This window comes from Providencia sp. PROV255 (genome assembly GCF_028478065.1).
Classification (GTDB): Bacteria; Pseudomonadota; Gammaproteobacteria; order Enterobacterales; family Enterobacteriaceae; genus Providencia; species Providencia rettgeri.
In genome coordinates this window covers 1-115,343 of record NZ_JAMPMI010000001.1, presented here as the reverse complement: position 1 = coordinate 115,343, position 115,343 = coordinate 1, and the positions used below count along the sequence as shown (strand labels likewise).

At 40.6% G+C, this 115,343-nt stretch carries 97 protein-coding genes, 3 tRNA genes and 2 riboswitches (1 of these 102 running past the window's edge); of the genes, 62 read left to right on the top strand and 38 right to left on the bottom strand.

Going from position 1 to position 115,343, the window contains the following annotated elements:
* Positions 1–1,267, top strand: partial view of a bifunctional D-glycero-beta-D-manno-heptose-7-phosphate kinase/D-glycero-beta-D-manno-heptose 1-phosphate adenylyltransferase HldE gene (hldE, locus tag PR725_RS00500; RefSeq protein ID WP_004908578.1) — the 3' portion only. 161 nt of this gene lie to the left of the window's left edge; 1,267 of the gene's 1,428 nt are visible here — the last part of the coding sequence; its start codon lies beyond the left edge, outside the window; it ends in the stop codon at positions 1,265–1,267.
* A 113-nt stretch (positions 1,268–1,380) separates the two neighbouring features.
* On the opposite strand, the gene ubiK is transcribed toward hldE, so the two are convergent.
* Positions 1,381–1,647 (bottom strand): ubiquinone biosynthesis accessory factor UbiK, encoded by a 267-nt coding sequence (gene ubiK / locus PR725_RS00495; protein ID WP_004257742.1) that lies wholly within the window; start codon positions 1,645–1,647, stop codon positions 1,381–1,383.
* 258 nt (positions 1,648–1,905) lie between these two features.
* Positions 1,906–2,057: riboswitch (FMN riboswitch) on the top strand.
* Positions 2,058–2,215: 158 nt separating this feature from the next.
* On the opposite strand from ubiK, the gene ribB reads away from it, so the two are divergent.
* The gene (ribB, locus tag PR725_RS00490; protein WP_004908582.1) at positions 2,216–2,869 is read left to right on the top strand and encodes a 3,4-dihydroxy-2-butanone-4-phosphate synthase; all 654 of its coding nucleotides are present in this window, start codon (positions 2,216–2,218) and stop codon (positions 2,867–2,869) included.
* 255 nt (positions 2,870–3,124) lie between these two features.
* On the top strand, positions 3,125–3,928 hold the full coding sequence (ygiD, locus tag PR725_RS00485) for a 4,5-DOPA dioxygenase extradiol (RefSeq protein ID WP_004908585.1): 804 nt from the start codon (positions 3,125–3,127) through the stop codon (positions 3,926–3,928).
* Positions 3,929–4,010: 82 nt separating this feature from the next.
* Here ygiD and PR725_RS00480 read toward each other — a convergent pair whose 3' ends face one another.
* The 3 genes from PR725_RS00480 to tolC form a co-directional block, all read right to left on the bottom strand.
* Complete coding sequence (locus PR725_RS00480) at positions 4,011–5,174, bottom strand: glutathionylspermidine synthase family protein (RefSeq protein ID WP_004908587.1); 1,164 nt, start codon at positions 5,172–5,174, stop codon at positions 4,011–4,013.
* 6 nt (positions 5,175–5,180) lie between these two features.
* Positions 5,181–5,885, bottom strand: a complete 705-nt coding sequence (locus PR725_RS00475) for a DUF1190 family protein (RefSeq protein WP_042851529.1) — start codon at positions 5,883–5,885, stop codon at positions 5,181–5,183.
* A gap of 398 nt (positions 5,886–6,283) precedes the next feature.
* On the bottom strand, positions 6,284–7,672 hold the full coding sequence (gene tolC / locus PR725_RS00470; protein ID WP_042851530.1) for an outer membrane channel protein TolC: 1,389 nt from the start codon (positions 7,670–7,672) through the stop codon (positions 6,284–6,286).
* Between the two features lie 305 nt (positions 7,673–7,977).
* Here tolC and nudF point away from each other — a divergent pair, with 305 nt between their 5' ends.
* The 7 genes from nudF (at position 7,978) to ftsP (ending at position 17,071) form a co-directional block, all read left to right on the top strand.
* Positions 7,978–8,616, top strand: a complete 639-nt coding sequence (gene nudF / locus PR725_RS00465) for an ADP-ribose diphosphatase (protein WP_004908597.1) — start codon at positions 7,978–7,980, stop codon at positions 8,614–8,616.
* Between the two features lie 143 nt (positions 8,617–8,759).
* A complete protein-coding gene (cpdA, locus tag PR725_RS00460; protein WP_109911776.1) occupies positions 8,760–9,599 on the top strand; it encodes a 3',5'-cyclic-AMP phosphodiesterase in 840 nt (279 codons plus the stop codon).
* A gap of 7 nt (positions 9,600–9,606) precedes the next feature.
* Positions 9,607–10,188 carry an esterase YqiA gene (yqiA, locus tag PR725_RS00455; RefSeq protein WP_004908603.1) on the top strand — a complete coding sequence of 194 codons (582 nt, stop codon included), beginning with the start codon at positions 9,607–9,609 and terminating at the stop codon, positions 10,186–10,188.
* Positions 10,189–10,275: 87 nt separating this feature from the next.
* Positions 10,276–12,171, top strand: coding sequence for a DNA topoisomerase IV subunit B (gene parE / locus PR725_RS00450; protein WP_004908605.1), 1,896 nt, complete (start codon positions 10,276–10,278; stop codon positions 12,169–12,171).
* A 33-nt stretch (positions 12,172–12,204) separates the two neighbouring features.
* Complete coding sequence (parC, locus tag PR725_RS00445) at positions 12,205–14,460, top strand: DNA topoisomerase IV subunit A (RefSeq protein WP_004908608.1); 2,256 nt, start codon at positions 12,205–12,207, stop codon at positions 14,458–14,460.
* A gap of 108 nt (positions 14,461–14,568) precedes the next feature.
* Positions 14,569–15,303, top strand: a complete 735-nt coding sequence (locus PR725_RS00440) for a 1-acylglycerol-3-phosphate O-acyltransferase (protein ID WP_004908611.1) — start codon at positions 14,569–14,571, stop codon at positions 15,301–15,303.
* 352 nt (positions 15,304–15,655) lie between these two features.
* Positions 15,656–17,071, top strand: a complete 1,416-nt coding sequence (gene ftsP, locus PR725_RS00435; protein WP_109911778.1) for a cell division protein FtsP — start codon at positions 15,656–15,658, stop codon at positions 17,069–17,071.
* Positions 17,072–17,143: 72 nt separating this feature from the next.
* On the opposite strand, the gene PR725_RS00430 is transcribed toward ftsP, so the two are convergent.
* Positions 17,144–17,758, bottom strand: coding sequence for a LysE family transporter (locus PR725_RS00430; protein WP_123382289.1), 615 nt, complete (start codon positions 17,756–17,758; stop codon positions 17,144–17,146).
* Positions 17,759–17,993: 235 nt separating this feature from the next.
* Between PR725_RS00430 and folA the strand changes: the two genes are divergently transcribed.
* Positions 17,994–18,488, top strand: coding sequence for a type 3 dihydrofolate reductase (gene folA / locus PR725_RS00425; RefSeq protein ID WP_004908621.1), 495 nt, complete (start codon positions 17,994–17,996; stop codon positions 18,486–18,488).
* Between the two features lie 72 nt (positions 18,489–18,560).
* On the opposite strand, the gene apaH is transcribed toward folA, so the two are convergent.
* The 6 genes from apaH to lptD all read right to left on the bottom strand — a co-directional run bounded on the left by apaH (position 18,561) and on the right by lptD (position 25,458).
* Positions 18,561–19,388, bottom strand: a complete 828-nt coding sequence (gene apaH / locus PR725_RS00420) for a bis(5'-nucleosyl)-tetraphosphatase (symmetrical) ApaH (protein ID WP_004908624.1) — start codon at positions 19,386–19,388, stop codon at positions 18,561–18,563.
* 2 nt (positions 19,389–19,390) lie between these two features.
* Positions 19,391–19,768, bottom strand: coding sequence for a Co2+/Mg2+ efflux protein ApaG (apaG, locus tag PR725_RS00415; protein WP_004908625.1), 378 nt, complete (start codon positions 19,766–19,768; stop codon positions 19,391–19,393).
* Positions 19,769–19,786: 18 nt separating this feature from the next.
* On the bottom strand, positions 19,787–20,596 hold the full coding sequence (rsmA, locus tag PR725_RS00410; protein WP_123382290.1) for a 16S rRNA (adenine(1518)-N(6)/adenine(1519)-N(6))-dimethyltransferase RsmA: 810 nt from the start codon (positions 20,594–20,596) through the stop codon (positions 19,787–19,789).
* A complete protein-coding gene (gene pdxA, locus PR725_RS00405; RefSeq protein WP_123382291.1) occupies positions 20,593–21,585 on the bottom strand; it encodes a 4-hydroxythreonine-4-phosphate dehydrogenase PdxA in 993 nt (330 codons plus the stop codon). The genes rsmA and pdxA overlap by 4 nt, the downstream gene beginning before the upstream one ends.
* On the bottom strand, positions 21,569–22,888 hold the full coding sequence (surA, locus tag PR725_RS00400) for a peptidylprolyl isomerase SurA (RefSeq protein WP_042851532.1): 1,320 nt from the start codon (positions 22,886–22,888) through the stop codon (positions 21,569–21,571). The genes pdxA and surA overlap by 17 nt, the downstream gene beginning before the upstream one ends.
* Positions 22,889–23,082: 194 nt before the next feature.
* Entirely contained in the window at positions 23,083–25,458 is a 2,376-nt protein-coding gene (gene lptD / locus PR725_RS00395) for an LPS assembly protein LptD (RefSeq protein WP_042851533.1), read from the bottom strand.
* A 178-nt stretch (positions 25,459–25,636) separates the two neighbouring features.
* Between lptD and djlA the strand changes: the two genes are divergently transcribed.
* Entirely contained in the window at positions 25,637–26,452 is an 816-nt protein-coding gene (gene djlA / locus PR725_RS00390; RefSeq protein ID WP_004908636.1) for a co-chaperone DjlA, read from the top strand.
* A gap of 445 nt (positions 26,453–26,897) precedes the next feature.
* On the opposite strand, the gene rluA is transcribed toward djlA, so the two are convergent.
* From rluA to thiB, 6 genes are all read right to left on the bottom strand, one after another.
* The gene (gene rluA, locus PR725_RS00385) at positions 26,898–27,548 is read right to left on the bottom strand and encodes a bifunctional tRNA pseudouridine(32) synthase/23S rRNA pseudouridine(746) synthase RluA (protein ID WP_004908638.1); all 651 of its coding nucleotides are present in this window, start codon (positions 27,546–27,548) and stop codon (positions 26,898–26,900) included.
* A gap of 235 nt (positions 27,549–27,783) precedes the next feature.
* Entirely contained in the window at positions 27,784–30,690 is a 2,907-nt protein-coding gene (rapA, locus tag PR725_RS00380; RefSeq protein WP_110731769.1) for an RNA polymerase-associated protein RapA, read from the bottom strand.
* A 377-nt stretch (positions 30,691–31,067) separates the two neighbouring features.
* Positions 31,068–33,419, bottom strand: coding sequence for a DNA polymerase II (locus tag PR725_RS00375; protein ID WP_117162526.1), 2,352 nt, complete (start codon positions 33,417–33,419; stop codon positions 31,068–31,070).
* A gap of 62 nt (positions 33,420–33,481) precedes the next feature.
* Complete coding sequence (gene thiQ, locus PR725_RS00370; protein ID WP_004908647.1) at positions 33,482–34,192, bottom strand: thiamine ABC transporter ATP-binding protein ThiQ; 711 nt, start codon at positions 34,190–34,192, stop codon at positions 33,482–33,484.
* On the bottom strand, positions 34,185–35,789 hold the full coding sequence (gene thiP, locus PR725_RS00365; RefSeq protein WP_109911783.1) for a thiamine/thiamine pyrophosphate ABC transporter permease ThiP: 1,605 nt from the start codon (positions 35,787–35,789) through the stop codon (positions 34,185–34,187). Before thiP ends, thiQ begins: the two co-directional genes overlap by 8 nt.
* On the bottom strand, positions 35,765–36,769 hold the full coding sequence (thiB, locus tag PR725_RS00360) for a thiamine ABC transporter substrate binding subunit (RefSeq protein WP_109911784.1): 1,005 nt from the start codon (positions 36,767–36,769) through the stop codon (positions 35,765–35,767). Before thiB ends, thiP begins: the two co-directional genes overlap by 25 nt.
* A gap of 58 nt (positions 36,770–36,827) precedes the next feature.
* Positions 36,828–36,925, bottom strand: a riboswitch (TPP riboswitch).
* A gap of 112 nt (positions 36,926–37,037) precedes the next feature.
* On the opposite strand from thiB, the gene rppH reads away from it, so the two are divergent.
* The 13 genes from rppH (at position 37,038) to PR725_RS00295 (ending at position 56,419) form a co-directional block, all read left to right on the top strand.
* Entirely contained in the window at positions 37,038–37,571 is a 534-nt protein-coding gene (rppH, locus tag PR725_RS00355; protein WP_004908658.1) for an RNA pyrophosphohydrolase, read from the top strand.
* 3 nt (positions 37,572–37,574) lie between these two features.
* The gene (gene ptsP, locus PR725_RS00350; RefSeq protein WP_004908660.1) at positions 37,575–39,821 is read left to right on the top strand and encodes a phosphoenolpyruvate--protein phosphotransferase; all 2,247 of its coding nucleotides are present in this window, start codon (positions 37,575–37,577) and stop codon (positions 39,819–39,821) included.
* Between the two features lie 163 nt (positions 39,822–39,984).
* Positions 39,985–40,881 (top strand): prolipoprotein diacylglyceryl transferase, encoded by an 897-nt coding sequence (lgt, locus tag PR725_RS00345; protein ID WP_004908663.1) that lies wholly within the window; start codon positions 39,985–39,987, stop codon positions 40,879–40,881.
* Between the two features lie 119 nt (positions 40,882–41,000).
* Entirely contained in the window at positions 41,001–41,852 is an 852-nt protein-coding gene (locus PR725_RS00340; RefSeq protein WP_004908666.1) for a thymidylate synthase, read from the top strand.
* A gap of 293 nt (positions 41,853–42,145) precedes the next feature.
* Positions 42,146–42,655, top strand: a complete 510-nt coding sequence (locus PR725_RS00335; protein ID WP_272567048.1) for a prepilin-type N-terminal cleavage/methylation domain-containing protein — start codon at positions 42,146–42,148, stop codon at positions 42,653–42,655.
* Positions 42,649–43,254 carry a prepilin peptidase-dependent protein gene (locus tag PR725_RS00330; RefSeq protein WP_109911785.1) on the top strand — a complete coding sequence of 202 codons (606 nt, stop codon included), beginning with the start codon at positions 42,649–42,651 and terminating at the stop codon, positions 43,252–43,254. Before PR725_RS00335 ends, PR725_RS00330 begins: the two co-directional genes overlap by 7 nt.
* Positions 43,251–43,694 carry a DUF2509 family protein gene (locus tag PR725_RS00325; protein WP_004908674.1) on the top strand — a complete coding sequence of 148 codons (444 nt, stop codon included), beginning with the start codon at positions 43,251–43,253 and terminating at the stop codon, positions 43,692–43,694. The genes PR725_RS00330 and PR725_RS00325 overlap by 4 nt, the downstream gene beginning before the upstream one ends.
* Entirely contained in the window at positions 43,691–44,077 is a 387-nt protein-coding gene (locus PR725_RS00320) for a type IV pilus modification PilV family protein (protein WP_210782077.1), read from the top strand. Before PR725_RS00325 ends, PR725_RS00320 begins: the two co-directional genes overlap by 4 nt.
* A complete protein-coding gene (gene recC / locus PR725_RS00315; RefSeq protein WP_272567042.1) occupies positions 44,055–47,429 on the top strand; it encodes an exodeoxyribonuclease V subunit gamma in 3,375 nt (1,124 codons plus the stop codon). Before PR725_RS00320 ends, recC begins: the two co-directional genes overlap by 23 nt.
* 17 nt (positions 47,430–47,446) lie before the next feature.
* Entirely contained in the window at positions 47,447–50,344 is a 2,898-nt protein-coding gene (gene ptrA / locus PR725_RS00310) for a pitrilysin (RefSeq protein ID WP_109911788.1), read from the top strand.
* A complete protein-coding gene (recB, locus tag PR725_RS00305) occupies positions 50,341–53,949 on the top strand; it encodes an exodeoxyribonuclease V subunit beta (RefSeq protein ID WP_272567040.1) in 3,609 nt (1,202 codons plus the stop codon). The genes ptrA and recB overlap by 4 nt, the downstream gene beginning before the upstream one ends.
* Complete coding sequence (gene recD, locus PR725_RS00300) at positions 53,949–55,796, top strand: exodeoxyribonuclease V subunit alpha (protein ID WP_272567039.1); 1,848 nt, start codon at positions 53,949–53,951, stop codon at positions 55,794–55,796. The genes recB and recD overlap by 1 nt, the downstream gene beginning before the upstream one ends.
* Positions 55,797–55,849: 53 nt before the next feature.
* Entirely contained in the window at positions 55,850–56,419 is a 570-nt protein-coding gene (locus PR725_RS00295; protein WP_123382297.1) for a hypothetical protein, read from the top strand.
* 103 nt (positions 56,420–56,522) lie between these two features.
* On the opposite strand, the gene argA is transcribed toward PR725_RS00295, so the two are convergent.
* Positions 56,523–57,866: an amino-acid N-acetyltransferase gene (argA, locus tag PR725_RS00290; protein ID WP_117162521.1), complete on the bottom strand. Its 1,344-nt coding sequence runs from the start codon at positions 57,864–57,866 to the stop codon at positions 56,523–56,525.
* A 362-nt stretch (positions 57,867–58,228) separates the two neighbouring features.
* Between argA and amiC the strand changes: the two genes are divergently transcribed.
* Complete coding sequence (amiC, locus tag PR725_RS00285; RefSeq protein ID WP_004257585.1) at positions 58,229–59,479, top strand: N-acetylmuramoyl-L-alanine amidase AmiC; 1,251 nt, start codon at positions 58,229–58,231, stop codon at positions 59,477–59,479.
* Positions 59,480–59,615: 136 nt separating this feature from the next.
* On the opposite strand, the gene PR725_RS00280 is transcribed toward amiC, so the two are convergent.
* The 3 genes from PR725_RS00280 to PR725_RS00270 all read right to left on the bottom strand — a co-directional run bounded on the left by PR725_RS00280 (position 59,616) and on the right by PR725_RS00270 (position 59,925).
* Positions 59,616–59,692, bottom strand: a tRNA-Met gene (locus tag PR725_RS00280).
* 18 nt (positions 59,693–59,710) lie between these two features.
* Positions 59,711–59,787: transfer RNA gene (locus tag PR725_RS00275), tRNA-Met, on the bottom strand.
* A 61-nt stretch (positions 59,788–59,848) separates the two neighbouring features.
* Positions 59,849–59,925: transfer RNA gene (locus PR725_RS00270), tRNA-Met, on the bottom strand.
* 232 nt (positions 59,926–60,157) lie between these two features.
* Between PR725_RS00270 and mltA the strand changes: the two genes are divergently transcribed.
* Positions 60,158–61,279 (top strand): murein transglycosylase A, encoded by a 1,122-nt coding sequence (gene mltA, locus PR725_RS00265; protein ID WP_004908700.1) that lies wholly within the window; start codon positions 60,158–60,160, stop codon positions 61,277–61,279.
* A 30-nt stretch (positions 61,280–61,309) separates the two neighbouring features.
* Positions 61,310–62,125, top strand: coding sequence for a tRNA cyclic N6-threonylcarbamoyladenosine(37) synthase TcdA (tcdA, locus tag PR725_RS00260; protein WP_004908703.1), 816 nt, complete (start codon positions 61,310–61,312; stop codon positions 62,123–62,125).
* Between the two features lie 41 nt (positions 62,126–62,166).
* On the opposite strand, the gene csdE is transcribed toward tcdA, so the two are convergent.
* Positions 62,167–62,625 (bottom strand): cysteine desulfurase sulfur acceptor subunit CsdE, encoded by a 459-nt coding sequence (gene csdE / locus PR725_RS00255; protein ID WP_004908705.1) that lies wholly within the window; start codon positions 62,623–62,625, stop codon positions 62,167–62,169.
* An 18-nt stretch (positions 62,626–62,643) separates the two neighbouring features.
* The gene (csdA, locus tag PR725_RS00250) at positions 62,644–63,849 is read right to left on the bottom strand and encodes a cysteine desulfurase CsdA (RefSeq protein WP_272538100.1); all 1,206 of its coding nucleotides are present in this window, start codon (positions 63,847–63,849) and stop codon (positions 62,644–62,646) included.
* 697 nt (positions 63,850–64,546) lie between these two features.
* Here csdA and PR725_RS00245 point away from each other — a divergent pair.
* Genes PR725_RS00245 through rlmM form a run of 3 tightly spaced genes read left to right on the top strand, consistent with a single transcriptional unit; the run spans position 64,547 to position 67,007 of the window.
* Entirely contained in the window at positions 64,547–65,488 is a 942-nt protein-coding gene (locus tag PR725_RS00245) for a transcriptional regulator GcvA (RefSeq protein ID WP_004908711.1), read from the top strand.
* A 27-nt stretch (positions 65,489–65,515) separates the two neighbouring features.
* Positions 65,516–65,911, top strand: coding sequence for a DUF423 domain-containing protein (locus PR725_RS00240; protein ID WP_004908716.1), 396 nt, complete (start codon positions 65,516–65,518; stop codon positions 65,909–65,911).
* Positions 65,904–67,007 carry a 23S rRNA (cytidine(2498)-2'-O)-methyltransferase RlmM gene (gene rlmM / locus PR725_RS00235; RefSeq protein WP_272520700.1) on the top strand — a complete coding sequence of 368 codons (1,104 nt, stop codon included), beginning with the start codon at positions 65,904–65,906 and terminating at the stop codon, positions 67,005–67,007. The genes PR725_RS00240 and rlmM overlap by 8 nt, the downstream gene beginning before the upstream one ends.
* 54 nt (positions 67,008–67,061) lie before the next feature.
* Here the strand turns inward: rlmM and xni are convergent, their stop codons facing one another.
* From xni to queF, 3 genes are all read right to left on the bottom strand, one after another.
* The gene (xni, locus tag PR725_RS00230) at positions 67,062–67,817 is read right to left on the bottom strand and encodes a flap endonuclease Xni (RefSeq protein WP_272567029.1); all 756 of its coding nucleotides are present in this window, start codon (positions 67,815–67,817) and stop codon (positions 67,062–67,064) included.
* Between the two features lie 18 nt (positions 67,818–67,835).
* Positions 67,836–69,203, bottom strand: coding sequence for a nucleotide 5'-monophosphate nucleosidase PpnN (ppnN, locus tag PR725_RS00225; protein WP_123382299.1), 1,368 nt, complete (start codon positions 69,201–69,203; stop codon positions 67,836–67,838).
* Between the two features lie 85 nt (positions 69,204–69,288).
* Positions 69,289–70,134 (bottom strand): NADPH-dependent 7-cyano-7-deazaguanine reductase QueF, encoded by an 846-nt coding sequence (gene queF / locus PR725_RS00220; protein ID WP_004908730.1) that lies wholly within the window; start codon positions 70,132–70,134, stop codon positions 69,289–69,291.
* Positions 70,135–70,280: 146 nt separating this feature from the next.
* On the opposite strand from queF, the gene syd reads away from it, so the two are divergent.
* On the top strand, positions 70,281–70,841 hold the full coding sequence (gene syd, locus PR725_RS00215; protein WP_004908733.1) for a SecY-interacting protein: 561 nt from the start codon (positions 70,281–70,283) through the stop codon (positions 70,839–70,841).
* A gap of 463 nt (positions 70,842–71,304) precedes the next feature.
* Here the strand turns inward: syd and PR725_RS00210 are convergent, their stop codons facing one another.
* A complete protein-coding gene (locus PR725_RS00210; protein WP_272567023.1) occupies positions 71,305–72,201 on the bottom strand; it encodes a DUF535 family protein in 897 nt (298 codons plus the stop codon).
* Between the two features lie 255 nt (positions 72,202–72,456).
* Between PR725_RS00210 and PR725_RS00205 the strand changes: the two genes are divergently transcribed.
* Genes PR725_RS00205 through PR725_RS00195 form a run of 3 tightly spaced genes read left to right on the top strand, consistent with a single transcriptional unit; the run spans position 72,457 to position 74,032 of the window.
* Positions 72,457–72,792: a YqcC family protein gene (locus PR725_RS00205; protein ID WP_109911797.1), complete on the top strand. Its 336-nt coding sequence runs from the start codon at positions 72,457–72,459 to the stop codon at positions 72,790–72,792.
* Positions 72,793–72,799: 7 nt separating this feature from the next.
* Positions 72,800–73,558: a tRNA pseudouridine(65) synthase TruC gene (gene truC / locus PR725_RS00200; protein WP_004908740.1), complete on the top strand. Its 759-nt coding sequence runs from the start codon at positions 72,800–72,802 to the stop codon at positions 73,556–73,558.
* A gap of 21 nt (positions 73,559–73,579) precedes the next feature.
* On the top strand, positions 73,580–74,032 hold the full coding sequence (locus PR725_RS00195) for a flavodoxin (protein ID WP_004908745.1): 453 nt from the start codon (positions 73,580–73,582) through the stop codon (positions 74,030–74,032).
* Positions 74,033–74,115: 83 nt separating this feature from the next.
* Here PR725_RS00195 and PR725_RS00190 read toward each other — a convergent pair whose 3' ends face one another.
* From PR725_RS00190 to map, 4 genes are all read right to left on the bottom strand, one after another.
* Positions 74,116–74,496 (bottom strand): DUF3461 family protein, encoded by a 381-nt coding sequence (locus PR725_RS00190; protein WP_004908747.1) that lies wholly within the window; start codon positions 74,494–74,496, stop codon positions 74,116–74,118.
* A gap of 418 nt (positions 74,497–74,914) precedes the next feature.
* Positions 74,915–75,742, bottom strand: coding sequence for a 2,3,4,5-tetrahydropyridine-2,6-dicarboxylate N-succinyltransferase (gene dapD, locus PR725_RS00185; protein ID WP_004908750.1), 828 nt, complete (start codon positions 75,740–75,742; stop codon positions 74,915–74,917).
* Positions 75,743–75,804: 62 nt separating this feature from the next.
* Positions 75,805–78,441, bottom strand: coding sequence for a bifunctional uridylyltransferase/uridylyl-removing protein GlnD (gene glnD, locus PR725_RS00180; protein WP_109911799.1), 2,637 nt, complete (start codon positions 78,439–78,441; stop codon positions 75,805–75,807).
* Positions 78,442–78,549: 108 nt separating this feature from the next.
* On the bottom strand, positions 78,550–79,347 hold the full coding sequence (gene map, locus PR725_RS00175) for a type I methionyl aminopeptidase (protein ID WP_036957992.1): 798 nt from the start codon (positions 79,345–79,347) through the stop codon (positions 78,550–78,552).
* A gap of 651 nt (positions 79,348–79,998) precedes the next feature.
* Between map and rpsB the strand changes: the two genes are divergently transcribed.
* The 19 genes from rpsB (at position 79,999) to tilS (ending at position 101,933) form a co-directional block, all read left to right on the top strand.
* Complete coding sequence (gene rpsB / locus PR725_RS00170) at positions 79,999–80,724, top strand: 30S ribosomal protein S2 (protein WP_004908759.1); 726 nt, start codon at positions 79,999–80,001, stop codon at positions 80,722–80,724.
* Between the two features lie 142 nt (positions 80,725–80,866).
* The gene (gene tsf, locus PR725_RS00165) at positions 80,867–81,718 is read left to right on the top strand and encodes a translation elongation factor Ts (RefSeq protein ID WP_004908761.1); all 852 of its coding nucleotides are present in this window, start codon (positions 80,867–80,869) and stop codon (positions 81,716–81,718) included.
* A 190-nt stretch (positions 81,719–81,908) separates the two neighbouring features.
* Positions 81,909–82,637 (top strand): UMP kinase, encoded by a 729-nt coding sequence (gene pyrH, locus PR725_RS00160; protein ID WP_004257499.1) that lies wholly within the window; start codon positions 81,909–81,911, stop codon positions 82,635–82,637.
* A 107-nt stretch (positions 82,638–82,744) separates the two neighbouring features.
* Positions 82,745–83,302 (top strand): ribosome recycling factor, encoded by a 558-nt coding sequence (frr, locus tag PR725_RS00155; protein ID WP_109911800.1) that lies wholly within the window; start codon positions 82,745–82,747, stop codon positions 83,300–83,302.
* A 147-nt stretch (positions 83,303–83,449) separates the two neighbouring features.
* Positions 83,450–84,643, top strand: a complete 1,194-nt coding sequence (gene ispC, locus PR725_RS00150) for a 1-deoxy-D-xylulose-5-phosphate reductoisomerase (protein ID WP_272567014.1) — start codon at positions 83,450–83,452, stop codon at positions 84,641–84,643.
* A 186-nt stretch (positions 84,644–84,829) separates the two neighbouring features.
* Positions 84,830–85,585 (top strand): polyprenyl diphosphate synthase, encoded by a 756-nt coding sequence (gene uppS, locus PR725_RS00145; RefSeq protein WP_109911801.1) that lies wholly within the window; start codon positions 84,830–84,832, stop codon positions 85,583–85,585.
* A gap of 9 nt (positions 85,586–85,594) precedes the next feature.
* Entirely contained in the window at positions 85,595–86,455 is an 861-nt protein-coding gene (gene cdsA, locus PR725_RS00140; protein WP_004908774.1) for a phosphatidate cytidylyltransferase, read from the top strand.
* A gap of 8 nt (positions 86,456–86,463) precedes the next feature.
* Positions 86,464–87,816 (top strand): sigma E protease regulator RseP, encoded by a 1,353-nt coding sequence (rseP, locus tag PR725_RS00135; protein ID WP_272567011.1) that lies wholly within the window; start codon positions 86,464–86,466, stop codon positions 87,814–87,816.
* Between the two features lie 42 nt (positions 87,817–87,858).
* Positions 87,859–90,273, top strand: a complete 2,415-nt coding sequence (bamA, locus tag PR725_RS00130) for an outer membrane protein assembly factor BamA (RefSeq protein WP_109911803.1) — start codon at positions 87,859–87,861, stop codon at positions 90,271–90,273.
* A gap of 89 nt (positions 90,274–90,362) precedes the next feature.
* Positions 90,363–90,857, top strand: a complete 495-nt coding sequence (gene skp / locus PR725_RS00125) for a molecular chaperone Skp (protein WP_004908780.1) — start codon at positions 90,363–90,365, stop codon at positions 90,855–90,857.
* A gap of 3 nt (positions 90,858–90,860) precedes the next feature.
* Positions 90,861–91,898, top strand: a complete 1,038-nt coding sequence (gene lpxD / locus PR725_RS00120) for a UDP-3-O-(3-hydroxymyristoyl)glucosamine N-acyltransferase (RefSeq protein ID WP_109911804.1) — start codon at positions 90,861–90,863, stop codon at positions 91,896–91,898.
* A gap of 129 nt (positions 91,899–92,027) precedes the next feature.
* Positions 92,028–92,480: a 3-hydroxyacyl-ACP dehydratase FabZ gene (gene fabZ / locus PR725_RS00115; RefSeq protein ID WP_004257450.1), complete on the top strand. Its 453-nt coding sequence runs from the start codon at positions 92,028–92,030 to the stop codon at positions 92,478–92,480.
* Position 92,481: 1 nt separating this feature from the next.
* Entirely contained in the window at positions 92,482–93,279 is a 798-nt protein-coding gene (gene lpxA / locus PR725_RS00110; RefSeq protein ID WP_004908785.1) for an acyl-ACP--UDP-N-acetylglucosamine O-acyltransferase, read from the top strand.
* 44 nt (positions 93,280–93,323) lie between these two features.
* Positions 93,324–94,475: a lipid-A-disaccharide synthase gene (gene lpxB / locus PR725_RS00105; RefSeq protein WP_109911806.1), complete on the top strand. Its 1,152-nt coding sequence runs from the start codon at positions 93,324–93,326 to the stop codon at positions 94,473–94,475.
* Positions 94,475–95,068: a ribonuclease HII gene (rnhB, locus tag PR725_RS00100; RefSeq protein ID WP_109911807.1), complete on the top strand. Its 594-nt coding sequence runs from the start codon at positions 94,475–94,477 to the stop codon at positions 95,066–95,068. The genes lpxB and rnhB overlap by 1 nt, the downstream gene beginning before the upstream one ends.
* Positions 95,069–95,079: 11 nt before the next feature.
* The gene (gene dnaE / locus PR725_RS00095) at positions 95,080–98,562 is read left to right on the top strand and encodes a DNA polymerase III subunit alpha (RefSeq protein ID WP_272567007.1); all 3,483 of its coding nucleotides are present in this window, start codon (positions 95,080–95,082) and stop codon (positions 98,560–98,562) included.
* 12 nt (positions 98,563–98,574) lie between these two features.
* On the top strand, positions 98,575–99,534 hold the full coding sequence (accA, locus tag PR725_RS00090) for an acetyl-CoA carboxylase carboxyl transferase subunit alpha (RefSeq protein ID WP_109911808.1): 960 nt from the start codon (positions 98,575–98,577) through the stop codon (positions 99,532–99,534).
* Between the two features lie 145 nt (positions 99,535–99,679).
* The gene (locus PR725_RS00085) at positions 99,680–100,567 is read left to right on the top strand and encodes a DMT family transporter (RefSeq protein ID WP_109911809.1); all 888 of its coding nucleotides are present in this window, start codon (positions 99,680–99,682) and stop codon (positions 100,565–100,567) included.
* A gap of 13 nt (positions 100,568–100,580) precedes the next feature.
* Positions 100,581–101,933 carry a tRNA lysidine(34) synthetase TilS gene (gene tilS, locus PR725_RS00080; RefSeq protein ID WP_110731774.1) on the top strand — a complete coding sequence of 451 codons (1,353 nt, stop codon included), beginning with the start codon at positions 100,581–100,583 and terminating at the stop codon, positions 101,931–101,933.
* 63 nt (positions 101,934–101,996) lie between these two features.
* On the opposite strand, the gene rof is transcribed toward tilS, so the two are convergent.
* Positions 101,997–102,260: a Rho-binding antiterminator gene (gene rof, locus PR725_RS00075; RefSeq protein WP_004908806.1), complete on the bottom strand. Its 264-nt coding sequence runs from the start codon at positions 102,258–102,260 to the stop codon at positions 101,997–101,999.
* 271 nt (positions 102,261–102,531) lie between these two features.
* Here rof and nlpE point away from each other — a divergent pair, with 271 nt between their 5' ends.
* From nlpE to chbG, 7 genes are all read left to right on the top strand, one after another.
* On the top strand, positions 102,532–103,188 hold the full coding sequence (nlpE, locus tag PR725_RS00070; protein ID WP_109911812.1) for an envelope stress response activation lipoprotein NlpE: 657 nt from the start codon (positions 102,532–102,534) through the stop codon (positions 103,186–103,188).
* Between the two features lie 371 nt (positions 103,189–103,559).
* A complete protein-coding gene (locus PR725_RS00065) occupies positions 103,560–103,880 on the top strand; it encodes a PTS sugar transporter subunit IIB (protein ID WP_004908810.1) in 321 nt (106 codons plus the stop codon).
* A 115-nt stretch (positions 103,881–103,995) separates the two neighbouring features.
* Positions 103,996–105,354 (top strand): PTS N,N'-diacetylchitobiose transporter subunit IIC, encoded by a 1,359-nt coding sequence (gene chbC, locus PR725_RS00060; RefSeq protein ID WP_036957985.1) that lies wholly within the window; start codon positions 103,996–103,998, stop codon positions 105,352–105,354.
* A 44-nt stretch (positions 105,355–105,398) separates the two neighbouring features.
* The gene (chbA, locus tag PR725_RS00055; RefSeq protein ID WP_004908815.1) at positions 105,399–105,746 is read left to right on the top strand and encodes a PTS N,N'-diacetylchitobiose transporter subunit IIA; all 348 of its coding nucleotides are present in this window, start codon (positions 105,399–105,401) and stop codon (positions 105,744–105,746) included.
* A 10-nt stretch (positions 105,747–105,756) separates the two neighbouring features.
* Positions 105,757–106,623 (top strand): transcriptional regulator ChbR, encoded by an 867-nt coding sequence (chbR, locus tag PR725_RS00050; protein WP_272566998.1) that lies wholly within the window; start codon positions 105,757–105,759, stop codon positions 106,621–106,623.
* Between the two features lie 108 nt (positions 106,624–106,731).
* Positions 106,732–108,084 (top strand): 6-phospho-beta-glucosidase, encoded by a 1,353-nt coding sequence (locus PR725_RS00045; RefSeq protein WP_109911821.1) that lies wholly within the window; start codon positions 106,732–106,734, stop codon positions 108,082–108,084.
* A 35-nt stretch (positions 108,085–108,119) separates the two neighbouring features.
* Entirely contained in the window at positions 108,120–108,869 is a 750-nt protein-coding gene (gene chbG / locus PR725_RS00040) for a chitin disaccharide deacetylase (RefSeq protein ID WP_272566994.1), read from the top strand.
* A 62-nt stretch (positions 108,870–108,931) separates the two neighbouring features.
* Here chbG and proS read toward each other — a convergent pair whose 3' ends face one another.
* From proS to metN, 6 genes are all read right to left on the bottom strand, one after another.
* On the bottom strand, positions 108,932–110,650 hold the full coding sequence (gene proS / locus PR725_RS00035) for a proline--tRNA ligase (protein ID WP_272566990.1): 1,719 nt from the start codon (positions 110,648–110,650) through the stop codon (positions 108,932–108,934).
* A 99-nt stretch (positions 110,651–110,749) separates the two neighbouring features.
* Positions 110,750–111,469 (bottom strand): tRNA (N6-threonylcarbamoyladenosine(37)-N6)-methyltransferase TrmO, encoded by a 720-nt coding sequence (tsaA, locus tag PR725_RS00030; RefSeq protein WP_109911815.1) that lies wholly within the window; start codon positions 111,467–111,469, stop codon positions 110,750–110,752.
* 7 nt (positions 111,470–111,476) lie between these two features.
* Positions 111,477–111,878: an Rcs stress response system protein RcsF gene (gene rcsF / locus PR725_RS00025; RefSeq protein WP_004908829.1), complete on the bottom strand. Its 402-nt coding sequence runs from the start codon at positions 111,876–111,878 to the stop codon at positions 111,477–111,479.
* Between the two features lie 122 nt (positions 111,879–112,000).
* Complete coding sequence (locus PR725_RS00020) at positions 112,001–112,822, bottom strand: MetQ/NlpA family lipoprotein (protein WP_004257378.1); 822 nt, start codon at positions 112,820–112,822, stop codon at positions 112,001–112,003.
* A gap of 59 nt (positions 112,823–112,881) precedes the next feature.
* Positions 112,882–113,535 (bottom strand): methionine ABC transporter permease MetI, encoded by a 654-nt coding sequence (gene metI / locus PR725_RS00015; protein WP_004257375.1) that lies wholly within the window; start codon positions 113,533–113,535, stop codon positions 112,882–112,884.
* On the bottom strand, positions 113,528–114,559 hold the full coding sequence (gene metN, locus PR725_RS00010; protein WP_228367196.1) for a methionine ABC transporter ATP-binding protein MetN: 1,032 nt from the start codon (positions 114,557–114,559) through the stop codon (positions 113,528–113,530). The genes metI and metN overlap by 8 nt, the downstream gene beginning before the upstream one ends.
* A gap of 168 nt (positions 114,560–114,727) precedes the next feature.
* On the opposite strand from metN, the gene gmhB reads away from it, so the two are divergent.
* Complete coding sequence (gmhB, locus tag PR725_RS00005; RefSeq protein WP_004915273.1) at positions 114,728–115,294, top strand: D-glycero-beta-D-manno-heptose 1,7-bisphosphate 7-phosphatase; 567 nt, start codon at positions 114,728–114,730, stop codon at positions 115,292–115,294.
* Positions 115,295–115,343: the final 49 nt, after the last annotated feature.

The window sequence follows — 115,343 nt, the reverse complement described above, 5'->3', positions numbered from 1 at the left end:
TAACGTCGCGATGAACATTGCCTCGTTAGGGGCAAATTCACGTCTTGTCGGGTTAACTGGGATTGATGACGCGGCAAAAGCACTGACTGAAAACTTAAATGCGGTGCAGGTGCGTTGTGATTTTGTCGCTATTCCAACCCATCCAACGATTACTAAATTACGTGTACTTTCACGTAATCAGCAACTTATCCGTCTTGATTTTGAAGAAGGTTTTGACAATGTTGATGTCGCACCTGTGTTGGAACGCATTGAACAGGCGTTACCTCATATTGGTGCTCTGGTGTTATCTGATTACGCGAAAGGGGCGTTAACTCATGTCGAGAAGATGATAGCGCTTGCCAACAAGGCCAATGTTCCCGTCTTGATTGACCCGAAAGGCAACAATTTCGAACGTTACCGCGGGGCAACATTACTAACGCCAAACATGTCTGAGTTTGAAGCGATTGTTGGGCCTTGTAAAAACAATCAAGACGTTGAAGAAAAAGGCATGAAGCTGCTTCAGTCATTGGAGCTTAAAGCACTGTTAATTACGCGCTCAGAACAAGGTATGAGCTTAATTCGTCGCGATGAAGCACCATTGCATTTACCGACTCAGGCGCAAGAAGTGTTTGACGTAACAGGAGCCGGGGACACCGTAATCGGCGTACTTGCAGCGTCTATTGCATCTGGTCGCCCATTACATGAATCTTGCGCATTGGCTAATGCCGCAGCAGGCGTGGTCGTGGGTAAATTAGGAACCTCCACGGTTTCGCCAATTGAATTGGAAAATGCCATTCGTGGCCGTGCTGACACCGGGTTTGGTGTGATGAGCGAAAGTGAATTGAAACAAGCCGTTGCGAATGCAAGACAGCGCGGTGAGCGTGTGGTGATGACGAATGGTTGTTTTGATATTCTTCATGCAGGGCATGTGTCGTATTTAGCCAATGCACGTAAATTGGGAGACCGTCTGATTGTAGCTGTAAATAGCGATGCATCGACACGCCGCTTAAAAGGTGAAACACGCCCAGTCAACCCATTAGAACAACGCATGACCGTTTTAGGTGCTTTGGGGGCAGTGGATTGGGTTGTGGCTTTTGAAGAAGACACTCCGCAACGCTTAATCGCAGAAGTGCTGCCAGACATCTTAGTTAAAGGGGGGGATTACCGCCCTGAAGAGATAGCGGGCAGTGCGGAAGTGTGGGCCGCGGGAGGCGAGGTCAAAGTCCTTAACTTTGAAGATGGTATTTCCACAACGAATATCATTAAAAATATTATGAAAACGAGTTAATTTATCATTATTAATTAATTAATTAGTTAGTTAAAAACCTCACGTGGGTATGTAAAAACGCCGTGAGGTTTTTATTTATCTAAAATTAAAGAGGTGTCACTTTTTCAATTTAATTACTCAGCTGTCTTTTCTTCTACATTTAAATGGGCTTCAAGTGCGCTAACGCGTTGTTCCATTTTCGCTAATTTTTCGCGGGTACGTAATAAAACTTGAGTTTGAATATCAAATTCTTCACGGCTGACTAAGTCTAATTTACCGAGCTGTGATTGTAACAGTGAACGCAGTTTTTTATCAAAATCTTCACCTAAATCACGTACGCCTTGCGGTAAAGCGCCTTGAATTTGGCGGGCAACTTGTTCAATTTTTTTCGGATCGAGCATTCGCGGGTCCTTCAGTTAATCAAGATATTATTAAGCGTAGTGTAATACCTCTTTTCGCCTTGTGCTAGCTCGAATTAGTTAGCAAAAAGGCCTCGTTGTATTATCTGTGACGAGAGCAGCTTGCTATTCGTCTAAGGTAGTAAAATTAACCGTGATAACTCTAAGTTTTTATTCATGTTTTTTGACTAAAAGTGTGAGTCATTCGCCAATTTTGATTATCATCGTTGCGAACTTGAATTATTGGCGTTATATTAATTGCGTATATCTCAGGGCGGGGTGAAAGTCCCCACCGGCGGTAAACATGCATCACGCATGAAGCCCGCGAGCGCTTTACCATTTTGTGGTAAAGGTCAGCAGACCCAGTGTGAATCTGGGGCCGACGGTTATAGTCCGGATGGGAGAGAATTAACAGTATCTGCATGTTTGTGCTGTTACGCACAATAGTGTTCTGCATACCTGAATAGGTAAATGCCTGTTGTTGGCTATTTATATATTCACCATTTCTCGTATTCCTAAGACTGCCTTGATTCTGGTAACTAGTTAATAACTATTTAAGAGGTTTTTTACCATGGATCATTCGCTACTTTCTGTATTCGGTAATCCTATCGAGCGTGTTGAAAATGCTATCGAGGCTTTACGCCAAGGTAAGGGTGTTCTTGTTCTTGATGATGAAGATCGTGAGAACGAAGGCGATTTAATTTTTGCTGCAGAAACCATGACTGCGGAACAAATGGCATTTACCATTCGTTATAGCAGTGGGATCGTATGTCTTTGTATCACTGAAGAACGTCGCAAGCAGCTCGAATTACCAATGATGGTGGAAAATAACACCAGCCAAAACCAAACTGGCTTTACGGTAACCATCGAAGCGGCAAAAGGCGTGACTACGGGGGTTTCTGCGGCGGATCGTATCACCACTATTCGTGCTGCTATTGCTGATAATGCAGTTCCTGCTGACCTAAATCACCCTGGCCATGTTTTCCCATTGCGTGGACGTGATGGTGGGGTATTAGCGCGTCGTGGACACACTGAAGCATCTATCGACCTTGCAACTCTAGCGGGTTTCAAACCTGCTGGTGTGTTGTGTGAGTTGACTAATGATGATGGCTCTATGGCTCGCACCCCAGAAGTGGCAGCATTTGGTAAGCAGCATGGTTTGACGGTTGTGACAATTGAAGATTTAGTGCAGTACCGTCTTCAGGTCGAGAAGAAAGCGAGCTGATCCTCATAATATTTTGAGGAAGAGCTCTAGATAGAGATTTTGATAAGTTTAAATATTAATAGGCTAAAATAAGCTAATTTATTTAAATTATTGATAGTACGTTAAGCATATAGAATGTTATTAAGGCCACTGAGTTGCACACCTCGTGGCCTTTTCAATTTTTTTGATGATCATACTCATAATTAGCCCACTGTGTTTTTGACAGGAAAGCGTATGCTGTAGGAAGAAACTAATTGAGTTGGAGTTGAAATCATCATGTCGCTAAATACTTCAGTGGTAAAAAATAAGATCCCTGCCATTTTTATTGGTCATGGTAGCCCCATGAACGCGATTGAGGATAATCCTTATACTCAAACGTGGGAGAAACTCGGTAAAGCTTTACCTCGGCCAAGTGCAATTTTAGTGATTTCAGCCCACTGGTATACGCGTGGAACCGCAGTTACTTCGATGTTAAAACCGAAAACGATTCATGATTTTGGTGGGTTCCCTGAAGCCTTGTACCAAATCGAATATCCTGCCCCTGGTTCTCCTGAATTAGCTCAGCAAGTTGCCTCATTATTAGCCCCTGAGCCAATTTACCTTGATGAACAAGAGTGGGGATTAGACCATGGCACGTGGGAAATTTTGGTACGTATGTATCCAGAAGCCGATATCCCCGTAATCCAATTGAGTATCGATGGTAGCAAGCCTGCTATTTGGCACTATGACCTTGGAAAAAAACTATCCGTTCTAAGGGATGAAGGTGTATTGATTATGGGGAGTGGCAATGTTGTACACAATTTACGAGCGATGAATTGGCAAAATTCCCATGCTGAGCCATACCCGTGGGCAATATCTTTTGAGAAATTTGTGTATGACAATCTGAAAAGCCATGAAACGCCACATCCACTAGCTAGCGGATTGGAACGGGAGGATGGCAAATTGTCGAACCCATCACCAGAACATTACTTGCCTATTTTACCTATTTTAGGCACTTGGGATGGTCAAGAAGAGATTAGTACACCGATTGAAGGAATTGTGTCAGCATCGTTAAGTATGTTGTCTATTCAGGTAGGATAAATTTTTCTGCGATAGCTTTGTTTCATAAAAAAGCCCAAATCATATTGCTATGTTTGGGCTTCATTTTTAGCTTTAAGTATGATTAGTCGATGATCGTATGTGGGTAAAAACGTGATAAATCTTGAGTGATCAATTCTTTATCTTCACGAATACAGATCCCCGCAGGTTGATCATTCACCAACCAGCTTCCGACTAAGGTGTAATTACCTTCAAATTGTGGAAGTGGGTGGAACTGTTGAATAATCATGCCTTCTTCGCCGTATGGGCCATCCGCGGCTGCAATTTCTTTACCGTTTTCGATAATACGGATATTAGCACCTTCGCGAGAGAATAGGGGCTTAATAACGTATTTTTCGAGTTCTGGTTGGGTTTTGCCATCTGCAAAATAAGCAGGCAGTAAATTTGGGTGATCTGGGAACATTTCCCATAACATTGGCAATAAAGCTTTATTAGAAATGATGCTCTTCCATGCAGGTTCTAACCAGCGTACACCAGCATCTTGCAATTTAGTCGAGAAAATTTCTCTTAGCATAAATTCCCACGGATATAGCTTGAACAGGTTACTAATCACCTGATCTTGTGTATCCGAAAATTCACCTTTTTCACCTAGACCAATTTCATCGATATATAAGAATTCAGTGGCAATACCGGCTTCATTTGCACAGTCTTGTAAATATTGAACGGTACCGCGATCTTCTTCTGTATCACGGCAACAAGACATATGCAACAAACGGAAACCATACTGATCTTTTAATTGCGTAAAGCGCTCGATCAATTGCTCTTGAATGCTATTAAATTGATCGGCGTTTTCAGGGAGTTTTCCTGCTTCAATTTGATCTTCTAGCCAGATCCATTGGAAAAATGCAGACTCATATAATGAGGTTGGAGTATCCGCATTGTTTTCCAATAGCTTAGGTGGGTTAATACCATCGTAAGCGAGGTCAAGCCTGGAATATAAAGAAGGTTGTTCGCTTTTCCATGAACTGCGAACAAATTCCCAGCAATGCTTAGGGATCTGAAAACGTGCCATTAGCTCATCGCTTTCAACAACACGTTCAACCACTTTTAGGCACATTTGATGCAACTGCTCGGTTGCATCTTCGATTTCTTCAATCTGTGCCATAGTGAATTGGTAATACGCATCTTCTGACCAGTAAGGCTCACCATACATAGTATGAAATTCAAAGCCAAATTCAGAGGCTTTTTCGCGCCAGTTTGGGCGCTCTACTATAGGAACTCGTTTCATTACTTATCAACCACCCATCGAACGGGAAGAAGAGGTTGATTTTGCAGAAGAAGATGAACGTTGTGCCATCGCTTGTTTATTTACGGTGTCACCAAAACCACCACGGGTAACGGTTGAAGTTGTTGGTGGTTTAGGTGCCATGGCTGTTTTCGGTACGCTCATTGAACGACCACCTGCAACTGCAGGGCCATAGCTTTTACCTGATGCATCCACAAACTTACCGTTGGCTGGGCTAGCTGGGTTTTTTGAGCTGAATAATGGTTGTGATGCAGCGCTACCGCCCATCATACGGCCCATCATATAACCCATCATTAATGGCATCCACATGCTACCACCGCTGCTTTGTGCTTGGGCCGTTTGTTCACCATTGGTTGAACTAGTGCCTGCAAGACCTGCTTGAGCTGGAGCTTGAGTACACATTGATTCACCAAACTCAGCAATGCAGTCAGCTTGAGTTTCATATTTAGGTGCAGTTTTAGCCGCTTCTTGTAGAGCATTATTGTAGGCGATGGTGCACTGTTCTGCTTGCGATGGGTTCGCTTGGCTACAATCTTGCGCATTGGTGTACAGTGATACGGTTTCATCGCTTTCTTCACAAGCGGAAAGCATAAATACAGCACTGACCGCAACAGCCACAGGTGCTAAACGGTATGAACGCCAAGACTTACGGAAGGCGCTCTGGTTAATATTTTTGGTACGCTTCATGGTCATGGTAATTACCCTGAATTAAATTAAGTAAGATGTTTTTAGATGTTAGCTCTAGGATAGGGGATAAACGCTGAAAATTAAAGCAGAAATATAGGAGAAATGAGCTGAATTTATCATTTTGATAACTTTCTGCTATTTTTCCCTAATTAGCATGGCGTTTCTTGAAGAGAAAATAATATTTTTATTTTATATCAATATATTAGATGTAGGTTATTTTTTGCTCTAATGCGTAGTAATAAGAGTGAGAATTCACTGAATTTGTGCCCGTGGCTAATGAAAAGGCGTTATAAACGGTTTAATTAGTACAAATTAGCAATTCTAAGTAGTTTGCAGGATTACCCTCAAAAAATAACCCGCTATGTAAGCGGGTCATTATGTCATTTTCACATGAGCTAAATATTTTAGTTCATTTTTGGCGCATTGGTATTACGGATAATACTACTTGCAGAGGTTGAAATCTCTTTACCTAAATTCGCATTCAGGCGTGCAATATCGTCTTCGTTCAATGTGCCGCGAGCAAATTCGATATTCAGTTGGTTAATCATGTAGTCATAACGCGCATTAGACAGATTCTGCTTCGCTTGGTATAGCGCTGTTGTTGCTGTCAATACGTCAACAATGGTACGTGTTCCTACTTGGTAGCCTGCTTCCATCGCATCTAATGAGCTTTGTGCGGAAACAACAACTTGTTTGTAAGCATTAATACTACTGATTGACGATGCTACGTTATTAAATGATGAGCGAACTAACTGAACCACATTGCGATAAACGCTTTCTAGTTGCTCACTAGCACCTTGGAAACCATATTGTGCTTGTTCAACCTGAGAACTTACTGCACCACCACTATACAGTGGAATGCTTAAATTTAAGCCAATGCTATTTTGGCCGTTGTAGCTATTGCTCGCACTACCGCCATATGGAGTATTATAACCACTGCCGTGTTGGTAACTATTTGTGACTGATGTTGAGGCATCAAGGCTAACCGTTGGCATGTGACCTGTTTCCGCTAAACGGATGTTTTCACGAGAAACGTCTTGTGCTAAACGTGCGCTTAACAGGCTGAGGTTACGCTCTTCCGCTTCTTTTAAGATAGCGTTGATATCGCCCAGTTCATTGGTTTTAAAACGGTCGATATTTAAAGAGGCAAGTTGGTTATAGTACACGCCGCTGACTTGACGCAATTTTTCAATCGCATTTTCTAACTCGTTACGGCCTGCAACTTCTTGTGCTATAACGCTATCATAGTTTGCACGGGCGTTTTGCACGTCAGTAATAGCAACAAGACCAACGTTAAAGCGTTGTGTCACTTGGTCTAATTGGCGATAAACAGCTTCTTTATTCGCTTCAATATAAGATAACGCGTCAATCGCTTTTAATACGTTAAAATACGCAATTGCAGTATCTAAAATTAATTGCTGCTGACTTGTTTGGTAAGTGACATCAGAAATACCCGCTGTTTTTTCTTGGATAGTTAATTGACGCCATTTAGACATATCAAACACAACTTGGGTTAGTTTCAGTGAAGCATTTAAACCTGTGCTTTCAGTGTTTCTTGCATCACGGTAACCGCTTCCGTAGCTAGCTCCTGCACCTAAACCTAATTGTGGCAATAATGGGCTACGAGATTCATTAATTTTTTCAAAAGCTTGATTACGTTCTGCTAATGATTTTCTTAACTCAGGGTTACTTTCTTTGGATTTTTGGTAAACCTGTAGTAAATCTTCTGCGTAGCTATTGGTACTGAGACCCACAAAACTCATCGAAATTAAAAGGGGAAGCAGTTTCTTCATTTTGATTCCTTGATTAAACAGCAAATTAAGTTGAGTCTGTTGCCTAAAACGTACCATGCCTAACTAGGCGATAGATATTAAATTATCCGTTTTAGAGACAGTTATTAAAAACAGACACTACGTTGCTCTTAGATTTGAATAATGGCGCTTATTGTAACAGAGTATCACTTCTATTAACGGTAGCCTTTTGTGCCATTTTGTCTCAATTTATTAAACATTACCTCATCTGAGGTTAAAAAACCTTAAAAACTGTTTTAATCCACAATTATTTCCTTAAGATGGAATAATTGGGTTTGGAGAATGCAATGACAAAACAAATAAAGCAGCCAATTAAATATGGCAAGAATGATGTTGAAATTATATCCAAGCGTAAATTATTTAACGGTTTTTTTCAAATGGTTGAATATCAATTTCGACATCGTCTTTTCGCGGGCGGATGGAGTAAAGAAATTCGCCGTGAAGTTTTTGAACGTGGTCACGCAGGTGTGGTTTTACCCTATGACCCGAAAACGAATAGTGTTGTTTTAATTGAACAAATTCGGTTACCTGCGATCGAAACTAGCGAAACACCTTGGCTGCTTGAAGCGGTTGCTGGAATGATTGAGCCAAACGAATCGCCCGAAGAGGTTATTCGTCGTGAAGCCGTTGAGGAAGCTGGGCTTATTATTGGTCGTACTGAAAAAGCAGTAAGTTATCTTTCTAGCCCGGGTGGTACGACTGAACGTATGCATGTATTTATCGGTGAAGTCGATAGCAGCCAAGCGAAAGGGGTGCATGGGCTAGCGTCAGAAAATGAAGATATTTGTGTGCATGTGGTTAGCCGAGAACAAGCTTATCAATGGGTTGAAGATGGCACAATTGATAATGCAGCAACCGTTATTGCTATTCAGTGGTTACAGCTCAACCAGCAAAAACTTTATGAAAAGTGGATGAAACAGTTTTAAATAACGATTAATCTGGTGAAGTGTGTGCTGATTATCAGAAAGTTAGAAAGTAAAGTTTTAAGATAGTTATAAGTGTGTTTAGCTTTTATATAGTTTTAATGAATAGATTAGGTACTAAATAATATTTAAGGAAAGGAATACTTTTGGACAGCCAGCTTGAAGTGACTGCGAAGAACTCTAAAATTGTGAGAATTTTACAGGTTACTGATACGCATCTTTTTGCTAATACAGAAAATACGCTTTTAGGGGTAAATACTTACCGTAGCTATCAGGCGGTACTTGATGCTATCACAGAGCAAAATCTTCCAATTGATTTAATTGTTGCGACAGGGGATCTGGTTCAAGACCAATCACCACAAGCTTATCAGCATTTTGCGGATGGTATTGCGCGTATTCCTGCCCCTTGTGTATGGCTTCCTGGTAATCATGATTACCCACCTGCTATGGTAGAAACACTGCGAGTTGCTGGGATTTCAAGTGCTAAACAAATTTTAATTGGCGATGAATGGCAAATTCTGATGCTTGATAGCCAACTTCAAGATGTACCTCATGGTGAGCTTTCTGAACAACAATTGGAATGGATGAAAGCCAGCTTAGATGCTGAACCTGAACGTACCACATTGATTATGCTGCATCACCATCCTCTAGCTTCGGGTTGTACTTGGCTTGATCAGCACAGTTTGAGAAATTCACATATTTTAGCTGACTACTTAAAAAACTACCCAAATGTTAAAGCGATGCTATGTGGCCATATTCACCAAGAAATGGATGAAAACTGGCACGGGATTCGGTTATTAGCTACGCCTTCTACTTGCGTACAATTTAAACCTCACTGTACTAATTTTGCCCTTGATACTGTCGCGCCGGGTTGGCGATATTTAGAATTAAGCATTAATGAGCAAAGTCAAAGGCATATTACAACCCACGTTCACCGTTTAGACACAAGAGAGTTTAGCCCTGACCTTGACTCTGACGGTTATTAATTCGCTTATGTCTACTCTACTTTATATTCATGGTTTTAATAGCTCACCTCAATCCGCTAAAGCTAATAACTTAAAGCAATGGATTGACGAGAATTATCCACATATTAATATGCTTGTACCGCAATTGCCGAACTACCCTCAGCAAGCTCAAGCGATGTTGGATGATATTATCCAACAGCATCAGCATGAAAAAATGGGGCTAGTTGGGTCTTCACTAGGCGGTTATTTTTCGATTTGGTTTTCAGAGCGTTATCAGCTCCCAGCTGTCGTTGTAAACCCTGCAGTGCGTCCTTTTGATTTACTGCAAGATTACTTAGGCGACAATACAAACCCATATACTCATGAACAATATGTGTTGGAAGAAAAGCATATCCATGAGCTAAAATCCTTATACATTGAAAGACTCGCATCTCCTCATCTTATCTGGCTATTACAGCAAATGGGCGATGAAGTACTTGATTATCGAGAGGCAGTTGCCTATCTTTCAAAGTGCAAACAAACTGTGGAACCTGACGGTAATCATGCCTTTATTGGTTTTGAAGCTTACTTTTCTCAAATTGTTGATTTCCTTCAATTGGCAGAGAAATAGTGTCAAAACGTATGAACACTGTTATTATCAACAGTAACTCACTGATTGAATAGTTCAATTAATCACCTATTACCGCAGAATGACAACATGACTCAATCTAGTTATAACGCAGAGGCCATTGAAGTCCTCAGTGGTTTAGAGCCTGTTCGCCGTCGTCCGGGGATGTATACCGACACCAGTCGACCGAACCATCTGGCTCAAGAAGTAATTGATAATAGCGTCGATGAAGCGCTTGCGGGGCACGCGAGCCACATCGAAGTTATTTTACATGCCGATCAATCCCTTGAAGTAATCGACGATGGGCGCGGTATGCCTGTCGATATCCACCCTGAAATGAAAGTGTCAGCTGTTGAGCTGATTCTAGGGCAATTACATGCAGGGGGAAAATTCTCCAATAAAAACTACCAATTCTCAGGTGGTTTGCATGGTGTCGGGATTTCTGTCGTCAATGCGTTATCAAAACGTATTGAAGTTACTGTTCGTCGTGATAGCCAAGTGTATCAAATTGCTTTTGAGAACGGCGACAAGGTTGAAGATTTGCATGTAATAGGGACTTGTGGCAAACGTAACACAGGTACTAGCGTGCATTTTTGGCCAGATGGCAGCTATTTTGATAGTCCAAAGTTTTCAGTAACTCGTTTAACTCATAACTTAAAAGCTAAAGCCGTTTTATGCCCTGGCGTGAAAATCACGTTTAAGGATAAGCTCAACAATACAGAGCAAAGCTGGTGCTACAGTGACGGGTTGACCGATTACCTAATGGAGTCAATTGACGGCCTTGAAGCGTTACCGCCAAAACCGTTTACAGGCGAATTTTCCGGGGAAACTGAAGCCGCACAATGGGCGTTGCTCTGGTTGCCTGAAGGCGGGGAATTACTAACAGAAAGTTATGTCAACCTTATCCCAACAGCGCTAGGTGGGACCCATGTTAATGGTTTACGCCAAGGGTTGCTTGATGCAATGCGTGAGTTTTGTGAATTCCGTAATATATTGCCTCGTGGTGTTAAGCTCTCCGCTGATGACATTTGGGAGCGCTGCACTTATGTGCTTTCCGTTAAAATGCAAGACCCACAATTTGCAGGGCAAACGAAAGAACGTCTGTCTTCGCGTCAATGTGCTGCGTTTGTTTCGGGTGTGGTAAAAGATGCTTTCAGTTTATGGCTTAACCAGAACGTGCAAGTGGCTGAACAACTCGCAGAAATGGCAATTTCTAGCGCGCAACGTCGAATGCGTGCAGCGAAAAAAGTGGTGCGTAAAAAACTCACCAGTGGCCCTGCATTACCGGGTAAATTAGCCGATTGTAGCTCCCAAGACCTGAGTATGACGGAATTGTTCCTTGTAGAAGGGGACTCCGCGGGAGGGTCTGCAAAACAAGCTCGTGACCGCGAATATCAAGCTATCATGCCGTTGCGCGGTAAAATCCTCAATACATGGGAAGTGTCTTCTGATGAAGTTTTAGCTTCCCAAGAGGTACATGACATCTCTGTTGCTATTGGGATAGACCCCGATAGCGAAGACCTTAGCCAATTGCGCTATGGGAAAATTTGTATCCTTGCGGATGCGGACTCCGATGGCTTGCACATTGCTACACTGCTATGTGCATTATTTGTCCGTCATTTCCCAACATTAGTAAAAGCAGGGCATGTCTATATGGCAATGCCACCGTTATATCGTATCGATTTAGGTAAAGAAACGTTTTACGCCCTTGATGAAAGCGAAAAAAATGCTGTGCTTGAACGTCTTAGCCGCAAGCGCGGTAAACCCAATGTTCAACGTTTTAAAGGGTTGGGTGAAATGAACCCACTGCAATTACGTGAAACGACATTAGATCCAAATACTCGTCGTCTTGTACAGCTAATTATCGATGATGAAAACTACCAAGAAACACTTGCTGTCATGGATATGCTTCTTGCTAAAAAACGCTCTGAAGATCGCCGTAATTGGCTGCAAGAAAAAGGCGATATGGCTGAAATTGATGTCTAATATTCGAATTGCGATGAGAAAGGAACGAATTGAATGAGTGAAATTACTCATGATGGTGTAGAGCGTTTACCGCTGCATGCCTTCACTGAAAATGCCTATCTGAACTATTCGATGTACGTCATCATGGATAGGGCATTACCATTTATTGGCGATGGGCTTAAACCTGTTCAGCGCCGTATTGTGTATGCGATGTCAGAACTTGGCTTAAGCAACACTGCGAAATACAAAAAGTCCGCCAGAACGGTGGGCGATGTTCTCGGTAAATATCACCCACATGGTGATAGCGCTTGTTATGAAGCGATGGTGTTGATGGCGCAGCCATTTTCTTACCGCTACCCGCTGGTGGATGGCCAAGGGAACTGGGGGGCACCCGATGACCCTAAATCATTCGCAGCAATGCGTTATACAGAATCACGTTTATCAAAATATGCTGAAATTTTACTCAGCGAACTTGGCCATGGCACAGTTGATTGGGTACCAAACTTTGATGGTACGCTAAACGAGCCAAAAATGTTGCCGGCACGTTTACCGAATATTCTGCTAAACGGTACAACGGGAATTGCGGTTGGGATGGCGACAGATATTCCACCCCATAACGCCCGAGAAGTGGCTCAAGCGTTGGTTGCTTTACTGGATAAACCGACACTAAATCTTGATGACATCATGGCATTTGTACCGGGGCCTGATTATCCAACTGAAGCAGAAATTATTTCTTCCCGTGATGATATCCGTAAAATTTATCAAAATGGGCGCGGTTCTGTACGCATGCGTGCTGTGTGGGAAAAAGAAGATGGTAATGCGGTTATCACGGCTCTACCTCATCAAGTTTCTGGGGCGAAAGTCTTAGAACAAATTGCCAGCCAAATGCGTGCGAAAAAATTGCCGATGGTTGAAGATTTACGTGATGAATCAAACCACGAAAACCCAACTCGTTTAGTGATTGTTCCGCGCAGTAATCGTGTTGATCTTGAACAAGTCATGACACACTTATTTGCGACAACAGATTTAGAGCGTAGTTACCGTGTTAACCTAAATATGATTGGTTTAGATAACCGACCAGCGGTAAAAGGGCTTGTTGAGATCTTAAATGAGTGGATTGCTTACCGTCGTCAAACCGTACGTAATCGCTTAAATCATCGGTTAGAAAAAGTATTAAGACGTTTACATATTTTAGATGGTTTATTAATTGCCTATCTGAATATTGATGAAGTCATTGAAATTATTCGTACAGAAGATGAACCGAAAGCGGTTTTAATGTCACGTTTTAATATCAGTGATACCCAAGCTGAAGCTATTTTAGAGCTAAAATTACGCCATTTAGCCAAGCTTGAAGAAATGAAGATTCGTGGCGAGCAAGATGAGTTGGCTAAAGAACGCGATGATTTACAAGCGATTCTCGGGTCTGAAAGACGTTTAAATACATTGATTAAAAAAGAGATTCAATCTGACGCCAAAGATTACGGTGATGACCGTCGCTCCCCGTTGCATGAGCGGGAAGAAGCGAAAGCAATGAGCGAGCATGAAATTTTACCGTCAGAACCGATTACCGTTGTGCTTTCTGATATGGGATGGGTGCGTAGTGCTAAAGGGCATGATATCGAACCGACTAACCTAAATTATAAAGCAGGAGATGGTTTTAAAGGAGCAGCACGAGGCAAGTCAAACCAAGCGGCGGTGTTCCTTGATACGACAGGGCGCAGCTATTCTGTGGACCCACTGGAATTACCTTCAGCGCGTAGTCAAGGTGAGCCTCTAACGGGTAAATTAACTCTGCCTCCAGGTGCGACCATTGAGCATGTATTAATGGCGCCTGACGAACAGAAATATTTAATGGCTTCTGATGCAGGTTACGGTTTTATTTGTACCTTTAATGATTTAGTCACTAAAAATAAAACAGGTAAGGCCTTAATCTCCTTACCTGAAAATGCCAAAGTATTAGCACCAATTGAACTGCATAATGAGCAGGAAGATTTGCTATTGGCAATTACCAAGGCAGGGCGTATGTTGATATTCCCTGTAGCGGATTTACCTCAACTTTCAAAAGGTAAAGGTAATAAAATTATCAATATTGCTGGCGCGCAAGCGGCAACGGGTGATGATTTATTGACTTGGTTGATGATCTTGCCTGTGGGGGCATCAATGACCTTGCATTTTGGTAAGCGGAAACTGAAATTTAAAGCAGAAGATTTGCAAAAATACCGTTCAGAACGTGGCCGTAAAGGGACGTCATTACCGCGTGGAATGCACAATATTGAGCGTATTGATATTGAGCCAGTAGATACTGAATAATTAACAAAAACAAACCTTATAAATCTTGTTGAGTATGAAGTTCAAAAGGTTTATAAGCAGACAATATTCATCATGGGGCTGCGAAGCCCCTTACAATTTGGGGTTAGTATGTTAGCGCTGATTAGAGCGATCATTGTCATTATCTACACTATTTTTGTGTGCATAGGCGGCGGTATTTACTGCTTGTTTAGCCCACGCAACCCAAAACACGTAATGACATTTGGCCATATGTTTGGGCGGTTATCCGTCGTGTTTGGGATTAAGGTTATTAATCGTGTACCTGAGAAAGCCAAAAGTTATGGCCCAAGTATTTATATAGGGAATCACCAAAACAATTACGACATGGTGACTATGTCAAATGGGGTATTACCGAGAACAGTTACAGTCGGTAAAAAAAGCTTGGTTTACATTCCATTTTTTGGTTTTCTGTATTGGATCACCGGTAATATTTTGATTGACCGTGCGAATCGTTCTAAGGCACATAATACGATCACGCAAGTCGCAGACCAGATCAAAAAACGTAAAATATCCGTATGGATGTTCCCTGAAGGAACGCGTAGTCGCGGTCGTGGTTTATTGCCATTTAAAACAGGGGCATTTCATGCGGCTATTGCAGCAGGGGTACCTATTGTGCCTGTTTGCGTTTCGAGCACACAAGGTAAAATTAAGCTAAACCGTTGGAATAACGGTAGCGTAATTATTGAAATGTTAGACCCTATTGATACATCACTTTATACCCGTGAGCAAGTGAGGGAATTATCGGAACATTGCCATGCTTTAATGGAAGCAAAGATTAAAGAACTCGATCTTGAGGTTGAAGAGATGGCAAAACAGGGTAAATAGCCTAACCGATTGAATTTATTTTAATAATAGGCAATATGTGAATATTGCCTATTATTTTAGATTGAACATAGCATAAACTGTCTTTATTGTTATCGACTGCCTGACTTTCCTTTTCTAATTACTTACCCTTACTATTTATAATCTTATTAATTAAATTTTAATGTATTGGATAGATATTTTTAGAATTTAGACTTTTTTCGCGATATCATGGCTCACAAATTATTGCGGTCTTAAATTGTTGTATCTAAGTAGTTATATTGCTAGCGCCAACCTAAAATTAGCCATATCATTGGCTGAATATTTATAATATCAAATAATAAAATGCGCTGGAATTTTGTTTAGCGGAGAATTTATGTCATTCAATCGATGCCAAACCCTAATAGCGGCAGGGATGGCTCTATGTTTGTCCTATGCGCCTATTTATGCAAATGCAGAAGGGGCAACAGCTTTACCTGTACCACCGTTATTAGAATCACGGTCTGGACAGCCATTATTTTTAACATTACAAAAAATTCATTGGTCTTTTGATGGAAAATATTCAGCCGATATTTGGGGAGTTAATGGTTCTTCTCCTGGCCCGACTGTCAAAGTAAAAAATGGCGATGATATTAAGCTTATTTATAGTAATCGCTTACCTGAAGCCGTTTCGATGACTATCAGTGGCTTGCAAATACCAGGAACACAAATAGGTGGAGCCGCACGGTTAATTTCACCTAATGCGGACTGGTCTCCGGTGATCCCGATACGCCAAAATGCAGCTACGCTCTGGTATCATGCGAATACTCAAGGGAAAATGGGCGAACAAGTCTACAATGGTTTATTAGGGATGTGGATCATTGAAGATGATGTGACGAAAAACCTGCGTTTACCGAAACACTATGGTGTTGATGATTTTCCGGTCATTATTCAAGATAAGCGCTTAGATAATTTTGGCGTTCCAGAATACAAAGCGGATGAAAATGGTTTTTTAGGCGATACATTACTGGTTAACGGCGTGCAAAATCCATACATTGAAGTTTCTCGAGGATGGGTGCGCTTACGGTTATTAAATGCGTCGAACTCCCGTAATTATGTAATGAAAATCAGTGATGGCCGCCCATTTTCGTTGATTGCATCTGACCAAGGTTTACTAACTGTCCCTGTGAGTGTTCAAGAACTACCGTTAGCGCCGGGTGAACGACGCGAAGTCTTGATTGATATGGCTAAAACGCAAGAGTTAACTATCACGGCAGGTGAGTCGGCGACCTTTATGGACCGCTTAAAGGGGTTATTCGAGCCATCGAATAATTTAATTTCAACTAATGTGCTAACTATCAAAGCGACAGGGTTAATGTCATTAGTAACAGACGGCTTACCGACACAATTAGTTGAAGATAAAACGCAAGTCACATCCAGTATTACACAACGCAATATTCACCTTAATGATGGTTTTGGTATTAACAATGCGACCATTGATACAAATAGGGTCGATTTCTCAAGTCTCCAAGGTAATTGGGAGCGTTGGGTTGTGACGACGAATGAACCGCAAGCGTTTCATATTGAAGGTGTGCGTTTTAAGGTTTTAAACCGTAATGGTAAACCAACTCCACCAGAAGACTATGGCTGGAAAGATACGGTATGGGTTGATGGTCGCGTTGAATTATTAGTGGAAATGATGCAGCCATCCTATAACCACTTTCCTTTTTTATTCTATAGTCAAAACTTGGAAAAAGCGGATTTAGGTTCAGTGGGGCAGTTGGTTGTTGCACCGCAAGACACAATGCAATAATTCGTATTACAACAATATTGAATATTTAAAAAGCAGGCATTTAGCCTGCTTTTTTGATGGGAGCTAATAAGGCTAGCTTAGCGCCACTCGAACACCAAAGGCGATTAATACCACTCCGAGAACCTTATCAACATAGGTTTGTACTTTTGCTAGGCCTTTTCTGACAGGGGCACTTTGGATCAAAAAGACTAATATTGGCCAATAAATGACAGCTAAGCCCCAAATAATAAAGGCAAACCATAATTTTTCACCGACGGTAGAATTAACATCTAATACTTGAGTGAAGACGGCTAAAAAGAATAGCGTGGCTTTTGGGTTTAATACATTGCAGAGGAAACCTTGCATAAAGGCTTTCTTGAATGAAACAATTTCGTGTTTACTGGTCGTAAGATCAACGCTATGGCCGGATTGCGGAAGTAAGCTTTTGACACCGATCCAAATTAAATAGGCCGCACCTGCGTATTTTAAGATATTAAACAGCCAAGGTGTGGTGGTAATTAAAACAGCTAGGCCCGCAACGCAGTAGGACATATGCAACGCGATAGCGACTATCACACCACATGCAGACATTAATGCCGCAGCGCGTTGATAGCGAGCTGAGTTTTTGACAATTAAAAAGAAGTCAGGCCCTGGAGAAAGCATACCGAGTGCCGCGATGGTCGCAACCATAATACTCGTTTCGTACATTTTTGATCTCTTTTCCCGTTCAATGTTGGTAAATAAAAATGACCGACTAAATACTCGTATTTAGGCTGATATCAGAGGGTTCATTTTGTTTTTTCATGTTATTTTTAGTCGTAAGTTTATCAATTTGAGTATAAGTGATTCAAACCTGTTTAAGGAAGCTTAAATTTAGTCGACGAAACAATTCTCTTTCCGTATAGTGTGCTCAATTTTTATATCTTATTTCTAAGGTGAATAGATGAATATTAGCTTAATCGCAGCAATGGCGATCGATCAGGTTATCGGCATGGAAAAAGCGATGCCTTGGAATTTGCCGGGGGATCTAGCGTGGTTCAAACGAAATACGTTAAATAAACCGGTTATCATGGGGCGTGTGACCTATGAATCTATTGGGCGCCCATTACCACAACGTGTAAATATTGTATTAAGCAGTGTTCCTGGCACTGATTCTGATGTGATTTGGGTAACGTCAATTGAAGAAGCGTTAGCCGCGGCACAAGCAATTGAAAATGTTGATGAAGTGATGGTGATTGGCGGTGGTAAAGTTTATCAACAATTTTTACCATTAGCGAATAAACTCTATTTGACTCATGTTGATGCCGAAGTTATTGGTGATACCCATTTTCCAACTTATGAGCCTGATGAATGGGATTCTATTTTTACGGAATACCATGAAGCTGATGAAAACAATACCCATGGTTATTGTTTTGAGATCCTAACCAAAAGAGCTTAATTTTTGGTTTGATCACAAAATGGCGCTTAATTGCGCCATTTTGCTATAACTTACAGTTGATCATATAAAAAGTTATTCTTTGCGGCGTTTTTGATATGACTTTTGGCGGTGATACTGCTTGGTTTCCCAATGGAATAGCGTCAAGTCTCCTCCCCAGCAGCACCCAGTATCTAAAGCATAGACGTTATCGGGGGTACATTTTCCTTCGAGCGATGCCCAGTGACCAAAAAATACCGAGTAATCATCAGGAATTTGGCTTGGTAGATCGAACCACGGTTTTAGTGGGGCAGGTGCCTTTTTGGGGTTTTCCTTGCAAATCATATCTAATTGCCCGTTCGGAAAACAGTAGCGCAGACGTGTTAAGGCATTGGTACTAAAACGCAAGCGTGCTAGCCCCATTAGGCTTTCAGACCAGTTATTTGGCATATCACCATACATGGAGTCGATAAATAGTGGATATGCATCACTGGAAAGCACTGCTTCAACTTCTCTTGCACACATGCGTGCTGTTTTGATATCCCATTGCGGAGTCATACCGGCATGGGTCATCAAGATCTTTTTTTCTTCATCAATTTGTAATAAAGGTTGGCGACGTAACCAATTGATCAGTTCGTCAAGATCAGGGGCATGTAATAACTCATCGAGGTGATCTTTGGGTTTATTGCGACTGATCTTACAGTAAATTCCCAACAGATGGAGATCATGGTTACCAAGCACTAGACGTACGGCTGAGCCAAGGCTTTTTACATAGCGTAAAACTTGCAGTGATTCAGCTCCGCGAGCAACGAGATCGCCTGTTAACCATAATGTGTCTTTGGTTGGATCAAAATGAACACTTTCCATCAAGTCACGGAGTTCACGATAGCAACCGTGAATATCACCTACTAAATATGTCGACATAATTAATTAATCAGTGTTGGGATGGCAAGACGAAAAGCAGGGATATCAACGTGGAAACTGTCCCCTTGCGTACTTATCATCACATAATAACCTTCCATCGTACCCATTGGTGTTTCAAGGATTGCGCCACTGGTATAACGATATTCTTTTCCTGGCTGAATAAGGGGTTGTTCACCCACTACTCCTTCACCTTGAACTTCGGTTTTATGGCCATCACTGTTAGTAATGAGCCAATAACGGCTCATTAATTGGATAGGTTCCCGCCCTAAATTACGAATGCAGATTGTGTAAGCAAACACATATCTCGCAATATCGGGTTGAGATTGGCTTTCTATATAGACACTCTGAACTTGGATGCTAACATTCGGCTCATTAAGCATAGTGCCTCCTTCAACAGACTATTCTGAACGGTTAGAGAGATAGTTTGCCATTTTACAATATTGTTCAACAGAAATATTTTCTGCTCGAGTGCTTAAATCAATACCCAGTTCTGTTAACTCTTCAACGCTGAATAAATCCCCAAGACTGTTACGAACAGTTTTACGGCGTTGATTGAAAGCTTGTGTGGTAATGCGACTTAAAAATTTAATGTCTTTTACCGGATATGGGGTTTCACGATGAGGAATCAACCTAACAATGGCAGAATCTACTTTTGGTGCGGGTGTAAATGCAGTCGGCGGTACTTCCAATACAGGCACCACGTTACAGTAATATTGTGCCATGACACTCAAGCGGCCAAAGGCTTTGCTGCCAGGGCCTGCGACCAGACGATTCACCACTTCTTTTTGTAACATGAAGTTCATATCAGCAATGGAGTTGGTGAATGTGAATAGATGGAACATTAATGGTGTAGAGATATTGTAAGGCAAGTTACCAAAAACGCGCAGGGGTTGACCTGCTTGTTTGGCTAATTCACCAAAATCTACTGTCATTGCATCTTGCTGAATGATAGTTAATTTATCTTTTAGCTGAGGGTGAACGTGTAAGCGTGCTGCAAGGTCACGGTCAAGTTCAACTACAGTCATTTTATCGATTCGGCTACCGACAGGTTCGGTTAAGGCACCTAAGCCGGGACCAATTTCTACAATGGACTGACCCGGCAGCGGGTTCATGGCATCCACGATGCTGTCGATAATAAATTGGTCAGTTAAAAAGTTCTGCCCGAAGCGTTTGCGGGCAAAGTGCCCCTGATGGACTCGATTATTCATGTATTCTTAGATGTCATTTGGATAGCTAACTTTAATGCGGTGATAAAACTTCCCACATCAGCATGACCCGTACCAGCGAGTTCAAGGGCTGTGCCATGGTCGACAGAGGTACGGATAAAAGGCAGGCCGAGAGTAATATTTACTGCTCTGCCAAAACCTTGGTATTTTAACACAGGAAGGCCCTGATCGTGATACATTGCTAACACTGCGTCTGCATGGTCTAAATACTTAGCTTGAAATAGGGTATCTGCAGGCAATGGCCCAATCAAATTAATCCCTTTTGTGCGCAGGTTTTCGAGCGCGGGCTCTATCGTATCAATTTCTTCGGTACCCATGTGCCCGCCTTCTCCTGCATGTGGATTTAAACCACAAACATAGATGGCTGGTTTTTCAATACCAAATTTTGTTTGTAAATCATGGTGTAAAATCGTGATGACTTCATTCAGGCTCTGTTGAGTGATGGCAGCTGACACGTCCTTGAGTGGCAAATGCGTTGTGGCTAATGCAACACGCAGTTCTTCGGTAGCTAGCATCATAACAACGCGTTCACAGCCACTTCTTTCTGCAAAGAATTCAGTGTGGCCGCTAAATGGTACGCCAGCATCATTAATGATGCCTTTATGTACAGGCCCTGTGACTATGGCTGAGAATTCATCCTTTAAACAGCCGTCACAGGCTTTTGCTAAGCTTTCTACGACATATTGGCCATTATCAACGTTAAGTACACCTGCCTTTGCAGCCGTTGCTAAATGAACAGGTAGAACGGATAAACTACCCGCAGGTTGTACTTTAGTGACGGTATTGGGGATATATTCGGTTAATGTCAGTGGCAAATTCAGCGCTTTGGCACGCTGGCGTAACAATTCAGGATCAACACAGGCAACCAGCTCAACAGGCCATTGCTGTTGAGCAAGCTGAATCAGTAGGTCAGGACCAATCCCGGCAGGTTCGCCGGGAGTGATGACAATAGGCTTAATTTGATTTTTCATCTGTAGACTGGCTGTCACGGCCATCAACCATTTTCACATAAGCGGAAGCACGTTGTTCTTGCATCCAGCTCTGTGCTTCTTCATTAAATTTACGGTTGAATAGCAGGCGGTACGCTTGGTCTTTTTGTGCCGCATCTGTTTTATCAACGTTACGAGTGTCTTCTAATTGGATTAAGTGCCAACCAAAATTTGATTGAACAGGTTGGCTTAATTCGCCTTTATTCAGTCTCATTAATGCATCACGGAAAGCCGGGTCGTAGACATCAGGCATATTCCAACCTAATTCACCACCTTTTAATGCGCTACCTGGATCCTCAGAATTCTCTTTTGCTGCATCTTCAAATGAAACTTTGCCTGAACGAATTTCCTGAGCAATTTTGGTTAATTTTTGTCTTGCCTGTGCATCATCCATAATTGGTGATGACTTAATTAAGATGTGACGTGCTTTCACTTCTGTGACAGAAATCGGTTGGCTGCCACCACTTACATCATTTACGCGTAAAATATGGTAGCCGACACCGGAACGAATTGGGCCAGCAATATCGCCTTTTTTCGCATTTTTCAGCTGTTCAGCAAAGACAACAGGCAATTCTTGTAGGCGTGACCAACCCATATTACCGCCTTTCAGCGCTTGAGGGTCTGCTGAATAAGCGATAGCTAACTTACCAAAATCTCCGCCTTTTTTCAGTTCAGCTAAAATTTTATTCACTAATGCTTCAGCGTTTTTTAGTTGTTCTTGCGTTGGGTTTTCTGCCAACGGGATCAAGATATGGCTTAGATTAACGCCCATTTCATAATTGGCTTGTGAGCTCATTTGCTCTGCTAGAGAATCAACCTCTTGAGGTAAAATGGTAACGCGGCGGCGAACTTCATTGTTACGCACTTCAGCGATCAGCATCTCTTTACGAATTTCGCTACGATATTGATTCATATTGATGCCATCTGCGGTTAAGCGTTGTTGCATTTGCTGCAGTGTTAAACCGTTTTGACGAGCGATATCCGTAATAGTTGCATCCACGGCTTCATCTGGAATATTGATTTGCATTTGGCTAGCCATTTGCAAAATGATGTTATCCATAACGAGACGCTCGAGGATCTGATGACGCAGAGTTTGATCATCAGGCACTTGTTGACGTGCGTTCTGAGCGTTCAGTTTTACTGTGTTGATCATATTCTGGACGTCACTTTCCAGCACAACACCGTTATTGACGACCGCAGCGACTTTATCCATTTGCTGAGGCGCAGCCAAAGCAGTGGAGCTTGCGAACATCAGTCCCAGAATAAGCGTTCTCCAATTCTTCATAATGGTCCTATAAATATTGACTTTGATTCCGCAAAAGCGGGCTAATCTCTTTTTTACTCGTCATACTTCAAGTTGCAGTGTTGTTGACTGCGTTCGTTCGCACTAGTCACATACTTATGTATGCTCCTAGCGACTCACTTGCTTGTCACCTAACTGCAACTCGAATTATTTAGAGTAAATTTATGTTATTTTTATCAGAAAGCACGTTGATAAGGCATAATGCCACTTTCTAACATTTTCTGACTACCTAAACTATGATTGTTATTTAGGCCTCTAAGTTCCACATTGATTGACCATTTATTGTCATATTCACTGCTAAACTTCTCTTTTTGCCAACCAACTATCTTACGTTCATAGCCAAGATTGACTGCCCAGCAACAAGTATTGTATTGCAAACCAACCAGTTGGCTCGCAGGTTGCTGTTGTTTGGTATCATAATAATATGAACCTACAAAGCCCCAACGCTCGCTTAATGGCCAACTCATGACAGCACCCACTTGTGAAATACCGCGTTGGTATTCAGGCAGTGTATAGGTATAGCCACCATTCGCAGTATCTTCACGACGGAAGGTTGCTTGAATATAATCGCGGTCAACGAAACGGTAGTTCAACTGAACTAAACGATCGGCATCTAAACGGTATTCTGCAACCGCATTCCCCATTGTGACATTACCGAGACGGCGGTCATATTGTAACCCACCACGCAAGCCCCAGTTATCATCAATTCGCCACATAGAGTCAGTGGCCCACAATAATGAACCTGTGTTGCTTTTATCATCTATTGGGCGATTTGAATCACCAGCACGTGGGCGTTCAAAGTAATAAATTTGCCCCACAGAGAAGTTAAAGCGCTCAGCTAAAGTATCGTCATAAACACGTGTTGTGACACCTGTGGTGAACTGGTTTGCAGAGGCGATACGGTCAAGGCCACTGTAAATCCGGTCACGGAATAAACCGCTATAGTCTGACTGCAGCAATGAAGAGTCAAAGTTATTGATATTATCTTGATCTTTATACGGAATATACAAATATTGGACACGTGGTTCTAATGTTTGAACGAAATCGCTGCCTTGGAAAAGGTCTCGTTCGAAGACAACTTTTGCATCGCTTTTAAACATGGGTAGAACACGCGTAACATTTTTTTCTAAGCTAGTATCCGTATTCGAGCGAGGAATATCTTGGTCGTAATGAGTCGCATACAATTTGATGCTGTTATTCATATTTGCCCAACCATTAGACAATGGCAGGTTTACTTCTGGCTCAATGTGTAAGCGAGTTGCGTCTGGGTTATTTTTACCCACACTCGTAAAACGAGCAGCTTGTGCGTAAGTATGCACGTCAAAGGCACCTAAATTATTTTTATAATAATTGAAGTCCACTTGTGGCTCTGCTTTATAAGCGCGCTTGTTGGGGTTATCCGCAAAAATTTGGAATTGCTTGTGAGTGACTTTCGCATTCCAGTTTGTATCTGAATAACCTGCACTGAATTTTTGCGTAGCGTAGCCATCAGTGGTGCTACCGTACTGGGAACTAAAGTCAGTAAAATAGCTAGGGTCGCTCACTTTGGTATAGTCAGAGCTGAAGTTCCAATGCCCCGCGTAAGTCCCAGAATGGCGCCAGTAGAATAACCAACGGTCATCGCTATCACGATCTTCACGCTTACCACGTTCTTTGTCTTTGATATAAGCACGGTCATGATTTAGAAAATCAAAGGCCACGGTGCCTGTACCTGGAGCAATAAGGTAGCGGAATTCATTATTTAATTTTACACCACGGTGGGTCATAAATTGCGGTGTAATTGTGGCATCGTAGTTTGGTGCAATATTCCAATAATAGGGTAATGAGAACTCTAGCCCATCGTTACTTGAATAACTTCCCGTCGGAATTAAAAAACCTGAACGGCGCTTATTGCCAATCGGTAATTGCATATATGGGCTATAGAAAATAGGCACGTCACCCACTTTAAAGCGCGCATGCCAAATTTCAGCGACTTCTTCTTCGCGGTCGATAATGACTTCAGAGCCCGCGACGCTCCAGCTATTATTACCGGGTAAACAGGTTGTGAATGTACCGTTTTCCATAATAGAGTAACGGTTTTCACCACGCATTTTCATTTTCGTCGCATCACCACGCCCCTGACGGCCTACCATCATGTAGTTACCGTCATTCACATCAGTGTTTTTATTATCTAAGTTAGACCACGCAGAAGGGCCTTTTAAGATAATTTGTGGGTCATCGTAGTGCACATTACCAGTGGCTGTTACTTCACGCACAGGGAGTTCACCCGCTGTTTCTGTTTGGGTGAGTTTAACGTTATCAGCGGTTAATGTTTGGTTCCCTTGTTGAATATCGACATTACCTTCATATTCAACAAAATTAGGGTATTCACCACGGACATCTTCAGCGGTAATGTGAATCGGCAGGTTATTAGGGTCACCTTTTACAATCGGTTTGGTGTAAACAGGGACACCCAGCATACACTGCTGTGCAAGGTCAGCATGCGCTTGCTGACTATAAATTGCCGCCCATACCATGGTGGCGAGTAGTGTTGGATAGCTTTTTTTCATCATTAAATATGGGGTTCCGTCATCATTGGCATCGCCAGCAAACGCTCAAAGACTAACTTAGCCAACCACTTTGCGCCAGTATAATGTAAGAAACTTTACGCGCGGGTAGTTATGCATAGAGCTGAATGAATAGTATGATAATGCAAAATTGCATTTTGAGCATTGAAGAATTGAGGGATATATGCACTATTGGGGCAAAATTATTGGCGTTATACTCGCAATCGTCTCTGGATTGGGCTTTTGGGGAGCGCTAGTTGGGTTAATTATTGGGCATGGTTTTGATAAAGCATCGATTCAACGTAAATTTGCAGGGAGAATGAATAAGCGAGATCGCCAAATCATTTTCTTTGCGAGTACCTTCCAAATTTTGGGGCATTTAACGAAGTCCAAAGGCCGTGTAACCGAGACAGATATTCAGCTTGCGACCAATTTAATGGACAGAATGCAATTACATGGAGAAACACGAAAAGCGGCTCAACAAGCATTTAGAGAAGGCAAATCCCCTAACTTTCCATTGCGTGATGTATTAAAGCAATTACGTATGGCCTGTTATGGCCGTTTTGACTTGATTCAGATGTTTCTGGAAATTCAATTACAAGCTGCTTTTGCTGATGGACAATTACACCCGAACGAACGAAAAGTGTTGTTTATTATTGCCGAAGAGCTCGGTATTTCTAAGGTTCAGTTTGAACAGTTCTTGGATATGATCCAAAGTGGTCGCCAATTTGGCCAAGGATACTCTCAGCAGCAATCAGGAGGGTATTATCAGCAATCAAATGGCCCAACCCTTGAAGATGCTTGTAAAGTGCTTGGCGTGTCTCCTAGTGATGACCCAACAAAAATTAAGCGAGCCTATCGTAAACTGATGAGCGAGCATCACCCCGATAAACTGGTTGCGAAAGGTTTGCCGCCAGAGATGATGGAAATTGCGAAGCAAAAGGCGCAGTCTATCCAAGCAGCTTATGACTTAGTTAAGAAGGAGCTCGGCTTCAAATAAATTTCCCCGTCATATTTCGCGCCGCAGCGTTGTTGGCTGCGCTCGCGCACCCTAGTCACATACTACAGTATGCTCCTAGGGATTTGCTCTCTTGCCGCCTAGCTGCAACACGAACTATTTAGGGGAAATCAGGCTAACGAAGAAAAACCAAAAAATCTCGCTTTGTTGTCTTCATTCATGAACCCTAGTCACGTAGTAATCTACGCTCCTAAGGATTCGCTCTCTTGCCGCCTAGCTGCAACACGAACTATTTAGGGGAAATCAGGGGAATAATTAAAATGGATTATTTCGCTTCCGTTTTTTGTTGGCTGCGCTCGCGCACCCTAGTTACATAGTTATGTATGTTCTTAGGGTAAAAACAAACGGGAAAATAATCAGCGCAAAAACAGAGTGAGTTAATTTTTGCACTGGTAATATTGAAATCTAATCAATCGATTAGAGACCGTTAAAAATCCGGTGGGCAGGTAAAATGCATTGGTGTGCCATATTCAGGATGAGTGATGTATAATTCCTGTGCATGTAATTGTAAGCGAGGGGCGAGCGCTTTGGCTTCATCGTGAGCATAGAAACGGTCGCCTAATATTGGGTGGCCTAAAGCTAACATATGGACTCTCAGTTGGTGAGAACGACCCGTAATAGGTGAAAGCTTCACGCGTGTCGCTTGTTCTTCGTATTGTAATACTTGGTATTCAGTTTGTGCCGATTTCCCTGTTTCGAAACACACCTTTTGCTTAGGGCGGTTTGGCCAATCGCAAATTAGCGGCAAATCAATCAAGCCTTTTTCTTTTTCTAAATGTCCCCAGACACGAGCAATATAGAATTTTTTGGGCTCACGCTCCCTAAATTGGCGTTTGAGCTCACGCTCAGCCTTTTTGTGCAGTGCCACAACCATGACGCCACTGGTTGCCATATCTAAGCGATGTACGGATTCAGCAGCAGGAAAATCACGTTGAATACGGCTCATAATGCTATCGTGGTGCTCAGGGGCTTTTCCGGGAACAGAAAGTAGTTCGCTTGGCTTGTTGACGACAATGATATGGTCGTCTTGATAGAGGATGTGGAGCCAAGGTTCTAGCGGTGGATTGTACGGTATCATTCAATTACCCGTCATACTTCAAGTTGTAGGGGTGTTAGCTTCACTCAGCTACTCGGGTCACGTACTTATGTATGCTCCCCAAGATATCTTCGTTTGCTGCCTACCTACAACTCGAATTACTTAGGGTAACCCTATTTTTATTACGCAAAAGTACGAAATAAAATAATTAGTTCGAGTTGTAGATTTTAAATTAATTATCAAACCATATAGAACAATATGGTTTGATTATCATAGTTTACTGATGAGTCACCACAACTAAGCGAATGGCATCTAGGCGCCATGTGGCTTGGTCGATATTGGTCATCAGTTGCTGGCGCTCTTCTTCAATAATATCAAGCTCTTCATCACGGATGTTTGGGTTGACCGCTTTGAGTGCTTCTAAACGAGAAAGCTCCAACGTCAGCGCTTTATCAGCCGCTTCTTTTGCATTTTCTATCAATGCTTTGGCTTCTTTTTCGATCATCGGCTCAGATAAGCGTAATACCGAATGAACCTCATTTTGTACTGCATTTACCAGTTTGCTCGCCATATGGCGGTTAATGGCATTTAATTGGCGGTTAAAACTTTCAAACTCAACTTGAGATGATAAGTTATTACCTTTTAAATCAATTAATAAGCGTACCGGGGTTGCTGGTAAGAACCGGCTGATTTGCAGGTTCTTAGGCGCTTGAGCTTCCACAACGTAAATGAGTTCAGTCAATAAGGTGCCAACAGGCAGCGCTTTGTTTTTCAGTAAAGAAACCGCACAACTGCCTGTATCGCCAGATAACACTAAATCTAAACCATTACGAATAATAGGGTGTTCCCAGCTGATAAATTGCGTATCTTCACGGGAAAGCGCTTGCTCTCTATCAAACGTGATGGTGCAGCCATCTTGAGGAAGTCCTGGGAAATCAGGTACTAACATATGGTCAGATGGCGTTAGGATAATTAAGTTATCACTTTTGTCTTCTTGATTAATGCCAACGATATCAAAAAGATTGAGCGCAAAGTTAACCAATTCAGTATCGTTATCGCCTTCGCTAATTTCTTCAGCTAACTGATTACCTGACTCGCCACCGTTTGAATGCATTTCAAGTAAGCGGTCACGGCCTTGTTCTAATTGCAATTTTAAGCTGTCATGCTCTGCGCGGCAGGTTTTAATAAAATCATCAAAACCTTCAGTGACTGTCGGTTCAGCCATAAATTGCAGCAATGGTTGGTAGTATTTATCGTAGATAGCTCGGCCTGTTGGGCAGGTATGTTCAAAGGCATCTAAGCCTTCGTGATACCAACGGATCAATACAGATTGAGCGGTATTTTCTAAATAAGGCACATGAATGCTGATATCACGGCTTTGGCCAATACGGTCTAAACGGCCGATGCGCTGCTCAAGTAAGTCTGGATTAAACGGCAGATCGAACATCACCAACTGGTTAGCAAATTGGAAGTTACGCCCTTCAGAGCCGATTTCAGAACACAATAGCACCTGTGCCCCTTCTTCTTGAGAAGCGAAATAGGCAGCTGCTCGGTCACGCTCTAATAGTGATAACCCCTCATGAAACACGGCAGCACGAATCGCTTCGCGTTCGCGTAACACTTGCTCCAATTGTAGTGCGGTTGCGGCTTTCGCGCAGATTACTAACACTTTTTCATGGCGGTTTGCGGTCAAAAAGCCCATTAACCATTCAACACGTGGGTCAAAGTTCCACCAAGTGGCATTTTCACCTTCAAACTCTTGGTAAATTTGCTCAGGGTAGAGCATTTCTTTTGCACGTGTTTCAACGTCTTTTTTACTGCCCATAATACCTGCCACTTTAATTGCAGTTTGGTATTGGGTGGGCAATGGCATTTTTAGTGAATGCAACTCACGGCGAGGGAAACCTTTGACACCATTACGGGTATTTCTGAACAACAGTCGGCTGGTACCATGGCGATCCATTAACATGTTGATCAGTTCTTGGCGTGCGGCATTGCCGTCTTCACTTTCAAGGTTTGCAGCCTTTAATAGTGGTTCGATATCTTGTTCTTTGATTAGCTCATTAAGCAAATTTTGCTGGTCATTAGTTAGTTTATCACCTGACAGCAACAGCGAAACCGCATCAGCAACAGGGCGGTAGTTTTCTTGCTCAGCAATAAACTCCTGGTAATCATGGAAGCGGCTAGGGTCAAGTAAACGCAGGCGAGCGAAGTGACTTTCTTGGCCTAGCTGTTCCGGTGTTGCCGTTAATAGCAAAATAGACGGAATATTTTCAGCTAATGTTTCAATAACTTGATATTCGCGGCTCGGGGCAGTTTCGCTCCACTGTAAGTGGTGAGCTTCATCGACAACCATCATATCCCAGCCCGCTTCAACTAATTGGTCAAAACGCTGCTTATTACGGCGGACAAAATCCAGTGAACACAGAACGAGTTGTTCTGTTTCAAATGGGTTATCGCTATCATGTTGTGCTTCACTGTAACGGCTATCATCAAACAAAGAAAAACGCAGATTAAAGCGGCGCAGCATCTCAACCAGCCATTGGTGTTGTAAGCTATCAGGAACGATAACTAAGACGCGCTCTGCACGGCCTGCCATTAATTGCTGGTGGATAATCATCCCCGCTTCAATGGTTTTACCTAAGCCCACTTCGTCAGCGAGTAATACGCGCGGATGGTGGCGTTTTCCCACTTCATTGGCAATATGTAATTGGTGTGGGATCAGGCTTGCACGAATACCGCGTAGGCCTGTCGCTTGGTGTTTGACTTGCTCACTTTGAAATTTGCGCGCACGAAAGCGTAAAGCAAAGCGATCCATACGGTCAATTTGCCCAGCAAATAGACGATCTTGCGGCTTATTGAATGTGAGCTTGCTGTCGAGGAACACCTCTCTAAGGCTCACACCGGTTTCTTGCGTATCTAAACGTGTGCCGATGTAAGTCAATAATCCTTTATCTTCTTCAATGCTTTCAACTTGAAGTTGCCAGCCTTCGTGGCTGGTAATGGTATCACCTTCATTAAACATCACTCGGGTAATAGGGGCATCGCTGCTAGAGTATAGGCGGTTTTCGCCACTGGCAGGGAAAAGCAACGTTACCATACGGGCATCAATTGCCACGACGGCACCTAATCCAAGTTCGCTTTCTGTATCGCTGATCCAGCGTTGACCAAGAGTAAATGGCATAGATTTAACTTAATTCCATAAAATTGAGAGTTTATTTTTTAGATTTTTTAAGACAATTTTTATCAGTGTCTTCGCCCAGTGTTGGTGTAACTCATTAATAGTTACACAAGGAAGAGTTCGAATTATTTTAAAAATAGTCGTTACCTGATGATTAATTATACACATTTAATCATTCAAATTGCAGCAAAGTGAGCACTAAGGCGTTTGCTGGGCTTGTGGCCGAGACAACGAGTCAGTCTATTTGAATTATAATGAGTATTGTTGATTATCACGCATAATTTGTGTAGCCAGACGTGCGAGACACCAAAGGGGCGATATATTAATTCAACCGAAGGCTATCGTCACCTGTTAAAAAAACATCAAAGGTAGAATAAATTTTAAAACAAAAGGGTAATTTGCCCAGTTAGCAGGGTATCAAAGTCATCCTGTAAGAAAGGCAAGATAGCATCTGCTATCGGTTTGATTTGTTTGGATATATAATGTTCGTAATCCGGTTTTGCCGTGATGATTTCCAATGGTTCAGGCCCCGCCTGAGTAATAATATAGTTTATCCAACCGCCATTTTGGTACTGCAAAGGGCGCTGTAATTTTAAATTATAGTCATCAGCAGTACGAGCGGCTCGAACATGCGGAGGAACATTTTTTTGGTAATCAGTCAATTTTCGGCGCAGACGCTTACGATAAACTAAACGGTCATCATATTGGCCCGAACGAATATTTTGGACATACTCACGAATATATTCACGGTAAGGTTGGTGATAAAAAATACGGGTATAGAGCTCTTTTTGGAATATTTGTGCTAATGGTGTCCAGTCTGAACGAATGGTTTCCAGCCCTCTAAATACCATGGTGTCTTTACTCAATCCTGCATAGCGCTTTTTGCTCCCCATTTCGGCACCACGTACGGTGGGCATCAAAAATCGGCGGTAATGGGTTTCATACTCGAGCTCTAAAACACCTTCTAATTGCCATTCTTCTGCTAAATGTTTTTTCCACCAACTATTTACGTAATCACGTAAAGCAAAGCCAATTTTTTGTGCTTGTTCTTCATTGTGGGCATCACGTAACCATACAAACGTGGAGTCGGTATCTCCATAAATAACTTGGTAACCCTGTGACTCAATCAAGCGTTTGGTTGTACGCATAATTTCATGGCCACGCATGGTGATTGATGCGGTCAGTCTTGGGTCAAAAAAACGGCATCCTTCAGCTCCTAATACTCCAGCAAATGCGTTCATAATAATTTTTAGCGCTTGGGATAGTGGTGCATTATGCTCTTTTTTGGCTTTATCCCGCTCTTGCCAGATATGGCTGACAATATCGGGTAAACAGTGGGTTGTGCGAGAAAACCAAGCTTGGCGAAAACCGGGAACCGAATGTGCAAGGTTAGGGTGTGCTAACCCGTCAATCATACCTGCAGGGTCGATGAGAAAAGTTCTAATAATTGAAGGATATAGGCTTTTGTAGTCCAAAACTAATACGGAGTCATATAACCCGGGTTGGGAGTCCATGACAAAGCCCCCGGGGTTCAGTTGCATTTTTTGTTCTGTGAGGTTGGGTGCGACAAAGCCAAGTCGGTGTAAGCGGGGAATATAAAGGTGTGAGAATGCAGCTACAGAGCCCCCCATTTTATCAACAGCAAGACCTGTTACCGTTGAACGTTCCTGCAAGAAAGCCATTAAATCGGTTTTTTCAAAGATTCGATGGACTAAAATACAGTCCTGAATATTGTAGTGAGCTAAAGCAGGTTTATCGTGAGCGAAACGACGGTTGATCTCATCCATTCGGTCATAAGGGGTATCAATCGCTTTACCTTCACCAAGTAGCGCTTGGGCGACAGACTCTAAACTAAATGATGGAAAACTCCAGGTCGCTGCTTTTAATGCATCGATACCATCAATAATTAACCGGCCTTCAGCAGCGGCAAAAAAGACGCCTTGTTTAAATCCATGCTCTCGCCATTCCAGCTTTTTGCTTTGCCGGCCAAACAATAAGGGGATGCCATAACGCTCTGCATGTTTTTGTAATACTTGTAGGTCGAATTGGATTAGGTTCCAACCAATGATGGCATCAGGGTCGTATTGGTGAAGCCATTCATTGAGTTTATGAAGTAATTGCGGGCGGCTATTCACATAGATTAAGCGATGTTCAGCGCTCAATGCAGGCCCTTGTTCTGGCCCCAACATAAATACCACGTTGTCACCACAGCCAGACAGCCCTATAGAATAGAGTTCACCATGTTGGCTGGTTTCGATATCAAGGGAAACGGCCTTGACTAAGGGGCGGTAGCCTTCGCAAGGTTTTAGTTGAAACTCCCCTTGCTGATTTCGAGAAAACCAGACAGAGGCTGCGATAAAGCGTTCCATTAGATACCGTTCACTTGGGCGAATATCGGTTTCTAATAATTCAACACCCAATTCGTTGCAGTTTTTTTCAAGGTTCTGTAATTGTCGATATTGGTGGCAATAAATCGCATAGACCTTTTCACGTTTAAAATCAATTAATTCAAGAAGCCGATAGGTAATATTGGGTTGTTCATCTAATAGGTGTTTTACTCGAGGAAATTGAGATTCAGCTAAAAAACCAATCGCTTTTTGATATGGAACAGTGACCTTTTGTGGTTGGTTATCAGTGAGTAGCCAATAAGAGACCTCGACACCGTGACGGGTGTCTCTCCAGTGCCGGCTAAGAATAAAGCCTCTTTCCGCTGGGGCGATGAGTTGGGTCATTAGGCTACTCGCATAAAAATAGTTAGGATAAATATACGCGAATAGTGTGAATTTATACAGTGCTAATTATTAGAAACGGCTGTAATACTCAATAAAGCAGATGCTGCACTTTGCCCTTGTAATAGGCTTTGGGTATCGCCATCGTAAGCAATTTTGCCCTCTGCAATAACCAGTGTTCTCGGGGCAATTTGTAGGGCATCATCAACATTATGAGAAACCATTAACAGTGTGATTGATTTCTCCGTACAAATTTCCTTGAGTAATAGTAGCATTTCTCGGCGTAATGCAGGGTCGAGAGCAGAAAAGGGTTCATCGAGCAGTAAAATCGGTTGATTACGGATCATGCAGCGTGCTAATGCCGCACGTTGCCGTTGCCCCCCCGACAGTTGCGCCGGTAACCTATCTAAACATTCACTCAGGCTGACACGACTCGCCATTTGCTCAACTTGCTGAATTTGCGTTTTATTGAGGCGCAAATTGGGTTGTAACCCAAGGCCAATATTTTGCCGGATCGTCAGGTGTGAAAATAAATTATTTTCTTGAAATAGCATAGAAACAGGGCGCTTAGCGGGTGGGCTAAAGGTATGGTCTTCGCCATTAAGCTCAATCGTACCATTATTGGGGAATTGAAAGCCGCTAATCAAACTTAATAGCGTACTTTTCCCTGCACCACTAGGCCCCATAACAGCAACAGATTCACCAGATTGAACAGAAAAATCAAACGACATTGTCAGGTTGTCGTATTGGTAATCTAGCTGAGTCAATTTAATCATGATGTTTTCCTGAAATACGTTCAATCAAGCTAAATAAGCAAAAACAAAGCAATAACAATAGCATGGCTGTCACTGCACCATCGTTTGATCGGTAAGCCCCTATTTGCTGATAAAGATAATAAGGGAGCGTGCGGAAGTTATCATTGCCAAATAACGCGACGACACCAAAATCACCAATTGAGATAACACAGGCAAACGCAAGAGCTTGAGCGATTGGTTTGCGTAGTGCTTTCAGTTCAATAATTCGCAAACGATTAAAACCCGAAATATCGAGTGATTGGCATAACGGGTTATAGCGTTCAGCACTGTCTCGCATAGGGTTTTCTAATACTTTTAACGCATAAGGAATGGCCAACAAAGCGTTAGTCATGATAACTAATGGGTAAGGGGATTCAGGTAAGCCTATCGTTTCATTAAAAAAGATAAAAAAACCTGTCGCGAGGACGATACCCGGCATGGCTAAAATAATTAACCCGCTAAGCTCTATGGCTTGCCCTAAACGAGCTGCTTGGCGTAAGCGCAATTCGCGGCTGCTCCATAACAACATTAAGGTTAGTACCACACAGACAGCGCCAGCACACAGTGCAATAAACACTGAGGTTGCCGTGGCTTGCCATAAGGCGGGTTGCTGCAATACCGCCCAAAGTTGCCCATTTAATCCATCGAAAATAACCGCGAACAGCGGGGGGAGTAGTAATAGTATGGCAGCGGCGATGAGCAAAAAATCACGAATGCGGCGAAACGTGTTATCAGCAGGATCAACCCATTGGGACTGATGACTAAAACCAACAGAAAATACACTATTTACTCTGTGGCAGATAAACATCAAACCGACACAGAAGAAGAGTTGAATTAGTGCTAAAATAGTGGCTCGCCCTAAATCAAAATCATAATTAAGTGCTTGGTAAATAGCTAATTCGATGGTCGTAGCTGCTGGGCCACCCCCCAACGCGAGAACAGTCGCAAAGCTGGCAAAGCACAGCATAAAAATTAACGCAGCAGTGGGTAATATTTGTCTCCGTAAATAAGGCCATTCTAAAATGGTAAATTGCTGCCACTCATTAAACCTCAGCTGTGCTGCAATTTGCCGTTGCTCAATAGCGATATTTTCTAAAGATTGTAATAGCATACGCGTTGCTAGCGGCATATTAAAGAAGACATGTGCTAGCAAAATCCCCTTTAGGCCATAAGGCGAAAAACTGTAATTAAGCCCCAATAATTGGCACAGTTTAGCCAGCCAACCCGTTTGCCCGTAAACCGATAAAATACCAAATACGGCAACTAACACAGGAAGAACCAACGTCATTGCACATAAGCGTAAAAATAGAGTTCGCCCAAAAAAACGACGGCGATGCAATGCTCTGGCGAGAAAAATAGCAGGGACTACAGAAAAAATAGCGGATAAAAAAGCCTGCCAAAAGGTAAAACCAATCACATGCCACAAATAGCTATCGCTGATAATATCAGCCATTGAAATTTCAGGCGCAAAAAACCACAGAGCACCAAAACTAATGAGTGCAACGGTAATCAGTAATCCGGAGGCCAACGCCCCCGGTAGTAGAGATAAATTAATTAGCGACTGACGGCGGTTTGCCATAAACGAGTCCAATTTTGGCGTTCTTTGGCCACTTCTTGAGAACTAAATTGTAAGGCTTTTTCAGGTAGAGGTAACTGGTTATAGACCTCTGGCAATGGAATATCAATGACCGGATACATCCAGTTGGTTGTTGGTAAAGTATTTTGGAATTCAGGGGTTAAGACAAACTGTAAAAATTGTTTTGCCAATTCAGGCTCTGGACTGTTTTTTAACCTTGCAGCCACTTCAACTTGCATATAGTGCCCTTCATTAAATAAGGCGGCAGCATAGTTATCTTTTTGGTCATTGAGCATTTGATAGCCCGGCGACGAGGTATAACTGAGTACAAAATCACCTTCTCCTTTTAAGAACAGGCCATAAGCTTCACTCCAACCTTTTGTTACGGTAAGCGTTTTGCCTGCCATTTTTTGCCATGCATCAGCAGATTTGTCGCCATACAGCTTTTCAATCCACAGCATCAAGCCAAGTCCAGGGGTACTGGTTCGAGGGTCTTGGTAAATAATTTTCCAATTATTTTCACTATTTAATAATGCATCCATGCTGGCTGGTGGTTGTTTAATTTTATTAGTGTCATATATAAATGCGAAGTAACCATAGTCATAAGGAATGAAAGTTGAGCTATCCCATGAAATAGGGAGTTTTAATGCGCTGGTATTAATGTCAGCAGGGGCAAACAGGCCTGTTTTTTCAGCAGAATCTAATAAATTATTATCTAATCCTAAAATTACATCTGCTTTACTTTTTTTTCCTTCCATTCTGAGCCTGTTTAGCAGAGCTACGCCATCCCCCAGTGCGATTATTTTTAACTCACAATCGCACTGCGCTTCGAAATTCTTTTTAATTTGTGGGCCCGGTCCCCATTCTGCTGCAAAGGAATCGTAGGTATAAACAGTAAGCGTTGGTTTATCAGCCCATGCCAATTGACTTAAACTGAGTGCACTAAAGGTAAGAATAGATGCTATAATTTTGTTTTTAAACATGCTTTTTCCTGCGCTAAAAGATAGTGACACAGGATTTGAGGAGGAACCGGTGCAGATATGCAGGCGGTGGCTCAAATCCCTACGCCGGTATTAACCGGATCAGGTTCTACGGGTTATTTCTCAGCCTAAATAAATTCGGCACCCCGTTGAGATGTTCACTATTGTAGTGACTTCAGGCATATCTGCAAACTGTATTGATATAGGTTTACCAGTTTAGGTATGTGTGAAACAATTAGGCATCTTTCAAATTTGGTTATTGAGGTAGTCTGTGATTGATGATGATGGCTACCGCCCGAATGTAGGAATTGTAATTTGTAATCGGCAAGGGCAAGTTTTATGGGCCCGCCGCTATGGTCAGCACTCATGGCAATTTCCTCAAGGAGGCATCAATCCTGGGGAATCGCCGGAACAGGCGATGTATCGTGAGCTATACGAAGAAGTCGGGCTACAGCGTAAAGATGTCAGGTTATTGGCATCTACCCGTAATTGGTTACGTTACAAATTACCCAAGCGTTTGGTGCGTTGGGATACAAAACCTGTTTGTATTGGGCAGAAACAGCGTTGGTTTTTACTCCAACTTCAATGCAATGATGCCGATATAAACGTGCAGCGCAGTAAATCGCCAGAATTTGATGGCTGGCGATGGGTCAGTTATTGGTATCCTGTTAGGCAGGTCGTTTCTTTTAAACGTGAAGTTTATCGGCGTGTCATGAAAGAATTCGCCCCCGTAGTAATGCCTTTACAGGAACAAAAATTACCACAACGACCCACTTTTAATAACCGTAGGCGTGGAGCAAAGTAGCCTATGTTGATGCGTTTACGTGAAATTGTCGAAAAAGTTGCAATGGCGACAAGTTTGACTGATGCGCTAGAAGTGTTGGTGAATGAGACTTGCAAAGCAATGAGAACAGATGTTTGTTCCATTTATTTAGCCGATCACCTTCGCCAATGCTATTACTTAATGGCAACCCGCGGGTTAAAAAAACCTAGCGGGATTGCTATTCGTCTAGGTTTTGATGAAGGTGTCGTAGGGGCGGTAGGGCGCCAGTCTGAGATGCTCAATCTAGCCGATATTCGTGAACACCCTCAGTATAAATTCCTGCCTCAGCTTAAAGAAGAACGCTTGAGAGCTTTCTTAGGTGTTCCCGTGGTCTATCGTCGCCAATTATTAGGCGTGCTGGTGGTACAGCAGCGGGAAAAGCGGTTGTTTAATGAAACCGAAGAATCTTTCATGGTCACATTGTCAATGCAACTGGCTGTGATTTTGTCACAAGCGCAAGCGAAAGGTATTTTTGGGCAATATCGGCAAAATAGAATTAAAGCGATTCCGGTATCACAGGGAATTGCAATGGCTTATGGGTGGCAAGATAGCTCCCAACCTTCTTTAGATAGTATTTTCCAAGCGAGTGCTATTGATATCGATAAAGAAAAACAACGCCTTGTCGCCGCTCTTGAAAGTGCCACAGCAGAATGTCGTCGTATTAGTAAGCGTTTTATGGCTAGCTCAGCAAAAGAAAGTGCTGCGATTTTTGATCTCTATAATCATCTACTTAGTGACCCTCAACTAAAAAAACACCTGTTTGCCGCTATTAATGACAATGCAACCGCTGAATGGGCGGTTAAAACGGTTATTGAAAATTATGTGGAGCAGTTTTCTCGCCTGCGTGACCTTTATCTAAGGGAAAGAGGGGCAGACTTAAAAGCATTAGGTCAACGCTTATTGTTTCATCTTGATGATTCACTTACCGCAAATGAACAATGGCCAGAAAGCTTTATTTTAGTTGCTGATGAGCTAAGTGCTAGCGTGTTGGCTGAGTTGCCTATTGAACAACTTGCCGGTGTGGTCGTGCGTGACGGAGCAACACATTCTCATTCTGCGATTTTAATCAGAGCCATGGGGATCCCTGCAATTATGGGGGCTGATATTGAGCCTTCGTTATTACATAACCGCCATTTAATATTGGATGGGTACCGTGGTGAGGTCTTTATTGAACCTGAAAATTTAATTGTTCAGGAATATCAGCAAATTATTGAAGAAGAAAATGCCATTAGCCGCTTAGCTGAAGGGACTCTTGAGCAAGATGCAATACTTAAAGATGGCGAAAAAGTTCACATTTACCTTAATGCAGGTTTAAGTCCGCGTTACGAGCAACAAATTAACACTGGGGTTGATGGTGTTGGTTTGTATCGTACTGAGCTGCCTTTTATGCTGCACAATGGTTTTCCCTCGGAAGATGAGCAGAAACAGCTCTATAAGGAAGTTTTGCAACTTTTTCCTACCAAACTGGTTGTGCTAAGAACTCTTGATATAGGGGCAGATAAACAGCTGCCTTATATGCCAATTAGCGAAGAAAACCCAAGCTTAGGTTGGCGTGGTATTCGTATTATGTTGGACCAGCCCGAGATCTTTTTGATTCAGCTAAGGGCTATGTTACGGGCGAATACGCTTTCGGGAAATTTACGTATTTTATTACCGATGGTGACAAGTGTTAATGAGATAGACGAAGCAATTTTGCTGGTTAAAAGAGCAAGAGAAGAAGTGAGTGTTTTATTAAAAATGCCAGTTGAGATGCCTCAAATTGGTATTATGCTTGAAGTTCCTTCTTTACTGTTTTTACTACCTGAAATTAAAAAACGTGTTGATTTTATCTCTATCGGGACTAATGACTTTACACAATATTTACTTGCTGTTGACCGTAATAACACCCATGTAGCAGCGCTATATGATAATCTTCATCCCTCAGTTGTGCGCTTTTTAGCAAAGGTAAGTGAAGAGTGCCAACGCCTGGAACTCCCTGTAAGCGTTTGTGGGGAAATGGCAGGTCAACCACTTAGCGCAATGGTATTAATTGCACTTGGGTATCGCTCTTTAAGTATGAGTGGGCGTAGTGTTCCTCGCATGAAATATTTAATCCGCCAGCTTGACCCTGCTTTGATGTCACAGTTAGTACCGAAGTTATTGGCTGCAGAAACTTGTGATAGCGTTAGGCAAGAAGCCAGTGAGTTTATGGAACAGCACCGTTTAGGTGGTTTTGTGCGTGGTGGAATTTAATTTACAACAAGATGTAAGCATCTAATTTGGTTAAGGCCTAAAAATATCAAGTATAAATGGTGATACTTTTTGTTGTATGCTTCAGGGTGCTTCACAAATTGAAGCCTGTTGAATACGTAATAGTCGACGAGTAGTTGGCTTAATGATTAAAAAGTGGGGAACAATGAGTAACAACTACTTAGCATTTCCGGAAATAGATCCTGTTATGTTTTCGATTGGGCCAGTGTCGTTACACTGGTATGGTTTTATGTACCTTGTTGGTTTTGTTTTTGCCCTTTGGCTTGCAGGGCGTCGTGCCGCAAAACCAAATAGTGGCTGGACAAAAAATGAAGTCGAAAACTTGTTATATGTTGGCTTTGTTGGCGTATTTGTTGGTGGTCGGCTAGGTTACGTTTTCTTCTATAATCTTCCTGTTTTTCTTGATGATCCTCTATACCTCTTTAAGGTTTGGGATGGCGGTATGTCCTTCCATGGGGGCTTAATCGGTGTGATATGTGCCATGATGTGGTTTGCTCATCGTACTCGCCGTCGTTTCCTGCAAGTTTCTGACTTTGTTGCACCATTAATTCCATTTGGTTTAGGCATGGGGCGTATTGGGAACTTTATTAATGGGGAGCTATGGGGACGAGTTACACTTGATACGCCATGGGCATTTTTATTTCCACATTCACGCAGTGAAGATATTCAGCTTGCCGCCCAAGACCCTTCGTTACTACCCATATTAGAGCAGTATGGTGTGCTACCAAGACATCCATCACAACTTTATGAAATGTTCTTAGAGGGAATTGTTCTGTTTCTCATCTTGAACTTATTTGTGCGTAAGCCCCGCCCTATGGGGAGTGTTTCTGGGCTATTCTTGATTGGTTATGGTGCATTTAGGATTATCGTTGAATTCTTTAGGCAACCGGACGCACAGCTTGGTTTATTTGGTGGTATTAGTATGGGGCAAATTCTATCAATCCCAATGATTATTATTGGCATTCTAATGATTGTCTGGGCTTATAAATATGGTAAGAATGTGCCGGCTCATAAGCCACTAAAAGAGCCTAAAAAGAGTTAATTAGTCCATTTATTGGGGCTAACTTAGTCTGTTGAGTATAACTATTTTGTAAATAAAACAATGAAATACAATAAGGCGAAGGTTAGCCACTTAAGTTATTTTTGAAAAAGAGAGTCACTATGAAGCCGTATCTTGATTTATGCCAGCGTATTATTGATGAGGGTCAATGGGTTGAAAACAAACGTACAGGTGTTCGTTGTTTAACCGTTATTAACGCTGACCTTGAATATGATGTTGGTAATAATCAATTCCCCTTGATTACGACTCGTAAAAGTTTCTATAAAGCGGCGATAGCTGAACTTCTCGGTTATCTCCGTGGCTATGACAATGCAGCTCAATTTCGTGAAATTGGTTGTAATACTTGGAATGCAAATGCAAACGAAAACCAAGCATGGCTGAATAATCCCCATCGCAAAGGTGAAGACGATATGGGGCGCGTATATGGTGTTCAAGGGCGCTCATGGCAACGCCCAGATGGAACACATTTAGATCAGCTGAAAAAAGTCGTCAATAACTTAAAGAATGGTATTGATGACCGTGCGGAAATTATCACTTTCTATAACCCTGGTGAATTTGAAATGGGCTGCTTGCGTCCTTGCATGCATACTCATACTTTTTCACTATTAGGTGATACGCTACATTTAACATCTTACCAGCGTAGCTGTGATGTACCTCTTGGTTTAAATTTCAACCAAGTACAATGTTTTGTTTTACTCGCTCTAATGGCTCGTATTACAGGACATAAAGCAGGTAAGGCTTATCATAAAATTGTGAATGCACATATCTATGAAAACCAATTACCTTTAATGCGTGATGTCCAACTAAAACGTGAGCCTTTTGCTTCTCCGTCATTGATTATTAACCCCAAAATTCAGTCATTAGAAGATCTCGAAACATGGGTAACTTCAGATGATTTTATCCTTGAAGGGTACCAGTGCCATGAGGCTATCAAATATCCATTTACTGTTTGATTAGTGAATAAATTTTTAACTAAGATGGTTTTATCAAAAACCATCTTAGTATTGTTTTTTAATATCTTATTAATTTTCCTCCTTTATCAATCTCATCATCCTTGACGAAATTTATCTTGGCTCATAAGCCATTTACTTTCGTGTATTTATTTTGACTGAACTATTTCTTTGCGAGGCTCTTCGCAAATTGAGTTGTATTGCTCTGAATCTATCTATTTTTTTGCGAAACGTTATGCAGTTTGTAATCACAAAACTCGCTATACCGTTTTTTTTGGGCAATCTCAGGCTTGTGTATGAAAAAGTGGAGTCACAACAAGATGAGAGTTGATTCAAATACAATACAGCGTGGTTTCACCTTAATTGAAATTCTTATTGTTTTATTTATTTGCTCTTTCATTATGTTGTCCGGTTTATATCAATGGCAACAGCAGGTAGAAAGACAACGGTTAATCGATGCTGCTAGGCAAGTATCTGAGTTTATTTATAGCCAAATGATAGAAGGGGTCTATTTAAATAGGTACCAAATATTATCGGTTAAGGTTGGGAAAGGTGATTGGCAGCTTATTGTTAAGGATGCAAATAACAAGCAGCAAGTTGGTAAGCTAACAGCAGAAAGGCACCAAGGAATAACTCTTAGCAAAGCAAGCCGTACTTCAATCCAGCTTTATGGAAAACAGGGAACTATTCGTACTTTTAGCATAGAGCTAAAAAATCAACATGAGCAAATCACAATTTATATTTCTTCATTAGGTCGTATAAGAAGTTGTAGCCATAAAAAAATGGCCGGAGTACCGAAATGTTGACCCTCTTAACTAACGATAAATTAAAAAAGCAGCAAGGATTTACGCTAATTGAAATGTTGATGGCAATGGCTATCAGTAGCATTGTGTGTGTATCAGCGATGAGCGCTATTCCCACATTATTTAAACAAACTTATCGGTCTTACATTCAATATCAAATAGACAGGGATATAAGACAAACATTGATAAACATGGAAAAAGATTTTAGAAGGATTGGTTATTGCAGTAGCCTGAATTGTGGAAAGGAGCCTTTAAAAATTGCATCTAAGGCTTTAAGCCAAGGGAACAATTCATGCATTATTTTTGCTTATGACCAAGATTTATCAGGTAACTGGGAAAATATTAAATCTAAATCGATAGATTCTGATTATTTCGGTTATCGCTTAAATAATGAAAAATTAGAAACCAATAGGAATGTCAGGGATTGCAATGGAATACGTTGGCAATCGCTATTTGATGAGAAGCTAATCAAGGTTAAAAAATTAGTATTTAATTGGCGGGAAAATGTGCAATTACTTGAAATGGAAATTAGCCTTAGAACAGAGTTATTACCTAATCAAACATTTAATTACCGAATAGCGGCCTTGGTTAGAAATTTATGAAGCGCATAGAACAACAACAGGGAAATGTTTCTCTATTGATGGTTATTATTTTTATCACAATAGGCACATTATTGATTAAATCTGTGCATTTCTTCCAAGAACGAGCTCGAGATGAGCAGCGTAATGAAATTAAGTATTTCGATGCTTTTAATAAAGCAGAGTCAGCCCTTGCATGGGGTGGAACATTGCACTGGGATAGTAAACATAGAGAACTAAGGCATTGGGTTTGCCAGAAAGAGGAAACTCAACAATGGAAAAGTTGCTTAAAACATTACAAAGGGGCGACTTTCGTACTTTCGGGACAAAGTCATTACCGCTCTGAAAATGAAATTAAAGTTTACCGGTGGATGGTATTGGATGTAAATAAACGACAGTTTTTTCCTCGTGAAAAAGGGTGGTTAGATTATTGTCCAGTGATTAAAAAAGGGTTTTGCGAGTGAGAATAAAGCAGCAAGGGTTTGCATTAGTTGAAGCGATGATTGGCGTGGTTATTTTTGCTATTTCACTGGTAGCTTTGGTAAACTATTCTCAATATATCATATTGAATTTTAATCAATTGTATATAAATTCTTCGGCAATTAGAGTGCTGCATAGCACATTAGAAAAAAGCGTAATGTCAGGGAAACCAATATCAGGGGAGAAAAATTCTTCCATAGGGCCAAATTTGCGTTACCCTGAATGGAAAATGCAAACAGTTCGCATACCACGGGTCGATAACTGTACTGAGTTAATGGTATCGTTAACGGTAAAAAAACAGCCATTTTCATTGAGTCGTTGGTATTGCTCAACAGGAGAGCATCATGTTTCAAGTGTATCATTCTAATCAATTAGATTTATTAAAAGATCTAATGACTCATTTAATGAAAAATGAACCACTTTCTCATCCTTTTGAGCAAGAAATAATTTTAGTACAAAGTCCTGGAATGTCACAGTGGCTACAAATCGAACTTGCTAAGCAGTTTGGTATCGCTGCAAATATTAATTATCCCTTACCTGCAACATTTATTTGGGATATGTTTAGGCGGGTCTTACCGAAGATTCCAAAAGAAAGCGCTTATACCAAACAAGCAATGACATGGAAATTAATGACAATATTGCCAACCGTCATTAACGAAGAAGAATTTGAACCTTTAAGGCATTATCTTCAAGAGGATACCGATAAACGTAAGCTGCATCAACTTGCAGGTAGGATTGCTGATTTATTTGACCAATATTTGGTATATCGCCCACAATGGGTTGAAATATGGCAAAAAAATGAATTAATAGAGGGGCTAAGTGAAAATCAATTGTGGCAAAAACGTTTGTGGCAATGCCTTGTTGATTATTCAAATGAATTAAAACAGCCGCCTTGGCACAGAGCTAATTTATATCAACATTTTATTGATACATTATCATCGAATCCTGATTTAGGAAAAATGCTGCCAAAGCGTATTTTTATTTGCGGTATCTCATCTCTTCCACCTGTTTATTTACAAGCTATCAATGCAATAGCAGAACATACAGATGTTCATTTAATGTTCACTAACCCATGTCGTTATTATTGGGGAGACATTCAAAGTGCATCATTTTTAGTTAGGTTGCAGCAAAGGAAACTTCGGCATTATCTTGACAAACATGAAATTTCTCGTTTTAAACTTGAGGATCATACTCCTAATTTATTTAATGAAAATGGCGAGCAGGATATCGTAAATCCACTGCTTGCATCGTGGGGAAGGCTAGGCCGAGACAACCTATACTTTATTTCTCAAATCGATAGTGCTAATGAAATTTCAGCTTATGTTGATACTGAACGAGCTAATTTATTAGAGAATATCCAGCAGGATATTTTAGATCTCGAAAACCATGCTCAATTAGGAACAACATTAGAAAATTATGAAACGAGTGTAGGTAAGCGGCCAATCAATGAGCTAGATGATTCGATAACATTCCATTTATGCCATAGTGCACAGCGGGAAGTCGAAGTATTACAAGATCATCTACTTTCTCTCTTTGAGCAAGACCCATCGTTAACCCCGCGTGATGTGATAGTCATGGTTGCCGATATCGACAGCTATGCTCCCTATATTCAGGCTGTTTTTGGTAATACAGCATCAGTTCGTTATATCCCTTTTTCAATATCCGATAGGAAAGCGCTACAGGCTCACCCTATTTTACAAGCATTTATTATGCTACTCGATTTACCTCAGAGCCGCTTTTCAACGGAGCAAGTTCTCAGTCTACTTGAGGTTTCTGCTTTTTCTCAACGTTTTGGTATTGATGAAAGTGAATTAAGTTTATTACGCCGCTGGGTTAATGAATCAGGGATTCGCTGGGGGCTTGATGATGATAATGTACGCTCCTTCGCTTTGCCGGTGATAGGGCAAAATACATGGGAATTTGGCTTAAGTAGAATGTTGCTTGGCTATGCAATGGACAGTAGAAATGGCCCGTGGAATGGTATTTTACCTTACGATGAGTGTAGTGGCTTAGCGGCTCAGCTTGCCGGGAAATTAGCATTATTAATCAATACACTAAGAGAGTGGCGCGCTGTACTAGCACAGGAACGTCCACTTGCAGAATGGAAAGAACTTTGCCAGCAATTACTTGATAGCTGTTTTATGATTGATGGTGAAACTGAACTGGTTCTCGCACTATTGACGGAACAGTGGCATCAAATAATTGATAACGCGATAACTTCAGGATATGAAGAGCAAATTCCATTACGATTAATTCGTGATGAACTTTCAGTTCGTTTTGATGATGAAAAGATTAGCCAACGTTTCTTGGCTGGAGCCGTTAATTTTTGTACTTTGATGCCAATGCGCTCGGTGCCATTTAAGGTTGTGTGTTTACTGGGGATGAATGATGGTGCTTACCCTCGGAATATACCGCCTTTAGGGTTTGATTTGATGGCTGAAAAGCCTGTGCGTGGAGACCGAAAACGCAGGGACGATGATAGATATCTGTTTTTAGAAGCATTGAATTCAGCATCTAAACAACTTTATGTTAGCTATATCGGGCTTTCTATTCGCGATAATCAACCTTGTAATCCATCAGTATTAGTAACTGAATTAATTGATTATATATGCCAAAGCTTTTGTTTAGTTGGCGATGAAACGTTGACCATTGATGAAAGTGCTAAGCGGTTAAGCGAGCATCTGGTCATTCAACATAATAGAGTCCCATTTGCAAAAGAAAATTTTTTACCAGAAACACCTTTTCAGAGCTTCGCGAGCGAGTGGTTACCTGCCGCAAAAACAACAAATAAAGTTGATGAACCATTTTGTTCAGTACTTGAAACTCGTGAACCCATTACGGAAATTTCTTTAGAACAATTATTACGTTTTTATCGTCACCCGATTAGGGCATTTTTTCAACAACGTTTGAAAGTACATTTTTCTATTGAAGAAACTGAACTACCAGAAGAAGAGCCATTTAACTTAGGTAGATTACAACGATATAAAATTAATGATCAAATTTTAGATTTACTTGTCAAAGATAAGAATATTGAGCCTTTTTATTCTGCTTTAAAAGCATCGGGCCAGCTGCCTGCTAGGCAATTTGGTCAACTTTTTTGGGAACAGCAGTTGAACGAAATATCGCCATTAGCCGAAAAAGTTAAAGAATATGATATGCAGCTATTTGATTATCCGTTTGATTTTCAGTTAAATGGGATAAAAATCACAGGGTTACTGAAAAATATTCATGAAACAGGAATGGTACGCTATCGTCCTGCTTACTTAACCGCTAATGATGGGGTGCAGCTATGGGTGGAGCATTTGCTATTTAACTCACAAATTGGTGAAGGGGAAAGCCTTGCACTAGGAAGAGATAATAGTATTTGGCAGTTTTCCGCTATTAACAAAGAAGATGCATTGGTTTATCTACAAGATTTAGTCGTAGGCTACTGTGAGGGGTTTAATTCTCCGTTAATTCTTCTTTCTCAAAGTGGTTGGAGTTGGGTTAAGGCTTGTTTTGATAAAAAGACGAAACAGTACGATTTTTTGAGTGAAGAAACTCAGCAAAAAGCATTATCTGCTTTGCTCCAAAACTTACAAGGAAGTCAGATACAAAGAGGCGAGATGGAAGATGATTATGTGTCAAGAATTTGCAGAAGCATTGATGATGTGATGATTAAAACTTTATTATCAAATACTCAGCGGTTTTTATTACCGATGACAAAATACTTGAAATGACAGGAGAGCACCAAAGGATGCAATATTTATCCAAAAATATCGCTCATCTATTTTTATTACTGGTAATTTTTTTCGGTGGCCAAGCGATTGCAGCACAACCACTTTGGCAAATTTTGCCTGAAACAGTAAATAAAAGCGAAAGTGACCCTAGGGAATATAAAGCCATCAAACTCAGTAATGATATGACGGTTTTATTAGTATCAGATGCCAAAGCGACAAAATCATTGGCTGCTGTATCGATACCTGTTGGTAGTATTGAAAACCCAAATAGCCAATTAGGGCTGGCCCATTATTTAGAGCATATGGTTTTAATGGGTTCTAAAAAGTACCCCGAGCCAAGCAGTTTCTCTGAGTTTTTACAAAAACATGGTGGTAGCCATAATGCAAGCACGGCATCTCACCGCACTGCTTATTATTTTGAAGTTGAAAATGGCGCATTAAAAGAAGCAACGGACAGGCTTGCAGATGCATTGGCTGAGCCACTTTTAGACCCGATTAATGCAGATAGAGAACGTAATGCAGTTAATGCAGAACTTACAATGGCACGTTCTCGTGATGGGATGCGTATATGGCAAGTACGTTCTGAAACATTGAACCCATTACACCCGAATTCGCGTTTTTCGGGAGGGAATTTAGAGACTCTAAAAGATAAACCTAATAGCAAACTACAAGATGAGCTAGTGGGTTTTTATAAGCAGTATTATTCTGCAAACCTAATGAATGCAGTACTTTACGGCGACCAGTCTATTGAGTCATTAGCGAATATCGCACAGGAAACATTTGGGCGTATACCTAATTTTAATGCAAGTGTTCCTGCTGTTAATATCCCCGCAGTAACGGAGAATGAAAAAGGTATTATCATCCATTATGTGCCGGCTCAACCGCAAAAAGCCATACAAATTGAATTTAGTATTAAAAATAATATGGCAGATTTTCGCAGTAAAAGTGATAACTATATTAGTTACTTAATTGGCAATAGAAGTCCAGGGACACTAGCTGATTGGTTAATATCACAAGGACTTGCTGAAGGTATAAGCGCTTCTGCATCCCCAAATTTAGATAGAAACTATGGCTCTTTCTCTATTTATGTCACGTTGACAGATAAAGGCTTACAAGAAAGGGACGAAATTATTGCAGCTATTTTTTCTTATCTTGAGTTAATTAAGAACGATGGAATCAATAAAAGTTACTTTGATGAAATAGCAAAAGTTCTTAATTTATCATTCCGTTATGGTTCAATTGTTAGGGATATGAACTACATTGAATGGTTATCAGACCAAATGATTGATGTTCCTGTTAATCATGTTCTGGATTCAGATTATATTGCTGATAAGTATGATCCTGAGGCGATTAAACAGCGTTTATCAGAGCTCAGCGCGCAAGAGGCAAGGATTTGGTTTATTAGCCCAAATGAACCGAATAACAAAAAGGCGTATTTTGTTGATGCGCCGTATCAAGTTAACAAAATTACAGCAAAACAATTTAAATCGTGGGCAAGTTTAGAATCTAAAATGAATTTTAAATTACCCGCTTTAAACCCGTATATTGCTGATAATTTATCATTAATTAAAACTAGTAAGGCTTATAAACACCCTGAATTCATCTATCAAGATGGCAATACGCGTGTGTTATATATGCCAAGTCAATATTTTGCTGATGAGCCAAAAGCAAGTATCACTTTATCATTACGTTCTAATCAAGGGGATAAAGATGCCAAGGAACAAGTAACGGGCTCTTTATTACAATATATCGCTTCATTGAAAATGGATGAGCTGCAATATCAAGCATCGGTAGCGGGTATGTCAGTCTCTGTTTCTCAAGGAGTTGGTCTGCAATTAAATGCCAGTGGTTACACCCAACATTTACCTGAACTCTTTTTATCCATGACTCAGCTATACCTGAATTTTGAGCCAACGGAACAAGAGCTAGCCCAAGCAAAATCTTGGTATAAAGAGCAAATTGAAGTTGCTAATAATGCGAAAGCTTATGAGTTGGCTATGCAACCGCTTCAACGTATTAATAGTGTGCCTTACTTTGAGCAAGAACAGCGTTTAGCGGAGCTAGATAAAATTTCACTGCAAGACATCACTAGCTACCGTGAAATGATAGTTAAAAGCGCAGCATTACAAGCGTTGGTCTTTGGTAATATGACTGAGTCACAAAGCATTAAAACTATTAAAGATGCACAGCAATTATTAAAGAGCGAAGGTACCAATTGGTGGCGTGGTGATATTGTCGTTATTGACAAAAATTATCTAGCCGATTTCCAAAAGCAGGGAAATAGCTCAGATAATGCGCTTGCTGAAATCTTTATTCCAGACGGTTATAGCCGCATTGATGGTGCAGTATTATCAGGTATTCTTTCTAAAGTGATTCAGCCTTGGTTTTATGATCAACTAAGAACTAATGAGCAACTGGGTTATGCAGTATTTGCTTTTAAAACTGGGCTGGGTGATCAGTGGGGTATGGGCTTTTTGATTCAAAGTAATGCCAAAACACCGAGTTATTTGAATACACGTTACCAACAATTTTATCTTCAAGCATTAGAGAAACTGAAAAAACTACCGATAGATGAATTTAATCAATATAAACAATCTATTATCACGGAAATGAGCCAACCACCTCAAACATTCTATGAGGAAGTTGGTCGTTATTCATCTGATTTTTCTAGAAATATTTTCAGTTTTGATACTCGTGAAAAAGTTATTGCAACTTTAGGTAGTGCAACGAAAGAACAAGTCATTGAGTATTATGAAAATGCAGTTATAAAGCACAAAGGGTTAGCCGTTAGCTCCCAAGTTATAGGCCGAGGAGTTGACACTAAAGTAGGATATGCGCATCTGAAAGATTGGGTGCTTTACCCAACGGCTTCTCAGTTGCAAAAGATTTTACCAATAAAGGAAGATGCTGAGTGAATAAAGTGCAGGTAGAGTCCCAATTACTGAATGTTTTTTCCTTGCCACTGCGTGGACAGCGGTTAATTGAAGCATCAGCAGGAACGGGTAAAACGTACACAATTGGTATACTTTATCTGCGGCTTTTATTAGGTCTGGGAGGCGTTAATGCGTTTCCTCGGCCGTTAAGTGTTGAAGAAATCTTAGTTGTAACATTTACAGAAGCTGCAACGAATGAGTTACGTGGGCGTATTCGTCAACGTATTCATGATATGCGCTTAGCTTGCTTAAGAAATGGTGTTGGTTTCGAGTCGCAGCCTGAGTATCTTGAATTATTAGCCGAGCTTTCGGGGGAGTCTCAAAGAGAATTCGCTGCGCGATGGTTGCAGGCTGCGGAAAGGCAAATGGATGAAGCAGCAATATACACTATCCATGGTTTTTGCCAAAGAATGCTAGTTCATAATGCATTTGAGTCAGGAGTGCTATTTGAACAGACCATGATTCAAGATGAATTTCCGATTCAGAAACAAGCCTGTGCAGATTTTTGGCGCCGCCATTTTTACCCTTTAAATTACTCCATGACGAAAGTCATTCAGTCACTGTGGAGTGGTCCTGAAGCATTGCTCTCGGAGATTAAACCTTTCTTACAAGGTGATATTCCTTTAATTATTAACCAACCAAAGCAAATTGAATCTCTAGAAGAACGGCATCAGCGACTAATCTTGTTAATTGAGTCTGTAAAAGCGGCATGGTTAGAAAATTCAGCAGATTTTGAGAAGCTTATCGCTGATTCCGATGTTGATAAACGAAGTTATAGTACTCGTTTTCTACCTACATGGTTGATAAAAATCGGTGAATGGGCTCAAGAAGAAACAGAAGATTATCAGCTACCTAAAGATCTTGAACGCTTTTCACAAACGGTACTACATAAAAAATCAAAAAGTGGTTCGGGGCCAGAGCATGTTGTTTTCCAAAGAATAGATGAGCTACTTTCTCAATCATTAACCCTAAAAGATCTGATTATTCCACTGGCTATTGCAGAGGTGAGGGAGGCTATCACTTTTGAAAAACATAACCGAGGTGAGATGGGGTTTGATGATTTATTGACCCGTTTAGACAGTGCTCTTGCTCAAGAAAGCGGAAAATTTTTAGCTCAAGCTATTAGCCAACGTTTTCCAGTTGCAATGATAGATGAGTTTCAAGATACAGATGCACAGCAATACCGTATTTTTCAACGCATTTATCGGGAATTTAATGACAGTGCATTACTTTTTATCGGCGACCCTAAACAAGCTATATATGCTTTTCGAGGCGCTGATATTTTCACCTATATCGAAGCAAAAAATGAAGTTAGTGCTCACTATACATTAGAGACTAACTATCGTTCATCGCAAAATATGGTTGAAGCTATTAATCATCTATTTTCTCGTTGTCAGTCCCCATTTATTTTTGAGCAAATTCCTTTTCAACCCGTTAATTTTGCTAAACAAAATAGTGATAAAAAACTTATTCATGATGGTGAAAAAGTCAAATCACTTACATTTTGGCAACTTGAAGCGGAAGGTATCTCCGTTGCTGAATATGAACAAGCAACAGCTTCACAATGTGCGGTGCAAATAGCACAATACTTACAAGGCGGGTTGCAAGGTAGTAGCTATTTTGACAATCAAGGGGCGCATACACCTGTTGAAGCTTCTGACATTACAGTGTTGGTGCGCAGCCGACGAGAAGCCGTATTAATTCGTGATGCTTTAAATCGGTTAAATATCCCTTCTGTATTTCAATCTAATCGGGAAAGTGTATTTTCAACACCAGAAGCGAGAGATTTACTGTGGTTGCTACAGGCAGTTTTAACACCCGAAAAAGAACGTGTTTTGCGTAGTGCATTGGCGACAGGGATATTGGGTTTAACCGCTAAACAAATTGATGACTTAAACCATGATGAAAAATCGTGGGAAAAAATTGTAGATGAATTTGCTCGTTATGCCATGGTTTGGCAAAAGCGTGGCGTGCTTCCCATGCTTAGAATGGTCATGGCGCAGAGGCAGATTGCAGAAACGTTATTATCAGGCACTGATGGAGAACGCCGCTTGATGGATGTGATGCATATTGGTGAGCTATTACAAGAAATGTCATTACAGCTTGAAGGTGAGCACACACTAACACGTTGGCTAGCACAACAAATTGCCCATCCTGACCATCAATCTGACGTACAGCAAATGCGTCTTGAAAGTGATAAACACTTGGTGCAAATCAGTACCATTCATAAATCTAAAGGCCTTGAATACAAGATTGTTTGGTTACCTTTTGCGAGCAATTTTTTACCTCAATCTAAAGGCTTGTATCACGACAGAACAGATTATGGGGTACGTCTAGATTTAAATGATAGTGAAGAAAATGTCGCTTTAGCTGATGAAGAACGTCTAGCAGAAGACCTGCGTTTATTGTACGTGGCACTTACAAGAGCCATCTATCACTGTAGTGTTGGTATTGCACCATTAATTAAAGGTAATAGGAGAAAAAGTGGTGAAACAGACTTACACTTATCTGCGCTGGGCTATGTTATCCAAAAAGGACAAGCTGGAGATAGCTTGCTATTAAACGACATGTTGGCTGAGATTAGCAATGACGTTATTGATGTTATCGTGATTAATCAACCTAAGTCGGAACGTTTATTATTAGAACAAAATGACAGCGTAAACTTGTCTGCAAGAACGGTGACTCGTCATTTTAATGATCATTGGCGTGTTACTAGTTATTCGGGGCTAAGTTATGGCTCAAGCCATACAGAGGCAGAACAATCAGTTTCAGCATTGCAATTTGCGAATTCATTAGCCCCTAATATGGATATTGAGGCCAGTATTGATGTGGAGCAGCAGGAAGGTGAGTCTTTTACTCTAACCCCTCATCAATTTCCTAAAGGCGCATCTCCGGGAACATTTTTACATAGCTTGATGGAGGAAATTGACTTTAGTGAGCCAGTTTCTCAAGAGTGGTTGTCTGAGAAACTTGAATCCTCAGGGTTTGACTTACATTGGGCATCAATGCTGCAAGAATGGCTACACGCAATTGTACAGGCACCATTATCAGAAGACGGGCTATGTTTGTCTGCATTACAGGTTCAAGACCAATTAGATGAGATGCAGTTTTATCTTCCTATTGAGTCAATATTGAGTGCAAGCCACTTAGATAAGATAACGCATCAATATGACCCATTATCACAACGTTGCCCCCCGCTCAATTTTGAGAAAGTTCAGGGGATTTTAAAGGGCTTTATTGACCTCACCTTTTACTGGAAAGGTAAATTTTATCTTCTTGATTATAAGTCAAATTATCTAGGGAAGGATGCTAGCTTTTATACCCAAGAGGCCATGGCTGAAGCGATGATAGACCACCGCTATGATTTACAATATCAACTATATTCGTTGGCGTTACATCGTTACCTAAAGCAAAGAATGCCTAATTATGACTATGAAGCCCATTTTGGAGGCGTTTATTATTTATTTTTAAGAGGAATAGATAATGTCAATTCAAGTAATGGAATTTTCTTTTGTCGCCCAATAGGCGCTTTTATTGAAGCGTTAGATAGCTTATTTAAAAATGCTCAACAAGGGGAGTCAGCTTAATGAAATCCCTATTTAATCAGGCTATTGAGGAATATATCTTTACACCTCTAGATGTGCAATTTGCTTACAGTATTTCTGACAATAAGCACCCTATAGTGCTTACTATTGCCGCACTTCTTAGTGCAGAAACCATGGCTGGACATGTTTGTTTAGCGCTGGCAGATGTTATACCTGAAAAATTATTTGCAGGAAGGCACCCAGAGTTAGCCGCTGAATTTTGGCAAAAAATGGGAGAGCCGAGCGAACAAGAACTTTATCAAACGCTAAAACAAGCAAATGCAGTGTCACTATCAACAGAAAACAAAATCTCTCCTTTGGAGCTTTCGGGGGGATACTTATATTTTCAACGAATGTGGCAATATGAGCAGTATGTCGCAAACTTTTTCGCTAGTACATCAGTAGACAAACAAAATAATGCTCAAATTAAGAGTGTATTGGATAGCCTATTTCCCATTACTGATGAAATAGATTGGCAAAAAATTGCCGCAGCAGTTGCTGTAACCAGTAAGGTATCAATTATATCAGGGGGGCCGGGGACAGGAAAAACGACAACAGTTGCGCGTATCCTTGCGGCATTAATTAAACTTGAAGCCAGGCATCTCCATAAAATTAGAATTGAGCTGGCCGCTCCAACAGGTAAGGCTGCAGCTAGGTTGACAGAGTCCCTCGGTGAGGCGATGAAAAAAATTCCTTTAACTGATGAAGAACGCGCTGTTTTACCTAATCATGCAAAAACATTGCACCGTTTATTAGGGGCTCAACCTGAGAGCCAGCAGTTTCGCTATAACCGTGATAATCGTTTATCTCTTGATGTACTCATTGTTGATGAAGCCTCAATGGTAGATTTACCTATGATGAGTAAATTACTTGAGTCATTACCTGAAAATGCAAAGTTAATATTTTTAGGTGATAAAGACCAATTAGCCTCGGTCGAGGCAGGGGCAGTATTAGGGGATATTTGTCAGTTTGCTGATAATGGTTATAGTGTAGAAAGAGCGTCTCAGCTTTCGGAACTAACAGGGCATTCTATCGAATCTTATGCATCACCAAGCGGCCCTGCTATTCGTGATAGCCTATGTCTACTACGTAAAAGCTACCGTTTTTCTGCAGACTCAGGGATTGGCCAACTCGCTTTTGCTGTAAACGAAGGTAATGTTTCTCAAGTTCAACAATTACTAAACCAACAGCGGCCGGATGTACATAGTTATATCCAAGAAACTGCGGATGATTACGCGAAAATTTTATTAGATGCCGCTGAAAATTATAAGGAATATCTGCTTGCGGTAAAAGATAAAGAAGACCCTGAGCAGGTTTTGAAAAAATTTAACCAATATCGGTTACTAACGGCTCTGCGAGAAGGACCTTTTGGCGTTATTGGCCTAAACGATAAATTGGAAAAATTGTTTCATAGACAAGGGATAATAAACCGCCCATATAATTTATCGAATAAACACTATGCAGGCCGGCCAATTATGATTAGTCGTAATGATAGCCCTCTAGGACTCTTTAATGGGGATATCGGTATCATTTTACCTGATGAAGAAAATGCACTTAGAGCTTATTTTCAATTTCCTGATGGGACTATACGTGGAGTGCAACCTAACCGACTCCCACAACATGAAACAGCTTATGCGATGACAGTTCATAAATCACAAGGTTCGGAGTTTGCTCATACCGCATTGGTTTTACCAAATGTATATTCTCCCGTAATGACCCGTGAGCTAGTGTATACGGCGATAACTCGAGCTAAAAAAGAGCTATCTCTTTATGGCAGTCCAAAGGTATTACGTCGAGCAGTTGAAACGCCAACCAAGCGGCGAAGCGGTTTAGCGACCCAATTAATGTGACTAGTTTATATGTAAGTTACGTGAATATTTAACCCTAAAGTAAAGGTAATGAGATGGATAACCAGCAAGCAATGACGGCAATTACAGTAACATTAAATGCAAGGCTTGAACCGATTAGACGTGGCGATTTAGAAGACGCATTTAATGAAGTCATGAAAAGCATGGGTAAAAATATCCATGTCACAGGTGGTGGAACACTATTAGCTGATAATGGTGAAGCGCAGGAATGCGATATAGAAATAGCACTTGAAGAGGCCAGTGACGAAAATATCAGTTTAATTATTCAACTTTTTTCTTCAATGTTAGCTCCAAAAGGTTCTCGTTTATTTATTCATGGCGAAGATGTGCGAATTGATTTTGGCTCAGATGAAGGTATGGCTATTTATTTCAACGGGACAGAGCTCGCAGATGAGGTTTATGAAAATGGGGATATCAATGAGGTGTTCGATATCCTAGATGAAGCAGTGGAAGACATCGGGAGTATTCACGGAGTTTGGGATGGCCCGACAGAAACCGCATTTTATTTTTATGGTACTTCTTTCGCTGAGATGAAAGCTGCAATACAGCCATATATAGACTCCATTCCTTTGTGCGAGAAAGCCAGAGTTATTCAGATAGCTTAGTGGCTATTCCGTGGTTTTAAAGTCACAACCCAAACTATACATCCTTGTATAGTTTGGAGTTAAAGCAGGCGACTAAACAGTCATTATTTGACGATTCTAATGTTTATTTATCCGGTTGGCTTTTTAAATCTAAAATCAATATCTTAGAACGGCGCTGGTAGTTATATAAAGCCTGTTTTTTCATTGGTAACATCTCAATTTCCGCGGGGGTAAAACCACGCTCTTGAAACCAATGGATGCTACGAGTTGTCAGAACAAATAGTTTATCTAGGCCAAATTGTTTCGCCTGTACGGCAATACGGTGCAAAAGTTCTTCTCCTCTAGACGAACTGCGGTAATCAGGATGAACAGCGACACATGCCATTTCACCTAATTTTTCTTCTGGATAAGGGTAAAGCGCTGCACAAGCGATGACTAAGTTATCACGTTCAATAATGGTAAATTTATCAATTTCCATTTCTAACTGTTCACGTGAACGTCTAACTAAAATCCCTTGCTGCTCTAATGGGCGAATAAGCTCTAATATTCCACCAATATCATTAATGTTAGCACGGCGAATTTGTTCCGCACTTTCCATGACGATTTGTGTACCAATACCATCACGTGAGAACAATTCTTGAATTAAAGACCCATTTTCTTGATAGCTCAATAGATGGCTACGGCGGACGCCTCGGCGGCAAGCTTTTGCTGCTCCACGCAGGAAACGCACGGTTCCTGAATAGAAATCACCTTCAGATTCCAGCTCTTGAATGCGGTTTTCTGCTTCATTCGGAAATAATTCAGATAAAATATTGCCGTTTTTATCTGCAACACCTTGAGAGGAGCAAAAGCCAATCAGCTTTTCTGCTTTCATTTTAACTGCCAATTGGGTGGCAATTTCTTCAGAGGTCAAGTTAAAACTTTCCCCTGTGACTGAGACAGCAACCGGCCCAATTAGAACGATAGAACCATTATCTAACTGATTATTAATAGCTTCTTCATTAATACGACGGATCCTTCCGCTGTGGCAATAATCAATGCCATCATCGACCCCGAGAGGCTGGGCAATAACGAAATTGCCACTAACCACATTAATATGCGCCCCTTGAAGTGGGGTATTTCCTAAGCTCATAGATAACCGAGCTGTAATATCTAATTGTAAAGCTCCAGAAGCTTGTTTTACATATTCAAGTGTATTCGCATCGGTTACGCGAGTATGTTTATGATAAACCGCCTCATATTGGTGCTCAGCTAAGATATCCTCGATTTGAGGTCTTGCGCCATAAACGACAATAATTCGGATGCCTAAACTATGCAATAACCCTATATCATTGACAATACTGGGAAAATTTTCATGCGCAATCGCTTCACCACCAAGCATAATAATAAATGTTTTGCCGCGGTGGGCGTTTATATAAGGGACCGAATGGCGAAACTCATCAACCAACTCGGTGCTGCGCTCTTTCATAACAACCCTCTTAATTGAATTTTTATTCGTTAATAATGTATTTTTATTCTTTTTGTTGGGAAATATCAAGTAAAAGATAGGATAAAAAAAGTAACATTTTTATTTTTTACATTTACATATCTCTAAACTTAACTGGATATACTCTACGAAATCTAAATTGCATAAAATTGACACAGAAAGTCACTCACAAATATTTTCTCTTAGTATGATTAAGTTATACTCATTACTGTAACTCTATAGATGCTTTGATATATTCTTAATGACAGAGTGCAAATGATTAGTTAGAGTGCGTGTTTCAAGTCTAATTATTAGCAATTATCCTAAAATCACTTTATTTCTCAGTTCTAGGTTCGGAATTATTGATGAGTCACCAAGATCACAACCCATCTAAGCGTCGTTTTATTCAAGGCGCAGCTGCAGTTATGTTACTGAGCATTAGCCCATTCGGTTTTTCTGCGAGTAGCAGTGTGGTGGCTGTGCGTATTTGGCCAGCATCGAGCTATACTCGAGTTACATTGGAATCTAGCACTCCATTGAAGTACCGTCAGTTTGTGCTTAATAACCCTGAACGTATTGTGGTCGACCTTGAAGGGGTGCAGTTAAATAATGTGTTGAAAGATATGGGAACTCAAATTCAAACACGTGATCCCTATCTAAAACTAGTTAGAGTTGGGCAATTTGATCCAAAAACGGTTCGCTTGGTGTTTGAGGTTAAAAATAAAGTCAGTCCTCAATTCTTTTCGATGGCACCTGTCGCGGAATTTAAACACCGCTTGGTTCTGGATTTTTATCCAGGCAAAGGTGTTGATACCAATGATGACCCACTATTGGCATTGCTTGAGGATTACAATAAAGGTGATCTTGAAGAAAGTATGCCTGCTCAAGCGAAGAAGCCTGGAAAGGCGGGAACGGATCGTCCAATTATTATTATGATCGACCCAGGACATGGTGGCGAAGACCCTGGTGCGATAGGTAAATATAAAACGCGTGAAAAAGATGTGGTTTTACAGATTGCCCGTCGCTTAAAAGCGTTGATAGATAAAGACCCTAAAATGCGCTCCTATATGACACGCAATGAAGATGTCTTTATTCCGTTAAAAGTCCGAGTAGCGAAAGCACGTAAAATGCAGGCAGATTTATTCGTTTCAATTCATGCAGATGCATTTACTAATCGTTCAGCCCGTGGTTCTTCTGTTTTTGCACTATCAACGAAAGGGGCTACTAGTAATACGGCTCGCTACCTTGCACAAACACAAAACGAAGCGGACTTAGTGGGTGGTGTGAGTAAAAGCGGTGATGTGTATCTTGACCATACGATGTTTGATCTCGTGCAAACTGCGACGATTAATGACAGTTTGAAATTTGGTGATGAAGTGTTAAAGCGGATGGGGAAGGTTAATAAATTGCATAAGAATAGAGTTGACCAAGCTGGATTCGCGGTACTGAAAGCACCAGAGATCCCATCTATTCTAGTCGAAACGGCTTTTATTAGTAATTTAGAAGAAGAACGGAAATTAAAAACAGCTAAATTCCAACAGCAAATGGCGGAATCCATTTTTGAAGGAGTAAAAGCTTACTTCCGTAATGGCGGTGCATTAGCAATTCGCAACTAATTGATTAAAATCAGATTAAGATAAAGAAAGGTGATAAGCGAGTGTGTGAATCGCCTTTTTTATTGATGATTAAAAATAGAAGATCTTATTGTGAAGTTATAAAAGGAATTGAATCAGAAATGATATTCGAAAGAATTGGTTGCGGGGGCTGGATTTGAACCAACGACCTTCGGGTTATGAGCCCGACGAGCTACCATGCTGCTCCACCCCGCGACTGAAGAGGTAAAAAATTGGTTGCGGGAGCTGGATTTGAACCAACGACCTTCGGGTTATGAGCCCGACGAGCTACCAAGCTGCTCCATCCCGCGACTGAATTTTTACGACTTTATACTGCAGATTTTTTGTTACTTTACTGATTTAATCAGTAATTGGTTGCGGGGGCTGGATTTGAACCAACGACCTTCGGGTTATGAGCCCGACGAGCTACCATGCTGCTCCACCCCGCGTCCGATGCGGGCACTATACTCGGGATGAGATCTGATGCAAGTTTTTTCGTGTTTTTTTTACAAAATTTAGCATTTACAGAACAAAATATGTTCTATCTGGCTGTTTTTTACACTTTGATGAGTAGAGAAAGGAAAATAACCTCTCTAAATATATTTACACGTTTCATTCCCTAATTGGGTTTGCTATTGTGCGCTTCATATTGGATTGTTGGATTTATCTGGGTGGTAGAGCATGAATATAGGGCTAACAAAAATCGTCAATAAACATACAGTAAAAAAATGGTTAGTAACCAGCGTATTTCTTTCTTTATTGGCTGGATGCCAAACCCATCCAACGGATAAAGGCCAACAATATAAAGATGGTCGCTTAGTTCAGGATTTACAGAAAGTAAATCAGGTGAATGTAAATGGGCGACCTATAAATGCGCCAGATTTTAATCAACAGGTTAATGAAATTAAAAATGCATCACCGCGGTTGTTTAAAAATAATAACGACACCTACCATGCTATAGAGAATTGGTTGATGGCGGGAGGAAATCCGGCTCAATTGGCTAATTTCAATTTAACCGCTTTCCAAATGGAAGGCGCCGATAATTATGGAAACGTACAATTCACAGGGTATTACACGCCTGTTATTGAGGCCCGCCGTATGGCTCAAGGGGAGTTTCGTTATCCGTTGTACGGCATGCCACCAAAAGGAAAAACTCGTTTACCTAGTCGAGCAGCTATTTATAACGGTGCCCTGAGTGATAATTTAATTTTAGCTTATAGCAATTCACCGGTTGAAAATTTTATGATGGAAGTTCAAGGAAGTGGCTATGTTGATTTTGGGGATGGTAGCCCACTGAATTTCTTTGGTTATGCAGGTAAAAATGGTCACGCATACAAAAGTATTGGAAAAGTACTGGTGGATCGTGGCGAGGTTCCTCTGAGCCAAATGTCATTACAAGCTATTCATGATTGGACTAATCAGCATAGCGAGCAAGAAGTTCGCCAGCTTTTAGAAGAAAACCCGTCATTTGTATTTTTTAAACCACAATCATTTGTTCCTGTTAGAGGGGCAAGTGCTGTTCCTTTAATCGCTAAAGCATCCGTTGCATCAGATAAAACCCTTATTCCACCGGGTACAGCCTTGCTCGCAGAAATCCCTGTATTAGATAATAACGGGAAATTTACGGGGCAGTATGAAATGCGTATGATGATAGCCTTGGATGTCGGTGGGGCGATTAAAGGGCATCATTTTGATATTTACCACGGTATAGGCCATGAAGCTGGAAAAATGGCCGGTTTTTATAACCATTACGGGCGAGTTTGGGTGCTGAAAAAAAGCCAGCCGCTATTTGGTTCACTGTAGTTACAGGTTTAACTGAGGTTGTTCGTTATTATGCAAGCTAAGCTTTCTGATGCTTGGATGCAGCGTTTTGCTGGGATCGGGCGTTTATATGGGCAACATGCTCTTCATCTTTTTGCACGTTCCCACATTTGTGTCATTGGTATTGGTGGGGTAGGTGTGTGGGCCGCTGAGGCACTTGCTCGTTCAGGTATTGGGCATATCACATTGATTGATATGGATGATATCTGTGTGACTAATACTAATCGGCAATTACATGCCATCAAATCGACCGTTGGGCAGCCAAAAGTTGATGTGATGAAAAATCGTATTTTAGAAATTAACCCCGAATGTGTAGTGAATGTTATTGATGATTTTATTACGGTTGATAATGTCGCTCATTACCTTGATGCGGGGTTTGATTATGTTATTGATGCGATTGATAGTGTAAGGCCTAAAGCTGCGCTGTTAGCGTATTGTAGGCGCTTTAAAATACCCGTTATCACCACAGGCGGTGCTGGTGGGCAAATCGACCCAACAAAAATTCAAGTAGTGGACTTGGCTAAAACAGTTCAAGACCCGTTAGCGGCTAAGTTGCGAGAACGCTTAAAATCCGATTTTAACGTCGTTAAAAATGGAAAAGGAAAGCTTGGGATTGATTGTGTTTTTTCTACCGAACAGCTTGTTTATCCACAAAGCGACGGTACTGTGTGTGCGGCAAAAAGCACTGCGGATGGTTCAAAGCGAATGGACTGCGCTTCAGGCTTTGGTGCGGTTACTATGGTTACGGCTAGTTTTGGGTTTATTGCTGTTTCACATGCACTTAAAAAGATGATAGCAAAATCACAACGGGAAATGGAAAAACAGTAAAGTGAATGAGGCTATTGCGATAGATAGCCTCATCCAATGAATTATGCAGGCGTCATTTCATTAGCAATATTTTGAATTGCAGTAATGAGTGACTGAATACCATTTTGGCGCGATTCACTGAGCTGCCCAGGTAAGCCGGTTTGAGTTAGTAAGTGATTAAAATCAATTTCCATAATCTCTTTCGCTGTTTTTTGCTCAACTGCAGCTAACAAAATGGCAAATAATCCTTTCACTACTCGGCCTTCACTATCCCCATAAAAATGAAATGTTTCATCATCATTCAGTAGTGCGCCAATCCAAACACGGTTTTCACAGCCTTTAACTTCTTGAGTTTGCAGCTTTTCATCATCAGACAATGCTGGCAACTTTCTCGCCAATTGAATTAATAAACGATATTTATCTTCCCATGCTTTATGTGTGGAAAACTGTTCAACTATTTCTTGAATTTTAATCTCTGTACCGAATGGGTGCGGAGCAAGTTCATGGTTAGTCGAAGTCATTAGGCTTCCTTTATTGATTTATTCATTGAGTATAGAAAGTGAAACAGTAACTGCATCGATAAATTTATCGACATCTTGCTGGTTATTGTAAGGCATCATTGAGATGCGCAAGCAGCCACTTATATTTAATGCATCCATTAATGGTTGGGTGCAATGTTGACCATAGCGTAATGCAATATTTTGCTCGGTCAAGAGGGCTCCCAGATCACTATGGTGAACATCTTTGAAGTTAAATGATAGCAAAGGAGAATGAGGTACACTATAGCTAATAAAGCCGGGTAGCGCCGACAGTTTTTTAGCTGCATATTCGATTAATGAGCAAGTATATGTTTCTGCTAGTGTTAAATTTATTTCTTCCAGCCACTCTAAAGTAGCCGAAAAGGCAATTACCCCTGCAATATTCGGTGTTCCTGCTTCGAATCGTTGGGGAATAGGGGCAAGAGTGAAATTATCAAATGTGACGTGAGTCAACATTTTTCCTCCACCATGCCAAGGAGTCATTTGCTCTAAAAGTTCTGTTTTGGCGTAGCAAACCCCAAGCCCAGTCGGCCCATATAACTTATGTGCTGAAAATACATAGAAATCGATATTTAGCTCACTGACATTTATAGGGCTATGAACGACACCTTGTGCTCCATCAACAACGACTAGCGCCCCTACTTGGTGAGCAAGTTGAGTCACCATCTGTATATCTGGCTGATAGCCAGTTACATTAGACATTTGTGTGATAGCGATGACTTTCGTTTTTTCCGATAATTTAGATTTGAGAACATCAAGGTTCAACGTCAGATTTTTTTCAACCGGCCATTTTATAATTTTGGCGCCAGTTTGCTGTGAAAGCATAATCCAAGGTAATAAATTTGAATGATGTTCTATTTCGCTGACAATAATTTCATCGTTAGGCTGTAATCTTGAGCGAAAATAACCTTGTGTAATTAAATTAATTGATTCTGTTGTCCCGCGAGTCCAAATAATATTTTTTTCACTTGAAGCATGAATATATTTCGCCGCACGAATTCGACCTAGTTCATAGTTACGGGTTAATTTTAATGATTCAGGTGATTGCCCGCGATATACCGAACTGCCTGACAAGCGATAATAGTCATTTGATGCATTGATCATGGCAATGGGCTTTAATGCTGTAGCTGCACTATCAAAAAATAGTGTTGGTGAGTCTATCGCTGGAAAAGCGAGACGAAATATGGCGGCGCTGAAATGATCCATGAGTATTTTCTTTTTAGTCAAAATTTCAATGTGATTTGATATTACTGAGTGCTGTATTAATGGATTGTACATTTATTAGTACATTTATGGTTATTTCTGATTAATTTAAACGCATCATTTTTTAATCTAATCATTGAAATATTTTGTTACGTTTGGTATTAATTGTTAGCATTATTCTCTATGTGGTTTCAAGATGATTCAGTGTTTTGCATTACAATACAATGCCTTTAACTTATAAAGTTATTTTTTTCAGCACTTAGTAAATAATTTTCAAGATTTATCTTAAATATCTTACTGATAGTTTTTTCGGTACACTAGTAATTATCTATAGATATCTGTATTTGTTAAGTTAAATTGTTTAAGTAAATACCATTAAAATATTAAAAAAAGAGTAAAAAAAAGCACCGCGCGTTGGCGGTGCACTATATAAAATCACTATGGACAGACAGGGTAAATGTACAGGAAGTGAAAAAACAGTAGCTAAAGCTACAAAGGTCTGGTTCAACCAGACAACTTGCAAACACAACATCACAACCACAAAGCCAAAAGTTTCAAAGTAACTAAACTCTGTAACTTTTCGTTCCGGCTTAGGAAGTGTGCATACTATAGGTATTTACTAGCGTATCCTCAAGGGACAAATTATAATGCTTCGGATGAAAAAAACTAATGCATAACAAGATGCCAAGTAGAAGTGATTATGTCTAAAAGATTACCGCCCCTAAATGCTCTGAGAGTCTTTGATGCTGCAGCTCGTCATTTAAGTTTTACTAAGGCAGCAGAAGAATTATTTGTAACTCAAGCGGCCGTTAGCCACCAAATGAAAAGTTTGGAGGATTTCCTTGGGTTGAAATTGTTTCGCCGACGCAATCGTTCATTGCTATTGACAGAAGAAGGTCAAAGCTATTATCTTGATATTAAAGAGATTTTCTCTTCTTTGAACGAGGCGACACGTAAATTACAAGCTAGAAGTGCAAAAGGGGCATTAACGGTGAGTTTATCCCCAAGTTTTGCGATTCAGTGGCTGGTACCAAGGCTTTCTGGTTTTAATCAAGCCTATCCCGGAATTGATGTGCGGATCCAAGCTGTAGATAGAGAAGAAGATAAGTTGGCAGATGACGTTGATGTCGCTATTTTCTACGGTAAAGGTAATTGGCCTGGGCTAAGAACAGACAGGCTTTATGCTGAATATTTAATGCCAGTATGTTCACCATCTTTATTAACAGGGGATCGCCAACTAAAAAATCCTGAGGATTTAGCAAAACATACGTTACTTCACGATTCTTCACGAAGGGACTGGCAAGCATATGTTAAGCAACTAGAGTTACAAAATGTAGTTAATGTACAGCAAGGTCCTATTTTTAGTCATAGCGCTATGGTTATTCAAGCCGCGGTTCATGGCCAAGGAATTGCACTAACGAATAATGTGATGGCTAAAAATGAAATTGATGCAGGGCGCTTAGTTTGTCCCTTTAGTGAGGTATTAGTTAGTAAAAATGCATTCTACTTAGTTTGCCAAGAAAATCAGGCTGATTTAGGCAAAATAGCTGCATTTCGCCAATGGATTCTTGGGCAGGCGGCAAGTGAACAAGAGAAATTAGGCTTTATTACGGGTGACCAAGATGTGGCGCTTATTCAGTAATCAAGTATTTAAATAAAAGGTGTTACTGTGAATAGTCGTTTGATGTTAATTTTCGCTGGAATTAGTGGCTTCTTTACTGTTGCTTTTGGGGCTATTGGTTCACACGCGTTATCGTCAATTATGAGTGTCCACCAAATGGACTGGATTGAAATCGGGCTACGTTATCAAATGTTGCATACTGTTGCATTGATGGTGCTCGGGGCAATTCTATTACGTAAAATTATTCTGTGGTTCTACTGGTCAGGTGTGTTTTTCTCTGTTGGGATACTTCTTTTTAGCGGTAGCCTTTATTGTATGGCACTATTGCAGGTAAAATACTTTTCTTATTTTACGCCAATAGGTGGTGTATGTTTCCTAATTGGTTGGCTGTTAGTGGTTATTGGCGCTATGCGTCTAAGGAAATCGGCGTCACGCAATGAGTAATAAAATTGCACTATATTGCCGTCCAGGCTTTGAAAAAGAATGTGCAGCAGAGATTACAGATAAAGCTGGGCAAAAAGAAATTTATGGTTTTGCCCGCGTAAAAGAAAATAGTGGTTATGTTATTTTTGAGTGCTACCAAGCAGAAGATGCGGATACACTCGCACGAACGTTACCTTTTCGAGAATTAATTTTTGCTCGTCAAATGATTGTAATAGGGGACTTACTTAAGGATTTACCGCCTGAAGACCGTATTACCCCGATTGTAAATGCATTGAGTCAGCAAGTTGTGCGGGCAGGAGATCTCCGTGTTGAAGTTGCTGATACCAACGAATCGAAAGAATTGCTAAAGTTTTGCCGCAAGTTTACGGTACCTTTGCGTAATGCATTACGTAAAGAAAAAATCTTATTACCACTTGAAAATTTTAAGCGACCAGTTATTCATGTATTCTTTATTGCTCCAGGTTGCTGCTATACCGGGTATTCATATACTAATAATAGTTCGAATTTCTATATGGGGATCCCAAGGTTAAAATTCCCATCAGATGCCCCGAGCCGTTCAACCTTAAAACTTGAGGAAGCTTTCCATGTCTTTATTCCTTATGAAGAATGGGAGGAGCGTCTAGCAAGTGGAATGAAAGCTGTAGATCTTGGAGCATGTCCAGGGGGATGGACTTATCAATTGGTGAAACGCAGTATGATGGTCGATGCTGTAGATAATGGTCCTATGGCGGAAAGCCTTATGGATACAGGGCAAGTTAAGCATCACCGTGAAGATGGTTTTAAATTTAAGCCTACTTCCCATAACATCACTTGGTTAGTCTGTGATATGGTCGAAAAACCAGCTAAAGTTGCTGCATTAATGACGGATTGGCTTGCTCAAGGTTGGTGCCGAGAGGCCATTTTTAACTTAAAATTGCCGATGAAAAAGCGCTATGAAGAAGTCTCACATATCTTAGAAAAGATGAAAATACAGCTTAAAGAACAAGGCGTTAATGTGTTGATTCAAGCGAAGCAGCTTTATCATGACCGAGAAGAAGTGACTGTACATGTGATGAGGATATGGTCGGCGAATCCGATGGCACGTGAGTATTATTAATTCATAAATTCAGTCAATAAAAAGGCCACTAATGAAGTGGCCTTTTTATTTCTACTAGTTGGTTGTATAACGCAGCTGATTTAAATTTCCTTGGAGCACAATATCGGTTCTTAACGTCGCAATATCTCGGCAAATCAATGCAATCTCCTGCTGATTGATTAGCTTTTTCTGCCATTTCTCTTCAACTTTATCTAAATTGGCAAATATATTTTCAATTGAGTGGTATTGCTGCAAGAGTATTGTCGCACTTTTGGGGCCAATGCCCGCGACACCAGGAACTTTACTACTACTGATCCCAGCAAGTCCCCAATAATCAGGGAGCTGCTCAGGAGAAACGCCAAATTCCTTTTCAATAAAAGGGATATCAAGCCAGCGCTTTTGAAAATAATCGCGAATTCTTAAGTTAGGGGCAAGTAGCTGGCAGTAACCTTTATCTGTGGATACGATGGTGACAGTGTGCCCCGAACCTGCAATACGTGTTGCTAAGGTAGCGGCTAAATCATCGGCTTCATCTCCTTCAGACTGCCAACAGTGAATCCCTTTTTCTTTAAATAAGGCTATTAATACGGGGAGCTCAGTATGCAAATCTTCAGGCATAGGTTGCCGACCTGCTTTGTAATCGGGCAGTTTTTCATGACGCCAGCTTTGATGACGCCCTTCTTCATCGAACACCGCAACAACGTGTGTGGCATTAGTGTGGGCGATCAACTGCGATATTGCAGATAAACAAGTTTCTCCACACGGGCTTCCTTGCACCGCGTGGATACGGCGTATTAAGTTTAATGCATCAATAATTAATAAGTGGATCATAAATACGCCATCATTTACTTATTTCACGATTTCATAGCAAGGTTCATATGCCGTACCACCCGGTAATTTCATACGATGTTGCTCAACGAAGCCTTGTAATAGCACATCCATACGCTTCATTAGCTCACTATCGCCGTGAATTTTGAATGGTCCATGCTTTTCTATGGCTTTCATACCAAATTCTTTCACGTTACCAGCCACAATACCGGAGAAAGCACGGCGTAAATCTGAAGCCAATTTTTCAGGGGCTTGCCCTGGATGGAGGTTCAGTGATGCCATATTTTCATGCGTTGGTTCGAATGGATGCTGTAAATCGTGAGCAATTTTAATGGACCAGTTAAAGCTATAGGCATCGCCGGTGCTACGGCGATTTTCTTTAACTTGTGGCATGCTACGTTTCATTACACGAGCGACTTCTGGTGCATCGTCAATAATAATTTGGTAATGCTTACTGGCTTCATCACCTAAAGTGTGACGAATAAAATCGTCTAACACTTCAAAGTATTCTGCACTTTCTTTTGGACCCGTTAAAATCAATGGTAGAACTTGTTCACTGTTGGCTGGGTCCATCAAGATACCAAGTAAATAAAGCAACTCTTCAGCGGTACCAACACCACCAGGGAAGATAATAATCCCATGACCTAATCGAACGAATGCCTCTAAACGTTTTTCGATATCAGGCATAATGATGAGCTCGTTCACTAATGGGTTTGGTGGCTCAGCAGCGATAATTGAAGGTTCAGTTAAACCGATAAAACGGCTATTTTTGTATTGTTGTTGGGCATGGCCAACAGCGGCACCTTTCATTGGTGCTTCCATCGCTCCCGGGCCACAACCAGTACAGATATTGAGTTCACGCAAGCCAAGCTCGTTACCGACCTTACGGCCATATTGGTATTCAATTTCATTAATTGAGTGGCCCCCCCAGCAAACAATCATACTTGGGTCTTCATCAATATGTAGTGCGCGAGCATTACGTAATATAGAGAAAATCATATTGGTGATATGCGTGCCGTTTTCGAGGTCTAGATTAAATTGTTCTTTGGCATGCGTAATCTGCGCATGAACAAATAAAATGTCACGTAAGACGGCAAACAGGTTTGCTTGTAAGGTGCGGATGATTTTACCATCAACAAAGGCTTTTTCTGGGGGCTCGATAAGTTCAAGCTTAACGCCACGTTCACGACGTAATACATTGATATCAAAATTTTTACTTTTTTCTAATAGCTCTTTGCTGCTATCAGTTAAGCTGCCTGAATGCAAAACGGCTAAAGAGCAATTCCTAAATAATTGGTACAAATCGCTACTGGCCGTGCGTTTTAGCATATCAACTTCAAGTTGAGAGAGTAGATCCATAGATCCTAATGGACTGATATGAGTAATCAAGTAGTACTCCTTTACCCCATGGGTTCTTGATATGTGAATTGTACTGCAAATGTATTAATTACATTTACTTTTCAAGCATATATATTTATTGCCGTGATAAGCGACCTAATTCAGGCGTAAATTCTTCATTACTACGCCATGGGTTTATGTCAAGCCCTCCACGGCGAGTATAGCGTGCGTAAACACTTAATTTTTCAGGTTTACATAATTGCATAATATCAGTGAAAATGCGTTCAACACATTGTTCGTGAAACTCATTATGATGGCGAAATGAGACCAAGTAACGTAATAAGGCTTCGCGATCAATTTTTGGTCCACGATAGTGGATCTGCACAGAGCCCCAGTCAGGTTGATTGGTAATTAAACAATTTGATTTTAATAAATGGCTCACTAACGTTTCGTCAACAACTTGTTGCTGGGTACAATTCGCCAAATAGTCACGATTAAACTCATAATTATCAATGTCAATTTCTTGCTCATCAATACATGTGCCAAGTAATGGCTGGATAGGTTGATGAGAAAAGTGCTCTAATTTATGGAGTGTAACGCTTACTTGCCCATTAGCACAGCGGCTTAAATCATTTTGCAAAGCGCTTCGCACATTTTCCCAAGTTTCAAAACGCGTTTGGTTAAAACTGTTTAGATAAAGCTTAAAACTTTTAGACTCAATTAAATTTTCGCTATTTGCATCAACACTAATCGAGCCTATCGCTACTTGGGGAACACCACGCTGATTTAGCCATGAAAGCTCGTACATTGTCCAAATGTCAGCACCGTGAAATGGAAGCGACTTAGCGTGAATGGCTAAAGGATCACGATTTAAGCTACGAGGGACAGCTTGTAATAATGTGGCATCATACTGGTCATGATAAGCCGTTTTTTTCCCAAGAGTTAAATTATTAAGTGCGGGATTATTCTGATAGTGTGACATAGGAGTCCTTATACTTCATAAACTAAAAATGAGGCTAACAGGTAAAAATTGGGATATTTTCTTCGTCTGTGAACTTCTGTCATAATACCATTTATCGGCAACATTGACGCCTTTCTCTTTAAATTGACTACAAAAAATAGATAATTATGAATACATCACATTCTGCCGCACTACATAATTTTACTCAAAAATATGTTTCACAATGGCATCAACAAACGGGGTTACCTCCTGCCTCAACAGATTTATATGGCATTCCATCTCCCTGTATTGTCCGTACAGGTGAAAATTGGGTTTACTGGGAGCCTCAAGCATTTCCAATAAAGGATGCGAACTTGGATAAAGTCGCGACAGCATTGGAGATTAATTTACAAAGTGATATCCATACTTTTTATACGACACAGCTTGCTGGCGATATGAAAGCCACATTTCGTGATATTACGCTGAGTTTAGTGCAGGTTTGGAATGAAGATGACTTCATCCGTTTGCAAGAGAATTTAATTGGTCATTTAGTCACTCAAAAGCGTTTAAAACTATCCCCCACGCTGTTCATTGCGACTTTAGAGTCTGAGATTGAAATGATATCAATGTGTAATCTCACGGGGGAAATTATATTAGAAAAATTTGGTAGTCAGGACCGGCGTGTACTTTCTTCGAATTTAACAAGTTTTCTGGATGAACTAGGGGTTGTCGTTGAACCTCAGGGGTAAGTATTTTTAAGTGGGTTTGTGTAAGTAAATGCCTACAATTGAACTAAGTAATTTCTTAAAAAATGATCTTTATATTGTAATGATAATTATTTAACTTTTAATTTCATGGCGTTACTATCTGGTATGCGATTTTTGCGTGTTTTACTGTGTTATTGTTTATTTTGCTAGGTTGTTTCATTAATAGATTTAATGCATTCTTATCTCGCTGGACAGGGTAAACTCGTTTAGCTTTTTATACCTTCTTGTGAGGTATAAAAATTGTTTAAAACAAAGCGATGGAACGCGACTAGATGACGAATCTATGAATTTGTTTTAATCAACAGGATGTTGAATGACGGGAAGTCATTTTGCAGGATGCGTAAATTTTAAAGTATGGGCCAGTCAGCTTAGGTTGACTGGCTTTTTTAGTTATGAATCACTCGTAGCTAAGTGGTGTTAAAGTGCTAAAGATAATTTATTAAAATTAATACTCTAAGCTAATTGAATTCTTGGTTAACGAGGTAATAATCTCTTGAGTCATGGCATCGCGTAGTGCTTCCCGGCGGCGAAATTCAGCACGACGCTGGCTTTTCACTGACTCAATATCTCGTACAGGCTCTTGAGTGGGTAATTGGAACCAACCATCAGGTGTTTTCGTTGCACTACATTCTTGCCAAAACGTATCGTAGCTTGATTTCAAATGTTGGCTCTTAATATGGCACTGGTTTGAAATTCCTAATATTGATTTTACCTGAAAGAAGCTTGATACGGCATAAATGGCTGACATTAATAAGTTTTTTGGTCTCATACCGTGCATCTGTTTAGTAATCAATCTAACTTGGTCGACACTTTGTTCAGTGGAAGGGCCTTGCAAAGAGCATACGTATAGTTGACCTTCAGGGCCAAAGGAAAAGCTCATTAAATAAATATCGTCGCCCGTTTCATTTTTCAAGTGTAAAGTGAGATCGCCTTCCCGAGGGTATTGAGAATAAATCAAAGTTAATTGAGCGAACTCGCCTGATTTTAATTCAATGTTTGCGACGATAAGCCCTTTTCGCTTAGCAGAAAACATCGCTTCAATAGCTTCAGGTTTAAATGTCTTTTCAATTAAGTTGAGAGTGTAGCTGGCGGTTAATAGCTTTTGCTTTCCGCTCCAGCTTTTATGTAGATACTTATTTATAGGGCGTTCGATAAAATGAGGAACGCTTTCAATAACTGAAGAAAATTGCGCACTACGGTAGTTTTGGCACATAACTTGATAATGCTGATATTGTGACGAAGGTAGCTTTGAAATACGTATTTTTCTTTTTAATTCAATATAGTTAGAATTTAAAGCTTTCCAGACTTTATTTTCTTTACGCCACTGTTTTAGTCGTCCCATAGATAAACCATTTTGTTGTTAATTATTCTGTAAGTACTAAATTGATAAAACATTTAATCTTACATGTGCTATCTGCAACAAAATATAAACGAATCTTATTAAATGAGTTGTTCGATTAATAGCTACGATAATAATTATTATCGATATGCAAAATAAATAAACTTGTATTTGTTAAGGCTTAACCCCATGTATCCGACAGAATTATGATAGAAAATACCGTATATTTGCTGCAGCCATCACTAAATGAGTTTAAGTATGAATATTGAACAACGTATTATTGAGAAACTTCGTCACTTAGAAGAGGAAATGAAATTAAAATCCCTTTGGAATGAACAGCCACCTTCACCTGAAGCTTTTAACAGCATAGAGCCTTTTTGTATTGATACGATGGAGGCTATAGAGTGGCTGCAGTGGATTTTGATACCTCGTCTTCAAATGTTAATTGAACAAGGGGCAGTACTGCCAACTAATTTTGCCGTCGCACCTTATTTTGAAGAAGCTTATAAGCATGATGAAGAAGAACAATACACGCTAATTATTAATTATTTGCGTGAATTAGATGGTTTTTTCTCAACGAAGACCAACGGGTAATTTATTGATGTTGGAAATTATTTATCACGACGAATATCTGGTGGCGGTGAATAAGCCTGCGGGTATGTTAGTGCACCGCAGCTGGTTGGACAGTAAAGAAACCGTATTTGTTATGCAAACATTACGTGACCAAATTGGCCAGTATGTTTATCCCATTCATCGCCTCGATAGGCCTACCTCAGGTATATTACTTTTTGCATTATCGAGCGAGGTTGCAAGGCTGTTATCGGCTCAATTTGAAAACCATCAGTTAGAAAAAGTGTATCACGCTGTTGTTCGTGGTTATTTAACCGAAGAGCAAACCATCGATTATCCGCTATTAGAAGAATTAGATAAAATTGCAGATAAACATGCGTCACGTGAACCTGTTCTACAGGAATGCGTTACCCACTGTAAACCGATAGCAACAGTTGAGTGCGCGATTGCGATTGGGCGATATGAAACATCAAGATTTAGTTTAGTTGAGTTAAAACCTGAAACTGGTCGTAAACATCAATTGAGAAGGCATATGTCTCACCTTCGTCACCCTATTATTGGTGATAGCAAGCATGGAGACTTACGGCAGAATAGAGGAGTGAATACACATTTTTCAGTGTCTCGCTTGATGTTACATGCCAGCTTATTAAATTTAAATCACCCAATAACAAAAGAAAATATATCGTTAGTTGCCACGTGGGATACACAATGGTTGTCATTAATTGAGCAATTTGGATGGTCAGATAAAGTTGCAAAATTAGGGATAAACGTCATTAACTCATCAAGTTAACTATGAAATAGAGGGAATGTTATGTCAAAAATAGGCATTTTTGTTGGAACTGTCTATGGGAACTCTTTAGCTGTTGCGGAAACGGCACAAGAAATTTTAGAGCAGCAAGGGCATGAAGTGGTTGTTTTTGATGAGCCCACCTTGAATGATTGGCAACTTTATAATTCAGGCAATGAAATTGCACTTATTGTTACCTCGTCGACAGGGCAAGGGGATTTGCCTGATACAATCGCCCCGTTATATAGCGAAATCAAAGATGTTGTCGGTTATCAACCGGATTTGCGTTATGGCCTAATTGCTTTAGGCGATAGCAGTTATGAAAGTTTTTGTGGCGCTGGTATTCGTTTTGATGAGTTGTTAGCTGAGCAATCAGCAACCCGTATTGGTGATATTTTATTTATTGATGCGATTGAAGTCGATGTTCCCGAGGAGTTTGCTAAGCCTTGGGTTGAAGCATGGGCTGAGTTACTTTAAATGTCTGCGCCGTAGTATTACCAGTATTAATGATAAATATCGGCAGTACTACGGCGCAGTAAATCAATCGTTTCGCCTGTAAATTATTTACGGGTCAATTTTTCTAGATCCGCTTCAATTTCCGCGATCTTGTTTGAAACCACATGTTCAAGATGACGTAAATCATCAAGAATTTTGTGTTTTAAATCAATATCAGTTTGATCTGTTTGGCAAATTTGGTCTAGTTCTTCGATGGCATAACGCAGGTTAGTGTTAATTTCATTAATTTCTTTGAAATTATTATTACCATCCGCAATGGTTTTACGCTGGCGTGGATATTTGAATTTTACGCTTTTAGCGAAAAACTCCCCTTTATCTTTGCGAAAATAAATTTTTAAAATGTCATTATTCGCTTCTTGGCGTAAGGTGTAGCGGTCGATGTCTTGAGGGTTACTGATGCCTAAACTTTTCAAATTATCGTACATGTTAGCTCGCTTTACTGTAGAGACAGAGTCGGTGAACAAAGTGATAGTGTGAGCAGGCCGTAACAATATCGGTCTATTTCTCGTTAAGAAGTTATCTATTCTACCCATCTGGGTGATAGATTGAATGATGTTATTACGCAAACAGCATCATTATAATGAAAAATAAAATAATACAGTTTTATTAGAGGTAAACGGCAAAAGCTACGGACATATTATGCGCGATTTCTAGAAATTGACAAACTTCTCTTTGCAATTAATGCGCTAATATTAAAAGGTAACGCTGATATGGCCACCCGAGTTGCATACGAGTGTATGCGATTCGGGATAGCTTCGATTTTTAACCTAATTACAATGGCTCATGACAAAAACTTATTATAAAAACCAGTAACAGGTTTGGTATGAGATTCTAGGTGATTAATTACTCATCAATCGTTCTTAATAATTCATTAATACCGACTTTGCCGCGAGTTTTCTCATCGACTTTTTTAACAATGACTGCGCAATATAGGCTATAGCGACCATCTTTTGATGGTAAATTTCCCGATACAACCACGGAACCAGCAGGGACTCGGCCGTAATGAATTTCACCTGTTTCACGGTCATAGATTTTGGTGCTTTGTCCCAGATAAACCCCCATTGAAATAACGGAGCCTTCTTCAACAATCACCCCTTCGACCACTTCGGAACGAGCACCAATAAAGCAGTTGTCTTCAATAATCGTTGGGTTGGCTTGTAGTGGCTCTAAGACACCGCCAATACCCACGCCACCAGATAAATGCACGTTTTTACCAATCTGCGCACATGAGCCCACGGTTGCCCATGTATCCACCATGGTGCCTTCATCAACGTAGGCACCAATATTGACATAAGATGGCATTAATACGCTATTTTTAGCGATATAAGCGCCTTTACGTACAGCCGCTGGAGGAACAACTCGGAAGCCTTCTTTCTCGAAGCGAGCTTGGTCATAATCTGCAAATTTCATCGGCACTTTATCGAAATAACGGCTTTCTGCACCGTCAATCACTTGGTTATCTTGAATGCGAAAGGATAACAAAACCGCTTTTTTCAGCCATTGATGGGTAACCCAAACACCGGCAATTTTTTCAGCTACACGCAATTTGCCGCTATCGAGTAATGCAATGGTATCTAGCACGGCTTGTTTTACCGAACTTGATACAGTATTTGGTGTGATACTGGCTCGCTCTTCGAACGCTTGTTCAATGATCGCTTGTAAATGCTGCATTGATTGTATTTTCCTCTTGAATGACATAAAAGTGAACGTTCACCATGAAAATGTGATGGACGCTATATTTTATCCTTCGATTTTAGGGTTTCTGTCAACCTTTCTGATAACTCTTGTTGCATATTTTTAGTCAACGCTTTGTGATCTTTATCTGCTAACACAAAGAAATCTTCCACTTTTTCGCCAATTGTGGTGATGCGCGCGCCATACAGAGAAATTTCCATTTGAGCAAAAATATGACCGATGCGAGCTAATAAACCAGGTTGGTCCAAAGCGAACAACTCCATATAAGTGCGACGTTCGTTAGTGGAATGTAGAAAATTAACTTTTGTTGGCACGGTAAAGTGACGTAACTTTGACGGTAAAGTACGTGGCTTAGGGAGTGAAATTTCGGGTTGCTGAACGGCTAATAACAACATTTTTCGAATATGATCGTATCTGTCTTTGGATAGGGGGCTACCGTTAGGCTCAAGTACGACGAAGGTATCCATGGCCATATTGTCTTTGTTAGTAAAAATTTGAGCACTGTGAATGCTTAAATTTCGTCGATCTAATTCGCTGGCGACAGCGGCAAATAAATGGGGTTTATCATGGCACCAAATGAAAATTTCTGTTCCGCCATGTTTAGGTTGCGTGCTGATTAACACTAAAGGCTGGCTCAAATCATGGGCTAGTAGGTGCTTAGCATGCCATGCTAATTGGGATGGAGTGTGACGTAAAAAATAATCTGCATGGCAACGAGACCATAACCCTTGTAGTTTTTCTTCATCAATGGATGATTGGCGCAGTAATGATAAAGCCTGATAACGATGGTGACGAATGCGTTCACGTAAGTCAGGGGTGCTTTGCATGCCTTGATTTAACTGGTGTTCTGTTGATAAAAATAGTTCACGAATTAAACTTTGTTTCCAACTATTCCACAGCGTGCTATTTGTCGCACAAATGTCAGCGACAGTTAGACACATCAGGTAGTTAAGCCGTGAAACGGTTTTTACTTCCCCTGCAAATTGTTTAATGACATCAGGATCTTGGATGTCGCGTCGTTGAGCGGTTACTGACATCAATAAGTGATTTTTCACCAACCATGACGCCAATTCAGCTTCTTTGGTAGAAAAATCATGTAGTAAGGCAAAATCATAAACAAACTCAGAGCCGAGATCGGAGTGATCTCCTGAGCGGCCTTTAGCAATATCGTGGAAAATCGCTGCTAATCGTAAAAGCTCAGGTTGCAATAATTTGGGATAAACACTAACGCAAAGAGGGTGATCTCGTCGGTTTTCTTCTAAGGTAAAGCTATCAATTTTTTGCAGCACACGAATAGTATGTTCATCAACGGTATATGCATGGAATAGGTCGAATTGCATTTGCCCGACAATATTGCTCCATAGCGGTGTGTAAGCGCTTAATACACTATGAAGGTGCATGGGAACAAAGGCACCTTTGATTGCTCTGGGGTGGCGTAGAATTTTGATAAACAGTTTTCGGGCTTCAGGAATTTCACATAATGGCACTGAAAGGTTACGGCGTGCATAACGAAGCTGACGTAATGTGGTGGAATAGATCCCTGTAATATTTGGATAGCGAGCCATTTGATAAAACATTTTTAAAATAGCAGCTGGTTGCTTAATAAATAATTCTTCATCAATAACATCAATCAATGACCCGCGTAATTGGAATAGCGAATCAATAGGGCGTGGTTTTTCGTTAGGGTTAAGCGTTAAAATGGCCTCATCAAATAATTGTAATAGCATTTGATTGAGTTCTCTCACCCGGCGAGTGACACGATAGAAATCTTTCATCATTCGTTCAACGGGTTGGTTTTTTTCGCCCTCATAACCCAGTAACCGAGCTACACTAAACTGGCGGTCAAATAGTAGACGATTATCATGACGTTTCACCACTAAATGGAGCGCAAAGCGAATTTTCCATAAAAACATTAAGCACTCTTTGAGTTCTTGGCGCTCTTCTTCGGTGAGAAAGCCAAAGCCCACCATTTCATCGACGGTGGTTGCGCCAAAATGGCGCCTGCCGACCCACAGTAATGTATGGATATCTCGCAATCCCCCTGGGCTACTTTTAATATCAGGTTCTAAATTATAGCTGGTGCTATGGTAGCGTTGATGACGTTCTTGTTGTTCTTCAATTTTTGCAGCAAAAAAGACCGCGGAAGGCCAAAAATCATCGCTAAAAATGGTTTTTTGTAATTGTAAAAACAGGGTGACATCACCACAAATTAGCCGTGATTCAATGAGATTAGTTGCAGTGGTTAGGTCTGCATTTCCGGCTTCAATGCATTCAGCCAGCGAACGAACACTGTGGCCGATATCAAACCGTAGATCCCACAATAGAGTAATAAATTGCCCAATTTCGCTAGCAATGTGCTCTGGAAGAGGGGTTTTGCTTAACACTAAAATATCAATGTCAGAAAGTGGGTGCAATTCATGGCGTCCATAACCCCCAACAGCGATTAGTGACATATCTGGTTGCTTATCAAATTGAAAGGATTGCCATAATCGCGTTAGTAAGGCATCAAGATAGTCACTACGTAAGTGAATGAGATCGACAACATCTTTACCTTGCTTGAAAGCCTCTTCGAGCCACTGATCAAAATTATCGACATGTTGCCTTAATGAATTCAGCTCAAGGTCATGAGTACTAAATTGATTAGGGGGTAGGTAGGAAGCTGAATTTACAGTCATCTTTATCTTTCCGTATTGATAGCAATAGGGGTTAGCTACCAGCTTACGGTTTTTTGATAAAAATGAACAGAGGAAGAGCCTTCGGTTAGGAAGGCTCTACAGAGAAGATTATTCGTTAACTAATACCGCAGAGATAAATGGTTCTTCTTCTTTACGCAGTGTGAGGATTTCACAGCCGTTATCCGTCACAACTAACGTATGTTCATATTGGGCAGACCAGCCGCGGTCTTTGGTTTTTACTGTCCAACCATCTTTCATGGTACGAATACGGTGATCGCCTGTATTGACCATAGGCTCAATGGTAAAAGTCATCCCTTTTTGCAGGACTACGCCACTGTCGTCAGCGTCGTAGTGTAGAACTTGTGGTTCTTCATGAAAACCTTGGCCAATGCCGTGGCCGCAATATTCACGCACAACAGAGAAATCTTGTTTTTCGACAAATTCTTGAATGGCTTTACCCAAAGTTCGTAAGCGAATACCCGGTTTAACCATACGAATTGCCAAATACAAGCTGTCTAGTGTGACTTGGCAAAGGCGCTCACCTTGAATCGTCGGTTTACCAACGATAAACATTTTGGAGGTATCGCCATGGAAGCCATCTTTGATGACGGTAACATCAATATTGACAATATCGCCATCTTTCAAAATTTTATCATCACTAGGAATGCCGTGGCAGATGACATCATTGACGGATATACAAACTGATTTAGGAAAACCGTGATAATTCAGGCACGCAGGGATAGCTTGCTGTACGTCAACAATATGTTGATGACATAGGCGATCTAATTCACCTGTACTAACTCCCGGCACAACGTGCGGAGCAATCATTTCTAATACTTCTGCGGCTAAGCGGCCAGCAACGCGCATTTTCTGAATATCTTCTTCAGTTTTGATAATAATAGCCATGAGTGTAGTCCATTCATGCCAACATTGATTAAAGGCATGTTAAAAAAGAGGGGTAAAAATAGGGAGCCCATTTTACATCGATGAGACATATGGTAACAGCCACCGCATTTTCTGCCAACTAGCTATCGAACGGATTCGAAAGTCGAAGTTACTTTATAGTAGATAAGGAAAGGAGCAGAGCTTGTTCATTTTGAGCTTTTAACAGCACAAAATGCAAAGTAATAATGAAGGTCATCTAGAAGGCATTGCAAAAATAAGGCTTTTTTATCTTGCCAAATAGTGTCTATAATTGAGCTGAGCAATGGTTAAATATTGCTCAGCTCAATAGCTTTAAATCAAATCTACTTTTAGGCACTTTTGTGAGCGAAAAAAACAACAAAAGTTGGCTTCTAAGTTGGTTTTATGGTATAAAGCGCGCCGGCAATCCATATTATTTCTTATCACCATCATCGAAATGTCATTTTATGGCGTCAAGATGAGGCCACTGATAAAATATTGGATGTGCGAAACTTAAAACTCAATTGTGTAATAACACACACAAATCGACACGTGCACCGGGGTGCTCTTATGCGTTTTTTAACGCAGCTTTGGAGTCGGTAGCATGGGATTTGTGGAGGCATAACCCCAATTACTTAAATACAGAGGTATTAAATGGCAACTGTTTCCATGCGCGATATGTTACAAGCAGGCGTACACTTTGGTCACCAGACTCGTTACTGGAACCCAAAAATGAAACCTTTCATTTTCGGTGCGCGTAATAAAGTTCATATCATCAACCTGGAAAAAACTGTTCCAATGTTCAACGAAGCTCTGGCTGAGTTGACTAAAATTGCTTCTCGTAAAGGCAAAATTCTGTTTGTCGGTACTAAACGTGCTGCAAGCGAAGCCGTTCAAGAAGCTGCTAACAGCTGTGATCAGTATTTCGTTAACCACCGTTGGTTAGGCGGAATGTTGACTAACTGGAAAACCGTTCGTCAGTCAATCAAACGTCTGAAAGATTTAGAAATTCAATCACAAGACGGTACTTTTGACAAACTGACTAAGAAAGAAGCGCTGATGCGTACTCGTGAACTTGGTAAGTTAGAAAACAGCTTAGGCGGTATCAAAGATATGGGCGGTTTACCTGACGCTCTGTTCGTTATCGATGCAGACCACGAACACATTGCTATCAAAGAAGCAAACAACCTGGGTATCCCAGTATTTGCTATCGTTGATACTAACTCTGATCCAGACGGTATCGACTTCGTTATCCCTGGTAACGATGATGCAATCCGTGCAATCAAACTGTATCTGGGCGCTGTAGCAAGCACCGTTCGTGAAGGTCGTTCACAAGATCTGGCTGTTCAAGCAGAAGAAAGCTTAGTAGAAGCTGAATAATAAGGCTCAAACCCTTATTTAGGTATTGCTATACAGGTACTGCTATATGTTAGAAGGGGCCTGATTTAGGCCCCTTTTATATATGAATCAGAACTATCCACGTGGGGAAGACTCCCACGGGGAATATCGAGGAATAAATCACATGTCTGGAATTACCGCTGCATTGGTAAAAGAACTGCGCGAACGTACTGGCGCAGGTATGATGGAATGTAAAAAAGCACTTGTTGAAGCTAATGGCGACATCGAATTAGCGATTGATAACATGCGTAAATCAGGTCAAGCAAAAGCGGCTAAAAAAGCAGGTCGCGTTGCAGCTGAAGGTGTTATCCTGACGGAAGTTTTCAACGGTGGTAAAACAGGTGCTCTGGTTGAGCTGAACTGTGAAACTGACTTCGTTGCTAAAGATGCAGGTTTCTTAGCATTCGGTAAAGAAGTTTTAGCTTCTGTTGTCGCTGACAAAAATGCTGACATCGATGCACTGAAAGCAAAATTCGAAGAAGCTCGTACAACATTAGTTGCGAAAATTGGTGAGAACATCAATATTCGTCGCGTTGCTATTCTGGAAGGCGCACAAGTAGGTAGCTACCTGCACGGTGCTCGTATTGGTGTTTTAGTTGCGGCTGAAGGCGCTGACGAAGAGTTACTGAAACACATCGCTATGCATATCGCTGCAAGCAAACCTGAATATGTAACTCCAGATGATGTTCCTGCTGATGTTGTTGCTCACGAGCATCAAATTCAGTTAGACATCGCAATGCAATCTGGTAAACCACGCGAAATCGCTGAAAAAATGGTTATCGGTCGCATGAACAAATTCACAGGCGAAATCTCTCTGACTGGCCAGCCTTTCGTAATGGACCCAAGCAAATCTGTTGGTGACTTACTGAAAGAGAAAGGTGCTACTGTTTCTGGTTTCCTTCGTTTCGAAGTAGGTGAAGGTATCGAGAAAGTTGAAACTGACTTTGCAGCAGAAGTTGCTGCAATGAGCAAGTAATCAACTAAGGGCCGCCAATTGGCGGCTCTGTTTTATATACGTATATTCCCCGGATGTTAGCGTCATCGGCATACGCTAGAATTTGTGTGTATAAAAAAATTATATTTAAATTAATTAAAAATTTTAGGTACGTAGAACCGTGTGATTCTACGTGTGTTACCCCAATAAATATCTGTTAGGACAGAACACCATGGCAACCAATGCAAAACCCGTTTATCAGCGTATTCTGCTTAAATTAAGTGGCGAAGCCTTACAAGGCGCAGAAGGTTTTGGTATCGATGCTAGCGTTTTAGATCGTATGGCTCAGGAAATTAAAGAACTCATAGAACTGGGTATACAGGTCGGTGTGGTTATTGGCGGTGGTAACCTGTTTCGTGGTGCTGGTTTGGCACAAGCTGGCATGAACCGTGTTGTCGGAGACCACATGGGAATGCTAGCAACGGTGATGAACGGACTCGCGATGCGTGATGCATTACATCGCGCCTATGTGAATGCAAGACTGATGTCTGCGATCCCACTTAACGGTGTCTGTGATAACTATAGCTGGGCAGAGGCCATTAGCTTGTTACGTCACGGCCGCGTTGTTATTTTTTCGGCAGGAACAGGAAACCCATTCTTTACAACAGACTCCGCTGCGTGCCTACGTGGTATTGAAATTGAAGCGGATGTTGTGTTAAAAGCAACAAAAGTTGATGGTGTTTATTCAGCAGACCCTGCTAAAGACCCTGACGCAGTTCTTTATGAAAATCTGAGCTACCAAGAAGTGTTGGAACGTGAACTTAAAGTGATGGACTTAGCAGCATTCACATTAGCACGTGACCATAACTTACCGATTCGTGTATTCAATATGAATAAACCGGGCGCTTTACGACGCGTTGTTATGGGCGAAAATGAAGGAACTCTGATTTCTCACAATTAATACTCAGAGACATGACCTGAGTTTAAATGTATTATCTAATATAAATTCAGACAATTTAAGCGAGGTCGCATGCGGCCTTTAATAACCAGTTCTTAAGGGTTGAAAACGTGATTAACGAAATCCAAAAAGATGCTCAAGACCGTATGGAAAAGAGCCTTGAAGCATTCAAAAACCAAATTAGTAAAGTTCGCACAGGCCGTGCATCTCCAAGCCTATTAGATGGCATTACTGTTGAGTACTACGGTTCAGCGACACCTTTGCGCCAATTAGCTAACGTCACTGTTGAAGATTCACGGACATTAGCTATTTCGGTTTTTGACCGTAGCATGTCACCAGCGATTGAAAAAGCAATCATGGCATCAGATTTGGGCCTGAACCCGTCATCAGCGGGTACTGTTATCCGTGTTCCACTTCCTCCATTAACGGAAGAACGTCGTAAAGACTTAATTAAAGTGGTCCGTGGTGAGGCAGAGCAAGGTCGTATCGCAGTTCGTAACGTTCGCCGTGACGCTAACGACAAAGTCAAAGCGTTACTGAAAGATAAAGAAATCAGTGAAGATGACGAACGTCGTTCACAAGATGATATCCAAAAACTGACTGATAGCTACATCAAGAAAGTTGATGAAGCATTAGCGCAAAAAGAAGCAGAGTTGATGGAATTTTAATCCATCATAATAATAAAGCCACCAATGCAGACGGTAAAAGTGTGCGTTAGCGTGGCTTTATTATTTTTCAAGTTTATTAAAAAATCCTTTCTAACCTCTAAGCTGATATAATCTCAGTATTGAATTAATACAGAGTACTCAATCACTATGAAACGTCTGACAATCCTAGGTTCTACAGGCTCAATTGGTACAAATACACTTTCTGTTGTTCGCCAAAATCCCGAAAAATTTCAAATTGTTGCTTTAGTGGCAGGAAAAAATGTCACTGAAATGGCGAAACAGTGCCTTGAGTTTAATCCGAAATATGTCTCAATGGCGGATGAATTATCAGCAAAAGCCTTAAAAACTATTTTGATTGAGAATAACTGCAAGACTGAGGTTTTGTCAGGAAAACAAGCGGCTATTGACCTTGCGGGCCTTGATGATGCCGACCAAGTTATGTCATCAATTACCGGAGTTGCCGGTTTACTTCCTACCTTGGCTGCAATACGTAAAGGTAAAAGAATATTATTAGCGAATAAAGAGTCTTTAATTACCAGTGGCCGTTTATTCTTTAATGAGATTCGTAAGCACAATGCAACCGTATTTCCTATTGATAGCGAGCATAATGCTATTTTCCAAAGTTTACCGGAAATTATTCAACGCAATTTAGGCTTTGCTGATTTATCAGCCTCGGGTATTTCAAGTATTGTTTTGACCGGTTCTGGCGGGCCTTTTAGGGATACACCATTATCGCATTTTGATAACGTGACACCTGATGAAGCATGTAACCATCCAAATTGGTCAATGGGACGAAAAATATCAGTTGATTCAGCGACAATGATGAATAAAGGTCTAGAATATATTGAGGCTTGCTACTTTTTTAATGCGAATGCTGAGCAGATGGAAGTAATTATCCATCCTCAATCGGTTATTCATTCTATGGTTCGGTATAAAGATGGCAGCGTGATAGCACAACTGGGTACGCCTGATATGCGCACTCCGATTTCATATAGCATGGCTTATCCTCAACGTATCATATCTGGTGCAAAACCTCTTGATTTTGCAACGCTTTCATCATTAACGTTTGTTCAGCCTGACTACCAACGCTATCCTTGCTTGAAGCTCGCAATCGATGCCTGCCACCAAGGGCAAGCCGCTACAACCGCGCTTAATGGTGCAAATGAAGTGACTGTTGCGGCCTTTCTTGAAGGCAAAATACGCTTTACGGATATAGCAAAAATTAACCACAGTGTATTAGATAGCCAAGTTTTTTCTGAACCTGTTTCAATTGAAGAGGTCTTAGAAATCGACGAGCGAGCACGTAAAAATGCAGAAAAAATAATCGCTCAGACAATTTAACGCTGGTATGTGTTTTATTTAGTTGCTGATAGCCATAATAACTCTTTAATATGTGACGTGTTTAAAAAAAGAAAAATAACATAGCACTACTTTGAGAATTAAGGATGTGTCTTATCAGCAAATTCAATAATAGTAGTTATTATTGGTCTGTATACTCAAAGTGGTACTCACAAGGATTAATATTTAATGAACTCTAGTGGTGAAAATCTCTCTGATTCAATGATGCCTAAGCATGTTGCTATCATTATGGATGGTAATGGTCGATGGGCTAAGCAAAGAGGGAAACTCAGAATTACAGGTCATAAGGCAGGTGTTGAATCTGTCCGTAATTCGGTGCGTTTTGCGGTGAAAAATAAAATTAGTTCGCTCACATTGTATGCATTTAGCAGTGAAAACTGGAGACGACCAGAGAAAGAAGTGAGTTCTCTAATGGAACTATTTGTTTTTGCTCTTGATAATGAAGTTAAAAACCTGCATAAAAACAATGTCAAACTAAAAGTCATTGGTGATATTAGTCGTTTTAGTGAACGCCTCAGAAAAAGAATTGATAAGGCAGAAGCATTAACGCAAAACAACACTGGGCTAAAACTGAATATAGCCGCGAACTATGGTGGTCGCTGGGACATCAGTAACAGTGTAAAACAAGTATTTGCAAAGGTACAAAGTGGTGAACTTTCTATTGATGACATCAATGAAGAAAATATTAATGACCATATTTGTATGCATGATCAAGAAAATGTCGATTTAGTCATTAGAACCGGTGGGGAGCATCGCATTAGCAACTTCCTATTATGGCAAGTCGCTTATGCGGAATTTTATTTCACCAACGTTTTGTGGCCAGATTTTGATGAAATGGTGTTTCAGAGTGCAGTTGATGCTTTTAGTAAGCGTGAGCGCCGTTATGGTGGAGCTGAATCAGATGATGAACTGGGCAAGGAATAGGGGATAGATGTGCTGAAATATCGTTTACTTACTGCGATAGTCTTAATACCGATTGTTATAGCAGCTCTGTTTTTACTTTCCCCAGCAAATTTTGGGCTTGTCGTAATTGCGGTTTGTGCTTTAGGAGCTTGGGAATGGGCACAATTTGTCGGCTGGCATTCACAAGCTAAACGTGTCGGGTTGGCGGTTGTTTTTGCAGCAATATTACTTGCAATGCAATTTTCTATCTCCAATATAAACCAGTTCTCCTCTGAGCCTATGGTTTTGTATGGCCTGTGGGCAGGTCTTATTTGGTGGGTAATAGCGATTATTTTAGTTGTTACCTACCCAGCATCGGCTTCTTGGGGTAAATCAGCAATTATCCGGTTGTTATTTGGCGTGTTAACGATTATTCCATTTTATTGTGGAATGATGGTTTTAAGAACTGTGGGTTATCAAAGTGATACATTCTTCGGTGCTTGGTGGTTACTGTATGTCATGTTGCTAGTTTGGGGGGCAGATTCAGGTGCCTATGCATTTGGTCGTACTATCGGACGCAACAAAATGGCACCTAAGGTATCTCCTGGTAAAACGTGGGAAGGCTTAGTCGGTGGGCTGATAACAGCAGGGATTATCTCATGGTTATTTAGCGCCTTTGCGCCAATCCCTGTGATGCCTGATTATTTACTAGTGACTTCAATTATTGTTGTTGTAGTATCAGTATTTGGTGATTTGACCGAAAGTATGTTTAAGCGTCAATCAGGTATTAAAGATAGTAGCCACTTAATTCCAGGGCATGGCGGTATTTTGGATCGTATTGATAGCCTGACGGCAGCAATCCCTGTTTTTGCTGGGCTAAATTTGTTAATTTTTAACGGTTTTGGTCTTTAGGAAGATACATGGGATTTATTTGGAGTTTAGCTGCATTTATTATCGCGATAGGCGTGTTAATTACAGTACACGAGTTCGGTCACTACTGGGTTGCTCGTCGCTGTGGTGTTTATGTTGAGCGCTTCTCTATTGGCTTTGGCAAAACGTTATGGCGTAAAGTCGATAAACATGGCACTGAGTTCGTTTTAGCCATTATCCCGTTAGGGGGTTATGTCAAAATGCTTGATGAACGTGTTGGAGAGGTTGCTCCTGAGAGTCGTCATCAAGCGTTTAATAATAAAACAGTAGGTCAACGAGCTGCCATTATTAGTGCGGGGCCTATTGCGAACTTTTTATTGGCAATTGTTGTCTATTGGATTGTCTTTATGATTGGCGTTCCTTCTGTGAAGCCTGTCATTGAAGATGTAAAACCAGGTTCTATTGCGGCAATTGCAAATTTTGAATCAAAAATGGAACTAAAATCCATTGATGGCATCGAAACTCCTGATTGGAATTCAGTTCGCTTAGCATTGGTCGGCAAAATAGGTGACCACGAACTGACTGCACAAGTATTACCGAGTGGTTATAATGAACCGATGACAAAAACGGTTGATTTAACGACTTGGCAGTTTGATCCTGAGAAACAAGATCCAATTTTGTCGTTAGGGATAATGCCTGTTTCTGCAAAAATTGACCCTGTTATTCAAAAAGTCACAGAGGGGTTAGCTGGCGAACGAGCAGGTTTACAGAAAGGTGACAGAATAGTCAGTGTTAACGGGGAGGTATTAGGCCTTTGGAACCCAGTAACACTAATTATTCGTAATAACCCAGGTGTACCGTTAAAACTAGAAGTACAACGGTCGCAACAATTGGTTTCACTCACGTTGACTCCTGATAGCCAAGATGGACAACGTGGAGAGAAAATTGGATTTGCAGGCGTAGAACTTTCAGTGTTACCGTTAGCAGATGAATATAAAATGGTGCAGCAATATGGGCCATTCTCTGCGTTTTACCAAGCCAGTGATAAGACGTGGCAGTTAATGAAGTTGACGGTCAATATGATGGGTAAACTGGTTGTTGGGGATGTCAAACTCAATAACTTGAGCGGTCCGATATCTATCGCTAAAGGTGCGGGGGTATCCGCCGAGTCAGGCTTGGTATATTATTTGATGTTTATTGCGCTTATTAGCGTCAATTTAGGTATCATCAATCTGTTTCCATTGCCTGTTTTAGATGGGGGGCACTTGCTCTTCTTATTAATTGAAAAAATTAAAGGAAGTCCAGTGTCTGAGCGAGTACAAGACTTTAGTTTTCGGATAGGTGCAATGGCATTGATTCTGTTAATGGGACTTGCACTTTTTAATGATTTCTCTCGCTTCTAATTTTTATAAGCTGGGGACCAGTAAGGAATACGCATAACAACGATGGCGATGAAAAAGTTGCTCATAGCGTCGCTGCTTTTCGGCAGCGCCACTGCATACGGTTCAGACGGATTCGTAGTTAAAGACATTCGTTTCGAAGGTCTACAACGCGTCGCCGTTGGTGCAGCATTATTGAACATGCCAGTTAGGGTTGGCGATTCAGTTGATAACGATGATATCAGCCGTTCGATCCGTTCCCTATTTTCAACCGGTAACTTCGAAGATGTTAGGGTCCTGCGTGATGGAAACACGCTGATCGTTCAAGTTAAAGAGCGGCCAACGATTGCCAGTATCACCTTTACAGGTAATAAGTCTGTTAAAGATGATATGCTCAAGCAGAACTTGGAAGCTTCAAATATCCGCGTTGGTGAGGCACTTGACCGCACGACAATTGCGAATATCGAAAAAGGTTTAGAAGACTTTTACTATAGCGTTGGTAAATATAATGCAACAGTAAAAGCTGTTGTGACACCTTTACCACGTAACCGTGTGGATTTAAAATTTGTTTTCTCTGAAGGTGTTTCAGCTCAAATTCAGCAAATTAATATTGTAGGTAATAAAAATTACACTACAGCAGAATTAGTTAATAAGCTGCAATTGCGTGATGATGTACCTTGGTGGAACCTTGCTGCTGACCAAAAATACCAGAAGCAAAAACTGGCGGGTGACTTAGAAACTCTGCGCAGTTTTTATCTTGACCGCGGTTATGCACGTTTTAACATTGACTCCACGCAAGTCAGTCTGACCCCAGACAAAAAAGGCATTTATATTACGATTAACATTACTGAAGGCGACCAATACAAAATATCGGGTGTCGAAGTTAATGGTAATACTGCAGATCACTTAACTGAAATCCAAGAACTTATCACTATCACACCGGGAGAGTTATATAACGGTGCTCAAGTGACAAGCATGGAAAACAAAATCAAAGATATGTTTGGCCGCTATGGTTATGCATATCCTCGAGTAATGACACAGCCTGAAATCAACGATGCAGATAAAACCGTGAAATTGCATTTAAATATTGATGCAGGTAACCGTTTCTATGTGCGTGAAATTCGTTTCCAAGGCAATGACACCAGTAAAGACACCGTTTTGCGTCGTGAAATGCGCCAAATGGAAGGGGCATGGCTTGGAAATGACCTTGTTGAACTCGGTAAAGAGCGTCTGAATCGTACAGGTTATTTCGAAACTGTTGATGTTGAGACTCAACGTGTACCGGGCAGTCCTGACCAAGTAGATGTTATCTACAAGGTTAAAGAGCGTAATACAGGTTCAATGAACTTTGGTATCGGTTTTGGTACTGAAAGTGGTGTGAGTTTCCAAGTTGGGGTTACACAAGATAACTGGTTAGGTACAGGTAATGCGGTTGGTATTAACGCAAGTAAAAACGACTACTCAACTAACGTTGAATTCTCATTTACTGACCCGTATTTCACCGTGAATGGTGTGAGCTTAGGCGGTCGTATTTTCTATAACGACTTTAGTGCGAAAGATGCGGATCTATCTGGCTATAACAACAAAACGTATGGTCTAGACAGTTTCTTAAGCTTCCCGTTCAATGAAAATAACTCTTTCCGTGTTGGTGCGGGTTACGTTCATAACCGACTTTCAGATATGCGAGCTCAAGCTGCGATGTGGGATTACCTCGACTCTATGGGGAAAAATCCACCAGTTACAGAAAATGGGCGTAATAAAGAAAGTTTTGATGCGGATGACTTTACGCTTAACTTAGGTTGGACTTATAACTCGTTAAACCGTGGTTTCTTCCCAACATCGGGTAATAAAACGAACGTATCGGGTAAAGTAACAATACCTGGCTCTGATAACGAATACTATAAACTGCGCTTTGATACCGCACAGTATTACCCACTGGATGAAGACCAAACTTGGGTAGTTCTGGGGCGTGCACAAGCAGGTTATGGTGATGGTATTGGCAGTAAGCAAATGCCATTCTATGAAAACTTCTATGCGGGTGGTTCAAGTACCATTCGTGGTTTCCGTTCGAATAATATCGGTCCAAAAGCGGTTTACTTGAAGAGAATTAATGGTGTGGATGGCCCTGAGCCAGGAAGCCCATCAAGTGATGCGGTCGGTGGTAATGCGATGTACGCAGCATCATTTGAATTAATCACTCCGACTCCATTTATTGACGAGAAATATTCGAACTCAGTTCGTACGTCTCTGTTCGTTGATGCGGGTACGGTATGGGATACTAATTGGAACAGTATCAATGCTGATTGGCGTAAAGGTATGCCTGACTACGGTAAGGCAACTAACGTCCGTGCTTCTGCTGGTGTTGCTTTACAATGGATGTCCCCTCTTGGACCACTGGTCTTCTCTTATGCGCAGCCGATTAAGGACTACGAAGGGGATAAATCAGAACAGTTCCAATTTAATATTGGTAGAACGTGGTAAGCTATTCCAGTTTCTACTTATGATGACTCCCATAATTTTATGGGAGCAACCAAAATTTCCAGCCATACGTATGGGTTAAGGAGTTTAGTGTGAAAAAATTGTTGTGTGCAGCGGGTGTGAGTATTGCTTTAGCAATGTCTGCGGGTGCTTATGCTGAGAAAATCGCTATCGTCAATGTTGGTGAAATTTTCCAAAATATGCCTGCGCGTGAAGCCGTTGCTAAACAGCTTGAAAGTGAATTCAAAAGCCGTGCGACTGAGTTACAAAATCTAGAAAAAGATTTGCAAACTCGTGTTGAAAAATTGCGCCGTGATGGTGCAACGATGAAGCAAAGTGAGCGCGAAAAGCTTGAATCTGAACTCATGACTAAACGTGATCAATTCGCTGAAAAAGCTCAAAAATTTGAAGAAGACAACCGTCGTCGTCAAGGTGAAGAGCGTACTAAAATTTTAACTCGTATTCAGAACTCTATTAAGTCTGTTGCCGCTAAAGAAGGCTATGATGTCGTTATCGATGCAAATGCAGTTGCCTATGCAAAAGATAGCGTTGACATTACAAGTCAGGTTCAAAAACAGGTTAAATAATAGATGTCTTCAATTCGATTGGCTGACCTTGCTCAGCAGTTGAATGCGCAATTACACGGTGATGGTGATATTACCATCACCGGTATTGCTCCAATGCATTCAGCGAATAATCAACAGATTACTTTTTTATCTGACAGCCGTTATAGTGACAAATTGGCCGATTGCCAAGCTGCAGCGGTGGTTCTCACAGCAAAAGATCTCGAAGCATGTAAAGTAGCTGCACTGGTAGTGGATAACCCATACCTTGCTTATGCACGCATGGCTCAAATTATGGATACAACGCCAAGTCCGGCTGAAGATATCCACGCATCAGCGGTAATTGCTGATGATGCAAAACTCGGTAAGAATGTCGCAATTGGCGCAAATGCTGTTATCGAAAGTGGTGTTGAACTTGGCGATAATGTGGTGATTGGCGCAGGTTGTTTTGTGGGTAAAAATACACGCATAGGTACAGGGACCCGTTTATGGGCAAATGTCAGCGTGTACCACAATATCGAAATTGGTACACATTGTTTAATTCAATCTGGCACTGTGATTGGTTCAGATGGCTTCGGTTATGCAAATGATCGTGGTAATTGGATCAAAATTCCTCAGTTAGGCACAGTGATCATCGGCGATCGTGTTGAGATCGGTGCAAGCACAACGATTGATCGCGGTGCGTTAGATAACACTGTGATTGGTAATGGGGTTATTATCGATAACCAATGCCAAATTGCACACAATGTCATAATTGGTGATAATACCGCAGTTGCTGGCGGAGTTATCATGGCTGGTAGTTTAAAAATCGGTCGTTACTGCATGATTGGTGGGGCTAGCGTCATCAACGGTCATATGGAAATTTGCGATAAGGTCACAGTAACAGGAATGGGTATGGTCATGAGGCCTATCACTGAACCGGGAGTATATTCTTCAGGAATTCCTTTACAGCCTAATAAAGCTTGGCGTAAAACAGCTGCTTTAGTCTTAAGTATCAATGAGATGAATAAGAGACTGAAACACGTTGAGCGTGAATTAGATAGCCAAAATCAAAAAAATCAGTAATCATTTTGTAATTCAGGCTAAAATAGTTATCTGAGTTACGTTTTCCGGCCTGCCAGTTAACCTAATTTATGGGTTAAAGCAGGCCGATTCATTAATTAAACCGTATTAATAGACAGGAAGAGTATTTCGATGAGTGATAATCATACTCTGAATATAGAAGAAATCTTAGAACTGCTTCCACACCGTTACCCATTCCTTTTGGTTGACCGTGTATTAGATTTTGAAAAAGGCAAATCATTGCGTGCAGTGAAAAATGTGTCATTTAATGAGCCATTTTTCCAAGGGCACTTTCCAAGCAAACCCATTTTTCCTGGCGTATTAATTTTAGAAGCCATGGCACAAGCGACTGGGATCCTTGCGTTTAAAAGCGTTGGAAAATTAGAGCCTGGTGAGTTGTACTATTTTGCAGCGATAGACAATGCGCGTTTTAAACGTCCTGTTCTACCAGGAGACCAAATGGTCTTAGAAGTAGAATTTATTAAAGAACGTCGCGGAGTTGCACGTTTTAAAGGTGTTGCTAAAGTTGATGGAGAAGTGGCCTGCGAAGCAGAAATGATGTGCGCCCGTCGCCGTGAGGTCTGATATGATTGATAATACAGCCTATATTCATCCATCCTCTATCGTAGAAGATGGAGCTATCATCGGTGCCAATGTTCGTATTGGCCCTTTTTGTTATATTGGCGCGAATGTCGAAATTGGCGAAGGTACTGAGTTGAAATCTCATGTTGTCGTTAATGGCCATACAAAAATAGGCCGTGACAATGTGATTTTCCAGTTCGCTTCCATTGGTGAGATTAACCAAGATCTTAAATATCAAGGTGAACCAACACGAGTTGAAATCGGGGATAGAAACCGTATTCGTGAAAGCGTAACTATTCACCGTGGTACAGTTCAAGATGTTGGCCTGACAAAAGTGGGCAACGATAATTTACTGATGGTGAATGTGCATATTGCCCATGATTGTATCATTGGCAACCGTTGTATTATTGCAAATAACGGTACTTTAGGTGGCCATGTAACACTTGGTGATTATGCCATCATTGGTGGTATGACCGCAGTTCATCAATTTTGTAAAATTGGTGCTCATGTTATGGTCGGCGGTTGCTCTGGTGTTGCACAAGACGTGCCACCTTATGTTATTGCACAGGGTAACCACGCAACACCATTTGGTTTAAATCTTGAAGGTTTAAAACGCCGTGGTTTTGAAAAAGAATCACTACATGCTATTCGTAATGCATACAAGGTGTTATATCGTTCAGGTAAATCATTAGAAGAAGCACGTGAAGAAATCGCGGAAGCGGCAAAAGCCAATGAACACGTTAAAGTGTTTAGTGATTTCTTAGAGGATTCAGCACAGTCTAAACGTGGTATTATTCGTTAATCTAGTATTAATGAATCTGGGCCTTTAATAAGGAGCGAATTTCGGTGAATAATAGCCGCCCACTTACTATTGGCCTTGTTGCCGGAGAAACATCTGGTGATATTCTCGGTGCTGGGCTTATCCGTGCACTTAAAGAGCAAATACCAGATGCTCGCTTTGTTGGTGTTGCTGGTCCATTAATGCAAGCGGAAGGTTGTGAAGCTTGGTATGAAATGGAAGAGCTTGCTGTCATGGGCATTGTTGAAGTCCTTGGCCGTCTACCTCGGCTATTATCCATTCGTAAGGATTTAACCCAGCGTTTTACTGAACTACAGCCGGATGTTTTTGTTGGGATTGATGCCCCTGATTTTAATATTACCCTAGAGGGGCGCTTAAAATCGAAAGGTATCAAAACCATTCATTACGTTAGCCCATCAGTTTGGGCATGGCGCCAGAAGCGGGTATTTAAAATTGGTCGTTCAACAAATTTAGTATTAGCTTTTTTACCTTTTGAAAAAGCATTTTACGACCGTTTTAATGTTCCTTGCCGTTTTATCGGGCATACAATGGCGGATGCCATTCCATTACATCCTGATAAACAAGCCGCTCGACATCGGCTGAATATTCCTGAGCATGTTAAATGTTTGGCTTTACTACCAGGAAGTCGTCATTCAGAAGTCGAAATGCTAAGCGCAGATTTTCTCAATACAGCGAAAATATTACAACGCAATATCCCTGGTTTACATATTGTGGTGCCGTTGGTGAATGAAAAACGCCGCCAGCAGTTTGATGAGATAAAAGAAAATACCGCACCTGAATTGCAAGTCCATATTTTAGATGGTCAGGCTCGTGATGCAATGATTGCAGCAGATGCGACTTTGTTAGCATCAGGAACAGCAGCACTTGAGTGTATGCTAACAAAATGCCCAATGGTGGTGGGGTATCGTATGAAACCTTTCACTTTCTGGTTAGCTAAACGGTTAGTGAAAACGCCGTATGTTTCTTTGCCTAATTTGTTAGCAGAAAAAGAAATTGTGAAGGAGTTACTACAAGAGGAATGCCAGCCTGATAAACTCGCACAGCAGTTGCTTCCTCTCCTAGATGGTGGAGAACAGGTTGAAAACCTGAAACAAACTTTTTTACAATTACATCAGCTTATTCGTTGTGATGCAGATAAACAAGCTGCTGAAGCGGTATTAGATATGGTCAAAAATTAATGGAATTTATCTATCCAAAAGCAAATTTAATCGCTGGTGTTGATGAAGTGGGTCGAGGCCCGCTAGTTGGAGCTGTAGTGACCGCGGCAGTGATTCTTGATCCCAATAACCCAATTACAGGGCTGGCAGACTCAAAAAAACTCACCGAAAAAAAACGTGAGAAATTATTTGATGAAATCCAACAAAAAGCGCTGTGTTGGTGCATTGGTCGCGCAGAACCAGAAGAAATTGATAACATAAATATATTACATGCAACTATGTTAGCGATGCAGCGTGCCGTTGCGGGTTTATCTATTGTTCCTGAGTATGTTTTAATTGATGGCAACCGCTGTCCTAAATTGCCAATGCCTTCACAAGCAGTCATTAAAGGCGACAGCCTAGTACAAGAAATTAGTGCAGCATCCATTTTAGCTAAAGTGATTAGGGATAGGGAAATGGTCGAATTGGACAAAACCTTTCCTGAATATGGCTTTGCGAAGCATAAAGGCTACCCAACCGCGTATCATTTAGAAAAATTGGCGCAGTATGGTGCAACCGAATTCCATCGTAAAAGCTTTGCTCCAGTGAGAAGAGCTTTAGACAGCAATAAGTAGGTATTAGGTCGATGGCATCACCTCGTTTTATTCATTTACGTGTTCACAGTGACTATTCCATGATTGATGGGCTAGCCAAAACGGGGCCACTGGTTAAAAAAGTGGCTTCAATGGGCATGCCTGCGTTTGCGATCACCGATTTTACTAACCTTTGTGGGCTAATCCGGTTTTATGGTGCAGCACATGGTGCAGGGATCAAACCCATTATTGGTGCTGATTTTTATGTGGAAAGTGAACTATTGGGTGATGAAATATCTCACTTAACTGTTTTAGCACGTAATAATGAAGGTTATCAAAACCTTACCCTACTCATTTCTGAAGCGTACCAAAAAGGCTATGGTGCGGTTGGACCAACAATTAAACGTGAGTGGCTGGCTAAGCACAAAGATGGTTTGATTCTACTCTCTGGTGGCCGTAAAGGGGATGTCGGGCAATGTCTATTAAGAGGTAATCAAGCCTTAGTGGATGAGTGCCTTGCATTCTATGAAACGCATTTTCCAGATTGCTACTACTTAGAATTAGTCAGAACAGGGCGGCCAGATGAAGAAAGTTATCTGCATGCGGCTGTCGAGTTAGCAACTAAAAAAGGCTTGCCTGTTGTTGCAACGAATGATGTTTGCTTCATTGAAAGTAGTGATTTCGACGCCCATGAAATACGTGTTGCTATCCATGATGGTTTTACATTAGCTGATCCGAAAAGGCCTAAAAATTATAGCCCTCAGCAATATTTACGTTCCGAAGAAGAGATGTGTGAGCTATTTGCTGACATCCCTGAAGCGTTAGAAAACAGTGTAGAGATTGCTAAGCGTTGTAACGTCACGATTCGCCTTGGTGAATACTTCTTACCGCAATTCCCAACAGGGGATATGAAAACCGAAGACTTTTTGGTTATGCGGTCAAAAGAAGGGTTAGAAGAGCGCCTCGAGTTTTTATTCCCAGACGAAAAAGTACGAGCGGAAAAACGCCCTGAATACGATGAGCGTCTGGAAATTGAACTTAACGTGATTAATCAGATGGGGTTCCCCGGTTACTTCTTGATCGTGATGGAATTTATCCAATGGTCAAAAGATAATGGCGTACCTGTGGGGCCGGGGCGAGGTTCCGGTGCGGGCTCTTTAGTTGCTTATGCCCTTAAAATTACGGATCTTGATCCGCTTGAGTTTGACTTGCTTTTTGAGCGTTTCTTGAATCCGGAACGTGTTTCGATGCCTGACTTTGATGTCGATTTCTGTATGGAAAAACGCGACCAAGTGATTGATCACGTAGCCCAAATGTATGGGCGTGACGCTGTTTCACAGATCATTACTTTCGGTACGATGGCCGCCAAAGCGGTTATCCGTGACGTGGGGCGCGTACTTGGGCACCCATATGGTTTTGTTGATAGAATTTCAAAATTAGTGCCGCCAGACCCCGGTATGACACTGGAAAAAGCGTTCGAAGCAGAACCACAGCTACCTGAAATTTATGAGGCTGATGAAGAGGTTAAAGCGCTTATCGATATGGCGCGTAAGCTCGAAGGTGTCACACGAAATGCTGGTAAACATGCGGGTGGGGTGGTTATCGCTCCAACTAAAATTACTGACTTTGCGCCGCTTTATTGTGATGCGGAAGGTAATAACCCTGTCACACAATTCGATAAAAACGATGTCGAATATGCGGGGTTAGTGAAGTTTGACTTCCTTGGTTTACGGACATTGACGATCATTAACTGGGCGTTGGAAATGATCAACGCGCGTCGAGCTAAGAAAAATTTAGAACCGATTGATATTGCAGCTATTCCGCTACACGATCAAAAAAGCTTTGATATGCTGCAGCGCTCAGAAACCACAGCGGTATTCCAGTTAGAATCCCGTGGAATGAAGGACTTAATTAAGCGATTACGCCCCGACTGCTTCGAGGATATGATCGCACTGGTGGCATTGTTCCGTCCCGGGCCACTGCAATCAGGCATGGTAGATAACTTTATTGACCGTAAACATGGTCGTGAAGAAATATCGTACCCAGATGTACAATGGCAACATGAATCATTAAAACCTGTTCTAGAGCCCACATATGGGATTATTTTATACCAAGAACAGGTTATGCAGATTGCTCAGGTTTTAGCTGGCTATACGCTTGGCGGTGCGGATATGCTGCGTCGTGCGATGGGTAAAAAGAAACCTGAGGAAATGGCGAAGCAGCGTTCTGTTTTTGAAGAAGGTGCAATTAAAAACGGAGTAGACGGCGAGCTATCAATGAAAATCTTTGACTTGGTAGAGAAATTTGCCGGTTATGGGTTTAATAAATCGCATTCAGCTGCCTATGCTTTAGTTTCTTATCAAACATTATGGTTAAAAGCGCACTATCCCGCTGAATTTATGGCTGCAGTTATGACCGCGGATATGGATAACACGGAAAAAGTGGTTGGTTTAGTTGATGAATGTTGGCGAATGGGCTTAAAAGTATTGCCGCCAGATATCAATAGTGGGCTTTATCACTTCCATGTGAATGATGAAGGTGAGATAGTTTACGGTATCGGTGCAATCAAAGGAGTCGGCGAAGGCCCGATCGAAGCGATTGTTGAAGCTCGTCAACAAGGCGGCATCTTTAAAGAGATTTTTGACCTTTGTGCGCGAGTTGATATTAAAAAAATTAACCGTCGTGTGATGGAAAAGCTTATCATGGCAGGGGCATTTGACCGATTAGGCCCTCATCGTGCAGCGTTGATGTCTTCCCTTGAGGATGCGTTAAAAGCAGCTGACCAACATGCTAAAGCAGAGGCAATAGGCCAAGCAGATATGTTTGGTGTACTAGCTGAAGCACCTGAACAAGTTGAAAGTTCATATGCAAGTGTACCTAAATGGCCAGAGCAAGTAGTATTGGATGGTGAACGAGAGACGCTTGGTTTATATTTAACAGGGCATCCAATAACGCGATACTTGAGCGAAATAGAGCGCTATACTAATGGGCTTAGATTAAAAGATGTGAACCCCACCCCTCGTGGTCAAGTAACAACTGTGGTAGGTTTAGTACTTTCAGCTAAAGTGATTACAACCAAGCGTGGAAATAGAATAGGGATTTGTACGCTTGATGATCGTTCCGGTCGTCTGGATATTATGTTATTTTCAGATGCACTCGATAAGTACCAACATATGTTGGAAAAAGACAATATCCTGATAGCCACCGGTCAGGTCAGCTTTGATGATTTCAATGGTGGTAATAAAATGACAGTGCGTGAGTTAATGGATATTAGTGAAGCAAGGGAAAAATATGCACGAGGACTTGCAATTTCACTGTCAGATAAACAAATTAACGATCAATTGCTGAACCGGCTTCGCAGTACTCTTGAACCTCATCGTTCAGGAACGATCCCGGTTCATCTGTATTACCAGAAGGATGATGCCAGAGCCAAGCTTAAATTTGGTGTTGTTTGGCGTGTGACGCCAGTGGATCCCCTTTTGAACGATCTTCGAACTCTGCTGGGTAGTGAGCAGGTAGAATTAGAATTTGACTAAAATAGGAATATTATGAGTCTGGATTTTCTTGATTTTGAACAGCCAATCGCGGAATTAGAGGCGAAAATTGATTCTCTAACAGCGGTTAGCCGTCAAGATAACAACTTAGAAGTTAACCTAGATGAAGAGGTTGCTCGTTTACGTGAAAAAAGTGTTGAACTGACACGTAAAATTTTCTCTGATCTTGGGGCTTGGCAAATAGCTAAACTCGCTCGTCACCCACGTCGTCCATATACATTGGATTATATTTCTCGCATTTTTACTGATTTCCAAGAATTAGCAGGGGATCGCGCTTATGCAGATGATAAAGCCATTGTCGGTGGAATGGCGCGTTTGGATGGTCGTCCAGTCATGATTATTGGGCATCAGAAAGGGCGTGAGACAAAAGAAAAAATCCGTCGTAATTTTGGTATGCCAGCCCCAGAAGGTTACCGTAAGGCACTGCGTTTGATGGAACTGGCTGAGCGTTTTAACTTACCTATTATCACCTTTATTGATACTCCAGGTGCTTATCCGGGAGTTGGTGCTGAAGAGCGTGGTCAGTCAGAGGCTATCGCACGTAATTTACGTGAAATGTCACGTTTATCTGTCCCAGTCATTTGTACCGTTATTGGTGAAGGTGGCTCTGGTGGTGCACTTGCTATCGGTGTGGGTGATAAAGTCAATATGCTGCAATACAGCACTTATTCTGTTATTTCACCAGAAGGCTGTGCATCTATTCTATGGAAAAGTGCAGATAAAGCACCATTAGCAGCAGAAGCAATGGGGATTACCGCCCCACGTCTTAAAGAACTGAAATTAATTGATAATGTTATTCCTGAGCCATTAGGCGGTGCACATCGTAATTATGATGAAATTGCAGAACAGCTAAAAGCACGCCTAACCGAGGACTTAGAGGAATTAGAATTATTAGATGCTGAAGCATTGAAAAACCGTCGCTATCAGCGCCTGATGGACTATGGTTATTGTTAATCATTAACAGCTAATCATTAATAAATACGGGAGTTTGCTTTTGCCAGCTCCCGTTTTTATTTTTAAGCTAGTCATTTTTAATGATAACCGAGTGTTTTGATTTAAATTATTCATCTGCTGAAAATAACTATAGATAGGGACTAGGGTGCGACAATATAATTATTTGCTATATGCTTTTACTTGCGTGTTGATATGGAGCTTTATTCCTATTGTCTCTCGTTTTGGGCAAGAAGGCATGGACAGCTTTCAATTCCTGTTCTGGTCGAACGTAATATCTGCGATATCTGTGATTATTGTTGCTTTTGCTTCAGGCTATCGACTGACAAAACTGTTTATTTTGCCAAGAGATATATTAGTCAAAGTCTTTGTTCTTGGCTTTCTTGACTGTTTATTCTATTTGTTGCTGTACTACGGATATTCCATTGAGAATGGTATAGCGGTATTGGTCATTCAATATAGTTGGCCATTAGTTATTATCTTGTTATCAGTAGTATTGCTAAAAGACAAATTAGCTGGAAGACAAATAATTGGTATCATAATCGGTTTTATTGCGGTGATTATTACTTTTACCAAAGGGCAAATTACGCAATTACATGTTGAAAACCCAACAGCGTTATTACTGGTTTTTAGTGGTGCGTTTTGCTTTGCCCTAATGTCAGTTTTCTCCCGTCAATATTCGATTGACCCCTATATTAGTACTGTATGGTTATTTATTTTTTCAACGCTGACTTCTTTTGTCTTATTGATGCTGTTTAGTGAAATGCGATTACCTTCAAAAGCGGCTTTTTGGCCAACGTTGATTAATGGTATTTTAATCAACGGGGTGTCTTACATTTTATGGTTCAAGGCGATGAATACAGGGCACTCGGCGAAAATAGCTTCTGTGGTATTTTTGTCTCCCGTATTATCGGTGCTCTGGTTAGTGTTAATCTTAAATGATGCTTTTGAAATTGCGTATGCAATAGGGGTATTACTGGTAATTATTTCTGGTGTTCTGTGTGTTGGCGCAAAGAGCCAAAGTCAGAAGTTGTGAGAAGGGCGAATAAATGTCACAGCATTCGCAAGTCATTGTTGATAGGGTTCTTAATAAAATAAGCGGTATCGAAAAAATTCTAGTGGGATTCAGTGGTGGTATTGACTCAACAGTTTTATTACATGCACTTTATCTTATTCGAAAGAAACAGCTTCCTCTATTAGAGGTTCGCGCTATTCATATTCATCATGGGTTGAATAGAAAAGCAAATGAATGGGAGCAGCATTGTGCTCAATTGTGTTTACAGTGGGACATTCCTTTCATTTGCCGACACGTAGTGGTTGATTCAAGCCAAAAAGGTATTGAAGCAGCGGCACGAGATGCCCGTTATCAGGCTTACCGAGAAGAATTACAAGAAGGTGAGGTGCTAGTTACGGCTCAACACCTTGATGATCAAGCAGAAACTTTCATGTTAGCGTTAAAGCGTGGTAGTGGGCCAGCAGGGTTGTCTTCAATGCCTGAACAATTAGCGTTTTCAGCATGTTGCGGTTCAACATCGCTGCTACGACCATTACTCTCAACACCCCGTATAGCGCTAGAAGCTTATATGCAAGAGCAGCAATTATCGTGGGTTGAAGACGATAGTAACCAAGATGATCGTTATGATAGAAATTTTTTACGCCTGAATATCATGCCTGTTTTGACTGAGCGTTGGCCGCATTTTTCTAGTGCAGTTGCCCGCAGCGCAGCGTTATGTGCAGAGCAAGAAACATTACTTGATGAGTTATTAAAGGATTCCCTTGATGAAATGATGGATTATCGAGGGGGGCTATTTATTGATGACTTGAAAGCCTGTTCATCAGCAAAACGCAATGCACTTATTCGCCGCTGGATTGGTCTGCATCAGCTACCAATGCCACCATTTAACCAATTGGAACGTATTTGGCAAGAAGTGGCGTTAGCTCGGCAGGATGCGGATCCTATTTGCCGTTTAGGGCAATTCGAAATTCGCCGTTATCAAGGTACGTTGTGGGTTGTTAAGCGCATTAATAGCTTAGCTAATCAACAATTTGAATGGATTTATCCTGAGGCTTTTGAGTTACCTGAATCCTTAGGAATTTTACAAATTATGGAAGGTGAGGGGCAAATACGTCCACCATTTTCACATGAAAATGTGACGGTTCGTTTTGGGCTGCAAGGCACGCTCAATATTGTAGGACGGCATCGTTCCAGAAGCAGTAAGAAGATCTGGCAAGAATTAGGAGTAGCTCCATGGATGAGAGAAAGAGTGCCTCTAATTTATTATAACGACCAGCTCATTACTGCGGTGGGGTGTTTTATTACTCCTGAAGGAATGGCTGATGAAGCGACTCTTGGTATTGCTATTGATTGGCAAAAAGAGAGTGAATTTAAGGTGTTGAGTTAATGAGAAGCCCCTTATGACTGTGATTACCATAAGGGGCCATAGAAGGACTCAAAATAGCGAGTATTAGTGAGAGTGGTCGACAACAATCGTGCCGATTTCTGGATGACTGAAGGAAATTATGCAATCCAATCTTAACTCCTTGGTTCCTTCATGTGTCTCAACAATCAGGTACTCAACTTTTTTTCGTAGGAGTAAATCATTGGCCTGCCCCTCAATATTCACGCCGTCATTAAGTGCTATTTGCAATTTTAGCTGACGTTGGCATGCGATTTCTAGATATTCGTAATCATCACAATTGATAGGTTGATATTCAGTATCTGTAGACATATTCCCTCACCACTGTGTTAGTGGCGGTTATTGCCGCCTTGAACATGTTGTACCAAGCAAAAATGTGCTTAGTACGATAATAGCACAGTAACTTTAATAACTATAATCACAGCACTGGGAAAAAGACAATTCTTATTCACCAAATCAATGCATAACGTATTTTATCAGTAATGTCCGAATTTTCTTATGTTTACCATATTTTTATTAGATGAAATGCTATGATGTTTATATTGGTTAATAAGTTAAAACACATGGTTTTAAGGGAATTATAATGAAAAAATCACTAATGTTAGTCTTAATGGCGGTTGGAAGCATTACGTTAGCTGGCTGTCAGAGTGCGACAAAAAATATTGATGCAGCACCAGTCGATAAAGTATATACAGGCGTTTTACCTTGTGCAGATTGCTCTGGTATTGAGGCGACATTGTTAGTTAACCAAGACGGTAGTTATGTTGAGCAGCTTGTCTACTTAGGAACGAAAGATGGTGATACTGCTTTCCATGATACTGGTAAATGGAATATAGAAAATAATAAATTACGTGCAACTAATCCTAAAGGTGAGAGCACTTATTTTGCTCAATCAGCAGATGGCCAATCAATGACCTTACTGGATTTAGATGGTAACCCGATTGAAACACAGATGAATTATACATTAGACCAAGTTAAGCCAAGTAAAAAAGTGGGGCAATACCGCTATATGGCAGATGCAGCTGTATTCACAGAGTGCGCTAGTGGTCGTCAATATGCAGCTTCTGGTATCGAATTAGAAAAAGCGTATGGAGAAACGGGTGTAGATGGTGGTACGCCAGTCTACGCTGAAATTGAAGGTTATTATACCATTCGTCCTTCAATGGAAGATGGTCAGTTCGACTCAGCATTAGTACCAACAGGTACAATTAAATTCGACAAATCGGCTTCTTGTAACTAATTCGTATTTTTTCCTTTCTTAAAAGACCCACTTCAGTTGAAGTGGGTCTTTTTCTTTCGGACTCCTAAATTATCGACTAACGCCTCGTATTCTCTATCTTTAATTCATTTCTTATCATTATTTGACATCAGTATAACTTTTTTATTGACGCAAAATATTTATATAAATGTGAAGGTCGTCATAGCTGCTGGTCAATAGGAGACAATTGTTGCTCAGTTTGAATTATCGAAAAGGCTGGGAAGGCAGTATACTCAATTCAACTAGAGATAATTATACTCTTTAGCGTGTAGGGCTGAGTTATATGATAAGTCTATAAGAAAACTTATAAGTCACAGCGGTAATAAAAAATAGAACGAATTAAAGGATAAGGAATGAATAAGAAAAATATTTATCTATTTTGTTCTGCAGGTATGTCTACCTCACTGCTAGTTAACAAAATGAGACAGCAAGCAGAAAAATATGATGTACCTGTCAATATTGAAGCCTTCCCTGAAAGCTTAGCTTCAGAGAAGGGTGTAGATGCGGATGTAATATTGCTGGGCCCGCAAATCGCGTGGATGTTATCGGATATTCAGAAATTATTACCTAATAAGCCAGTTGAAGTTATTGATTCACTTTTATACGGAAAAGTGGATGGGCTTGGTGTACTAAAAGTCGCTGTTGCAATCATAAAACAACAATCGGCAAGCTAGTATCAAAAAGCTATTTACTACCTCTACAACATAATAACTCCATCGACATGAACGCTATTAATACAACGTAATTAGTTAAGAATGGAGCACACTCAAAAAAATTGAGGGTAATTTTATGAGTCTTTTTATCACTTCGCTTGAAAAGGTTCTCCTTCCATTCGCAGTTAGATTGGGAAAGCAACCTCATGTTAATGCAATAAAGAATGGTTTTATTCGAATTATGCCTCTGACATTAGTTGGGGCAATGTTTGTGCTAATTAATAATGTTTTTCTGAGTTTTGATACAGGGTCTTTTTTCTATTCTTTGGGCGTTAGACTAGAACCCTCAACGATAGAAACACTAAATGGCTTTAAAGCCATCGGTGGAAATGTTTATAACGGGACATTGGGGATAATGTCCTTAATGGCACCTTTTTTTATTGCAATGGCACTGGCGGAAGAACGTAAGGTGGATCCTCTAGCGGCTGGTTTGTTAGCCGTTGCATCTTTCATGACAGTAACACCTTATGACGTCAATGGTGCTTATGCTGTTGGTGCTAACTGGCTCGGTGGGGCAAATATCATTTCAGGGATCATTCTAGGGCTAGTCGTTGCTGAAATGTTCACTTTTATTGTTCGCCGTAATTGGGTGATCAGATTACCCGATAGCGTACCTCCATCTGTATCTCGTTCATTTTCTGCACTTATTCCTGGTTTTATTATCTTATCCATTATGGGAATTGTGTCGTGGGCATTAAGCGGTATTAGTAGTAACTTCCATCAAATTATAATGGATACAGTATCAACACCACTTGCTTCTATGGGGAATGTTGTTGGTTGGGCATATGTTGTATTTACGTCTCTACTATGGTTCTTTGGTATTCACGGTTCTCTCGCATTAACCGCATTAGATAGTGGCATAATGACCCCATGGGCATTGGAAAACGTGTCTTTGTATGCTGAATATGGCTCAGTTGACGCTGCGATTGCTGCGGGTAAGTCTTTCCATATGTGGGCAAAACCGATGCTTGATTCCTATGTGTTCTTAGGTGGAACCGGTGCTACATTAGGATTAATTATTGCTATCTTTATTGCATCACGCCGTGCCGATCATCGTCAGGTTGCGAAATTAGCATTACCAGCGGGTATTTTCCAAATTAATGAGCCGATTATTTTTGGTCTACCCATTATTATGAACCCAGTAATGTTTATTCCATTTATTCTTATTCAGCCTTTATTGGCGGGAATAATGGTCGCGGCTTATTATCTAGGGATTATCCCGCCAGTGACGAATATTGCACCATGGACGATGCCTACTGGGCTAGCTGCATTCTTCAATACAAATGGTAGTATTGCCGCTTTATTACTTGCATTATTTAACCTTGGTGTGGCCGTACTCGTTTATCTTCCATTTGTTGTGATTTCTAATAAAGCACAAAACACAATTGATGAAGAAGAAAGTGAAGAAGATATTGCTAACGCACTTAAATTTTAAAATAGGGAGGAGCTTGCTCCTCTCATTAAAATAGAGATAAAAATATGTTTGAGCTTAATGATATCCAAGAAAATGCCACTACGGATGAACTTGAAGAAGTTGTCATGGGACTGATTATTAATGCAGGGCAAGCAAGAAGCTTAGCTTACACCGCATTAAAAAAAGCGAAAGAAGGTGATTTTGTGACCGCAAAAAGTTTAATGGCGCAATCTCATTCCTCGTTGAATGAAGCTCATAAAGTGCAAACTCAGTTAATTGAAAGTGATATGGGGGAAGGGCGAATCAAAGTAAGCCTAGTCCTAGTTCATGCGCAGGATCATTTAATGAACGCAATGTTAGCCCGTGAATTAATTACAGAGTTAATTGAATTACATGAAAAACTAAACCATTAGAGAGAGGGTCATGATGCAGACACTGATGAATAGAACCGACACTAATGCTGAAATTAAACTAGTTCAAGAAAGTGAACTTTTTAATAATAAAACCTTTCATGTCTTTATTTATAATAAAGTTGAGAGTGCAAGTGGACTGCATCAACATGATTATTATGAATATATGATCGTTTTAACGGGGCGTTGTTATCAAATAATTAATGGAAAAAAAGTTTTATTAGAACGAGGAGATTTCATTTTTCTTCCAATAGGGTCTTATCACGAAAGTGCTTATGATTTTGGGCTAACACGAATATTGAATGTGGGTATCAGTAAATCATTTTTTGATAAACATTACTTACCACTATTACCAAGTTGTTTTGTTGCATCACAGGGTTATCAATTGAAAAATGAGTTTATGGCTTATATAGAATCCGTAATCGCATCATTAAATTTTCGTGATAGCGAATTTAATGAATTTATTGAGTTAGTTACATTTAATGTAGTAAATCGATTACGCCATTATCGTGAAAAAAGTATGCGAGATGATGCACCGCAGTGGTTAAAAAGCACATTGGAAGAAATGCATGATATCGCTATGTTTAGTGAGAGAGCTCTACAAAACATGATTTCTATAACGGGAAAATCACAAGAATACTTAACCCGGGCAACAAAAAGATATTATGGCAAAACGCCAATGCAGATTATTAATGATATCAGAATTAACTTTGCTAAAAAGCAACTTGAAATAACTAATTATTCAATTACAGATATTGCTTTTGAATCAGGTTATAGCAGCCCAAGTTTATTTGTAAAAAAATTTAAAGAGCTAACTTCATTAACACCGAGTGATTACAGAAAAAATCTATTTAGCGTTGAACAAAAAATGGTAGGTTAAATTATTATCTAAATAAGCTTTCCATTACTAAAATCTCTAGCATACCCATCTTTATATATAAGGATGGTGTGCTTTTCTATGTCTATTATAAAGGTCCATGAGGTTAATATGACTCGGAAATTAAAAGTTGTTACTATTGGAGGGGGGAGTAGCTACACTCCTGAATTACTGGAAGGTTTTATTAAACGTTACCATGAATTACCTATTACTGAATTATGGTTAGTGGATGTCGAAGAAGGTAAAGAAAAATTAGATATTATCTATAATTTATGCGAACGCATGGTTAAGCATGCCAATATACCTCTAAAGATATTTAAAACACTGGATAGGCGAGAAGCATTAAAAGATGCTGATTTCGTCACGACTCAATTAAGAGTTGGGCAATTAAAAGCGCGTGAATTAGATGAATCGATCCCTTTAAAACATGGTTATTTGGGACAAGAAACTAATGGTGCTGGTGGTTTATTCAAAGGGTTACGAACAATACCTGTGATTTTTGACATTATCAAAGATGTTGAAGAAATTTGCCCGAATGCTTGGATAATTAATTTTACTAACCCTGCTGGTATGGTGACTGAGGCTGTTTATCGGCATACTAATTTCACACGCTTTATTGGTGTTTGTAATATCCCTATCGGTATGAAAATGTTTATTACCGACGTTTTAAAACTATCTGATAGTGATGAATTATCTATCGATTTATTTGGTTTAAACCATATGGTTTTTATCAAAGATGTTATTGTAAATGGCTCATCGAGGTTTAATGAATTATTAGAGGGTATTGCCTCTGGAACGTTAAGTGCCAATTCAGTTAAAAACATTACTGACCTTGCTTTTGACGAAGGTCTAATTCGCGGGTTAAATCTGATCCCATGTTCCTATTTATTGTACTATTTTAAACCTAAGGAAATGCTAGCGATTGAGCTGGGTGAGTATTATAAAGGCGGTGCTAGGGCACAAGTCGTGCAAAAAGTTGAACATCAACTATTTGAACTATATAAAAACCCGACATTAGATGTAAAGCCTAAAGAGCTTGAATTAAGAGGTGGGGCTTATTATTCAGATGCAGCTTGTGAAGTCATCAATGCGATATACAATGATAAGCAAACGGAGCACTATGTTAATATTCCACATCATGGACATATCGATAATATTCCTGAAGACTGGACTGTCGAAATGACATGTATATTAGGTCGTGATGGTGCGAAACCGCACCCACGGGTAAAACATTTTGATGATAAAGTACTTGGTTTAATTTATACCTTAAAAAACTTTGAGATTGCGACTAGCCAAGCTGCAGTAAATGGTCAGTTTAATGATGTTTTATTGGCGATGAATTTAAACCCATTAATTCATTCTGATAACGATGCGCGTTTAATTTCTAAGGAATTACTTATCGCCCATAAAAAATATCTACCCAACTTTGCTAAAGCAATACAACAGCTTGAGCAAGAAGGTTAATTAGCCAGATAGCTTATAGAATTAAGGGAGAGCATATGGCTGTACTACTTATTGTAAATGCTGATGATTTTGGGCTCTGTGAAGCTGTCAATTATGGTATTATTGAATCTCATCGTAATGGGATAGTTCATTCAACTAGTGCGATGATGAATATGCCAGCAATATCCCATGCAGCTAAATTAAGCCAAGAAAATCCGAACTTAGCGGTGGGCATGCATTTTGTTTTAACTGCAGGAAAGCCCTTATCATCAATGCCTACACTCAGCCGTGATGGAATGTTGGGGAAATGGCTTTGGGATATTAATGATTTACCATTGATTGAGATTGAACAAGAGCTAAACTTGCAATATCAAAAGTTTATCGAAATTTTTGGTCAAAAACCTAGCCATATTGATAGCCATCATCATGTCCATATGATTGAAGGTATTTTTCCAATTGTAGTTGCTTTCGCCCAAGAGAAGGGAGTTGCATTACGCGTTGATCGTCAATTAGAGAAGAATTGGCCACCATTATCATATCAAGTGGTGAGTACGGACTGTTTTAGTAGCGAATTCTATGGTGATGAAATTTCAGAAACACTGTTTTTGAAGATTATTAATGAAGCTAAGGTACAAGGTAATAGATCTATTGAAGTTATGAGCCATCCTGCTTTTATTGATAATGCACTATTAAAAAGTAACTATGCATATCCACGTTTAAATGAATTGGAAGTTTTAACATCTGAAAACTTAAAATCACAAATTTTGGCACATGGCTTTAAGATTGGTTCGTACCGAGACATCTAAAGAAAAAGCCCAAATTCAAAGTAACCTAAATTTGGGCTTTATTTTCTAGCTTTTAACCTGTTTTATTTACCGAGCTTACCTTTTAGGAAGCTAACAATATTTTCTAAACCAACAAGTTCTTTATCATCACTTCGGCGTGATTTATATTCAATTTGGTTGTTGTCTAAGTTACGGTCACCAATAACGATAGTATATGGAACACCAATCAGCTCCATATCGGCAAACATCACACCAGGGCGCTCTTTACGGTCATCGAAAATCACATCAATACCGTTTGCTTTTAAGTCAGTGTAAAGTTTTTCTGCAACCTCTTTAACACGATAAGATTTGTGCATATTCATTGGTAAAATAGCCACTTGGAACGGAGCAATTGCATCCGGCCAAATAATTCCTCGGTCATCATGGCTTTGTTCAATGGCAGCGGCAACAATACGCGTTACACCAATACCATAACAACCCATGGTGACGATTTGGTTATGGCCATCTTCATTTTGGACCGATGCTTTCATTGCTTCTGAGTATTTAGTGCCTAATTGGAAAATGTGGCCAACTTCGATACCGCGTTTAATTTGTAGTACGCCTTTACCATCAGGGCTTGGGTCGCCTTCAACAACGTTACGTAAATCAAAAGCTTCTGGTAACGCTAAATCACGTTCCCAGTTGATGCCAAAATAGTGTTTGCCATCAATATTTGCGCCAGCACCAAAGTCGCTCATTACTGCAACGCTACGGTCGATAACAATCGGTAGAGGCATATTGACAGGGCCTAAAGAACCTGGGCCTGCATTCACCGCATTTCTGATTTCAGCTTCAGTGGCAAATTCTAATGGGCTAGCCACTAAAGGGTGTTTTTCTGCTTTGATTTCATTTAATTCATGGTCGCCACGAATTAATAAAGCGACTAAAGTGTGCCCTGAATCTTTTTTCGCGTGGACAATCAATGTCTTAACAGTTTTCTCAACAGGTAAATTGGATTGTTCGACAAGCTCTGCAATTGTTTTTGCATTTGGCGTATCAACAAGCCGCATTTCTTCTGTTGGAGCGCCACGAGGTGTTGTTGGTGCTAATGCTTCTGCGAATTCAATGTTAGCAGCATAATCAGATTCGGTAGAGAAAATAACGTCATCTTCACCATTTTTTGCTAATACTTGGAATTCGTGGGATGCGCTACCACCGATAGAGCCTGTATCAGCTTGAACAGCACGAAAATCAAAACCAATCCGCGTGAAAATTTTGCTGTAGGCTTCGTACATTGTATCGTAGGTTTCTTGCAATGATTCTTGGCTAGTGTGGAAAGAGTATGCATCTTTCATGATAAATTCACGTGAACGCATCACACCAAAACGTGGGCGAACTTCATCACGGAATTTGGTTTGAATTTGGAATAAATTCAATGGTAGTTGTTTGTAAGACGTAATTTCGTTACGCACTAAATCGGTGATCACTTCTTCATGGGTTGGGCCGAGAACAAACGGGCGCTCACCACGGTCAACAAAACGCAGCAATTCAGGGCCATACTGTTCCCAACGTCCACTTTCTTGCCATAAATCTGCAGGTTGGACGACGGGTAAAGATACCTCTATAGCGCCTGCATTTTCCATTTCTTCACGAACGATGGTTTCTACTTTTCGCAGAACACGCACACCAGTGGGTAACCAGTCATACAGACCAGAGGCAAGTTTACGGATCATTCCTGCACGCAGCATCAGCTGATGGCTGATAACTTCTGCATCCGCAGGGGTCTCTTTTAGAGTTGAGAGCAGATATTTGCTAGTACGCATTGTATAGGTTCCATTAGAACAACAAGTTATGGCAAACGACTTATTTGCCAAGGTATATAGTGAGCTAGTCTACCAGTGACGAAGACTTGTCAAAAGGGGTTAAGGTGATTTTTCGTATGGTTCAATAGCGAATACTTCAGTCACACCATCAATTACTCGCCAACGAATATTAAAATCTAATAAATGGACTGCATAGTCACGTATTTCAGTAGATTGTTTTTTATATGCAGGGCGAGGGTCTTGCATTAAAACTTGTGAAATAAATTGTTTAATACCCGGGTACTGACTTTGATAAGTATTTAATACAGTTTCTGTATGTGGGGTAAATATAACCGGCATATTATCTGAAGGTGTTTCTTGCGCATACCCTGCAGTTGCAGTAGGTATTGCCTCAGCGAAAGGTAAATAAGGTTTTATATCGATAACTGGGGTGCCATCAACCAAATCAAGACTACCAAGCTCAAGGATCACTTGGTTATTTTTTATTGTTATTCCATGTAATTCAACAAGTGACATACCTATTGGGTTTGGTCTAAATGTTGAACGGGTTGCGAAAACACCCATTTTATCATTGCCTCCTAGTCTTGGAGGACGCACTAGTGGCTTCCAGCCATTTTTCATCGTTTGATGAAAAATGAATAAAACCCAAACGTGGCTAAATTGATTGAGACCTCGGACTGCATTTGGCTGGTTAAATGGAGAATTTAGATGTAAGCGTCCCGCACCTCCCTGAACAAGTCCAGGTTGGCGAGGGATCGCAAACTTTTCTTTATAAGGTGATTCAATGTGCCCAATAACATTAAACTGAAAAGATTGCATAAGATACTTATTCAACAATTTTTAATGCACTGCCTTCGCAAATAGTTGCCTGGTAACAACCTGGGGAGGTCATAGTTTGGCACTGGTGTAAAAGTACTGCATCAGCCGCAATATAGGCAGCCTGTGATAACATACTGTTTTTTGCGGTATTCAAATTTGCCGGAGGGCTTTGAACACTTTCTCGACAAGATTCCCCAGAAACAACACCTAAATCTTTGAAAGGCATCCCTAATAATTCTTCTGGACTATTCATTAATTTAACGTTTGCAGTGTTTGGTTTTGTCTCACTCGGTACAGGTTTAGACAATTTCATACTAGTGAAACCTTTATTTTGCCCTGGACTCGTGTATTGGTTAATTCCACACCCGGCTAACAAAAATGTCACCAAAGTGAGCAATAACAGTCTCATAATTATACCTTTCTTATATTATTCAAAATAATGCCGTTGTTTTATAGTCTATAAATTACAAAAAATACTAGACGGCGTTAAGCCGTCTAGTATTTTAATCGTTTTTTAAATAATAAAAAAGATTACCAGCCTTTAACTGCACCACCATCGAAGACTTCGTTAGCTTTATTTGCCACTTCATCTGATTGATATGCTTGAATAAATTTCTTCACATTTTCGCTATCTTTATTATCTTCACGAGCAACAATAATATTTACGTAAGGAGAATCTTTATCTTCAACAAATAAACCATCTTTTGCTGGGGTTAATTTAGGTGTAGCACTACTCGCCCAAGTAGTATTGATGATCGCTAAGGCAATTTTTTGGTCATCTAAAGCACGAGGTAATTGAGGTGCTTCTAACTCAACAAATTTCAGGTCTTTCGGGTTTTCAACCACATCTAAAACCGTTGGCATTAAACCTGTACCATCTTTTAATTTAATTAAACCTTGTTGTTGTAATAACAGTAATGAACGGCCTAAGTTAGTTGGGTCATTTGGTAACGCAATTTGTGAACCATCTGCAAGTTCATCAACTGACTTAATCTTTTTAGAGTAAGCCGCAATTGGATAAATAAAAGTATTTCCAACAGGGACTAATTTATAGTTACGGTCTTTAATTTGCTGATCAAGATAAGGCTTGTGCTGGAATGCGTTCGCATCGATATCGCCTTTACTTAATGCTTCGTTTGGTAAGACGAAGTCATTAAATGAAACAAGCTCAACATTTAAACCGTATTTTTCTTTAGCTACTTTTTGCGCGACTTCAGCAACTTCTAATTCTTTGCCCATGATCACACCAACTTTAATGCTGTTAGCATCTTTCTCTTTTTCACCACAACCAGTGAGAACGAGTGTGCCTAATAGCGCGCCGACAACTGCGATAGATTTTAATTTAATAGACATTGGTTTACCCCTTTAAAACGGACTTTATAAGCACCTCAACGGCGCCGCTATTTTACTAACTATCGATGTGAAACTTTTTTCATTAAATACTCGCCACCAAACTGAATTAGATTTACTAAAATGACAAGTAGAACAATAACGGTATTCATCACAACAGGGTTATAGGTTTGATAACCATATTGTAGTGCGATTTGGCCTAAACCACCGGCACCAACTGCACCACCCATTGCAGAATATCCGACTAACATAATTAACGTGATAGTGGCTGCATTAATTAAACTTGGCAATGCTTCAGGGATTAAAATCTTACGAATAATCTGAAGTGGAGTTGCCCCCATTGCACGAGCTGATTCAATTAAACCACTTGGAATTTCTAATAACGCATTTTCAACCATACGAGCAATAAATGGTGCGGCCCCAATAGTTAAAGGCACGATAGCTGCTTTTAAACCAATGGTGGTACCAACAAGAAACGACGTTAATGGAATAATCCAAACTAGCAAAATAATAAACGGTACTGAACGGAAAATATTAACAACAACCGCAAGAGCACGATATAAGCCAACATTTTCCATAACTTGATCTTTGCGCGTAATATAGAGCAACACGCCTAAAGGTAAACCTAAAACAAAACCTAAAAAGCCGGAAACAAAGGTCATTGTGATAGTGTCAATTGTGCCGTTAATCAGCAGATAAATCATTCTCTCAGACATAACCCAAAACCTCTACTTTCACGTGGTGCTCTTTCAAAAATGCAATTGTGGACTCAACGCCACCATTGATGCCATGTAGCTCTGCTAGCATCACACCAAATTTCACGCCGCCAGCGTAGTCAATTTGTGAACTTAAAATATTAATATCAATATCAAACTTACGTACTGCCATTGAAATTAAAGGTGCATCAACAGACTGCCCTGTAAATTCGAGCTTAAGTAATGGAGATAGGTCTTGACCTGGTTCTGTTTTCAATCGTTCTTTATAATCATCTGGAATATCAATGACTAATGTTGACTGTATAAATGCTTGAGCGACAGGTGTTTTTGGGTGAGAGAATACTTCGCTCACTTTATCTTGCTCGATTAATTGACCTCCACTTATTACAGCAACTTGATCACAAATACGTTTTACAACATCCATTTCGTGAGTAATTAATAAGATAGTTAGTCCTAATCGGCGGTTAATATCTTTCAACAATTCTAAAATTGAACGAGTTGTCGCCGGGTCTAATGCACTTGTAGCTTCGTCACATAGCAATACTTTAGGGGAATTAGCTAATGCGCGAGCTATAGCTACACGTTGTTTTTGTCCGCCGGATAAATTCGCAGGATAAGCATCTTTCTTTTCACTTAAACCAACTAAATCTAGTAATTCATTCACACGCTCTTTAATTTTTTCTTTAGGCGTATTATCAAGCTCTAAAGGTAGAGCAACGTTATCAAAAACAGTGCGTGAAGATAACAAGTTAAAATGTTGAAAAATCATGCCAATGCCGCGACGTGCTCTCGTCAAGGTTTTTTCAGTCATCGACGTTAAATCTTGCCCATCAACAATAACTTGGCCTGAAGTTGGGCGCTCAAGCATATTTACGCAACGAATAAGCGTACTTTTACCTGCACCTGAAGCACCAATAACGCCATAGATCTGACCAGCAGGCACATGCAAGCTAATATCAGTAAGTGCTTGAATGTTACGGCTTCCTTGCTGGAAAATTTTATTAATATTTGAGAGCTTTATCATTTATAGTTTCTAACTTTATCTGAATTGTTTTTAGATAGTGTATCTAATAAGGTTGGATGTTAAGGCGTCTAGACGTCTAAGTCAATAAAGATTGTTCTATTTATTCTATTCTCCTTTTATTTCTTTTCATGAGATACTAAAAAAATACTAAATTTTAGGAGCAAACAGGTGAGTAACGGGATCCCAGCAGTCTTTTTAGATAGAGATGGAACAATTAATATCGATCATGGCTATGTGCATAAAATTGATGACTTCGAATTTATCGAAGGGTCAATTGAAGCAATGCTTGAATTAAAAAAGATGGGCTATGCATTAGTTATCGTAACCAACCAGTCAGGTATTGGTCGGGGAATTTATACAGAAGACCAGTTTATGCAACTAACAGAATGGATGGATTGGTCATTAGCAGATCGCGGTATTGACTTAGACGGTATTTATTTTTGCCCCCATCATACTGAAGCTACAGTAGAAGAATATCGCCAAGACTGTAATTGTCGTAAACCAAAACCTGGAATGCTATTAGATGCACAAGACTTTTTAAAGATAGATATGGCTTCATCCATTATGGTCGGTGACAAACTGGCTGATATGTTAGCAGGTAAAGGTGCTAACGTCGGTACGACCGTATTAGTAAAAAGTGGCGAGCCAGTCACAGATGAGGCAATTAATAATGCAGATCTTGTTATTAATAGTATTGCCGAACTGCCAGAAGCACTAAAAAGAATCAAAAAGTAGTCGTTTTGTGTGGTAAATAGGCAGTTAGAAAAAAAATGTAAAAAAACAC

Coding starts and splice junctions, on each gene's coding strand:
- rlmM (WP_272520700.1), top strand. CDS start 65,904: ATGAGTAATAAAATTGCACTATATTGCCGTCCAGGCTTTGAAAAAGAA.
- PR725_RS00440 (WP_004908611.1), top strand. CDS start 14,569: ATGTTAGCGCTGATTAGAGCGATCATTGTCATTATCTACACTATTTTT.
- recD (WP_272567039.1), top strand. CDS start 53,949: ATGAAATCCCTATTTAATCAGGCTATTGAGGAATATATCTTTACACCT.
- rpsB (WP_004908759.1), top strand. CDS start 79,999: ATGGCAACTGTTTCCATGCGCGATATGTTACAAGCAGGCGTACACTTT.
- fabZ (WP_004257450.1), top strand. CDS start 92,028: ATGAGTGATAATCATACTCTGAATATAGAAGAAATCTTAGAACTGCTT.
- rcsF (WP_004908829.1), bottom strand. CDS start 111,878: ATGAGACTGTTATTGCTCACTTTGGTGACATTTTTGTTAGCCGGGTGT.
- csdA (WP_272538100.1), bottom strand. CDS start 63,849: ATGGATCATTTCAGCGCCGCCATATTTCGTCTCGCTTTTCCAGCGATA.
- tsf (WP_004908761.1), top strand. CDS start 80,867: ATGTCTGGAATTACCGCTGCATTGGTAAAAGAACTGCGCGAACGTACT.
- tilS (WP_110731774.1), top strand. CDS start 100,581: ATGTCACAGCATTCGCAAGTCATTGTTGATAGGGTTCTTAATAAAATA.
- rluA (WP_004908638.1), bottom strand. CDS start 27,548: ATGATACCGTACAATCCACCGCTAGAACCTTGGCTCCACATCCTCTAT.
- PR725_RS00195 (WP_004908745.1), top strand. CDS start 73,580: ATGTCAAAAATAGGCATTTTTGTTGGAACTGTCTATGGGAACTCTTTA.
- proS (WP_272566990.1), bottom strand. CDS start 110,650: ATGCGTACTAGCAAATATCTGCTCTCAACTCTAAAAGAGACCCCTGCG.
- queF (WP_004908730.1), bottom strand. CDS start 70,134: ATGTCACACTATCAGAATAATCCCGCACTTAATAATTTAACTCTTGGG.
- thiP (WP_109911783.1), bottom strand. CDS start 35,789: ATGGCAAACCGCCGTCAGTCGCTAATTAATTTATCTCTACTACCGGGG.
- ygiD (WP_004908585.1), top strand. CDS start 3,125: ATGTCGCTAAATACTTCAGTGGTAAAAAATAAGATCCCTGCCATTTTT.
- chbA (WP_004908815.1), top strand. CDS start 105,399: ATGTTTGAGCTTAATGATATCCAAGAAAATGCCACTACGGATGAACTT.
- PR725_RS00065 (WP_004908810.1), top strand. CDS start 103,560: ATGAATAAGAAAAATATTTATCTATTTTGTTCTGCAGGTATGTCTACC.
- tolC (WP_042851530.1), bottom strand. CDS start 7,672: ATGAAGAAACTGCTTCCCCTTTTAATTTCGATGAGTTTTGTGGGTCTC.
- nudF (WP_004908597.1), top strand. CDS start 7,978: ATGACAAAACAAATAAAGCAGCCAATTAAATATGGCAAGAATGATGTT.
- yqiA (WP_004908603.1), top strand. CDS start 9,607: ATGTCTACTCTACTTTATATTCATGGTTTTAATAGCTCACCTCAATCC.
- lptD (WP_042851533.1), bottom strand. CDS start 25,458: ATGATGAAAAAAAGCTATCCAACACTACTCGCCACCATGGTATGGGCG.
- syd (WP_004908733.1), top strand. CDS start 70,281: ATGAATACATCACATTCTGCCGCACTACATAATTTTACTCAAAAATAT.
- apaH (WP_004908624.1), bottom strand. CDS start 19,388: ATGTCGACATATTTAGTAGGTGATATTCACGGTTGCTATCGTGAACTC.
- accA (WP_109911808.1), top strand. CDS start 98,575: ATGAGTCTGGATTTTCTTGATTTTGAACAGCCAATCGCGGAATTAGAG.
- apaG (WP_004908625.1), bottom strand. CDS start 19,768: ATGCTTAATGAGCCGAATGTTAGCATCCAAGTTCAGAGTGTCTATATA.
- rapA (WP_110731769.1), bottom strand. CDS start 30,690: ATGCCATTTACTCTTGGTCAACGCTGGATCAGCGATACAGAAAGCGAA.
- xni (WP_272567029.1), bottom strand. CDS start 67,817: ATGATCCACTTATTAATTATTGATGCATTAAACTTAATACGCCGTATC.
- ubiK (WP_004257742.1), bottom strand. CDS start 1,647: ATGCTCGATCCGAAAAAAATTGAACAAGTTGCCCGCCAAATTCAAGGC.
- PR725_RS00430 (WP_123382289.1), bottom strand. CDS start 17,758: ATGTACGAAACGAGTATTATGGTTGCGACCATCGCGGCACTCGGTATG.
- tcdA (WP_004908703.1), top strand. CDS start 61,310: ATGCAAGCTAAGCTTTCTGATGCTTGGATGCAGCGTTTTGCTGGGATC.
- PR725_RS00325 (WP_004908674.1), top strand. CDS start 43,251: ATGAAGCGCATAGAACAACAACAGGGAAATGTTTCTCTATTGATGGTT.
- nlpE (WP_109911812.1), top strand. CDS start 102,532: ATGAAAAAATCACTAATGTTAGTCTTAATGGCGGTTGGAAGCATTACG.
- ptsP (WP_004908660.1), top strand. CDS start 37,575: ATGTTGATGCGTTTACGTGAAATTGTCGAAAAAGTTGCAATGGCGACA.
- pdxA (WP_123382291.1), bottom strand. CDS start 21,585: ATGAAAAATCAAATTAAGCCTATTGTCATCACTCCCGGCGAACCTGCC.
- surA (WP_042851532.1), bottom strand. CDS start 22,888: ATGAAGAATTGGAGAACGCTTATTCTGGGACTGATGTTCGCAAGCTCC.
- recC (WP_272567042.1), top strand. CDS start 44,055: ATGTTTCAAGTGTATCATTCTAATCAATTAGATTTATTAAAAGATCTA.
- dnaE (WP_272567007.1), top strand. CDS start 95,080: ATGGCATCACCTCGTTTTATTCATTTACGTGTTCACAGTGACTATTCC.
- rsmA (WP_123382290.1), bottom strand. CDS start 20,596: ATGAATAATCGAGTCCATCAGGGGCACTTTGCCCGCAAACGCTTCGGG.
- lpxD (WP_109911804.1), top strand. CDS start 90,861: ATGTCTTCAATTCGATTGGCTGACCTTGCTCAGCAGTTGAATGCGCAA.
- PR725_RS00335 (WP_272567048.1), top strand. CDS start 42,146: ATGAAAAAGTGGAGTCACAACAAGATGAGAGTTGATTCAAATACAATA.
- parE (WP_004908605.1), top strand. CDS start 10,276: ATGACTCAATCTAGTTATAACGCAGAGGCCATTGAAGTCCTCAGTGGT.
- tsaA (WP_109911815.1), bottom strand. CDS start 111,469: ATGCAATCTTTTCAGTTTAATGTTATTGGGCACATTGAATCACCTTAT.
- truC (WP_004908740.1), top strand. CDS start 72,800: ATGTTGGAAATTATTTATCACGACGAATATCTGGTGGCGGTGAATAAG.
- PR725_RS00375 (WP_117162526.1), bottom strand. CDS start 33,419: ATGACCCAACTCATCGCCCCAGCGGAAAGAGGCTTTATTCTTAGCCGG.
- PR725_RS00020 (WP_004257378.1), bottom strand. CDS start 112,822: ATGTCTATTAAATTAAAATCTATCGCAGTTGTCGGCGCGCTATTAGGC.
- PR725_RS00045 (WP_109911821.1), top strand. CDS start 106,732: ATGACTCGGAAATTAAAAGTTGTTACTATTGGAGGGGGGAGTAGCTAC.
- ispC (WP_272567014.1), top strand. CDS start 83,450: ATGAAACGTCTGACAATCCTAGGTTCTACAGGCTCAATTGGTACAAAT.
- argA (WP_117162521.1), bottom strand. CDS start 57,866: ATGAAAGAGCGCAGCACCGAGTTGGTTGATGAGTTTCGCCATTCGGTC.
- PR725_RS00480 (WP_004908587.1), bottom strand. CDS start 5,174: ATGAAACGAGTTCCTATAGTAGAGCGCCCAAACTGGCGCGAAAAAGCC.
- pyrH (WP_004257499.1), top strand. CDS start 81,909: ATGGCAACCAATGCAAAACCCGTTTATCAGCGTATTCTGCTTAAATTA.
- rof (WP_004908806.1), bottom strand. CDS start 102,260: ATGTCTACAGATACTGAATATCAACCTATCAATTGTGATGATTACGAA.
- PR725_RS00295 (WP_123382297.1), top strand. CDS start 55,850: ATGGATAACCAGCAAGCAATGACGGCAATTACAGTAACATTAAATGCA.
- rseP (WP_272567011.1), top strand. CDS start 86,464: ATGGGATTTATTTGGAGTTTAGCTGCATTTATTATCGCGATAGGCGTG.
- dapD (WP_004908750.1), bottom strand. CDS start 75,742: ATGCAGCATTTACAAGCGATCATTGAACAAGCGTTCGAAGAGCGAGCC.
- csdE (WP_004908705.1), bottom strand. CDS start 62,625: ATGACTTCGACTAACCATGAACTTGCTCCGCACCCATTCGGTACAGAG.
- thiB (WP_109911784.1), bottom strand. CDS start 36,769: ATGTTTAAAAACAAAATTATAGCATCTATTCTTACCTTTAGTGCACTC.
- PR725_RS00210 (WP_272567023.1), bottom strand. CDS start 72,201: ATGGGACGACTAAAACAGTGGCGTAAAGAAAATAAAGTCTGGAAAGCT.
- metN (WP_228367196.1), bottom strand. CDS start 114,559: ATGATAAAGCTCTCAAATATTAATAAAATTTTCCAGCAAGGAAGCCGT.
- PR725_RS00245 (WP_004908711.1), top strand. CDS start 64,547: ATGTCTAAAAGATTACCGCCCCTAAATGCTCTGAGAGTCTTTGATGCT.
- PR725_RS00340 (WP_004908666.1), top strand. CDS start 41,001: ATGAAGCCGTATCTTGATTTATGCCAGCGTATTATTGATGAGGGTCAA.
- lgt (WP_004908663.1), top strand. CDS start 39,985: ATGAGTAACAACTACTTAGCATTTCCGGAAATAGATCCTGTTATGTTT.
- mltA (WP_004908700.1), top strand. CDS start 60,158: ATGAATATAGGGCTAACAAAAATCGTCAATAAACATACAGTAAAAAAA.
- rnhB (WP_109911807.1), top strand. CDS start 94,475: ATGGAATTTATCTATCCAAAAGCAAATTTAATCGCTGGTGTTGATGAA.
- folA (WP_004908621.1), top strand. CDS start 17,994: ATGAATATTAGCTTAATCGCAGCAATGGCGATCGATCAGGTTATCGGC.
- uppS (WP_109911801.1), top strand. CDS start 84,830: ATGAACTCTAGTGGTGAAAATCTCTCTGATTCAATGATGCCTAAGCAT.
- glnD (WP_109911799.1), bottom strand. CDS start 78,441: ATGACTGTAAATTCAGCTTCCTACCTACCCCCTAATCAATTTAGTACT.
- amiC (WP_004257585.1), top strand. CDS start 58,229: ATGAGTCACCAAGATCACAACCCATCTAAGCGTCGTTTTATTCAAGGC.
- PR725_RS00190 (WP_004908747.1), bottom strand. CDS start 74,496: ATGTACGATAATTTGAAAAGTTTAGGCATCAGTAACCCTCAAGACATC.
- bamA (WP_109911803.1), top strand. CDS start 87,859: ATGGCGATGAAAAAGTTGCTCATAGCGTCGCTGCTTTTCGGCAGCGCC.
- chbC (WP_036957985.1), top strand. CDS start 103,996: ATGAGTCTTTTTATCACTTCGCTTGAAAAGGTTCTCCTTCCATTCGCA.
- chbG (WP_272566994.1), top strand. CDS start 108,120: ATGGCTGTACTACTTATTGTAAATGCTGATGATTTTGGGCTCTGTGAA.
- ptrA (WP_109911788.1), top strand. CDS start 47,447: ATGCAATATTTATCCAAAAATATCGCTCATCTATTTTTATTACTGGTA.
- djlA (WP_004908636.1), top strand. CDS start 25,637: ATGCACTATTGGGGCAAAATTATTGGCGTTATACTCGCAATCGTCTCT.
- thiQ (WP_004908647.1), bottom strand. CDS start 34,192: ATGATTAAATTGACTCAGCTAGATTACCAATACGACAACCTGACAATG.
- PR725_RS00205 (WP_109911797.1), top strand. CDS start 72,457: ATGAATATTGAACAACGTATTATTGAGAAACTTCGTCACTTAGAAGAG.
- PR725_RS00475 (WP_042851529.1), bottom strand. CDS start 5,885: ATGACCATGAAGCGTACCAAAAATATTAACCAGAGCGCCTTCCGTAAG.
- metI (WP_004257375.1), bottom strand. CDS start 113,535: ATGTCTGAGAGAATGATTTATCTGCTGATTAACGGCACAATTGACACT.
- map (WP_036957992.1), bottom strand. CDS start 79,347: ATGGCTATTATTATCAAAACTGAAGAAGATATTCAGAAAATGCGCGTT.
- ftsP (WP_109911778.1), top strand. CDS start 15,656: ATGTCATTCAATCGATGCCAAACCCTAATAGCGGCAGGGATGGCTCTA.
- lpxA (WP_004908785.1), top strand. CDS start 92,482: ATGATTGATAATACAGCCTATATTCATCCATCCTCTATCGTAGAAGAT.
- chbR (WP_272566998.1), top strand. CDS start 105,757: ATGATGCAGACACTGATGAATAGAACCGACACTAATGCTGAAATTAAA.
- ribB (WP_004908582.1), top strand. CDS start 2,216: ATGGATCATTCGCTACTTTCTGTATTCGGTAATCCTATCGAGCGTGTT.
- parC (WP_004908608.1), top strand. CDS start 12,205: ATGAGTGAAATTACTCATGATGGTGTAGAGCGTTTACCGCTGCATGCC.
- PR725_RS00330 (WP_109911785.1), top strand. CDS start 42,649: ATGTTGACCCTCTTAACTAACGATAAATTAAAAAAGCAGCAAGGATTT.